This window comes from candidate division KSB1 bacterium, from assembly GCA_034506255.1.
Taxonomy (GTDB): Bacteria; Zhuqueibacterota; Zhuqueibacteria; order Zhuqueibacterales; family Zhuqueibacteraceae; genus Coneutiohabitans; species Coneutiohabitans thermophilus.
The window spans coordinates 1-115,343 of sequence record JAPDPX010000001.1 but is presented as its reverse complement, the minus strand read 5'-3'; the positions used below and the strand labels follow the sequence as shown (position 1 = coordinate 115,343).

General features: G+C 60.8%; 95 protein-coding genes (1 of these 95 running past the window's edge). 61 read left to right on the top strand and 34 right to left on the bottom strand.

Translation table 11 applies throughout. From position 1 onward, the window contains the following. From ONB52_00475 to nrfH, 16 genes are all read right to left on the bottom strand, one after another. Positions 1-164, bottom strand: the beginning of a protein-coding gene (locus ONB52_00475; protein ID MDZ7414612.1) for a glycosyltransferase family 2 protein. It extends 916 nt beyond the left edge of the window; only the first 164 of its 1,080 coding nucleotides appear in the window; its start codon is at positions 162-164; the stop codon falls past the left edge of the window. Continuing rightward, positions 161-1,366 (bottom strand): nucleotidyltransferase family protein, encoded by a 1,206-nt coding sequence (locus ONB52_00470; protein MDZ7414611.1) that lies wholly within the window; start codon positions 1,364-1,366, stop codon positions 161-163. The genes ONB52_00475 and ONB52_00470 overlap by 4 nt, the downstream gene beginning before the upstream one ends. After that, on the bottom strand, positions 1,363-3,204 hold the full coding sequence (locus ONB52_00465) for an ABC transporter ATP-binding protein/permease (GenBank protein MDZ7414610.1): 1,842 nt from the start codon (positions 3,202-3,204) through the stop codon (positions 1,363-1,365). Before ONB52_00465 ends, ONB52_00470 begins: the two co-directional genes overlap by 4 nt. Continuing rightward, positions 3,201-4,352: a 50S ribosomal protein L11 methyltransferase gene (locus tag ONB52_00460; protein ID MDZ7414609.1), complete on the bottom strand. Its 1,152-nt coding sequence runs from the start codon at positions 4,350-4,352 to the stop codon at positions 3,201-3,203. The genes ONB52_00465 and ONB52_00460 overlap by 4 nt, the downstream gene beginning before the upstream one ends. A 7-nt stretch (positions 4,353-4,359) precedes the next feature. Then, entirely contained in the window at positions 4,360-5,343 is a 984-nt protein-coding gene (locus ONB52_00455) for an ATP-binding protein (GenBank protein ID MDZ7414608.1), read from the bottom strand. Between the two features lie 315 nt (positions 5,344-5,658). Next, entirely contained in the window at positions 5,659-5,820 is a 162-nt protein-coding gene (locus ONB52_00450; protein MDZ7414607.1) for a hypothetical protein, read from the bottom strand. A 66-nt stretch (positions 5,821-5,886) separates the two neighbouring features. Beyond that, a complete protein-coding gene (locus tag ONB52_00445; GenBank protein MDZ7414606.1) occupies positions 5,887-7,692 on the bottom strand; it encodes an asparagine synthase-related protein in 1,806 nt (601 codons plus the stop codon). After that, positions 7,689-8,120, bottom strand: a complete 432-nt coding sequence (locus ONB52_00440; GenBank protein MDZ7414605.1) for a lasso peptide biosynthesis B2 protein — start codon at positions 8,118-8,120, stop codon at positions 7,689-7,691. The genes ONB52_00445 and ONB52_00440 overlap by 4 nt, the downstream gene beginning before the upstream one ends. After that, the gene (locus ONB52_00435) at positions 8,104-8,403 is read right to left on the bottom strand and encodes a PqqD family peptide modification chaperone (GenBank protein MDZ7414604.1); all 300 of its coding nucleotides are present in this window, start codon (positions 8,401-8,403) and stop codon (positions 8,104-8,106) included. The genes ONB52_00440 and ONB52_00435 overlap by 17 nt, the downstream gene beginning before the upstream one ends. A 4-nt stretch (positions 8,404-8,407) precedes the next feature. After that, entirely contained in the window at positions 8,408-8,974 is a 567-nt protein-coding gene (locus ONB52_00430) for a UpxY family transcription antiterminator (GenBank protein ID MDZ7414603.1), read from the bottom strand. 99 nt (positions 8,975-9,073) lie between these two features. Then, positions 9,074-11,452, bottom strand: coding sequence for a polysaccharide biosynthesis tyrosine autokinase (locus ONB52_00425; protein MDZ7414602.1), 2,379 nt, complete (start codon positions 11,450-11,452; stop codon positions 9,074-9,076). Positions 11,453-12,907: 1,455 nt separating this feature from the next. Then, positions 12,908-15,220: a TonB-dependent receptor gene (locus ONB52_00420; GenBank protein ID MDZ7414601.1), complete on the bottom strand. Its 2,313-nt coding sequence runs from the start codon at positions 15,218-15,220 to the stop codon at positions 12,908-12,910. Positions 15,221-15,431: 211 nt separating this feature from the next. Then, positions 15,432-16,361: a hypothetical protein gene (locus tag ONB52_00415; GenBank protein ID MDZ7414600.1), complete on the bottom strand. Its 930-nt coding sequence runs from the start codon at positions 16,359-16,361 to the stop codon at positions 15,432-15,434. 19 nt (positions 16,362-16,380) lie between these two features. Next, positions 16,381-17,574 carry an amidohydrolase gene (locus ONB52_00410; protein MDZ7414599.1) on the bottom strand — a complete coding sequence of 398 codons (1,194 nt, stop codon included), beginning with the start codon at positions 17,572-17,574 and terminating at the stop codon, positions 16,381-16,383. Between the two features lie 265 nt (positions 17,575-17,839). Continuing rightward, complete coding sequence (locus ONB52_00405) at positions 17,840-19,267, bottom strand: ammonia-forming cytochrome c nitrite reductase subunit c552 (GenBank protein ID MDZ7414598.1); 1,428 nt, start codon at positions 19,265-19,267, stop codon at positions 17,840-17,842. Between the two features lie 17 nt (positions 19,268-19,284). Continuing rightward, positions 19,285-19,746, bottom strand: coding sequence for a cytochrome c nitrite reductase small subunit (gene nrfH / locus ONB52_00400; protein MDZ7414597.1), 462 nt, complete (start codon positions 19,744-19,746; stop codon positions 19,285-19,287). A 731-nt stretch (positions 19,747-20,477) separates the two neighbouring features. On the opposite strand from nrfH, the gene ONB52_00395 reads away from it, so the two are divergent. The 25 genes from ONB52_00395 (at position 20,478) to ONB52_00275 (ending at position 55,434) form a co-directional block, all read left to right on the top strand. Next, entirely contained in the window at positions 20,478-21,827 is a 1,350-nt protein-coding gene (locus tag ONB52_00395; protein MDZ7414596.1) for an alginate lyase family protein, read from the top strand. A gap of 158 nt (positions 21,828-21,985) precedes the next feature. Further along, complete coding sequence (locus ONB52_00390; protein ID MDZ7414595.1) at positions 21,986-23,023, top strand: alginate lyase family protein; 1,038 nt, start codon at positions 21,986-21,988, stop codon at positions 23,021-23,023. A 1,209-nt stretch (positions 23,024-24,232) separates the two neighbouring features. Beyond that, complete coding sequence (locus ONB52_00385) at positions 24,233-24,982, top strand: polysaccharide export protein (GenBank protein MDZ7414594.1); 750 nt, start codon at positions 24,233-24,235, stop codon at positions 24,980-24,982. 46 nt (positions 24,983-25,028) lie between these two features. After that, entirely contained in the window at positions 25,029-26,642 is a 1,614-nt protein-coding gene (locus ONB52_00380) for a hypothetical protein (GenBank protein MDZ7414593.1), read from the top strand. Between the two features lies 1 nt (position 26,643). Beyond that, positions 26,644-27,387 carry a CpsD/CapB family tyrosine-protein kinase gene (locus ONB52_00375; GenBank protein MDZ7414592.1) on the top strand — a complete coding sequence of 248 codons (744 nt, stop codon included), beginning with the start codon at positions 26,644-26,646 and terminating at the stop codon, positions 27,385-27,387. Positions 27,388-27,771: 384 nt separating this feature from the next. Next, positions 27,772-28,479 (top strand): hypothetical protein, encoded by a 708-nt coding sequence (locus ONB52_00370; GenBank protein ID MDZ7414591.1) that lies wholly within the window; start codon positions 27,772-27,774, stop codon positions 28,477-28,479. Positions 28,480-28,686: 207 nt separating this feature from the next. Further along, positions 28,687-29,406, top strand: a complete 720-nt coding sequence (locus tag ONB52_00365; GenBank protein MDZ7414590.1) for a sugar transferase — start codon at positions 28,687-28,689, stop codon at positions 29,404-29,406. Position 29,407: 1 nt separating this feature from the next. Beyond that, positions 29,408-30,595: a glycosyltransferase family 2 protein gene (locus ONB52_00360; GenBank protein MDZ7414589.1), complete on the top strand. Its 1,188-nt coding sequence runs from the start codon at positions 29,408-29,410 to the stop codon at positions 30,593-30,595. 55 nt (positions 30,596-30,650) lie between these two features. Then, positions 30,651-31,583 (top strand): hydroxyacid dehydrogenase, encoded by a 933-nt coding sequence (locus ONB52_00355; protein ID MDZ7414588.1) that lies wholly within the window; start codon positions 30,651-30,653, stop codon positions 31,581-31,583. Positions 31,584-31,625: 42 nt separating this feature from the next. Continuing rightward, positions 31,626-32,510, top strand: coding sequence for an isocitrate lyase/phosphoenolpyruvate mutase family protein (locus tag ONB52_00350; GenBank protein ID MDZ7414587.1), 885 nt, complete (start codon positions 31,626-31,628; stop codon positions 32,508-32,510). Positions 32,511-32,631: 121 nt separating this feature from the next. Continuing rightward, positions 32,632-33,648, top strand: a complete 1,017-nt coding sequence (locus tag ONB52_00345; GenBank protein ID MDZ7414586.1) for a phytase — start codon at positions 32,632-32,634, stop codon at positions 33,646-33,648. Between the two features lie 51 nt (positions 33,649-33,699). After that, positions 33,700-34,959 carry a carboxylate--amine ligase gene (locus ONB52_00340; GenBank protein MDZ7414585.1) on the top strand — a complete coding sequence of 420 codons (1,260 nt, stop codon included), beginning with the start codon at positions 33,700-33,702 and terminating at the stop codon, positions 34,957-34,959. 27 nt (positions 34,960-34,986) lie between these two features. Then, positions 34,987-36,147 (top strand): hypothetical protein, encoded by a 1,161-nt coding sequence (locus tag ONB52_00335; GenBank protein MDZ7414584.1) that lies wholly within the window; start codon positions 34,987-34,989, stop codon positions 36,145-36,147. Beyond that, the gene (locus tag ONB52_00330; protein MDZ7414583.1) at positions 36,144-36,611 is read left to right on the top strand and encodes a phytase; all 468 of its coding nucleotides are present in this window, start codon (positions 36,144-36,146) and stop codon (positions 36,609-36,611) included. Before ONB52_00335 ends, ONB52_00330 begins: the two co-directional genes overlap by 4 nt. Before the next feature lie 127 nt (positions 36,612-36,738). Further along, entirely contained in the window at positions 36,739-40,536 is a 3,798-nt protein-coding gene (locus ONB52_00325; protein ID MDZ7414582.1) for a tandem-95 repeat protein, read from the top strand. A gap of 416 nt (positions 40,537-40,952) precedes the next feature. Further along, positions 40,953-41,357 carry a hypothetical protein gene (locus tag ONB52_00320; protein MDZ7414581.1) on the top strand — a complete coding sequence of 135 codons (405 nt, stop codon included), beginning with the start codon at positions 40,953-40,955 and terminating at the stop codon, positions 41,355-41,357. 313 nt (positions 41,358-41,670) lie between these two features. Beyond that, positions 41,671-42,939 (top strand): glycosyltransferase, encoded by a 1,269-nt coding sequence (locus ONB52_00315; protein ID MDZ7414580.1) that lies wholly within the window; start codon positions 41,671-41,673, stop codon positions 42,937-42,939. Positions 42,940-43,010: 71 nt separating this feature from the next. Beyond that, on the top strand, positions 43,011-43,712 hold the full coding sequence (locus tag ONB52_00310) for a hypothetical protein (GenBank protein ID MDZ7414579.1): 702 nt from the start codon (positions 43,011-43,013) through the stop codon (positions 43,710-43,712). 37 nt (positions 43,713-43,749) lie between these two features. Then, the gene (locus tag ONB52_00305) at positions 43,750-45,081 is read left to right on the top strand and encodes a hypothetical protein (GenBank protein MDZ7414578.1); all 1,332 of its coding nucleotides are present in this window, start codon (positions 43,750-43,752) and stop codon (positions 45,079-45,081) included. A 483-nt stretch (positions 45,082-45,564) separates the two neighbouring features. After that, positions 45,565-47,118, top strand: a complete 1,554-nt coding sequence (locus ONB52_00300; protein MDZ7414577.1) for a flippase — start codon at positions 45,565-45,567, stop codon at positions 47,116-47,118. After that, complete coding sequence (locus ONB52_00295; GenBank protein ID MDZ7414576.1) at positions 47,115-48,896, top strand: phosphotransferase; 1,782 nt, start codon at positions 47,115-47,117, stop codon at positions 48,894-48,896. Before ONB52_00300 ends, ONB52_00295 begins: the two co-directional genes overlap by 4 nt. 2 nt (positions 48,897-48,898) lie before the next feature. Further along, on the top strand, positions 48,899-50,398 hold the full coding sequence (locus ONB52_00290) for an O-antigen ligase family protein (GenBank protein MDZ7414575.1): 1,500 nt from the start codon (positions 48,899-48,901) through the stop codon (positions 50,396-50,398). A gap of 19 nt (positions 50,399-50,417) precedes the next feature. Then, the gene (locus tag ONB52_00285) at positions 50,418-52,178 is read left to right on the top strand and encodes a phosphotransferase (protein ID MDZ7414574.1); all 1,761 of its coding nucleotides are present in this window, start codon (positions 50,418-50,420) and stop codon (positions 52,176-52,178) included. Then, positions 52,175-53,215 carry an aminoglycoside phosphotransferase family protein gene (locus tag ONB52_00280; protein MDZ7414573.1) on the top strand — a complete coding sequence of 347 codons (1,041 nt, stop codon included), beginning with the start codon at positions 52,175-52,177 and terminating at the stop codon, positions 53,213-53,215. Before ONB52_00285 ends, ONB52_00280 begins: the two co-directional genes overlap by 4 nt. A 2-nt stretch (positions 53,216-53,217) precedes the next feature. Next, complete coding sequence (locus tag ONB52_00275; protein MDZ7414572.1) at positions 53,218-55,434, top strand: glycosyltransferase; 2,217 nt, start codon at positions 53,218-53,220, stop codon at positions 55,432-55,434. 237 nt (positions 55,435-55,671) lie between these two features. On the opposite strand, the gene ONB52_00270 is transcribed toward ONB52_00275, so the two are convergent. Beyond that, positions 55,672-58,632 (bottom strand): GH92 family glycosyl hydrolase, encoded by a 2,961-nt coding sequence (locus ONB52_00270; GenBank protein ID MDZ7414571.1) that lies wholly within the window; start codon positions 58,630-58,632, stop codon positions 55,672-55,674. Positions 58,633-59,571: 939 nt separating this feature from the next. Between ONB52_00270 and ONB52_00265 the strand changes: the two genes are divergently transcribed. Then, the gene (locus ONB52_00265; protein ID MDZ7414570.1) at positions 59,572-60,192 is read left to right on the top strand and encodes a MarR family winged helix-turn-helix transcriptional regulator; all 621 of its coding nucleotides are present in this window, start codon (positions 59,572-59,574) and stop codon (positions 60,190-60,192) included. Here ONB52_00265 and ONB52_00260 read toward each other — a convergent pair. Continuing rightward, positions 60,165-60,536 (bottom strand): 6-carboxytetrahydropterin synthase, encoded by a 372-nt coding sequence (locus ONB52_00260; GenBank protein MDZ7414569.1) that lies wholly within the window; start codon positions 60,534-60,536, stop codon positions 60,165-60,167. The two genes, ONB52_00265 and ONB52_00260, sit on opposite strands and share 28 nt — an antisense overlap. A gap of 198 nt (positions 60,537-60,734) precedes the next feature. On the opposite strand from ONB52_00260, the gene ONB52_00255 reads away from it, so the two are divergent. From ONB52_00255 to ispF, 11 genes are all read left to right on the top strand, one after another. Next, positions 60,735-61,370 (top strand): nucleoside recognition protein, encoded by a 636-nt coding sequence (locus ONB52_00255; protein ID MDZ7414568.1) that lies wholly within the window; start codon positions 60,735-60,737, stop codon positions 61,368-61,370. After that, the gene (locus ONB52_00250) at positions 61,363-61,908 is read left to right on the top strand and encodes a spore maturation protein (protein MDZ7414567.1); all 546 of its coding nucleotides are present in this window, start codon (positions 61,363-61,365) and stop codon (positions 61,906-61,908) included. Before ONB52_00255 ends, ONB52_00250 begins: the two co-directional genes overlap by 8 nt. 73 nt (positions 61,909-61,981) lie before the next feature. Beyond that, complete coding sequence (locus ONB52_00245; GenBank protein MDZ7414566.1) at positions 61,982-62,599, top strand: hypothetical protein; 618 nt, start codon at positions 61,982-61,984, stop codon at positions 62,597-62,599. 167 nt (positions 62,600-62,766) lie between these two features. After that, complete coding sequence (locus tag ONB52_00240) at positions 62,767-63,513, top strand: YebC/PmpR family DNA-binding transcriptional regulator (protein ID MDZ7414565.1); 747 nt, start codon at positions 62,767-62,769, stop codon at positions 63,511-63,513. A gap of 59 nt (positions 63,514-63,572) precedes the next feature. Beyond that, on the top strand, positions 63,573-64,076 hold the full coding sequence (gene ruvC, locus ONB52_00235) for a crossover junction endodeoxyribonuclease RuvC (GenBank protein ID MDZ7414564.1): 504 nt from the start codon (positions 63,573-63,575) through the stop codon (positions 64,074-64,076). Between the two features lie 152 nt (positions 64,077-64,228). Then, entirely contained in the window at positions 64,229-65,365 is a 1,137-nt protein-coding gene (locus ONB52_00230) for a kelch repeat-containing protein (GenBank protein ID MDZ7414563.1), read from the top strand. A 386-nt stretch (positions 65,366-65,751) separates the two neighbouring features. Continuing rightward, positions 65,752-66,339, top strand: coding sequence for a Holliday junction branch migration protein RuvA (gene ruvA, locus ONB52_00225; protein MDZ7414562.1), 588 nt, complete (start codon positions 65,752-65,754; stop codon positions 66,337-66,339). A gap of 21 nt (positions 66,340-66,360) precedes the next feature. Next, positions 66,361-67,413, top strand: coding sequence for a Holliday junction branch migration DNA helicase RuvB (gene ruvB / locus ONB52_00220; protein MDZ7414561.1), 1,053 nt, complete (start codon positions 66,361-66,363; stop codon positions 67,411-67,413). A gap of 98 nt (positions 67,414-67,511) precedes the next feature. Then, positions 67,512-68,540, top strand: a complete 1,029-nt coding sequence (gene queA / locus ONB52_00215; protein ID MDZ7414560.1) for a tRNA preQ1(34) S-adenosylmethionine ribosyltransferase-isomerase QueA — start codon at positions 67,512-67,514, stop codon at positions 68,538-68,540. A gap of 114 nt (positions 68,541-68,654) precedes the next feature. After that, positions 68,655-69,353 (top strand): 2-C-methyl-D-erythritol 4-phosphate cytidylyltransferase, encoded by a 699-nt coding sequence (gene ispD / locus ONB52_00210; protein MDZ7414559.1) that lies wholly within the window; start codon positions 68,655-68,657, stop codon positions 69,351-69,353. Beyond that, positions 69,344-69,811 carry a 2-C-methyl-D-erythritol 2,4-cyclodiphosphate synthase gene (gene ispF, locus ONB52_00205; protein MDZ7414558.1) on the top strand — a complete coding sequence of 156 codons (468 nt, stop codon included), beginning with the start codon at positions 69,344-69,346 and terminating at the stop codon, positions 69,809-69,811. The genes ispD and ispF overlap by 10 nt, the downstream gene beginning before the upstream one ends. Positions 69,812-70,821: 1,010 nt before the next feature. Here ispF and ONB52_00200 read toward each other — a convergent pair. The 9 genes from ONB52_00200 to ONB52_00160 form a co-directional block, all read right to left on the bottom strand. Next, positions 70,822-71,193, bottom strand: a complete 372-nt coding sequence (locus tag ONB52_00200) for a multidrug efflux SMR transporter (GenBank protein ID MDZ7414557.1) — start codon at positions 71,191-71,193, stop codon at positions 70,822-70,824. Positions 71,194-71,204: 11 nt separating this feature from the next. Next, positions 71,205-72,032, bottom strand: coding sequence for a sterol desaturase family protein (locus ONB52_00195; GenBank protein MDZ7414556.1), 828 nt, complete (start codon positions 72,030-72,032; stop codon positions 71,205-71,207). Further along, positions 72,032-72,931, bottom strand: a complete 900-nt coding sequence (locus ONB52_00190; protein MDZ7414555.1) for an N-acetylneuraminate synthase family protein — start codon at positions 72,929-72,931, stop codon at positions 72,032-72,034. Before ONB52_00190 ends, ONB52_00195 begins: the two co-directional genes overlap by 1 nt. A gap of 103 nt (positions 72,932-73,034) precedes the next feature. Next, complete coding sequence (locus ONB52_00185) at positions 73,035-73,610, bottom strand: HAD-IIIA family hydrolase (protein ID MDZ7414554.1); 576 nt, start codon at positions 73,608-73,610, stop codon at positions 73,035-73,037. A gap of 86 nt (positions 73,611-73,696) precedes the next feature. Continuing rightward, positions 73,697-75,067, bottom strand: a complete 1,371-nt coding sequence (locus ONB52_00180; GenBank protein ID MDZ7414553.1) for an aminotransferase class III-fold pyridoxal phosphate-dependent enzyme — start codon at positions 75,065-75,067, stop codon at positions 73,697-73,699. 32 nt (positions 75,068-75,099) lie between these two features. Next, positions 75,100-76,011 (bottom strand): transketolase, encoded by a 912-nt coding sequence (locus ONB52_00175; protein ID MDZ7414552.1) that lies wholly within the window; start codon positions 76,009-76,011, stop codon positions 75,100-75,102. A 3-nt stretch (positions 76,012-76,014) separates the two neighbouring features. Then, positions 76,015-76,878, bottom strand: coding sequence for a thiamine pyrophosphate-dependent enzyme (locus tag ONB52_00170; protein ID MDZ7414551.1), 864 nt, complete (start codon positions 76,876-76,878; stop codon positions 76,015-76,017). Further along, on the bottom strand, positions 76,859-77,698 hold the full coding sequence (locus tag ONB52_00165; protein ID MDZ7414550.1) for a glycosyltransferase family protein: 840 nt from the start codon (positions 77,696-77,698) through the stop codon (positions 76,859-76,861). Before ONB52_00165 ends, ONB52_00170 begins: the two co-directional genes overlap by 20 nt. After that, entirely contained in the window at positions 77,695-78,678 is a 984-nt protein-coding gene (locus tag ONB52_00160; protein ID MDZ7414549.1) for a hypothetical protein, read from the bottom strand. Before ONB52_00160 ends, ONB52_00165 begins: the two co-directional genes overlap by 4 nt. Positions 78,679-78,975: 297 nt before the next feature. Between ONB52_00160 and ONB52_00155 the strand changes: the two genes are divergently transcribed. Genes ONB52_00155 through ONB52_00130 form a run of 6 tightly spaced genes read left to right on the top strand, consistent with a single transcriptional unit; the run spans position 78,976 to position 84,461 of the window. After that, positions 78,976-79,917, top strand: a complete 942-nt coding sequence (locus ONB52_00155; GenBank protein ID MDZ7414548.1) for a metallophosphoesterase — start codon at positions 78,976-78,978, stop codon at positions 79,915-79,917. 29 nt (positions 79,918-79,946) lie between these two features. Next, positions 79,947-80,945 carry a hypothetical protein gene (locus ONB52_00150; GenBank protein MDZ7414547.1) on the top strand — a complete coding sequence of 333 codons (999 nt, stop codon included), beginning with the start codon at positions 79,947-79,949 and terminating at the stop codon, positions 80,943-80,945. Next, on the top strand, positions 80,938-81,942 hold the full coding sequence (locus ONB52_00145) for a Gfo/Idh/MocA family oxidoreductase (GenBank protein MDZ7414546.1): 1,005 nt from the start codon (positions 80,938-80,940) through the stop codon (positions 81,940-81,942). Before ONB52_00150 ends, ONB52_00145 begins: the two co-directional genes overlap by 8 nt. Then, on the top strand, positions 81,923-82,738 hold the full coding sequence (locus ONB52_00140; GenBank protein ID MDZ7414545.1) for an SDR family oxidoreductase: 816 nt from the start codon (positions 81,923-81,925) through the stop codon (positions 82,736-82,738). Before ONB52_00145 ends, ONB52_00140 begins: the two co-directional genes overlap by 20 nt. Further along, entirely contained in the window at positions 82,732-83,556 is an 825-nt protein-coding gene (locus ONB52_00135) for an acylneuraminate cytidylyltransferase family protein (GenBank protein ID MDZ7414544.1), read from the top strand. The genes ONB52_00140 and ONB52_00135 overlap by 7 nt, the downstream gene beginning before the upstream one ends. Continuing rightward, entirely contained in the window at positions 83,553-84,461 is a 909-nt protein-coding gene (locus tag ONB52_00130) for a phytanoyl-CoA dioxygenase family protein (GenBank protein MDZ7414543.1), read from the top strand. Before ONB52_00135 ends, ONB52_00130 begins: the two co-directional genes overlap by 4 nt. Before the next feature lie 583 nt (positions 84,462-85,044). On the opposite strand, the gene ONB52_00125 is transcribed toward ONB52_00130, so the two are convergent. Together ONB52_00125 and ONB52_00120 are read right to left on the bottom strand one after the other, a co-directional pair. Continuing rightward, entirely contained in the window at positions 85,045-85,566 is a 522-nt protein-coding gene (locus tag ONB52_00125; GenBank protein MDZ7414542.1) for an 8-oxo-dGTP diphosphatase, read from the bottom strand. After that, positions 85,563-86,354, bottom strand: coding sequence for a dienelactone hydrolase family protein (locus ONB52_00120; GenBank protein ID MDZ7414541.1), 792 nt, complete (start codon positions 86,352-86,354; stop codon positions 85,563-85,565). The genes ONB52_00125 and ONB52_00120 overlap by 4 nt, the downstream gene beginning before the upstream one ends. Positions 86,355-86,605: 251 nt before the next feature. Between ONB52_00120 and ONB52_00115 the strand changes: the two genes are divergently transcribed. From ONB52_00115 to ONB52_00095, 5 genes are read left to right on the top strand one after another with little or no spacing between them, the layout of a single operon-like run. Continuing rightward, positions 86,606-87,373, top strand: a complete 768-nt coding sequence (locus ONB52_00115) for a hypothetical protein (protein ID MDZ7414540.1) — start codon at positions 86,606-86,608, stop codon at positions 87,371-87,373. Between the two features lie 7 nt (positions 87,374-87,380). Continuing rightward, on the top strand, positions 87,381-89,744 hold the full coding sequence (locus ONB52_00110; protein ID MDZ7414539.1) for a xanthine dehydrogenase family protein molybdopterin-binding subunit: 2,364 nt from the start codon (positions 87,381-87,383) through the stop codon (positions 89,742-89,744). Positions 89,745-89,785: 41 nt separating this feature from the next. Then, the gene (locus ONB52_00105; GenBank protein ID MDZ7414538.1) at positions 89,786-90,259 is read left to right on the top strand and encodes a (2Fe-2S)-binding protein; all 474 of its coding nucleotides are present in this window, start codon (positions 89,786-89,788) and stop codon (positions 90,257-90,259) included. Positions 90,260-90,307: 48 nt separating this feature from the next. Next, positions 90,308-91,228: a xanthine dehydrogenase family protein subunit M gene (locus ONB52_00100; GenBank protein ID MDZ7414537.1), complete on the top strand. Its 921-nt coding sequence runs from the start codon at positions 90,308-90,310 to the stop codon at positions 91,226-91,228. Continuing rightward, positions 91,149-92,216, top strand: a complete 1,068-nt coding sequence (locus ONB52_00095; protein ID MDZ7414536.1) for an NHL repeat-containing protein — start codon at positions 91,149-91,151, stop codon at positions 92,214-92,216. Before ONB52_00100 ends, ONB52_00095 begins: the two co-directional genes overlap by 80 nt. Positions 92,217-92,559: 343 nt before the next feature. Here the strand turns inward: ONB52_00095 and ONB52_00090 are convergent, their stop codons facing one another. The 3 genes from ONB52_00090 to ONB52_00080 form a co-directional block, all read right to left on the bottom strand. Beyond that, positions 92,560-93,558 carry a threonine/serine dehydratase gene (locus ONB52_00090; GenBank protein ID MDZ7414535.1) on the bottom strand — a complete coding sequence of 333 codons (999 nt, stop codon included), beginning with the start codon at positions 93,556-93,558 and terminating at the stop codon, positions 92,560-92,562. A gap of 362 nt (positions 93,559-93,920) precedes the next feature. After that, positions 93,921-95,657 carry a S8 family serine peptidase gene (locus ONB52_00085; protein MDZ7414534.1) on the bottom strand — a complete coding sequence of 579 codons (1,737 nt, stop codon included), beginning with the start codon at positions 95,655-95,657 and terminating at the stop codon, positions 93,921-93,923. 388 nt (positions 95,658-96,045) lie between these two features. Next, positions 96,046-96,963, bottom strand: coding sequence for a fumarylacetoacetate hydrolase family protein (locus ONB52_00080; GenBank protein ID MDZ7414533.1), 918 nt, complete (start codon positions 96,961-96,963; stop codon positions 96,046-96,048). A 1,197-nt stretch (positions 96,964-98,160) separates the two neighbouring features. Between ONB52_00080 and ONB52_00075 the strand changes: the two genes are divergently transcribed. The 3 genes from ONB52_00075 to uvrC all read left to right on the top strand — a co-directional run bounded on the left by ONB52_00075 (position 98,161) and on the right by uvrC (position 103,028). Next, the gene (locus ONB52_00075) at positions 98,161-99,519 is read left to right on the top strand and encodes a hypothetical protein (protein ID MDZ7414532.1); all 1,359 of its coding nucleotides are present in this window, start codon (positions 98,161-98,163) and stop codon (positions 99,517-99,519) included. Between the two features lie 68 nt (positions 99,520-99,587). Further along, entirely contained in the window at positions 99,588-101,150 is a 1,563-nt protein-coding gene (locus ONB52_00070) for a hypothetical protein (protein MDZ7414531.1), read from the top strand. 21 nt (positions 101,151-101,171) lie between these two features. Beyond that, positions 101,172-103,028 (top strand): excinuclease ABC subunit UvrC, encoded by a 1,857-nt coding sequence (uvrC, locus tag ONB52_00065; protein MDZ7414530.1) that lies wholly within the window; start codon positions 101,172-101,174, stop codon positions 103,026-103,028. A 68-nt stretch (positions 103,029-103,096) separates the two neighbouring features. Here uvrC and ONB52_00060 read toward each other — a convergent pair whose 3' ends face one another. Then, positions 103,097-103,465: a hypothetical protein gene (locus ONB52_00060; protein ID MDZ7414529.1), complete on the bottom strand. Its 369-nt coding sequence runs from the start codon at positions 103,463-103,465 to the stop codon at positions 103,097-103,099. A gap of 444 nt (positions 103,466-103,909) precedes the next feature. On the opposite strand from ONB52_00060, the gene ONB52_00055 reads away from it, so the two are divergent. From ONB52_00055 to ONB52_00010, 10 genes are all read left to right on the top strand, one after another. Then, on the top strand, positions 103,910-105,247 hold the full coding sequence (locus ONB52_00055; GenBank protein ID MDZ7414528.1) for an NHL repeat-containing protein: 1,338 nt from the start codon (positions 103,910-103,912) through the stop codon (positions 105,245-105,247). Next, complete coding sequence (gene purL / locus ONB52_00050; GenBank protein MDZ7414527.1) at positions 105,244-107,520, top strand: phosphoribosylformylglycinamidine synthase subunit PurL; 2,277 nt, start codon at positions 105,244-105,246, stop codon at positions 107,518-107,520. Before ONB52_00055 ends, purL begins: the two co-directional genes overlap by 4 nt. Before the next feature lie 242 nt (positions 107,521-107,762). After that, positions 107,763-108,056 (top strand): phage integrase N-terminal SAM-like domain-containing protein, encoded by a 294-nt coding sequence (locus ONB52_00045; protein MDZ7414526.1) that lies wholly within the window; start codon positions 107,763-107,765, stop codon positions 108,054-108,056. Positions 108,057-108,109: 53 nt separating this feature from the next. Beyond that, complete coding sequence (locus tag ONB52_00040; protein MDZ7414525.1) at positions 108,110-108,580, top strand: tyrosine-type recombinase/integrase; 471 nt, start codon at positions 108,110-108,112, stop codon at positions 108,578-108,580. A 140-nt stretch (positions 108,581-108,720) separates the two neighbouring features. Then, positions 108,721-109,809, top strand: a complete 1,089-nt coding sequence (locus tag ONB52_00035; GenBank protein MDZ7414524.1) for an IS4 family transposase — start codon at positions 108,721-108,723, stop codon at positions 109,807-109,809. A gap of 206 nt (positions 109,810-110,015) precedes the next feature. Then, complete coding sequence (locus ONB52_00030) at positions 110,016-110,561, top strand: hypothetical protein (GenBank protein ID MDZ7414523.1); 546 nt, start codon at positions 110,016-110,018, stop codon at positions 110,559-110,561. Between the two features lie 134 nt (positions 110,562-110,695). Further along, positions 110,696-111,472, top strand: coding sequence for an OXA-198 family carbapenem-hydrolyzing class D beta-lactamase (gene blaOXA / locus ONB52_00025; GenBank protein ID MDZ7414522.1), 777 nt, complete (start codon positions 110,696-110,698; stop codon positions 111,470-111,472). Positions 111,473-111,639: 167 nt separating this feature from the next. After that, a complete protein-coding gene (locus ONB52_00020) occupies positions 111,640-112,092 on the top strand; it encodes a VOC family protein (GenBank protein ID MDZ7414521.1) in 453 nt (150 codons plus the stop codon). A 147-nt stretch (positions 112,093-112,239) separates the two neighbouring features. Next, positions 112,240-112,752, top strand: coding sequence for a Gar/GrdA family gentamicin resistance ATP-binding protein (locus ONB52_00015; GenBank protein ID MDZ7414520.1), 513 nt, complete (start codon positions 112,240-112,242; stop codon positions 112,750-112,752). After that, on the top strand, positions 112,749-113,864 hold the full coding sequence (locus tag ONB52_00010) for an alpha/beta hydrolase (GenBank protein MDZ7414519.1): 1,116 nt from the start codon (positions 112,749-112,751) through the stop codon (positions 113,862-113,864). The genes ONB52_00015 and ONB52_00010 overlap by 4 nt, the downstream gene beginning before the upstream one ends. Positions 113,865-115,110: 1,246 nt before the next feature. Here ONB52_00010 and ONB52_00005 read toward each other — a convergent pair. Next, the coding region (locus ONB52_00005; protein ID MDZ7414518.1) for a transposase domain-containing protein at positions 115,111-115,343 on the bottom strand (233 nt) is incomplete at its 5' end.

Genomic DNA, 115,343 nt, shown 5'->3' with positions numbered 1-115,343 from the left:
AGCGGCAGGATTTCCGCACTGTTGTAGACCGGGATCACCACCGACAGGCCGGGCGGAACGGCCGGAGAGGGGTGCGGTGCCGCACCGGCTGCTGCCTGGGCGGCGGTCCTGCCGTTGCGCAACGCGGGCGCGCCGGCGAGGCGGTCGGGAACAATTGGATTCATGTTGCCACCGGAGAGGGTCGCAGAAATTTCAAACCACGGCCCACGATCCCGAACAAGAGACGGGCGGGCCGCAGCCAGGGATAAAGCGGTGCGGGCAGGAGCGGTGATTGCCAGTAAAAAAGATCGCTTGAGGTCGGCGTGGTGAGCCGCCGCAGCAGGAAGCGCAGTTGGTCGCGCCGGCGTTCGCGTGCGCGCAGCAGGAAGAGAATGCGCTCGGCCACACCCGGGTCCCATTCTTCCATCATCGGAAACAGGCGATGGCGGGCATGATCGGCAAGTTGCGTGACGACGCGATCGGCTGCGATCTGCTCGCGCAGGGCGGCAGGCAGCGGTGCGGCCAGCAGACGGTGCGCCAAATGGAGCCCGAGATGCACGAAGCGCAGGCAGCCGGTAGCGCGGGCGCGTGCCGCGAGATCCTGCCAGGCGAGGCGGGGATGCGTGCGCAGCAGCTCCGCCACGTCAATGATCCAATTCAAACTCAGCCATTGATGCTTGCCGCCGTGCACGCACAGGGCGAGCAGCAAATCCTCCGGCGCGAGCTGGTGCAGCGGAATGCCGGCCAATACCTGCGGTTGCAGCCGCGGCAACATATCGGCCAGCGCGAGCGGCACGGCGAGGTAATTGCGGTTGAAGGCCCAGTGCAAATCCACCTGCAGGCCGGTACTCTCCTGCACGAAAGTGGAACCGGATTCGTAGCGCAGGTAAACCGCCTCCTGGGCTCGATTGAGTGGTTGCAGGGGACGGAAGCCGAGCCTGACGAGCACGGCTTTGGCCTGTGGCAAAGCATGCGGGGTCACCAGCACATCCAGGTCTTCACATTCACGCAAAGCCGGATCACCATAAACCGCCGCCGCCAGGGCGGGGCCTTTAAAAGGAACCGCGATCACACCGTGCGCTGCCAACGCCGGGAGCAACTGCAGCAGTCCCGCGGTTTGCAGCAGACTTTGTTGCGTCTGCCGTTTGGCCTGCTCCTGCAGATGGGCGAGGACCGGCGGTGGCACGGCGGCCGCGAGAGGTTGAAGCTGGCGGAACAACAGCACAGTGATGCGATGCCAGGCGGCCTGCCACAGCACGTACTGCCAGTCCAGTTTGCGGGTGAGCAGAAAAGCCAGGCGCTCACGGGTGGCGGCATCTGCCTGCACGCGGCTGCAGCACAGCAGCAGCGAGTTTTCGTGGCGGCGGGGATCAGGCCAGAGCGTCATGCGGTGACCGCCTCGCCGGTGCGATAAGACTGCGCCTGGGTGGCGAAGAGTTCGGCATAGTTGCCGGATTGCGACAGCAGTTGTGCGTGGGTGCCGCTCGCCACGAGGTGGCCGTTGGCAAGCACATAGATGCGATCCGCGAGCCGCGCAGTCGCCAGGCGGTGGCTGATCAACAGGGTGGCGCGATCGGCGGCGATTGCGCGCAGGTGCTGGAAGAATTGCGCTTCCGCGCGGGCATCCAGACTGCTGGTGGGCTCGTCGAGCAACAACAGTTGTTTTTGGCGCAGACAGGCGCGGCTGAGAGCGAGCTTTTGCCACTCGCCGGTGCTCAGCTCCTCCCCTTCTTCAAACCATTTTCCCAGGAGCGTGGCGGGGCCGGCGGGGAGTTTGGCGATCACGCGGTCGGCGCCGGTTTGCCGTGCCACCGCCGCAATGCGCTGATCATCGGGCGCCAGGGTGATCTCGCCCAGCCAGATGTTTTCCCGCGCGCTGAGATTGTAACGCACATAATCCTGAAACAGGACGCCGATCTCGGCCCGCCAGGCGGCGGGATCGTACTCGCGCAGATCGACCCCGTCGAGGGTGATGCGACCCGCAGTGGGATCATACAGCCGGCAGAGCAGCTTGATGAGCGTGGATTTGCCGGAGCCGTTTTCGCCCACCAGCGCCACGATTTCGCCGGGTCGCAGGCGCAGACTGATGTCGTGCAGGGCGGTGCGGCTTGTGCCGGGATAGCAAAAGCTGACGCAATGAAACTCGATGCCGGTCTTGAGTGGTCGCGGCAATGGCCGGGGCCGGGCGGGAGTTGTAATCGCCGGCTGCAGTTCGAGAAATTCGTGGAAGCTGGCGAGGAAGAGATTGTCCTGATAGATGCCGGCCGCGGCATGCAGCAGGTCGCGGAAGTTTTCCTGACCGCGCTGAAAGGCCTGCCAGTACATCACCAGCGCGCCCGGCGTGAGCGCGCCGGCGAAGGCCTGTTTGACCAGCAGCGTGACCGCGCCGAAAACCGCGAGGATGGCGAGCGCCTGCGGCCCCAGCTCGGCGAGCATCGCCTGGCGGCTGAGGGCCAGGCGTTCGCGGCGGATGTGCGCGCGCAATTCACGAAAGCGGCTGATGAACAAGGGACCGAGATGAAACAGACGAATTTCCCCGGCGAATTCCCCGGCAGTGAGCAGCCAGTGATAGGAATAGGCGCGGCGCTCATTGGCCGTCCAGCGCTGCTGCCGGCGAAAAGTCTCCCTGGCGTATTTCACGCGCACCATCAGGCCGGGCAGGGTGGCGGCGAACAGGATGGCGGCGAGCAGCGGATGAAAGGCGAATAACAGGCCGGCGAGCGCCAGCAGCGAGAGGCCGCTCTGTCCCGCCTGCAGCAGACCGGTGACGATGCTGAGCGGCCGGAAGGGCGCGTCCTCCTGGGCGCGGTGCAGCGTGTCATAGTAGCGCGGGTTTTCATAATAAGCCAGATCCAGGGCGACGGACTTGCGATGCAGGCGCTGATGGATGTGATCGGCAACCACCTGGGCCTGCGCTTGACTGACGAAGCTGCCCAAAGCACGCAGCACTTCGCTGAAGAGCGTCGCCGCGGCTGCCCATCCCACCCAGAGGAAAACTTGCCGCAGTGCCGCACTGCGGCTGGCGCCGGTGATCGCCTGGGTGACGGCGTCAAGAATCTGTTTGGTGAGATAAAGGCTGAGCAGCGGCATGAGGCTTTGCAACAGCATCAGCGCAAGACCGGCGAGCGTCCAGCCGCGGCTGCATTGCCAGACCAGGCGCAGGGCGCGATCGATACGCCATGCCTGCTGCTGCCAGATTGGCCGGGATTCCCGGTTGCTGCTCACGACTCGCTCCAACCAATGGCAAGATCTCCCAGGCGGACGAGTGCCGACTGCCAGTCGGGAAAATCCCGGGGAAAAGTCTGCACCAGTTCGTGCGCCAGGTCGGCGAGCGTTGCCCTGCCCTCCATGCGATTCAGGATGAATTGCATGATCCGGCCTTCCTGATTCAGCCGCGGGACGAAGGTGTGGGCGCGTTTGCGAAGCTGATGCGGTGACAGCGGCTCGCCCCAGAGAGAGGATTGCCGGAATTCGGTCATGCGACTGCCGCGCTCATTGCCCGAATTGATGCGGGTGTGCCACTGCCAGACATAATCATCCTTGACGAGATTCGCCTGGAGCCTGACGGTGAGATGATCGCCGGCAGCGAGCGCCACCGGTTGCGGCCAGGGGAAAAAGGCCTGGCCGTAGATGGTTTTCGGCTGACCGGGCGCATTGGAGAAGCCGATGCCGGGGCTAAGTTCGGCATCGAACCACAGGCACAGGCCGTGTGCCGTGCCGGACTGGGTCACGCGCCAGCTCAGTTCGCCACTGACATGGGGACTGGTGAGAGTGTGGTAGTTGAGGGTGGCCCAACATTGCGGCGCGGTGAGCAACTGACCGGGCTGGAACTGGGCGCGCTGCCAGAGATTGGCGAGCAGGCGCTGGCACGGCTGCGTATCCAATCCCAACAAATCCTGCTGCCAGGGTTGGAAATGGCGCTGATACAGCTCGGGCGCGGTGATCACGGCGGCCCACAGCGTGTCGCGCCAGGGCAGCAATGTTCCGCCGGGCGCCAGCAGGCGCTGGCGTGCATCCACCAGCGAGGGGAGATGCTGTTCGAGCAACGGCAGCACCCCGCGCAGGTCCGAGATGATGACATCGGCAGCCTCCGGAAGCACGGTCTTGGTGGAAAGTTGCTGCAGAAAAGTAATGCGCTCCTGGCAGCCATTGACGACGGCCAGTTCGGCAGCCACCGCGATGGCGTTGTTGGTCTCCAGGGCATAAACGCGGCGCGCGCCGAGTTTGCAGGCAAGCAGCGCAAAGATGCCGGTGCCGGTGCCGATATCGAGCACCACCGCACCGGGTTTCATGGTCTGGCGCAGGGCCTTGCTGTAGGCCTCGAAGCGCACCCGGTCGGCGATCATGTCGCCGTAGTCGAACAGGCTGTACATACGGTTTTCAAGATTCAGAGGCGGAGCCGGTCTGCACCTCGGCGGTGATGGCGGCGCACAGGGCCGGCAGATGCGCGGGGTTCTCCGGCGCTTGCACGCGGCGCAACGGCACGTGGCGGGCGACACGGCTGAGCAGATCAAACTCGCGCAGACGATGCCTGCGGTCGAGATCGTGGGTCAGATAACTGTTGGCGAGCAGCAGCAACAGGCCTTCGGCAGGCGGCACCGGCATGATGAGGGATTGGGGCGACTGCCCGCGATCATCGAGAAAATAGATTGCCCGCAGCGGCAGCTCGTCCTGTTGAAATTTGTATTCGCTGGCGCAGAGATCGAGGCAGCGCTTGTCCCACGTCGGAGTCAGGGGCGGCAGGGCCTCGGCCGACCCGAACAGAGCCGTGACGGCATCCGACCACAGTCGCAAAGAGGGATACCCGGGTTGTGCCAGAAAAACAGAACGCCGGTCGCGCAAGGCCAGCACGTCATCAGAGAGCACGGGAAAACCCAGGCGGGCGAAGCTGGCGGCGGTGGTTGACTTGCCCGCACCGGAGGGGCCCACCAGGGCCACGGCCCCACCCGCGATGGCCACGGCACTGGCATGCAAACACGTGACCTCCTGCAGCCCCAGTGCCACAGCCAGAATGGGACCGAGCAGATAGGTGGCCGCATCCTCCGGCGAGGAGGTCGCTGCCCAGGTCACGCCGATTTCACGCCCGCTGCAATCGACCACGAATTCGACGCCATCACTGAAGACGAAGCGATAATAATTCCCGCCGGCTGCCTGCCACAGGCGCTGCACCGGTGCGCCCTGGTCATCCCGCTCGCGACTTTCACGGCACAGCCGCTCACGACGGTCGGTGTTGGCGGGCAACCAGGGCGGCATCTCGCCAAACCAGACACGCACATCATTGGCTTCGGCATGGGCGGCAACCGGCAAACCGGGAAGCTGGCGGTTGGCCAGAAGTCTCAGACCATAAAGGCGGTATTGCCACATGATTTCGTCCGCAGGCGGTGTCTTGTGAAAGGCCGCCAATTGCAACCGGGCATTTTGCCGGGACACCAACACTTGCTCCTGACGGTCGGCAGTGATCGCAACCGGCGCGCAAATGACGCATCTCTCACGGGAGTAATTGCCATACCGCGCGCCAGCCCTCATGCTGAAAATGTAGTGCAGACATCTTGTCTGCCGGCAGGCTGGAAGCCTGCGTGACCGCGTTTGCATGGTAATCGCAGCACAGAATCCGGACAGGCAGTCGGCACTGCCCCATTGATTGCGGGCAAATGACAAGGCAAGGGTGTACACGCGGGGTCATGGCGGGGTGGCCTGGCTGCGTTTCATCATATTGGCGATGCCGCCATCCAGACGCATGTAAATGCCCAACGCCTGCGTGATTTGATGTATGGCGCCGTATGTCACCAACTGGGGACGGCGGTAATTCTTGCGGCTGGTGTTTTTGTCTTCGCTGATCATTGCATATCCCTTTTCAAAGAGATTGAACAGCTTATGGAGGAGTTGAAAACCACCGAGCAGTCAGATTCACAAAGACAACTGCCTCAACCATTGATTCAAGGCGAACGGCCGGAGGGGCACGTAGGGATCAATCCCGTTCAGGGGCCGGCCGCTGAGACGGGGAACGGCGCGCCGATCGACGAACTGATGCAGCAACGGCACCGGCGTGAAATCATCCAGCCATTTTACTTCATGCTGTTGCAACCATTCCTGCAATGGCTCGCCCGGCAACGGGGTTTTGGGACGCCGTCTGATTTTTTCCGGCAGCAAATCGACGGTGCAGCGGCGCAACAATTCCTTCGTGACGAACCATGGCAGGGGCGGCATGGCGAGCGTGAACTGCACCAGCCGCAGATCGAGAAACGGCAAACGAAACTCCAGCGGCACGCCCAGGACGCCGGCATCATAGAATTCGAACACACTCTGCCAATAGGGCGTGGTCAATCCGTGATAGGCGCCCGGCCGCCAGCGGTGCGGCACACCAGGCTGGTTGTAGGTGACCTCCTGCCAACGCTGGCGCAGGTGACAGCGCGCAACGAAATCCGGCGCGATCCAGGACGGGACGCCATCGCGGCGTGGTTCGCGCCGGCGCCAGGCACGCAACCGGGCGCGCAATCCCAGACCCAGCGGTGGCAGCGCGCGACGCTGGCGGACATAATCGCGTACCGCACGCCATGTCTGCCGCGGCGGCAAAGCACGCAGCATGTGAGCCAGGCCGGAGGGGTAAAGCAACTCGTCACCGCCATCACCAGTGAGGACCACGTGGCCGTTGGCCAGACTGGTTTGCAACTGGGCGGAGAGCAGAGCGGTCATCGGCTCATCTGCCGGTTCCGGAAAGGCCGGCACATGACCGTCATCGAAGAGGGGAAAATCGTCGGCCCGCAGGAGATGCAGCGGCAGACCGATCGCCCGGGCAGCCAGCTCGGCATATTCGCGTTCGCCGTCAGGAATCAATTTTTCATAATACACCGTCATGGCGGCGAGCCGGGGGGGATTCTGCTGTGCCTGCGCCAGCGCGGCGATGGTGGTGGAATCCAATCCGCCGCTCATCCAAACGGTGAGGCGATCGCAGCGCAGCCGGTCGGCCACCGCCTGCTGCAACAGCTCCCGAAAACGGTCAACATAGTCGGCGTCACGGCGGTAGCACAGAGGTTCAGGCACCGGCAGGCGCCAGTAGCGCCGTGTGCGCACGCCCTCGCTGCCGGCAGTCAGCACATGTGCCGGTGGCAGACGCTGAATATCGGCGAAACTGGTGGAGGTTGCATCAAGATTGCAGCCAAACAACAGGTAATCGCCGATGGCAGGCTCATGCAGGCGCGTCGAGACCGCGGGATGGGCGCGCACCGTGTTGAGGGTGTTGCTGAACACCAGCGTGTTGCCGCAATGGGCGTAATACAACAGCCTGACGCCAAAATGATCACGGGCACAAAACAAGCGCTGCCGGCGGCCATCCCAAATGGCAAAGGCAAAATCCCCGAGCAGATGCTGCACGCATTCTTCACCCCACGCCTGATAGGCCAGCAGGATCAACTCCGCATCGCTGACGGTCGCGAGATCGCGCGGCGGCAGTGCCAGACGCTGCCACAGGCCGGCGCGATCATCGAGACGGGCATCGGCAGTGATCCACACCTCACCATCGAGGCTGCGGGGTTGCTGCTCGCGTCCGGACTCATGAGTAGAGGCCAACAGTGCATGCCCGAATCCCACCCTGCCATTGACCCAGATCGCTTGCGCCTGCGGTCCGCGGAACTGCATCGTCGCGGTGAGTTGCTGCAGCAGGCGGCTTGCCACCGGCGCGCCATCGCAGTTCACCAGGCCAACGATGCCACTCATGAGCGCAGACCCTCCACCAATGGCAGGGGCGTATAACGTGCCAAATCCTCGACTGCACCGATCACAACCCGGCCGTGCTGTTCCACCCAGGCATGGGCCTGCAACCCCGCCGCGCCGGTTTTGGCCACGCCGAGGTGCAACTTGGCTGGGTAACCGTGACGTTTGAGCAAGGTGTGCGCGGTCAGCGCCTGCACCAAGCAGGTGGCGTGCGGCACGTAGCGGCTCAGCACCGTGAGCGCATGGATGAGCGTGGCAATGTGCAAGACGGTGTCCTGGCGGCGCCGGCGCAACTGCCGCAGCAGCCGCTGCACCGTCGCAAAGGGCAGCAGCCACAACCCCAGCCGAACGGCGCACAGCAGGGCGAAAGCCTGCAGCCAGACTTTCCGCTTGGCCGCAGGCAGGCGCAGGAATTTATGCAAGCGAAGCATCGGCGAAATGGATCAAACCGGCGTCGAGCAGGGTGCGCAGCAGCTCCAGAATATCGCGGCGGCAGATCTCGGCTTCCACTTCGTATTCGGCCAGAATGGCGGCGTGCAATTCATCGACGGTGATGGGCTGCTGCAGCAGGTGCCAAATGCGGGCGCCGACTTCATCCAGACCATGATAAACGCCGGTGTTCAAGTTCAGAATGACGATCTCGCCGCCGAGATCGGAAAAGATTTGTTCCGGCGCGGCAACCACGCGTGTGGTTCCGGTCAGTGTGCGTTCCATCCTGTCAAACTCCCAACGGAGGCTGCGGCACGGTCCGGCTGTAAGAATGGGACGGGCCGCCTGTGATCTTGCGAAGCTGGCGCGGATCGATGTTGATGGCCAGTGACTGGCCAATCGACTCGAAGGCGATGATGAGGCGTTGCCGGCCCTCAAACGAGCGCAGCACCCCGCGCAGGCCGGCCAGTGGTCCGGCGATGATTTCCAGCAAATCGCCCGGCACCAAATGCGGAATCGGCTCGGGATCGAAATCATTCGCCAGCATTTTGCGCACGATGGCGATCTCATGCTCGGGAATGATCGAGGGCTGGCCGTGCTGGCCCAGCATGCGCACCACGCCCTCGGGCGTGAGCGAGAGCAGGCGCTCTTTGGCATCGGCATGCACGAAGACATAGCAGGAAAACAGCGGCATCTCGATCCATTTCTTGCGATCACTCCACTGCCGCAACACCGGACGCAACGGCAGATAGGCGTGCAAGCCCAGGCGGCGGAGTTCGCGATCCACACGTTTCTCAAAATTCGGCCGCGTATAAAGCGCGTACCAATGGCGAATCTTTTCGGTTGCTGTGTTCATCCGGATGCTCGCTGCTCAATATTCCAAGCCTGGAAACGACTCTTAAAATTTATATGTGAAACCCTCCTTGCCCCCTGCCCCTTGCCTTTTGCCCTTTGCTCACGACCACGCCGGCAATTTGCGCTGCTGCTTTGGCAGCTTGCCGTTGGTGTGGTTGGCGTGGTAGTGATAGTGGTAATAATAGTAGTAGCTGCCGTACAAGCTTTCCATTTTGACGGAATTGAGCAGGGTGCCCAGGAAGCGGGCTTTCATCTGTTGCAGCAGTTTAAACGTCTGAAACGTGGCTTCCTTGCTGGTTTGGCCGGCCTTCACCACCAGGAAAACGCCATCGACCAGGCGGGCGAGCACCGCGGCGTCGGTGACCGCGATGGCAGGCGGGCTGTCGAACAACAAGATTTCGTACTCGGCTTTGAGCGTTTCCATCAGACGCTGCATCGTGCTGCTGCCGAGCAGCTCCGAGGGATTGGGCGGCAGGGTGCCGCAGGTCATGACATGGAGATTGTCAATCTCTGTTGCTGCAATGGCCTCGCCATGCGCAGCGTGGCCGGCCAGCACATTCGACAAGCCCAGGCGCCGGTCGAGTTTGAACACGTGATGCAGCACCGGCCGCCGCAAATCGGCATCGATGAGCAATACTTTGCTGCCGCTTTGCGCCATGACGATGGCGAGATTTGCCACGGTGGTCGACTTGCCGTCGCCCGGTCCCGGACTGGTAACCAACAGGGTGCGCAGGGGGCTCCCGAAGTGGGTGTATTGGATGCCGGTGCGCAAGGTGCGATAGGCTTCGGCAATCGGTGACTGGGGTGCGAAGTGGCTGATCAAGCGTGCCGCCTTCCGCCGGTTTTCGTCATTGTCAGGCGGGTGCGCGCTGCCATTGGTCGCCCCGTTGGTCGAGCCGTTCAATGAAATTTTGAGAAGCTGCAGCGCCTTGTCTTCCTTGATCAGGGGAATCGAGCCGAGCACCGGCTGGCCCATGCGCTCCAAATCCTCCACTGTGCGCACCGAGGAGTCGAGCATGTCGAGCAGGAAAGCCAGCCCCACGCCCAGACTCAGGCCGAACACCATGCCCAGGATGAGATTGAGCCGCTTGTTGGGGCCGAGCGGGGCCTCGGGTAGCTCTGCGGGCTCAATGATGCGCACGTCGCCGAGCTGGCCGACTTCGGTGATGCGCAGTTCTTCATACTTTTGCTTCATCATCAGGTAGATATTCTCATCCACCTGCGCCGAGCGTTGCAGTTGTGCCAGCACCAGCTTTTTCTCCGGCAGGCTCTCCAGCCGGCGGGTGTAGTCCGCCACGATCTCCTGGAGCGAGGCCACTTTCGGTTGCAGGGCCTGCAGCGAGGCTTCCACTTCGAACTTGCGCACATACAGCTCGTCCTGCAGGGCCGGCGAGCCGGCGGGCTCTGCCGCCGCATGCCGGGCAAACTCATCTTTGAACTTCTGTGTCAACGCGTGAATTTGTTCATCGAGCTGCTGCAGGCGCGGATTCTTCTCGTCGTAATTGCCGTTGTTGACGAGATACGCCACCTGCACGGCGCGCTCCTGCTGCAGGGCCGCCATCTCCCGTTTTAATTCTTCCAGGTAGGAAGTCGCGGCGGTCACCTCGAGTTCGAGTTTGCGACCGAGCTGACTGTCGATGAAGCGCAGGCGCGCACGCTGGGACTCCAGCTCCGCCAGGGATTCCTTGTAAAGGGATTCGAACTCCACCAGTTTTTCCACCAGACGGCTGGCGTCATCGGGCAGGGTCAGGGTTTTCTGCGCCCGGGTGAAATCCTTCAGCGCCCTTTCTGATTCCGCCAGTTGCTGTTGAATGACGTTCAATTGATTTTCCAGAAAGGTCTTCACCTGGCGAACTTCCGCCTGGCTCATGGCGCGGTTGAGATCGCTGAAGGCTTCAACGTAGGCATTGGCGATCAGCATCGCCTCGCGCGGGTGTTCGGAAACGGCGCTGATCAGGATCATGTCGGTGTTGCGGATGGGCTCGATGCTGAGATAGCCGGACAGGCTGCGCGCCAGGGTCTCCACATCCTGCAGTCTGCGGCCCGCCGGCCGGTGGCGGGCCGTGTCGGCGACGCTGCGGCCCAGCAAACGGCCGGCGGCTTCCATCAGCCGCTGCCAGCGGCTTTTGACATGACCGTGTGCCTGCAGCAGGGGCAATTCGGCAGCATAAGGGGATTCCAACAATTTTTGTGCGACAGCCTTGGCAATCGCGCGGCCGCGTAGAATCTCGATCTGGTTGCTGATCATGGTCTCCATCTGCCAATAGGCACTGCCATCAAACGGAGGCAGTCCGAGGTTGGACTTCACCTTGACCATGACCTTGGCGTCTGCCTGATAGAGCGGCACCGCGGTGACGTTCAAATAGAGCGCGATCGCCAGCACCACCACAAAACACGCCACAATGCCCCACCGCCCGCGATACAGAATGCGCAGATAGTCGGCAAGCGGTGTGGTTTGGCGCATGATTTTTTCTTTCATTGCCACGCTCATGTGAGGGAAAGGGCTAAAGCGAAGACCGTCCCATCCAGGCACAGCTCCGCCATGTCAGTCACATTTTGGGTAATGAACTTCACAACCAACATCATGATTTCCTGCACCTCCGGACGGCTGCTCACGATGCACAGCTTTTCTCCGGCTCATGGCAAAGCCAGTGCCAGTATCAGGCGCCCATCCGTCCGTTTGTTCCCATCCCGTCAAAGCTTCGGGCATTATCAATGTCTCGCGACGAAACACCCGGATGATTTCGCCGCTCCCTCACACGTGCTGGGAAGAAATTGCACACTTTGTGTTAAATATTTGCTCAAACAGGCGCCACTGTCCGTCCCCCTCCCGCTGCCGTGCAACTCCACAAAGGGCGTCCCCTGCTGCCGCGGTCACAGTTATTCTCCCCCAATAACCCCGAAAATGCCATGGCGCAGGCTGCCAGCCTGCAGGCAGACAAGAGGCCCGCGCGACGTTTTCATGCCGAGGGGTTGCCCAAATGAGCATGACCAATTACCCTGAAGGCAGGCATGCCGGCAAAACCCGGGTCGGGATGACAATCCTGAGACAGTTTGCGACTGGGGAAAACAACTGAAGCAGACATCTCGGTGGCCCGCAATAGACAAAAACGGAAATGCACCAGAAAATGATCGGACGGCAGGGAGGCAGAAAGGGATTGAATGAGTCGAGTGGTCGTCAGGCATTTCCCTGGCTCGTCCTGACCGCGGTAATCATGCCCCATAGGCCGAGGAATGGGTGCCGGCACCGCGCACAAAAGCCGACCGGCGTGCACCCAGGGAAATCGCCGGCTTGCGGCCAGAGATGTCGGCACGCAAATAACGCTGAGCAATCCTTGCTGAGCTGGGTTCAATCGTCTGCTCCCTGCATAACCTCGGAGGCCTTGCACTCGTGCTGGCAGTCCCTTGCTGCACGGCTGCAAACCGCTGCAAACCACTGTCTAATGCCTGAGGGTAGAGGCCCCAAAAAATGCCCACTCGGCATGCCAACGCCGGGCCACGCGTGGCTGGCCTGCGGTACCGGCCGCAACCGGCATGGATCAGAGATGAAAAGCACCGGGGCGTGCCAGGTTGAAACTCCGGGGAGATATACCGGCGGAGGGGTAAAAATGCTGAAAACGGACAGGCAAGTTGCAGAAGCACAACTACAGGTGTTACAACTTCGTCATGCGGGTGACAAAATGGGGAGGATCAACTGAAACCAACAGCGCGAGCCGGATGCCGGTGCGCTGCCGCCGGATGCAACTATGTTACAGAGCTGCGGCAATCGCCGGCACGGAATTGCCGGCCGGCACCGGGAGCAAATTCATGAAACGGAAGCAAGCCCTGCCACCCAGGCTTGCCGACACCGGATAAAAACAGCCATCCGCGCTGCACGTGGCGGGGATTTTGTTTTTTGCGGCACTTCCCTCCCGCGCAATGTGCTTCTGCCGGCTCAATATTCCCAGCGCACGCCCGCGGAAAAATTGCGCACTTCGTTGATGTTGCGTTCGACCTGATAATAGTTGTAACGCAGCAGATTGCGCACGGCCAAGTGGGCGGTGAATTGATTCCAACTATAAAGCAGCCGCATATCCAATTGCCGCTTGGGCACGCGCTGATCATCCTTGAAAATCTGCACCTGCTCGCGCAACAACCGCGAGGCAAAACTGTAGTCGGCTTCCAGCGCCCATCCCCCCAGTGTGAGGGCAGGAGAAAGGTAGGCCGTCACGCGCGGGCGGTAACTCAACAAATCCCCCTCTTGAAACGGCACCGGAATTTTGGCATCCTTGTCCACTGCCGTGATGACGGGATTGGTCCAGGTCGCGCTGGCCTCCAAACCCAGACGATTTTGCCAAAAGCGCAACCGGCTGGCAGCTTCGATGCCTTCCACCTTGGCTTTGGGAATGTTCACCAGGATGGCGTAGAAGTTGGCACCTTCCGGTACGAACACCGGCTCGATCAAATCGCTGTAGTGATTGGCAAAAGCCGTGACTTCGAAATGGGCGAAGTCTCCCAGCCGCTGGCGCACGCCGGCCTCCAAAGAGAGAGAACGTTCGGTGGCGATCTCCGCATTGGGGCGAAAGGGAATGGGAATGTTGAATTGCAGGAAGCGCTCGCCCAACACCGGGATGCGAATGCCACGACCGAAGGAGGCATGAAAAACAGTGGCCGGGGTCAACGCGCAGCTCATGCCGAGCTGCGGGCTCAGGTGTTGTTCTTCCAACCCTTGCGGCAGCGGATTGGGAAGATCGATGCGCTCGAAGCGGTTCTTGAGGGGATTGAAAACCGTCTTGATGTAGCGTTGCGGGCCGGGCAGCAGATAGTACTGATCGAAGCGCAAGCCCAGATTGATTTTCCAGTTTGAAGCAGGCTGCCAGTCTTGCTGGAAATAGGGGGAAACCGTATAGGCGAAATGGCGGCCAATTTGACGCTGTTCGGCGAAATCATATTTGTACTCGACGCCGAGCGTGAAGCTCACTGTGCTGTCGAGCTGGCTGTGTATTTGGAAATCCGCGCCCGGGCCCTGCGCCGGCTCGAAATCGCCGGAAACGCGGAATTGATTGCCGGTCAACTGCCGCACGAAAGAAGTGCGCAGCTTGAATTCCAACCAGTCATTCAGGCGCTGGCGCCACTGGCCATAGAGCGTATAAGCGTCCAGTTTCAGACGAAACTCGGCGAAATCTTCCGGCCGGCCGCCGGTGGCATTGGGCACGAGATAGGGATTGCTGAGATCGGACCACACGAACTCGCCGCGCCGATCCCGCGCATAGGCGCCGAACAGGGTGATTTCCGTGTTGCCGGCAAAACCCCACACCAGCTTGCCGGTGGCGTTCCAGCGGTGGTAGTGACGGTTCTGGCGGTCGCCGGTGGACTCGGAGCGGCCAATGGAAAAGCGAAACCCGAGCCTGCCGATCTGGCGCGAATAACTCACATCCTGGCGGTTGAAGTGAAGCGTGCGCTCCGTCCATTTCCATTCGGGATAATAAGGCCGGTCATAGATGCCGGCGCTGGTGCGAATGCTCAAGCGGCCCTGCGGCATCGGCGCTCTGGTGATGACGTTGATTACACCGCCAAGCGCAAACGAGCCGTAGAGCGCGGACGACGGGCCCTTGATGACTTCCACGCGCTCGAAATCCGTGACCGGCAGGATGTCCCAATTCATGGTGCCGAAATCACTGGGCAGTGCCGGCACACCGTCGAGCAGGATCAAGACACGACTGCCCAGCCCGCGATTGTAACCCGAGCTGTTGCGCACGTTGACGTTTTGCTCGATCAGGCTCACGCCGGGAATGCTCTCCAGCGCGCGGTCGAGGCGGGCGGCATCGCGGCGCAGCGCCGTCTCCCCGCTGAGCGCGCTGATGCTCACCACCGCCCGCTGAATCTCCTCCGGCTGCCGGCTGGCGGTGACCACCACCTCATTCATCTCCAGCACGCTGCTGCGCAGGGCAAATTCCACGCCGGTGACGGCATCGGCCTGCACCGTGACTTCAGCGTGTGCCACCTGGTAGCCGATCAAACTCGCGCGCAGCGCATGGTTTCCCGGCGGCACACGCCGAATCACAAAGGTGCCGCTGGCATCCGCGCCCGCGCCCAGCAACGATTCCAGAATTTGCACCGTGGCGCCCGGCAACACTTCGCCGGTTTCGGCATCCACCACCCGACCGCGAATCTCGCCGAAATGCTGGCCGTGCAGCACAGGTGTCCAACCCAGGAGCACGATCACCGCCAACAGCAATCTTTGTGGCCACCAGCCTGTCTTCCACATTATTATTATTCTCACCAGCCTTTTCCGAATGAGCACGACCATGCTGTTCGCTGTGGGGAAGCGGGCACAGGGTGAACTTCGGACCGCATGAGGTTGAAACTTTTGCGAACGGACATCAATTCATCCGCCGGGGTTGCAGCGCCCTCCGCAATTCCTGCCGGCGGCAAAGCAGGGATGGGCAAAGATTCGTGGCACACCATGCCGGCCAGCCTCAAGGACATGGCGGGCAGACTTTGCAGTAGTTGATCCCGGCAGGCAGGGTGGAGAAATGCACCTCGAAATCGACGTTCGCGATCGTCGAATCCTTCACCGCGAGCACCGGTTTGGGAATGAGCTGGCCGTTGATTTCGCCGCAATGATACAGCCCCACGGCACGGATGTCGAGAAACTGGCCCTTGCCATACCAAAACAGGGAGAGAAACTTGATCTCGCCCGCGTTCACCGCCAGCCGGTATTGCTCTTCGAGTTTGAACAAGCCCAGGGTGAAATTCAGGCCTTTGAGATTGCCGAGCACCGCGGGCAGAAATGCCGGCCCGCCGGGTGGAATCACCCCGACGGCTGCAACTGCCACGGCTTGGGAATTGGCAGGCCAGGGGTCCTTGAAGGTGATCTTGCCGGTGATGATGGCATCGCGGCTGGCGAACTCCCAATTGGCCAGAATGTTTACGCTGTCCGCCACCGGTTCATCCTCCCGCACCACCACCTGCTTGAGCTCGAAAATCCTGGTGGGATCGAGATGCACGCCCAGAATATTGGCGATATCCCACGCCTGCCCGGACTTGCGCCAGAGCACACCGGCGGCGGCATACACCCCCGGAGCGGCGAACAACTCGTAGCGCAGGGTGTCATCCCGGCCGGCGGGTTTATTGCGATCAAAAGCGAGCGGCGGGCTGTAGATTACTTCGGAGAGCAAATTCTCGGGCGGCAATTTTTTCACCAGCACCACCACCACTTCTGCGACATAGGTCGGCGGTGTCGGCCCGGTGAAGATGATGTCGCCGGTGACTTTGGTGCGCACCGGCTCCACGCCGTGATCCGAACCACACCCCACCAGCACCAGCAACAGGGCGGCAGACCACCAGCGGGCAGCCGGCAGGCGGCGCAACCAGCCGCGGCGGTGTTTCCAATCATCGAAGATCATCCGAGATTTCAACCTGAAATTATTCGGGAAAGCGGGTGGCATCGATGCCGGGCAGCAGGCGCAGAGCATTTTTGTAGTAGATTTTCTTCAGCACGTCATCCGGCAGGTCCAGGCCATACAGCTTCCAAAACGCATGGCGCTTGCGATAGTAGTCGAAATATTCATCCGCGGTTTCCAGCACGCGAAAATAGACGTGATACTCCCGCGGCGCCCAAATATCCTTGCCGAACAGCACGCGATCCTGGTATTTGATGAACCACTCCCGGGCAAAACGCGGCTGGCGGCCGGGGTCGTAAATGATGGCGCCGAGTTCGGTGTAGAGATTGGGAATTTCATCGAGCAGCCTGCCAAGACGGGTCAGGTCGCTGGCGAGCCAGCCCATGTGGGCACTGATGAAGGTGGTGCGCGGATGCCGGCGCATGAGATTGAAATGCTCGGTCATGACCTGCTCCCAGGAGGGCTCGCGGCCGTGGCGATGGCGCCCGGGAAACTGCTTGAGCTCCAGCCAGCGTTCATTGAAGCGATCGTGCGGCAGCCAAAACGCGGCGGGATCGCCGGAATGGATCAGCACCGGAATTTTCAGCTCCGCGCATTTTTCCCAGATCGGATCGAGACGCGGATCATCCACCGGCACGCGCTGGCCGCTGCTGTCGGTCAAGTCCAGGCCGAGATCCTTGTAGATTTTCAAACCGGCGGCGCCGTGACGGACGTCCTGTTCCAGCTCGCGCACTGCCCGTTCGCTCCAGCCGGGTCTGCCAATGCCGGTGAAATCCACGTTGGTGAAAACCAGAAAGCGACCCGGCGCAGTGCGGTTGGCGTTATCCACCGCGGCTTTGAGATACTCCCCGCCATGAATGCCAAGGCTGACCGAACTGTCCGGATTGACGAGGCGTTTGAAACCGCGGCCGCTGAGATTGACCATCACCGCCATGTTGAGCTTGTCCATCTCCGCAACCAGCAGCCGCAAATCCTGCGTTGGCATCTCCGCTTGATGATTGTGAACGTCAATGAAGGGATACTTCGCCCGCGTGACCGGATGCGCCGGCACCACCAGCATCGAGACCGGCTCGTATTCCTCGAACGACATGGTTTGCTGCTGGCCGCGCACCGGCAGAAATCCGGAGGCCAGCAACACGCCGGTGGCGAGCAACAGCGACCGCACGCCCGGCGGGATCATCGTGTGAACCGCCGGCGGCATCGCCGCTGGTTGCATTGCCTCACTGGCATTTGGTTGCAGATCACTCCTCAAATCAAACCTCGCGCACATGCCAATTGGTTGGTGTCTGCCTGAAAGTGTTCCCGCCTCGGCCGGGCCGGGCTTCAGAAAAACGCGAGCGCGGGCGACCTTCTGAGGTCTTTGACGCAACAGCCAAGCTGTTGCCGGAACATCATTCCTCACACCGCCACGATGCCGGGTGACCTCAAGATCCCATCTGCGCAGCCTTCAAACTTGCAGCCCGGGAATTGCCCGCCGGCACTCAGCGCGCGGCGAGGCTCTGCTGCAGCAGGGCAATTTCACCCTGTCGGGCATAGTCAATGGCCTCGCCCAAAATGCGGGCAGCCTCCTGCGGAGCATGAAAGCCCATGGAGTTTTCCGCGGCAACAAAATCCAGCCGCCATTGTGCCTTGCGCTGCAACTCCCGGGCGCGCTGCAACTCCGCTTCCGGCACGCCCCGTTCGCGCGCCTTTTGCAAGGCTGCAATCAGCGCCACCAGCGCCTCCTCGGTGCGTATCATCAGCGCCTTGGTGCGATCCTGAATCGCTTCTGCGCGCGCTTTGATTTCCGCTTCGGAAAAATGATGGCAGGTCTGGCAGGCATTCGCGACGTTGAGCAAGGGGCTGCGCACGTGGTGATCGCTGATCTTGACGGCCCCCTCCCGCTTGTAGGGCATGTGACAATCGGCGCAGGCCACGCCGCTGGCCGCGTGAATACCCTGGCTCCACATTTCAAACTCGGGATGCTGGGCCTTCAACACGTTGGCACCGCTGGCGCTGTGCGTCCAGTCCTTGAAACCCATCTCGTCATAGTACTGCTCGATTTGTTCGACGCGATTGCCCTTGTGCCAGGGATAGGTCAACAGCTTGCCTTCGCCCTTGAAATAGTATTCGACGTGGCACTGGCCGCAGACGAACGAGCGCATTTCCTGGCGGGTGGCCAGGAGATTGGGATCGTATTCGCCCTGGCGGCCTTCTTTGCGCCAGCGTTCGATGCTGGGGAGATGCGGCAGCGGCTGCTCGCTGGCGGCCAGCACACGGATGCCATTGAGAAAGCCCGGCCGGGTGACGCGCAACTGCATACTGCTGGGATCGTGGCAATCGCCGCAGGTGATCGGTGCCGTCACCATTGTGCGCGCCCGGGCATAGGGCATGCCGCAGACTATTTCGAAGCCCTTCATGATTTGTTCCCGGCGGCTGGTGGCGCCCGCTTGCGCGCCGGCCTGCACGTAGGCGGGAATGACCGCGGAGTGGCAATGCAGACAGGCGCCGGGCTGCGGCACGATTTTCACGCGCTCCGTCTGATCCTGGTCGGAAAGCATGTAGGCGTGCCCGCGCTCCTCGCGGTAGTCGACGCCGAAAGCATAGCCCTTGAAGATTTCCCGCCAGCGCGGATCCTCATCGAGTTTTTGAAATGCTTCGCTGCCGCCATGACGGGTGCGTTCGATGTCCACCGTGCGTTTGTAGCTGTCATACTGGCGGGGATAGTTCTTGCCCCACACCGCCGGGTCGATGGTGTTTTCATCGATTTCCACCACGCGAAAAACATGCTGCCTCCCCTCCTCCTTGCGCTGCGCGATGTTTTCCATGAGCAGCAGGACGGCCACTGTGGCGAACGCCACCACAACGATGGCCACGCCGTAAATCATGCGCTCCGACTTGCGGGAAGCCGGCTGGGATGATTCATTCATGTCGCTCACCTGGTTGATCATTGTGAGGGGCCATGGCCCACGCGTTTGTGACATGGCATGCAGTTGATTTCCCCGCCGGCATGTGCGGCGCCGGTCAGCACCTCGCTGACGAATTCGCGATGGCAGTGCAGGCAGTTCTGCTGCAGCACCGCCTGACTGCGGCGGCGCAGGCGGATCGGCTCGTGGAAATCCTGCAGGGTGAAACCCTTCGCATGCCAGAAACCGTTTTCCAGTTTGGTGAAGTATTTGGAAATGAAGGAATGCGGCACGTGGCAATCATTGCAGGTGGCAAAGGCATGGTGGCTCGCCTTCTGCCAGCCGTCATATTGCTCACGCATGATGTGGCAATTCACACAGGCGCGCGGGTCATTGGAAAGATAGGAAGCGCCGCGCGCATAGTAGAATGTATATCCGCTCAAACCTAACAGCAGTCCCAGCAAACTACTCAACACCAGCAGCGAAACTCGCAGTCGATTCATGAGGCATCAACGGTTCACGTCCACTCGGTGGTCCAGGCAGCGTCTTTCCTCGCGGGACAGGCTTGCGTGCCGCCGCTCACGGCCGGCAGCGCGACGGCGGGCGGGTAGAGCGGCCATTTTTGCGGCGGAATAGTAATAATTGAAAACCAAATGAGCAACTGCTTTCTCCGGACACCGGCAAAAGTTCAAAATTGAGATTGTTGCCGGCCAGTTTGTAATTCCTGCCGGCGGCACACGGCCCGGCTGCTGCTCCGCATCATCTTCACGGGGCCGCCGCATTCTGCCCGCCGCAAACGTGATCCCGATCACAAATCTTTGCACAGTTTGCTTGGGCATCCGGTCCGGTCGCGTGCGCCACTGCAGTGCAACCCACCAGCAGGGGCATCCTGCGGCTTGCCTTCTGCCTGGCATGAGAATTGATTTTGCCCACGGCCGGCATTCCTGTCCGGCCATGGCGCAGTGTACACATTGGCGACCGCCAACTCCGGCTCTTTGACATCCCTCCCCATCGCCGCGCAAACCACCCGGGGCATTCTGCCACTCGCCAGCGGCGGAAGCCTGCCGCCTCACCTACAGGACGTAAAAGACCTCAACTTCGAGAAAGGGTGAAAGACATGGATCGTAAACTTCACCGCCGGCTCCAAAATGTTTTGTTCCCTATCCTTGCATTTGCATTTCACTGCCATGCCTTGACACAATCCCTGCAACATGACGCAAGCCTGCCAGGCGCGGTGGCGGAATCACCATTCGCCGGCCATAGCACTGTCAACAGCGGCTTCCCTCCCGCCCGCCTGGCGCGCGCCGGCATCTGGACGAGCAGCGCCGAGCTCGCACTACTGCCGATGCAAGGCCCGGCGTGGAACAATCTCCTCGCGGTTGCCTCGCAACCGGCCGGCACGCCGGATTTGTCGAATCAAGATGATCCGGTGAATGTCAGGATCATGGCCAAGGCGCTGGTTTATGCCCGCACCGGCGAGGCCCGGCTGCGCACGGAGGTGATCACCGCCTGCATGACCGCCATCGGCACGGAACAAGGCGGCCGCACGCTTGCACTCGGCCGCGAGCTGGCCGCTTACGTGATCGCGGCGGACCTGGTCAAACTTCCGCCGGCAGAAGACCAACGCTTTCGCACCTGGCTGGCGCAAACCCTGACTGAAAATCTTTCCGGCAAAACTCTGCGCTCGACGCATGAAGAGCGGCCCAACAACTGGGGCACGCACGCCGGTGCCAGCCGTGCGGCCGTGGCCGCATATCTTGGTGATCAGGCAGAACTCGAGCGCTGCGCTCGAGTCTTCAAAGGCTGGCTGGGCGACCAGCAGGCATATGCCGGTTTCATCTTCGGAGACCCCGCCTGGCAGGCCGATCCCAGCCAGCCCGTGGGCATCAATCCCAAGGGGGCTCGCAAGAATGGCAAACCGGTGGATGGCGTGCTGCCCGATGATCAACGCCGCAGCGGAGATTTTCGCTGGCCGCCGCCGCAGGAAAACTATGTGTATGAAGCTCTGCAGGGCGCCCTGGTGCAAGCTGTGATTCTGCACCGGGCCGGTTACGATGTCTGGAACTGGCAGGATCAGGCGCTGTTGCGCGCCTACCAATGGCTGCATCAGCAGGCCAACTTTGCCGCCAGCGGGGATGACACCTGGCAGCCGCACGTGATCAACTATTATTACGGCACGCACTTCCCCGCACCCACGCCGGCAAATCCGGGCAAGAACGTGGGCTGGACCGACTGGACACATGGCAGGGTGCCGCAAGCCGCCACGGCCGTTGCAGCGCGCCGTGCGTTGCCGCCCCGCGCTTTCGTGCTCGAACAGAATTATCCCAATCCCTTCACCGCTGCAGTGCGCGCAACTCAAATCAGCTATGAAGTGGAGACACCCGCCACAGTCTGCGTGGCGATTTTCAATGTCATGGGACAACATCTGCGCACACTGTTCAGCGGCAAGGTGCCGCCGGGGCGCTACACGGTTGCATGGGATGGCCGCGACCAGGATGGCTCTGCCGCGCCTAACGGACTTTATGTCTACCGCTTGCAAGCCGGCAGTCAGACCCTCGCCAAAACTCTGCTGCTCGTGCGCTGAGTTTCCCGGCCCCGCCCGGCGGAGTGCCGGAGGGGCGCGGCTGGAAACCCGTGCGCAGCCGGTGAAATTGACCGGTAAGGTTATTGTCACATGGCTCCCGTGCTGTGGACGCGGCCGTCAATAACATCTCACAACCTCATCAGGATTATCTCGAGGCCATGACTCCCCGAGCATGTTTGTTTCCAGGCCTGGCGTGGTGTTGCCTGGTGCTGTTGCACCAGCCGGCCGGGCTGCTGGCGCAATCAACCGGCATTTGGATCAGCGCCGCCGAGCTGGGACAACTGCCCACGTGCGGGCCGGCATGGGAAAATCTCAAGGCTGCCGCGGATTCGCCAATCGACCGGCCCAATCTCGCCGATCAAAACGATCATACCAACGTGAAGGTGATGGCCAAAGCTCTGGTTTATGCCCGCACGCAGGAGGAGCATTATCGCCAGGAAGTGATCATGGCATGCCGGCAAATCATGGGGACCGAAGCGGCGGGGCGCGTGCTCGCCCTGGCCCGCGAGTTGGCAGCCTACGTCATTGCCGCGGATCTCGTTGGCCTGCCCGCGGAGGAAGATCAAGTGTTCCGCGGCTGGCTGCGAACTTTGCTGGATCGCGAGCTGGACGGCCAAAGCTTGCGCACCTGTCATGAGACCCGGCCCAACAACTGGGGCACGCATGCCGGTGCCAGCCGCGCCGCCATTGCCGCCTATTTGCGCGATGATGATGAACTCGAGCGCTGCGCACAGGTTTTCAAAGGCTGGCTGGGGGATCGCAACGCCTATGCCGGTTTCACTTTCGGCGATTGCTCCTGGCAGGCGGAGGCCGCACATCCCGTGGGTATCAATCCCGCAGGCGCCGTGAAAAATGGTCACAACATCGACGGTGTGCTGCCCGATGACCAGCGCCGCGCCGGCTCCTTTCGCTGGCCGCCACCGCGGGAAAACTATGTGTATGAAGCTTTGCAGGGCGCGCTGGTGCAAGCTGTGATTCTCCATCGTGCCGGCTACGAGGTGTGGAGCTGGCAGGACCAGGCCCTGCTGCGCGCTTTCCGGTGGTTGCACGAACAAGCCCAGTACCCACCCAACGGCGATGACACCTGGCAGACACATGTGATCAATCATTTCTATCACACCGATTTCCCCGCACCTGTTCCCGCCCGCCCCGGCAAGAATGTCGGCTGGAGCGACTGGACACATCCCCGCCGATAACAGCCAGCGGAGGCCCCCGGACGTCTTTCCACTTCGGCTGCGTGGCCTCTTGCAAAACTTCCTGTCCTGTGCACATGCAGAATTCGCGAGGCATCAACTTCACGGGGATGGAGCACTTTTTCTCCTGAATCTTGCAATGCTGGCTTGCTGTTCTCCGGAGGAAATGCCGTGTCCAACAAACTCCGTCAGTTGTTCCGGACGATGTCAAGCAAGACTTTTCGAATATGGAACGACCCTGACTGCGAAATTCGCCCGTTTGCCGAGGGCGTCACGGCTTTCCTGCCAAGAAAATGGCCTCCCGCGAAATGTTTCTTTCGTGGGACTTCGCTTTCGTGGGCGGATTTTGGGGTGGGTGATCTTGTCATCGAGAGGTGAATCTCTGCTGTGTTATGACCAGAGCGTCCCGAGCGGGGCTGCCGGGTGTGTTCCCTCTCATCAAGGCAGCGCCAATAAACAGCGCCAGCGGAGCGAACTGTTTATAGCCGTGCCCCATCTCCAAAATGCAAACTCCGGAGGAACAGCCTGTCGAATTTTTCATGATCTGGCGCAATTTTTTTTGAGGAGAACCGAACAGGTCGCTTCCGCCGGAGTTGACCGCATGTTTGCCTGCAAAATTTTTTTATGCGCCATCCCGTGGGTGGTTGGGTGTCCCGCTCAAATCAGCGCTCCTCTTTCCTGGCGGAGGGGATCAATCTGGGTACAAAATTCAGGTTCTAAAAAGCGGATAGTGCTCCTCCCCCGCCACGCCACAGCCGGCATGACAGCAGGCGGGATGAGGTTGCCGGGGCGGCGCATGCCACCGGCAACCCCCTGCACGACACCCTCGATTGAAAAACGGCTGGCATTTGTGGCGAAAGTTGATTGTCGGAATTTCCGCTAAAACCTGCGTGGCGGGTAAATATTAAGCAAAAAGCAAGAAACGTTAAAGATTTCGATAAGATTAAGTAACAGCCCGAAGACGTTTCAACCCTGGCTGAGCCGGGCTATCTCAAAGCGGGGCGTCGTGGCGAAGACGGCGAATTTGCCGCACTGACGAAGCTGTTGCAGGAACAGGCGTTGAAAAGTCAGCGAATTCGAACGGACAGCAAGTATTCTGCTTTTGACATGATGGGTTGCTTTGAAAGGGATTTCAAACAAATGCTGAGCATGCGTATTCCAGGAGGTGTGGGGCGGGGCCGAGGCGGCAGACTGCCGAACGTTTGGTCGCACATGCTGCTGCTCGTTGTGGCGTGCGGCGAGCTTTTACTCACGGGATGCGCCAGTACTCCCGCCAACAGGCTCGCAGCCAATCCCGGGTTGAGTGCCTCCGCCACCCTGCCGGCTTACCGCGACCGTGTCGCCATCACGGGCATCGCGAGCCCGCCTCCAGAGTATCGCATCAACATACTCGATGAACTCGAAATCAAGACCCGTTATCATGAACGCCTGAATGAGACCGTCAAGGTCCGGCCGGACGGTCGCATCACGCTGGAGGCCATCGGCGATCTCTATGTTGCGGGGCGCACGCCTTCCGAGGTGGACAGCCTGATTACGGCCGCCTATGCCGGCATTGTGCACGCGCCGGAGGTGACGGTTTATGTGCGCCATTTCGCGGGGCTGGCGGTCTACGTGCTGGGGGAGGTCGACAAACCCGGACAATTCGAACTGCAACCCAACATGACGGTGCTGCAGGCTCTGGCGGCCGCCGGCGGCCCGGTTCCGGGAGCCAAGCTGAACAGTGTGATCGTCTTGCGGCTCAATCAGGCGGGAGAGCTGACCGGTGTGCGCGTCGATCTGGCGCGGCCGGCGCTGGCAGCCGCGGCCCATCAGGACTTGTACCTGCAGCCGCAGGATGTGGTCTATGTGCCCAAGACGTTCATCGCCAACGTCAACGAATTTCTCACACAAATTTATGACGGGCTGTTTCCACCATTTGATGTTTATCTGAGGGCCTTGCGCGAATACAACCGCACCCGTTGAGCGGCGCGGGAGACAAGCAGGAGGCTGTTTTTGAGATGGAGATCAGATGACACTCGGCAGCAGCAACTCTCTCGAATCCCGGCGTCCGGAGATGGCGATCGCCGATGCTTCCGGTCCCTTTGCACCGCCGCGTGCCGGTGTGTCGCTGCGTGATTTGGGGGTGCTGATCTATCGCCGTCGCAAGCTGGCGTTGCTGGTTTTTGCCGGCATTTTTCTGACGGTGGGGGCGGTGACCATGATGATGCCTTCCGTGTATGTGGCGCGCGCCCGGGTCATGCTCAAAAAAGAGCGCGCCAGCACCATCATTTCACCCAACGAAGCCGCCGACACCGACACGCGGCCGACCATCTCCGAAAACATGCTGAACTCCGAGATCGAGATTCTCAAGAGCACCACCCTGCTGCGCAGCGTGGTCACCACCGAGGGCTTGTACAAACGCCTGGTCCAGCCCGAGGCCGTTGCCATTTTGGACAGCGCCCTGGTGGTCGAGCTCGCGGTCGCGGCATTTTCCAAGACGCTGGAATGCCAGGTTGTGCCGAAGTCGAACATCATCGAAATCAGCTGCGAATCCGAAGATCCGCGCCTGGCGGCACAGCTCGTCAACGAATTGTGCCGGCAGTATGTTGACCGCCACCTCGAGGTGCACGAAAGCCGCGGCGTCTATTCGTTTTTTCAGCATCAGGCACAAGCCCTGCAGGACACCCTGCAGGCGATTGCCGCCCAACTCCGGCAGTTTGAAATTGAAAACAACCTGATTGCACCGGAGAAACAACGCGAGTTGCTGCTGCAAAAAATCGCGGATTATGAAGGCCAGCTCAATGCCGTGCGCGCCGGTGCCCAGGCCGCCGAGCGGCAGGTGAGTTTTCTCGAGCAACAACTGGCGAATGAGCCGGAGCGCATTCACGCCCGCAAGCAGCGCGCCTCCGCCACCGTGCTGGAGGCAATGAAACGCGAGCTGGCCGAACTGCAGGTCAAGTATGATGTGCTGCGCCAGGAGCGGGCGGGCAGCCGCGGGGCCGCCGCGCCCAACAGCAGCCTGGCGCGCAGTCTGCAGGCGCGCATTGCACAACTCGAGGAGGCGATTCAAGCCGAGCAGCAGGCCGCACCGCCGACCGCGGTGGCGGAGATCAGCAACACTGTGTTGCAGCTCTCCAGCGATTTGACGCGGGCGCGCATGAATCTCGTCGGTTATCGCGCCCAGGAGGAGGAGCTGCAAAAGGCCATCGCGCAACAGAGGACTCTGCTCGCCGGCCTGGAGCGCGCCACCCTCACCCATGAAGCGTTGCAGCGCCAGTTGCATCTGCACGAGAACAATTATCTGCTTTATGCCAAGAAGCAGGAAGAGGCGCGCATCTCGGAAGCACTCGACCGCGAGAAGGTGGCCAATGTCAGCATCATCGACCCTGCCAGTGTGCCGCTCACCGCGGTCCGGCCAAACCGCAAGGTGAACCTGGCACTCGGCCTGGTGCTGGCACTGGTGGTCAGTCTGGGCACCGCGCTGACCGCGGGCTATTTCGACAGCTTGATTCGCAACCGCAACGACCTCGAGCGCCAGCTCAATGTGCCGGTGCTGGTGACCATTCCGGAGGGCGACTGGCCGGTAAATTTGCTGACGGAGGAGGGCTATGATCCCCGTACAGAGGCAGCGCAACGAACCTAACATGGACTCAGCCCTCACCTTGCCAGACGACCTCAGAAATTCGGAAACCCTGCCGGCCAGCGACTTGCAAAGGCTCGCGCTGCCCGCGACGGAAACAGGAGTCGGTTCACCAACCATCGGCCGCCTGCTACCGAGGTTGAGCAAAGAACAGCTCAAGTTGCGCAACATTTTGTTGCTGGCGCGCGAACAGCGCGGCATTCGTTCGGTGCTGCTCACCGGTGCGGACGAAGGCGCGGGCGTCACCGCGGTGGCAGTCAGTCTGGCACTGGGACTGAGCCTCGATCCCCAAAAGGAAATTTTGCTGGTGGACGCCAATGTGCGGCGGCCGCAGTTGCACCGTCTCCTGCCGCTGACGATGAGCGAGGGCTTGAAAAGCGCCGCCGCCGGGAGCGGCAGCTTTCTCGAGATGGCGGTGGTGACCGGGCTGCCCAACCTGCATGTTATGCCCGCCATCGGCGGAAGATATGGCACTTCCTTCGAAGCCCGGCGTTTTGCCGCCGTGGCCGCGGCCCTGCATGAAACCTTTGATTTTGTCATTCTCGATGCCCCGGCCTTTGACAGCACACCCGAAGTGGCCATGCTGAGCGCTTATGTACAAAGCGTCATCCTCGTGGCGGAGGCCGGACGCACCTGCGTGCCGGAGGTTCGGGAAATCATCCGCGAGTTGAGCCGGGTGAAAGCCACCCTGCTGGGCATCGTGCTCAATCGCGAACGGGAGCAGTTGCCCGCCCTGCTGCGCCAGTAGCTGTCAGGCCACGACAACCTTCTTCAAACGGTTTTTGGCGGGATCATCGCGGGATAACTTGCCATGCCCGGATGGGCATCCATCAGCATGAAAGAAAATGGGGCGCAGACCTCCTGTCTGCAGGCAGAGATGCCGGCGCTACTCCATACACTCTACTGAAGGATTACATCGCGGGACGAATCAAACCCGGAGCCGGGGTGTTGTGTGTTTGCCAACAGCCGGGGATCTCACCAGCGCGCCGGGTCATTCCGGCGGCGACGCGCGGGCCACGCTGCTGCCGCGATTCCCCCAACAAGGAACAGGAAGTTTGCCGCAGTTGCTCAAACACAAGACAGCAGTTCACACAGCAAAAGTTAGCCGCATATCCAGGACATGACAATCAGCATGCGACATGCGATGGAGTGGTTTCAAACCGCGCATCCTTCCAATGACAACGATATTGCTATTTTTGATCCGTGGTTGCTGGTGATTGTCCTGGCGTGTCTGACCTCGTTTTTGCTGGGCCTGCTGTGGCAGAGGCATCGCTCCGGTGTCAAAGCCGCCAGAAGCTCACAAGCCAGCTGGCAACGCACGCTTTTGCCATATGGCAAGTCGCTTACCCGCATGGTTGCGGAGCTGGAGCGGGCGCGGCGCTATCATCGCACCCTCACTCTCACCGTGCTGGTGGTGGACTACGAGGGCGGCAAACTGAGACGCCGCGGCTTTTCGACCTTGCTGGGTGATACCGGCCTGGCTTCACAGTTGCTGCTTTCCCTGATCAGCTCCCTGCTGCGGGAAAACATGCGGAGCAGCGACATCGTGACCTACAATGTCACGGAAGACCGCTACCTCATTCTGTCACCGGAATCATCCCTTGCCAGCGCGGAACAGGCGGTGGCACGCCTGCTCCATCTGATTTCGAATCGTACGAAAATCACCTTGCGTTTTGGTATCGCCGAATTTCCCGCGGATGGCCTGATCCTGTCTGATCTCGTCGCCCGCGCGCATGCCCGCAGCCAGCGGAAGGCGGCGGACCATCCACCTCAAACAGACGGTGCCCAATCCAGCCAGGGGGTGCAGCGCACGGAGCCCCTGGTATCCTCTCTGAAATAGAGTCTGTCCGCAAACGTTCCGACCCTGGCTCAGCCGGGTTTCGCAGAGCCGGATGCCGTGACGCCGCCGGGGATATTCCGGCAGCGGCCGGGCCGTGGCGGGAACAATCGTTGAGAAGTCAGCGATCGCGAACGGGCGCGCAACAACACCATGACGACACAATCGGACGGCGCTGGCACACAGCGCGCCTCTGGAGGTGGCAGTCTCATGCAAGGCGCCTACTTTATTGGGGAGATGCTGCCCCCGGCCACAGCGCTGGTGGCGGCGCAGGAGGAAAAACCCTGGTATCTGCGCGGCCCGGTGCGCAACAAGGTGCCGGGCAGCAACAAAACGTATCAAGTCGTCAAACGCGGCATGGATTTGATCATTAGCCTGGCAGCCCTGCCAGTGGTGTTGTTGCTGCTGGGCCTGTGCGCGATCGCCATTCGCATCGACTCGCCCGGCCCGGTGTTCTTCTTTCAATATCGCACCGGCCGCGGCGGCCGGCGCTTCAAAATGTACAAGCTGCGCACCATGGTGGAAAACGCCGAACAGCTCAAGGAGAAGTATTTGCATCTTAATCTGCTCACCTGGCCGGATTTCAAGATTGCCAATGATCCGCGCATCACGTGTGTCGGCAAATTCCTGCGCAAAACCAGCCTGGACGAGCTGCCGCAAATCTTCAATGTGCTGCGCGGCGAGATGAGTCTAGTCGGGCCGCGCCCCACCTCCTTCAGCGCTTCCACCTACAGCTTGTGGCACACGGCGCGGCTGGAGCTCAAACCCGGCCTCACCGGTTTGTGGCAGGTCTGCGGCCGCAATGAAATCGACTTCGACGAGCGCTGCCGTCTGGATATCGCCTACATGCGCTACCAGTCCCTCTGGCTGGATTTGCAGATCATGTTTCGCACCGTGTCGGTGCTCTTCACCGGTCGGGGAGCCAATTGAGATGACCGCGATTTGGGTGACAGTTTTCTGGCTCAACCTCGCGCTGCTCGTCTACGCCTATGCCGGTTTTCCCCTGCTGGTGGTGATCATGGCGCGACTGCAGCGGCGGCGAGTTCTGCAGGCTCCAATCACCCCGCGCCTGAGCTTGATTATTCCGGTGTGGAATGAGGCAAGGACGATCGCCGCCCGGCTCGACAATGCCCTGGCGCTGGATTATCCCGGCTCGGCGCTGGAGATCATCGTGGTTTCCGACGGCTCGGACGACGATACCGAGGCCATTGTCGCGCGGTATGCCGACCGCGGGGTGCGGCTGCTGGCACTGCCGCGGCGCGGCAAGCTGCACGCGATTCGCGAAGCGGTGGCCGGCGCCAGCGGCGAGCTGCTGGTTTTCTCCGATGCCAACTCCATGTATCGCCGCGATGCGCTGCGCATGTTGGCGCGCAACTTTGCCGATCCCCGGGTGGGCGGCGTGTGCGGCAACCAGATTTATTTGAAGGCCGGCCATCATGCGGACAGCACCAACCAGGGCGAACAGTTTTACTGGTCTTTCGACAAGTGGCTGAAGCAACAGGAGAGCCTCACCGGCAGCATCGTGTCGGCACATGGCGCGATTTACGCCATTCGGCGCGCCCTCTACCGCCATCCCGAGAGTGCGGCGGTGACCGATGATTTCGCCATCTCCACCGCGGTGATCGAACAGGGCTATCGCCTGGTATTCGAGCGCGAGGCCGTGGCCCATGAGGAGCCGGTGCCGGCCGCGGCGGGGGAATTCCATCGCAAGGTTCGCATCATGACGCGCGGTTGGCGCGGAGTGTTGTTGCGCCGCAAACTGCTCAATCCCCGGCGCCATGGTTTCTATGCCGTCACTTTGTTTTCACACAAAGTGATGCGGCGGCTGGTGCCGGTTTTCCTCCTGCTGCTGTTTGGCGTCAGCCTGGTGCTTGCCCCGCGACATGATTTCTACGCCGCCGCGGCATGGGCACAGGCGCTGTTTTATGCGCTCGCCGGCCTGGGTTATGCCCTGCGGCAGCAGCGCTGGGGCCGGCTGAAATTGCTGGCGCTGCCGTTCTTCTATTGCCTCGCCAATGCCGCAGCATTGGTGGCATTGGTCAGAGTGTTGCGTGGTGACCGCATCGAACGCTGGCAGCCGCAGCGTCAGATGACCGCCTCCGGCGTGCCGATAGCCTGAGCGGCCCGCCACCAACTCAAAAGCATTGAATGCCTTGTTTGGAGAGGCTCTCGGCATGAAAATTTTGATCGTCAGTTCCATTGATCCTGAGGCGATAGACCAGTTGCGGCAGCGTCACACGGTCGCATGCGCTTTCAATCCTCCGCCGGCGTTGCTGCGTGAAAAAATCAGGGACTGTGAGGTGGTGATCTGCCGCAGCGGCGTCGCGCTTGACGCCGCCGCCCTGTCCTGTGCGCCGCGGCTGGGCTTGATCGTGCGCGCCGGCTCCGGCTTTGACAATCTCGATCTCGACTACATTCGCCGCCATCAGATCAAAATGGTGCGCATTCCCGGCCCGGGCGCGCAAGCCGTCGCGGAGATGACCTTTGCCCTGCTGCTTGGTCTGGCACGCCGGGTGGTCGAGGCCGATCGCCTGTGGCGCCAGGGTCGTTGGGTGAAAAATGAAATGATGGGCAGTCTGTTGACCGGCAAAACCCTGGGCATCGTCGGTTGCGGCAACATCGGCACGCGCGTGGGACAATTGGGCGTGGCCTGGGGCATGCAGGTGCTCGCTTGCGTGGATCCCTCCTCCCCCAGGGAATCCGAACGTCTGCGGGAAAAGGGCATCACGCTCACCAGTTTTGCCGAGGTGCTGCGCGCCGCAGATTATCTCACGGTGCACGTGCCGCTGCAGGCCTCCACCCGCTACCTGATCGATGCCGCCGCGCTGGCGGTCATGAAGCCCACCGCTTTTCTGGTCAACATGGCGCGCGGCGGTGTGGTGCAGGAGGCGGCCCTGCTGGCGGCCTTGCAAGCAAAACGGCTGGCCGGCGCGGCGCTCGACGTTCACGAGCAGGAGGGCGAGGGCAAAATTTCACCGCTGGCTAGCCTGCCCAATGTCATTCTCACCCCGCATATCGGCGCAATGGCCGCCGATGCGCAGCGTGAGATCGGCCGCCTGGCCGTGCAACACATCGAAGCTTTTGAAGCAGAATATCACCGCCGTTAAACGAGGACTTCCCCCGCGGGAACATCATCCAGGATCGACAACATGAACCGAGCTGCCAAAAAACGCCGGGCGTTGCGTGCGGGATTGCAGGCCTCCCAACCCGTGGTCGCCGTGGGCGCGCACGATGCCATGAGTGCACAATTGATCGAACAATACGGCTTTGACGCCATCTGGGTCAGCGGCTTTGGTGTCTCCACCATGACCTACGCCCTGCCGGATTTGAATCTGGTGACGATGACCGAGGCGCTGGAGGCGGCGGTGCGCATGGATGCCGCCACCAATCTGCCGGTGGTGGCCGATTGCGACAACGGCTTCGGCGGTCTGACCAACGTGGTGCGCACGCTGAGGGAATACGAACGCGCCGGCATCGCCGGCATCTGTGTCGAGGACAATGTCTTCCCCAAGCGCAACAGCCTGTTCGCCGGCGAGGCGAAACGCGAGTTGATTCCGACGGCCGAACAGGCACGTCGCATTCGGGCCGCCAAGCAAGCGCAGGACTCGCGCGACTTTGTTTTCATCGCGCGCGTCGAAGCGCTGATTGCCGGACACGGCGTCGCGGCCGCCTGCGAGCGCGCCGACGCCTATGCCGAAGCCGGCGCAGATGCCATCCTGATTCACTCCAAAGACAAGACACTGCGCGAAATCGAGTGTTTTCTGCAGAGCTGGAAGGGCTTGGGCAGAATTCCGCTGGTGGCCGTGCCCACGCTTTATCCCACGTTCACCATCGAGCAACTGCACGCCAAGGGTTTTCAAATGATCATCCTGGCGAATCAAGCCATGCGGGCGGCGGTCAAGGCCATGGAAGACACCCTGCGCACGCTCAAGGAAAAGCGCTATGCCGCTGCGGTGGATGATCACATCGCGCCGGTCAATCACATTTTCGCGCTGGTGCGCACACAGGAGACGATCGCTCTCGAAGAGCAATAACGCGCGGCGGCCGGCAAACCCGCCGGCAGTCCCCTGCCAACGGACTTCTCGCAAATGCAATTGTACGGGATGCGTTCCAATGACAGCTTTCAAACACCGAGGGTTGCTGGCAGCAGGCGCCGTGGCTCTGCTGATACTCGCCGGCTTTGCGGCGGGCAAATTATGGCGGGAGAGCACGATCATCAAAGTTGCCCCGGTCTGCGAGACCACACCGGTGCCCTCGCGCGGTGACGCGGCGGATGATCCCGCAATTTGGATCAACCGCGAAAATCCGGCCTTGAGCACGATCATCGCGACGGACAAGGACCTGGGGATCGGTGTGTATGATCTCTCCGGCAAAGAGCTGCAATTCCGGCGGGACGGTGAGATCAACAACGTCGACCTGCGCCACGGCTTTCCGCTTGCCGGACGGATGGTGGATTTGGTGACGGGCAGCAACCAGAGCGGCAATACCCTCGCCATCTATCAAGTCAATCCCGCCACCCGCGAGCTGGAGGAAGTGGCGGCCGAACCGGTGACCACCTGCCCGCCCTATGGCTCCTGCATGTATCGCAGCGCGCTCACCGGCAAGTTTTACTACTTCGTCAACTCACGCAAGGGCGAGGTGGAACAATGGGAGTTGTTCGACAACGGCGCCGGCCGGGTGGCGGCGCGGCGGGTGCGCCATTTCAAAGTCGGCGCACGGCCCGAGGGCTGCGTGGCCGACGATGAACTGGGCTATTTTTATCTCGCGGTCGAGAAGAAAGGCATCTGGAAATTCGGCGCGGAACCCGAAGCTGGTGACGATTACACCGTGGTGGACCGCACCGGCTGGTTCGGCCATCTCGTGCCCGACGTCGAAGGCCTGGCGCTCTACCGCACCTCGAACAGCACCGGTTATCTCGTGGCCTCCAGCCAGGGTGAGAGCAAATATGTGATCTATCGCCGCGAAGGCGACAACGAATTCGTGGCCAAATTCCAGATCATCGCGGGCAATGGCATCGATGCAGTCACCCACACCGACGGCCTGGAGGTGGTGAATTTCGATTTCGGCCCCGCGTTTCCCGAGGGTCTGCTGGTGGCACAGGATGACAAAAACGACAAGGGCCGCCAAAATTTCAAACTGGTGTCGTGGCAGGCCATTGCCGAAGATCTCTGATGTCCCGGCCCGCCCAATCGACAATCCGGCTATGGAGAACAGCACAACCTTATGTCCGCTGCCACAACACCTCTGCCGCACGCGATCGTGATCGGTCTGGATTGCATCACGGGTCTGCAGACCGCCCGCATTCTCGCCCGGCATCATGTGCCGGTCATCGCCCTGGCGAAGGAGCCCGCTCACTATTGCTGCCGCACGCGTGTGTGTGAACGGATTCTTGCGGTCAACACCGCCACCGAGGAACTGGTGCAGGCGCTGGAAACACTCGGGCCGCGGCTGCCGCACCCGGCCGTGCTTTTCCCCTGCACCGATATGAGCGTGCTGCTGCTCTCGCGCCACCGGCAGCAGCTGGATGCCTGGTATCGCTTGGCACTGCCCCCCGCGGAAACCGTGGAAATGCTGATGGACAAGCAGCGTTTCTACACGCACGCGCAGCAGGCGGGCCTGCCCATTCCCGCCACTTTCTTTCTGCACAACCGGGCGGAGGCCGTGGCGGCAGCGGAGCAATTGCGCTATCCCTGCATTCTCAAACCGCCGCTGAAAACGCCACGGTGGGAGAGGAACACCAGGGCGAAAGTCTACAAGGCGGCGAATGTGGCGGAATTGCTCGCCCTCTATGAACGCTGCTCGCCCTGGGCGGAAGTGCTGATGGCGCAGGAATGGATTGCCGGCAGCGATGCGCAGCTCTACTCCTGCAATTGCTATTTCAACGCGCAGAGCGAGCCGCTGGTGACCTTCGTGGCGCGCAAACTGCGCCAGTGGCCGCCGGAAACCGGCACCAGTTGCCTGGGCGAGGAATGCCGCAATGACGAAGTGTTGCAGGTGACCCTGCAGTTGTTCCGCAGCGTGAACTATCACGGCCTGGGTTATGTCGAGATGAAGCAGGAGGCCCGCACCGGCAGGCATTATCTCATCGAGCCAAACATCGGCCGGCCCACCGGCCGCTCGGCGATTGCCGAGGCCGGCGGCGTGGAGCTGCTCTACACGGCGTACTGCGATATGCTCGGCCGGCCGCTGCCGGCACAGCGCACACAAACTTATCGCGGCGTGAAATGGATCTACCTGCGCCGCGATGTGCAGTCCGCCTTTCATTACTGGCGGCGGGGCGAGCTGACGCTCAGAGACTGGTGGCGCTCGGTGCGCGGCCCGAAGGGCTATGCCGTGTTTTCCTGGCGCGATCCCTTGCCCTTCCTGAGCGACCTGTTCCGTGTCTTTCGTCTGTTTCCGCAGCGCGCGCATGCCGCCAAACAGGCCGTGACGGCAGCACCCGCGCCACCTCCGCAACCGGGGCCTGTGGGGCGTATCAACTGAAGCCGCCAGCCTTCCAGGATCGAACGCATGTCACCTCAGAACGGCACAACGGGCTCGGCGCCCGACCACATTGACTACGATATTCACGGTTTGGTCGGCATTCGTCTGCTGCAGCCCACTGCCGCCGAGGCCGCTGCGGTGGCCCGCCAGCTTGGTCCGCTGCGAGCGCCGCTGCAGCGCGCCCCCGACCTCACCATCCGCTTTGTGGACCAGCTCCCCACGCCCGGCCTGCGCCTTCTGGGTCTGGAGAAGAACGGCTACACTCGGGACGGCTTCTTCATTCTGCGCAGCGGCAAGAAGAGGGCAAAGGTTCGCCTCGACTTTGCCCAGATTGGCGGCGCTTGTGAAATCGTCTGTGAACGCGGGATTGCGGCGGTGCCGCTTTTGCTGGCCATTGTCAACCTCACCGCCCTGCAAAAGGACTGCGTGGCGCTGCATGCCTCCGCCTTCGTCTATCAGGAAACCGGCATCATCGTGACCGGCTGGGCGAAAGGCGGCAAAACCGAGACCCTGCTTGCCTTCGCGCAACACGGGGCACGCTATGTCGGCGATGAGTGGATTTTGCTGCGCGGCGACGGCCGGGAGATGTATGGCGTGCCCGAAAACCTGCGGCTGTGGGACTGGCATCTCGAGCATCTCCCCGGGCTGCGGCGCCGGGTCAAGCGTGAACACCGGCTGCGCTTCAAAGCGATTCATGCGCTCGACCGGTTGCAGCACAAATGGCCCCGTGGTGCCGGCAAATTCCTGCCGGTGAAATATCTGCGCGAGGCAATGCCGGCTCTCAAGCGCCAGCTCAATGTCACGCTGCCGGCCGCCACCATCTTTGGCGAGAGATGCGGGCCCTTTTCGGCCCGGCCGGAAAAGATTTTTCTGGTGGCGAGCCACGACCTGCCACAGACGCGGGTGGAGCAGGTCGCGCCGCAGGAAATTGCCGACCGCGTGATCGCCTCAATACAATACGAACTGCTGCCCTTCATGGAGCATTACCTGGCATTTGCCTTCGCCTTTCCGGAGCGGCGCAACCGCTTCATCGAACAGGCGACGCAACGCCAGGCTGAAATCCTGCGTCGCGCGCTGGCCGGCCTGGAGGCCTATGCTGTCTGGCATCCCTATCCGTTTTCATTTGAAGAGCTCTATCAGCGAATGAAACCGTTTTGCGAGAAGAGTGCGGCTGCCGTGCAGCAATGAAACTGACGAGGAGGGGCGCGGCGCCGAATGGCGTCCTGTATGCGTGGAACATCGACGGCAGCTTGCAGCAGCGCCTCCCCCTGCCCCGCCCCAACAATGTCGACGGGCGCCGCGGGGTGCTGCTGGGTGGACAACTGGTCGACCTCGCGGTGGTCACCATGCGTGCTGCTCATGAGCTGCGCGTCTTCGCCATCTCCCCGGAAACGCGGATGCTGACCGAGGTCACCTCGGCGCGCAGCCTCGAGGTTTTCAAATCACCCGACGGCCTGGCGCTTTACCCGCGCCACCGGGATCACGCCTTGTTTGCCATTGTCAGCAGCAAGCACGATTCCAGCCACTCCCAGTTGCGGCGGCTCCTGCTGGAAGACGACGGCACCGGCGAACCCTGGCTGCCGGCCGGCAGCCAGGTCACCTGGTGGCATGGCAGGGATGACCGCCGCCGGTTGCTTGCCAGCGGCATATAGTATCTGCGATTGCATGCCGGGGAGTTTTCCGCAACCCGCAAAATAATTCTGTTGCACCAAAGCGATCACCTCTTGGAGATCACATGTTGCAGACGTGGAAAGAATGAATTTGACCAGGAGGTGTTGCATGCGTTTGGTGAAAATGCTTCGGCAATCCACCCATTTGAACCGCCTGATGCAGGCCGTGCTGCTGACGGCAGCGCTCACGCTGCTGTCGCCCGCAGCCTCCGCCGAAGCGCAGGAGTGCGCCTCGATCCCGATCGTTGCCGGCTATCGCGATCACAACTATGGCAGCTCGCCCTACAGCGAAATCACCGCTTCCAAACCGCAAAGCAAATTGTGGTGGCATGACGGCTTTTGGTGGGGATGTTTGTGGAGCCCCGCCGCGGCGCAGTATCGCATCCATCGGTTCGACCGCGACCGGCAATGCTGGCACGACACCGGGCCGGCTATCGACAATCGCAGCAAAAGTCTGGCAGATGCCTTGTGGGACGGGCACTACCTGTACATTGCCTCCCATCTGGTTTCGAGCAGCGGGCCGGCGCGCCTTTATCGCTATTCCTATGATTCCGCCAGCCGGAGTTACACGCTGAACAGCGGCTTCCCGGTCGACATCACCACGGAAAACACCGAGGCGCTCACCATCGCCAAGGATTCCAGCGGCCAGCTTTGGGTGGCCTGGACCGCGGGCAACCAGGTCAAGCTCAACCGCTCCCTGGGTGACGATTACACCTGGGGCAGCTCCTTCGTGCTGCCGGTGCAGGGCAACAATTTGAGTTCGGATGACATTTGCGCACTCGTTGCCTTCGGCGGCAACAAAATCGGCGTCATGTGGAGCAATCAAAACGACCGCAAAACCTACTTTGCGACCCATCTCGACAGCAAGGCCGACACAGACTGGGAGCCGCGCGAGGAGGCGCTCGCCGATGCCAGCCTGGGCGCAGTCGCCGATGACCACATCAATCTCAAAGTGATGCCGGATGAGGGCGGCAATGTCTACGCCGCGACCAAAACCAGTTTGACCGGTTCCAGCTCGCCGCTCATCTTTTTGCTGAAGCGCGATGTAAACGCCAACTGGTCACGCTACACTTTCGGCACCAAAGGCGATAACCACACCCGGCCGCTGTTGCTGATCGAGGAGGAACACCGCGAGCTTTACATTTTTGCGATGAGTTTCAAGACCTCTCCGCGCCGCATCTACATGAAAAAAAGCAGCCTCGATCACATCGCCTTTGCCGGCGGCCTGGGTACGGAATTCATTCACAGCGCCTCGGACTCTTATGTCAACAATCCCACCTCCACCAAGCAAAACCTGAACAGCACCACCGGGCTGCTGGTGCTGGCGAGCGACAAGGACACGCAAAACTATCTGCACAACTACATCGATCTGGGTGGCGGTGTTCCCGGCAACCAACCGCCGCTGGCGAATGATGATGCCGCAACCACGCCCGAAGATCAAGCCGTTGCCATCGAGGTGCTCGGCAATGACTCCGATGCCGACGGCAGCCTCAATCCCGCCAGCGTGACGGTCGCCACCACGCCGGGCCACGGCACGACTGCGATCGACTCCGCCACCGGCACGATCACCTACTCACCGCACGCCGATTACTTCGGCCCCGATTCCTTCACCTACACGGTGAAAGACAATGACGGCGCCACTTCCAACCGCGCGACGGTGAGCGTGACCGTGGACAGCCGCAACGATGCCCCGCTGGCGAACGCGGACGCGGCCACGACTTCCGAAAACACCGCGGTGACCATCGCCGTTTTGGCCAACGACTCGGATGTCGACGGCACCCTGCAAGCCGCGAGTGTGACGATCGTGCAACAGCCCGACTTCGGCACGATCACCGCCATTGATCCGGCGCACGGTGCCATCACCTACACCCCTGCCAATGCTTATCAGGGCACGGACGAGTTCCGCTACACCGTGCAGGATGATCAGGGCGCCGTCTCCAATGCGGCGACCGTTACCGTCACGGTGGGCGGCACCGGCGGCGGGACGGTCACGTTTTACGCCAGCGACGATGCCCATGTGAAATCATCAAGCCCCACGAAAAACTACGGCGCGGAAACCACTTTGCGGTTGCGCAGCAGCGATCCGACTTACAACACCTATTTCAAATTCGACCTCAACGGGCTGACCGGAGCCGTGCAGAGCGCCAGGCTGCGGCTGTATGTCGTTGACGGCGGCCCCGATGGCGGGGCACTTTATGCCGTTTCGAATCTTTACAAAAACAGCCCCACCGCCTGGACCGAATCCGGCCTGACCTGGAACAATGCGCCAACCATCAGCGGCGCGCCGCTGGCGCAAAGCGGCGCGGTGAGTGGCGGCACCTGGGTGGAATATGACGTCAGTGCCGCCCTCAGCGGCAGCGGGGTGTACAGTTTTGCCATGACCACAAGCTCCACCAACAGCGTCTATCACAGCGCGCGCCAGGGCGAGCATCCACCCGAGCTGGTGGTCACGACTGCGGGCAGCGCTGGCGGCGCACCCGGCAACCAGGCGCCGGTGGCCAACGACGATGCGGCGGTGACGCCGGAAGATCAGGCGGTGACCATCGCGGTGATCGGCAACGACAGTGACCGTGATGGTGCCCTCGATCCCGGCAGCGTTGCCATTGTCGTCGCGCCGGGTCATGGCACGGCGGAAGTGCTTGCCGGCAGCGGGGAAATCCGCTACACGCCGGCAGAAAACTACTTTGGCGAAGATCATTTCACCTACACCGTGCGGGATGATCAGGGCGCGGTTTCCAACGCCGCGCAAGTTGTCGTCACCATCACCGCGGTGAATGATGCGCCGCAAGCCGGCGACGACAGTGAAACCACGGCAATGGACACGGCCGTCGAGATCGCGGTGCTGTCCAATGACAGTGATGTGGACGGCGGACTGAATCCCGCCAGCGTGGCAATTGTGACTTCACCCGGCAACGGCAGCATTGTCACGATCGACCCCGCCACCGGCGCGATCACTTATGCCCCGGACGCCGGCTTCAGCGGCACGGATGAATTCACCTATGCCGTGCAGGACATCGAGGGTGCCACTTCCAACACTGCGACTGTGGCGGTCACTGTGGGCAGCGCCCCGCCCGCCACCCTGACCTTCGAACCGAGCGATGACGCGCTGGTGAAGTCTGCGAGCCCGACAAAAAATTACGGCAGCGACAGCACGCTGCGTCTGCGCGCGGGGGATCCGCAATACCACAGCTTTCTCAAATTCACGGTCACCGGTGTCAGCGGCATGATTCAATCGGCCAGGCTGCGCCTCTATGTCACCGATGGCAGCACTGACGGCGGAAGTGTTTATCTGGTGTCGAATTTTTATCTCAACAGCAGCACGCCGTGGCAGGAGAGCGGGATCACCTGGAACAATGCGCCGGCCATCGATGGCTCGCCGCTCGCCACCAACGCCAGTGCCGCCGGCAACACCTGGCTGGAATACGAGGTCAGCAGTGCCGTCACCGGCAACGGCACCTACAGTTTCGGTTTGAAGATCACTTCGACCAACAGCCTTTACCTCAGCGCGAAGGAAGGGGCGAATCCGCCGCAATTGGTGATCACCACCGCTGCGGCTCTGCCTCTGGGTGCGATGGCGGCGGCCGGTGGGGTGGAGGGCCTGCACCTGGCGCATGCAAACGGGCCGCCGGCGGAATTTTATCTCGCGCCGGTCCATCCCAATCCCTTCCATCTCGCAACGGTGATTGCATATGGTTTGGCGCAGGCCGCGCCGGTGCGCCTGACGATTTACAATTTGTTTGGGCAGGAGGTGATCACGCTGGCAGAAGGCGTGCAGCCGGCGGGTCGCCAGCGCGTGCTGTGGAACGGCAAAAATCGGCACGGCAATACGGTCAGCTCCGGAATCTATTTAATTCGCCTGACCGCGGGGCCGCATCACTTCCTGCGTCGTGTGACGCTGCTCAAATAGTGTGCTGCCGACGGGAATGCCCCGGCGGCAGATGGCGCAACCATGTCGAGTTGGCTTGCAGAAGTCCGTGCCCCTCATCTCGTTTACAGAAAGAGGCGAGTTTCGCGGGTGCATGCGAGACGCTTGCATGCAAATCCAGCTTGTCTCCTCCCCTTTCTGCCAGTGGGCAGGGGCGGGGGATGAGTTCAAAGACTCTCGCCACAGAAGCCGCCTGTTTTGCCGCAAGATCGTCTTGCCATGAGAAGACTTTTGCGGCAGACCCTTTTCCGGGTCGGTGTCGGAAGGCACGACTACGAAAACTCATTTTCATTCCAATGGGTGCCGTGCGCGGCATGGCAATTACCCTGGAAAAACTATCACCATCGCGAAGATTTTTTTGAACCGCGCAAGGGCGCCAAGAGCACAAAGAGAATGGCATGGCCGGCTGCCCGCGTTGGGGTCGGCCTGCCAACAACGTTCTGGTGGAAAACTGCGCGAGCGCGGTTTACAAGTGGATGGCGAAGGATCACTGCCGACTCCCTATGACGGCCGGCAGATTGATGCCGGCTGCCGCAGTGACCGGCTCGTCGAAGGTTGTATTAAAAGCTGCTGCCAACACACGAGGCTCAACGACCGACCGGCTTGAAAGGACGCAACTGCCGGCCTGGGTTCTTCTTGCACTGGAACGTCAAACCAATGAAAGAAGGCATACAAAGAATGAGGATGAATTGCAACGCATGATTGCACGCAAACGCATGAAGCACACAAAAAAAATTCTTTGCGCGCTTGGCCGCCTGGCGGTTAACAGATTTGGTTGCGGCCTGAAAGCCGCGCTGCGGTAAACACGCGGAAAAAACGATCATGGCTGCGGCGATTATGAATCAGCGTTCCTCTGTGTCCCCGAATTTTAGTTGCGGCTTGCAAGCCGTGAAAGGGCATCGTGGCACAGCAATCTTGCCTTCAGTCAGGAAGGCCTGTGCTGCCGTGGAAACTGGGGGACTCCCGCCGACGACGGGTTTGGCCTGCCTGCGGCCGCGATGAGTGGGGGGGGGGGAGGAACAAAGGCGCAGCAGGCAAATGAATTACTTGGAATGATGCCGTCGCCGGCACGTGCTTGCGGGCGCGCGCCAGCGAGGGCAATCTGGAAACAACGGTGTGGGACAATCCGACAAACACACGACACCTTCCGCCGCGCCGCCCGTGGCGTTGAAAGTTCTCTACCTCACCACCGAGGTGCCCTATCCTTTGACCAGCGGGTTTCTGCGGCATTATCACTTTTTGCGCAGCCTGGGACAGAAGCACAAAATCACTTATTGCTCGCTCACCAAAAAGCCGCGCCTCTCCCCGGAAGCCCTGGCCGCGCTGCAACCCGTCACCGAGCGAATCATGATTTTTGGCGAGACGCGGTCGCGTGAGCCGTTTCTGCTGCGCCTGCTCGGCGCCCTGCCCCTGGCAGGCGGCAAACCGCAAAAGGCCCTGCGCTTCCGGTTGGCCGCCCGCGCCATGAAAAAAGCCGTGCGCGAGCTGCTGCAGCAGGAAACCTTCGATGTGGTGATGTACAGCGGCAAGAACACCTTCCCCGCAATCGCGGATTTGCGCGGCGTGCCGATCGTGGCGGATTGCTGTGATGCCACTTCGGCGCGCGTGCGTGGCGAGATGCGGCATGCCGGTTTCGCCCGGCGACTCTGGCTGCTTCTGCGCTATCTCGAAGTGCGGCGGATCGAGAAACGGCTGGTGCGCAAAACCCCGCACCTGGCGTTTGCCTCCCGGCGTGATCGCGCCCTGCTGCTGCCGGGCGCGCCCCGCGGCGAGATCATTCCGCAGGCGGTGGAGGTCGACTACTGGCGCCGGCTGCCGGAACCGCGCTCGGACAATTCCCTGATCTTCACCGGTGTGCTGAACTACGCGCCCAACCATGACGCGGCCATGTTCCTGCTCGCGGAGATTTGGCCGCGTCTGCAGTCGGAAATGCCGCAGCTCGAGCTGGTGCTCGCGGGTCGCGATCCGTTGCCGGCGTTGCGGGCGGCGGCGCAGCGCAGCCGCAATGTCACCGTCACCGGTTTTGTCGAGGATTTGCGACCCTATCTCAGCCGCGCCGCGCTGTATGTTGCGCCAATTCGCTTTGCTTCCGGTGTGCAGAACAAAATTCTCGAAGCCCTGGCGATGGAGCTGCCGGTGGTGACCACGCCGGTGGTTGCCGAGGGCCTGCATTTGGGCGAGGGCGTTGCGGCGCCGCTGCGGGTGGCACAGGAGGCGTCGCAATTCGTCGCCGCGATTGTCGATCTGCTGCACAATCCCGGGGAATGCCGGCGTCTGGCACAGGCCGGCCGGCAATTCGTCGAGCAGCATTTTGTCTGGGCGCGCAATGTCGCCAAGCTTGAGGCCCTGTGGCTGGCCGCCGCCGGCCACAATGGCGCCAGCTGAATGATACCGGCGCGATGGTTTCGTTGACCAGCCTTCTTTCATCACCTGACACCTTGCGGGAAAGACTGACGATGTTTTCGGTTGCCGTGATTGGCCCGGATGGTGCGGGCAAAACCACCATTGCGCGCCGGCTCGAAAGCGCAGGCGAACTGCCCATCAAGTATTTGTACATGGGCATCAACATTGAATCGAGCAATGTGGCCCTGCCGACTTCGCGTCTGATTGAATTCGTCAAGAGGCTGCGCCGCCGCCAACGCGGTGCACCTGCGGCCGCCAGTCATGCGCTACACCATCACAACGGCGGCAGCCGAAAATCCCAAAGCTGCTTGTGGGCCGTGCTGAAGCTGTGCAATCGTCTGGCGGAGGAATGGTATCGCCAGTATCTCTCGTGGCGCTACCGCCGCCGTGGCGCGATCGTGGTCTATGATCGCCATTTCAAATTCGACTTCGAGCGGGAGCAAAGCCACACGGGCGAGCGCCGGCCGTGGACGGATAACCTGCATCGCTGGTTGCTGGCCCGCTTCTACCCCTCGCCGGATTTGGTGATCTATCTCGATGCGCCGGCGGAGGTGTTGCATGCCCGCAAACAAGAGGCGAGCCTCGCCTACCTCGAAGCGCGGCGCCGGGCATTTTTGCGCCAGGGAAAAATGACACGCAATTTCATCATCGTCGATGCCAATCAACCCTGCGACACCGTCTATGCCGAAGTGGTGCGATACATCCGGGATTTCCACCAGACACGGCGTACCTCAAATCCCGTCGCCGCCGGATGACCATGCCGGCAGCGCAGGGCGGGAGAGCAACGGTGATTTGCTCGCGGCTGTCTGGGCGCTCCTGGAGCAGGCCCACATCAACTATGCCTTGCTGCGCGGACTGGAGGAGCTGAACCAACCCGGCGACCGAGAAATCGATTTGCTGGTGGCCGCCGCGCATCTGCCGCGGTTGCGGGAAATTCTGCCGGTCGCGGGCTTCGCAGCCCTGCCGGCTTGGGGCCACGCCCCGCATCATTTTTTTCTGGCGTATTCCCCGGCTGCGGGAACGTGGTTGAAACTCGACGTGGTGACCGAGTTGCGTTACGGCAAACCCATCCGCCATCTCGCGCTGGATCTGGCGCCCGACTGCTTGCACCACCGCCAGGCACAACCGCCGCTTTATGTGCTGGCCCCGGAGGATGAATTCCTGACGCTGCTGCTGCATTGCCTGCTGGATAAAGCCGGCTTTCGCGAAGTGCGGCGACAGCGTCTGCACACACTCTTTGCCCGCATCATCGCCGATGCCACCAGCCGGCAGCGGCTCGCCCGGCACGTGCAAAACCATCTCGCACCCGGCCTGTCATGGCCGCAGCTCGAGCGTGCCGCGAGCAGTGATGACTGGGAGGCTTTGCTGGCCCGCCGGCGCCTGTTGATGCGGCACCTGTGGTGCAAACAGCCGCTGGCCGCGACATGGCGCAGCTTCAGCAATCGTTTGCTGCAGCGCTTGCGCCCGGTGCTGCACGCCCGGCAACAACCGGGTCTGACGGTGGCCTTGCTGGCGCCCGACGGCGCGGGCAAATCCACGCTGGCGGCGGCGCTGCAACGTGATTTCGGTTTGCGGGCGGAGTTGCTCTACATGGGCGGCAACGTGCAAGCCAGCACCGTGGGTCTGCCCACCACAGGCTGGCTGCATCGCCGGCAGCGAGCGGCCGCGCGCAACTGGCGGTTGCTGCTCAAGCCCGTCGTCTTCGTGAATCGCCTGCTCGAACAGTGGTATCGCTTCGGCTATGCGCATTGGCAAAAATGGCGCGGCCGGGTCGTGGTGTTCGACCGTTTCGTTTATGATGCCTGGGTGAGCCGGCCGGCCATCACGCTGCGTCAGCGGCTGCGCCGGGCCGTGCTCAACTTCGGCTGGCCCACGCCGGATCTGATCATCCTGCTCGATGCGCCCGGCGAGCTGCTTTATCGCCGCAAAGGCGAGCATTCCCCGGCCTGGCTGGAACAACAGCGCCGGGGCTATCTCAGCCTGCAGCACCGTCTGCCGCAGATGGTGGTGGTGGAGGCTTCGCAGCCTGCGCACGAGGTGCAACGGCAGGTCACCGCTATCATTTGGGAGCGCTGTCGGCAGCGGCAGGCGCAGCAAAAATGTTCCTCCCCAATTACCGTCTAGCAAAAAGGCATTCCTGCAACGGTTTGGCCTTGCTTGCAAACCCGCAGGGTTGCCATGCCGCATGCGGCGGTCGATGAAAATAAAATTTCGCAGCCATGCCTTTGGGCACCGGCCCTGAACGGTTCAGCTCCCTGTTTGATCTGCCACGGCTTGGCGTGGCATTCCTGCAGAGCGTATCTGCAGGATCGCAGGATAAAGCCACGGTCAAAACAAGGCAGAGCGGTTACGCTTTGCGAAACTCCTGCGGCTTCGCCTCCCGGCATGCTTTGGCTTTTGGATTCTTATCGTTTCGAAAAAGTTCGCAGCATTGGGCTGGAAGCCTGCGCCACGGCATTTTCGTGGTGAGCCCCCGGCAACGGGTGGAGCAGCGCAGGCCTTACTGCCTGCAGACAAACAAAATGTCTGCACTACGTTCCCACACGCAACGGAAGCATTGCTTTCCAGAAAGTTTGTATCCGGGCTGTATCGCCAAACAGAATAAACATGGCAGATTCCCCAACCGAAATCGCGGCCGCGCCCCGCGTAATGAGAAAGGATGCCACGCGCAGGCAGATTCGCGGCTCCAGCCTGCTGTTGAGCGGACGACTGCTCTCCGTCGGCCTGAACTTCGTGTCACAGGTGTTGATCGTGCGCCATCTCGCCACCGGCGATTACGGCGCCTGGGCCTATGCGCTGTCGGTGGTGTCCTTCTGCCAGGGTTTTGCCACGCTCGGCCTGGATCGCGCGATCTCGCGTTTCATTCCGATCTATCATGAGAAGGGGGAATACGACAAACTCTTCGGCACCATGGTGCTGGTGTTTGGCGTCATTCTACTCACCAGCGCGCTGATCATCGGCGCCTTTTTCGCGGCACCGGAGCTGGTCGCCCGACTGATGGCCGAGGGCAAGGCTTCGTTCCCGCTGCTCGCCGTGCTGATCTTTTTGATCCCGGTCGAAGTGCTGGACGGCGTGTTCCTGGGGCTGTTTGCGAGTTTTGCCAACGCGCGCTCGATCTTTTTTCGCAAGCACGTGCTCGGCCCGCTGCTGAAGTTGACCGTGGTGGTGTTGTTGATGGTGTTTGGCAGCGACGTGCTGTTTCTCGCCTACGGTTATCTCGCCGCGAGCCTGCTCGGTGTGCTGATATATCTGGTGCTGTTTGTGCGCATGCTGCGCCGGGAAAACCTGCTGGGGCGCTGGCGCGAAAGCGGCCTGGTGGTGCCGCTGCGCGCCGTCTTTGCCTTCACCCTGCCGATGATGACTTCCGATCTGCTGTCGGTGGTGATGCATTCGGCGGACGTGCTGCTGCTGGGCTATTTTCATGACGCCACCCAGGTCGCCTATTATCGCGTGGTGCTGCCGGCGGCCAAACTCAACGCCATCGTAATGAACAGTTTCGCGCTGCTGTTCACGCCCACAGCGGCGCGGCTGTTCGCCAAGGGGGATCACGCCGGCATCAACGCGCTTTACTGGAAAACCGCCATCTGGCTGGCGGTGCTGTCGTTTCCGGTGTTCGCACTCACCTTCTCCATCGCCGGGCCGCTCACGGTTTTTCTGTACGGCGAGCGCTACCAGCAATCCGGCCTCATCCTGGCGCTGCTGTCGCTGGGTTATTATTTCAACGCCGCGCTCGGCTTCAACGGCCTGACGTTGAAGGTGATCGGCAGGATGGGCTATATCGTGCGCATCAATCTCGCCGCGGCGCTGTTCAATGTCATCATCAATTTGCTCCTGATCCCGCGCCACGGCGCGCTCGGCGCGGCGGTCGGCACCGCCGGCACCATGATTCTCCACAACATTTTCAAGCAAATCGGCCTGCGCCTGGCCGCGGGTGTAAGCTTGTTCGAGAAGAGTTATCTCTCTTTCTACCTGCTGCTCGCCGCCAGCGCCTGCGGGCTGTTCGTGCTGCCATTCCTGGTGGCCACTAATTTCTACATTGCCGCGGCGCTCGCCGCCATGATTTCCCTGCTCGTCATCCTGGTGAGCAAGAAACGGCTGCACATCGCCGAAAATTTCCCCGAGCTGCTCAAACTGCCGTTGCTTGGAAAACTTTTGCGATGACCCGCATGCTCGACACCACGTTACAGGCCGCATTCATACCGGGCACGAATTGCACCGGCGGACTGGCGTGTGCGCCCTGGCGTTTCTTACTGCCGACCATGCGGTTCGAACGGGCGCTCATCTTGGGTCTCCCCGGCTTGTCAACCATGCAGGTGTTGACCACCCTCTGCCCCGAGGTCACGGTGATTGCCGGCGCCGCCGTGTGCCACAAACGCAGCGAAGCAGCACTCGACTCATTGCGCGGCTCCCGCCTGCAGGTACTCGAACCGGCACAATTCCCCGCGCTGTCGCTGCCCGAGGGTCGTGTCGATCTGATTGTGTTGGCCGGCCGGCGGAGCATGCAACAGGCACTGCAGCATCCGGCATTGCTGGACGCGTTGGGCCGGTGCCTGGCGCCGCATGGCACAATTTACTTTGAAAGCCATGATTATCGCCAGCGTTTGACCGCCAGACGGCTGCTGACGAAACTGCAACAGCAGGGTTTGCATGTCACCCGGCAATTTTGGCTCACGCCGTTTGGCGGCGATTGGCGCACCGCCTTCCCGCTCGGCGAAGCGGCGATGGCGCGCTTTGTTTTTGCCAACTTGCTCTATGGCCAATCACCGCTGAAGCGCCTGGTCAGCCGGGTGGGCACCGCGCTCAGCCAGTCAGCCCACTTTTTCCGCCTGTTGCCGCGGCGGGCGGTGCTGGTGGGTCGCAACGGCTCGGACGCGGCAAGCCAGGCCCCGCCGCGTTTTCTGCTCGAACTCGCCAGCCAGCAGGGCGTGGATTTGTCGCGCTATCGTTGCGGGGTTTCGGCGCGCGGCAGGTACAATTCCAACAAAACAATCTTTTTTCTTTTTGCCGAGCAGAGCAGCCGGCCCGAGTTGATCATCAAAATGACCCGCGCGCCGGAATTCAACTTCCGCCTGGAGAATGAACAGCGCATGCTGCTGCGCTTGCAGGAGCAAAGATCGGTGCCGCCGGACACTTTCCCGGAACCGGTTTTCTTCGGCCATCATGCCGGCCTTGCCATTTGCTGTCAGCGCGCCGTGCACGGCGTTCCCTTTCGCAGCCGCACGCACGGCACGTCCGCATGCCCGTTCGCCAGGCAGGCCATCGACTGGCTGGTGCAGGTGGCGGCGGGGTCTGCGCCGGAAAACAGAGTGGCGGCGACAGCGCCGGCGGCCGTGCTGCAAACCCTGTTCGAACGTTTCACCGGGCTTTATCAACTCTCACCGGCGGAACGTGATTTTTTGCAGAAGCAAATCGCGCGGGTGGCCGCCAGCCGCCGTCCCTTTCCCTCCGTGCTGCAGCACGGCGACCCCGGCACCTGGAACATGCTGGTCTCCGCACAGGGCCGCGTGAGTGTGATCGATTGGGAGGCCGGCGAGGTGCAGGGCATGCCGTTGTGGGACTTGTTTTATTTCATGCGGTCCTACGGCAATTGGATGGCGCGCCGGCAGGGTCTGCGGGATGCGCTGCAGGGCTTCCGCAGCATGTTGCTGGCGGCCTCGCCGTTGAGCGCGTTGCTGGCGCAAACGGTGGCGCGCTATTGTGCCGTGACCAGCCTCGACCGTGCGTTGGTCGGCCCGCTGTTTTTCACCTGCTGGCTGCATCGCGCCTTGAAGGAGGCCAGCCGCCTGACACCGGCAACGCTGGCGGAAGGACATTACTACCGCCTGCTCAAACTTTGCATCGCGCAACGCCAGGCGCCCGGCCTGGCTGCACTGCTGACCGTGCAGCCACCGGACCACCGTGCTGCGGTGCACGCTTCACCGCCTTTGCCACAGGTGTAATCATGCATGCGCACCTCCCCGCCCTCAAAACCCTGACGGCGCTTGCCGCCTTTCTGACCGGCCTCGGCCTAGTGGCCTATTTCGCCTCGCACGAGCTGCTCCTCCTTCTCGTACTCGGCAGCATTGCCGTGCTCAGCGGGCTTTATTTGTTTCGTTCGCCGCAGGCCGCCACCCTGCTCTTCACCTTCGTCTTCTACAGCAACATTGCGGTGCTGGCGTATCAATTTCACGGCGTGCCACAGCCGGTGGCCGCGGCGGTGCCGCTGTTGCTGACTCTGCCGTTGGCCCGCTATCTTTTTGTGCAGCGGGAGGGGTTGATTGTCGACGGCGTGCTGGGGCTGATGCTGCTTTACCTGCTGACGCTCATTCTCGCTTCTTTCACCTGCAAGGACATTTTTGTGGCGTTGAACGAGATCGGCAACTATGCCATCGAGGGGATCGTGCTCTATTTTCTCGTGCTCAACGCCGTGCGGCGTCTGCCGGACCTGCGGCGGGTGTTGTGGACCCTGCTGCTGGTCGGCAGCTTTCTCGGCAGCCTGAGCCTGGTGCAGGAACTCACCCACAGCTATGACAACAATTTTTTCGGGCTGGCGCAGCGCAAGAAGACCATCGACTTCGACAATCTCGATTACGACGTCTATTCCGGCGCCAAACGCGCGGAGGGGCCGGTGGGGGAACAGAACCGCTATGCGCAAATCATGGTGGTGCTGCTGCCGCTGGCACTTTATCTCTTTTATGTCGAACGCACACGCCGGCGGCTGCTGGCACTCGCGGCCGCCGGCCTGATTTTGAGCGGTGTCTTGTTGACCTTCTCGCGCGCCACCTTCCTCACGCTGGTGGTGCTTTTCCTGCTGCTGGTGCCGCTCAAATACATTCGTCCCGGCCATGCCCTGGCTGCCGGTCTGGCGCTGGCGGCGATCGTGGCGCTGGCCCTGCCCGATTACATCGCCCGGGTCAAGGGGCTGGTCAATATCACCAATTTGCAGGCGCGCGACGCCAAAACCCGTGAGCTCGACGGGTCGTTGCGCGGCCGTTATGCCCAGAATCTCGCCGCGCTGCATGTGTTCGTCGATCATCCGCTCACCGGCGTGGGCCCGGGCCACTTCGCCAAATTTTACGTGCGCAAATATGGCAATGAGGTCGGCACCAAATTGTTGCGCGGCAACCGCCGGGCGCACAACATGTACCTCGAAATGGCCGCGGAAAACGGCGTGTTCGGCCTGAGTGCCTTCCTGGCGATCGTGCTCTTCATGCAAGTGCAATTGTGGCGTGCCCGCCGCCACTGGTTGCCGCACCGGCCGGAGCTGGCGCATCTGGCGACCGCTTTCTTCCTGAGCATCATTGCCTATCTCGGCACCGCGGTTTTTCTGCATCTTTCTTATCAGCGCTACTACTGGTTTCTGCTCGCGCTCGCGGGGGTGGTGCTGCAGCTTCTCAAAAACGAGGCGCGCGCCGCGCAGCCGGCCGGCGCGACACCTCACCCCCTGCCGGTCGCGGCATGACAGTCGCAGTCTGACAGCCATGAATCAGGTTTCCGCAGCGTGCGTGCAACGGCTGCGGCAGCATCTCTTCGCCGCCGCGCCGCGCTACTACCCCGAGCTGGCCGGCCGGGAGCTGAAGCTCGAACTGGTCGACGCCGTACCGCACACCGCTTCCACCATTTACCATTTCCGGCTGAAAGCCGGGAGCGATGAACAGGGCGTGCTGGTGAAAACGCCGCCGCTGACCACCCCGGAGTCGGCGGCGCCGCTCACCGCACCCGCCATCAAATTCCGCGCGGAATATCAGGCGCTGGTCGATATTCACGCCTATTTCAACCGCCTGGGCGATGCGCGCTTCGCCGCGGTGCGGCCGCTGGATTTTGTGGCCGAGGTGCTGGGAATCGTGATGGAAGAGGTCACCTATCCCACCTTGCGCGCGCTCTTCTCCAAATCCAGCCGGCTGCAGCCGTGGGGTCGGCGCGCAGGATTCTTCCTCTTCTTTCGTCATGCGGGAAGCTGGTTGCGTGCTTTTCATGCGTTGAACCGCGGCGGGCATGCCACCCCGCGTGAGGTCGACCGCGACGCTTACTGCGATGTGCTCGACCGTCTCACCGGTACATTGACCGCGGCGATTGGCAACGCCGCCTTTTTTCGCCAACTCACATGCCGCCTGCATCAGGAAGCCCTGGACGTTCTGCCGGCTCTCCTGCCCCTGGGGTTGACGCACGGCGATTACGCCCTGCGCAATCTCCTGGTCGCGCCCGGCCCTCGCGTGTTGGCACTCGACACCCAGGCGCGCTGGCGGATGCCGGTGTACGAGGATATCGCATATTTTCTCACGGGGCTGATCACCACCTGGCCGCAGGTGCTTAGCCAGGGTCTGGTGTTCGCGGCCGGCCATCTCGAACACTGCAGCCGGGAATTTTTGCAGGGATATTTTGAGGGGGAGACGATTCCATGGGAAATCATCCGGCTCTTTCGTCTCAAGCTCATGCTGCAAAAATGGTCGGCAAAGAGCTTGCGCATGCAGCGCCAGTTCGGCAACCGTCATGCGGCGACGGTGCGGCAAAAACTCCTGCATCGCTTTTTCTACAAAACCGTGACCGCCATGCTGGAGAGCAGGCCCGCCGCGGTTTCCACGCACCGTGCCTCCCTCACGCCCCGGCCCGCGCCTGCAACGTCGCTCAGTCAGACGTTGCCCGCGGAGGAGCTGCTGCTGTTGTCGCGCCGGATAGACTGGCGTTTTCTCCTGCCCGAGCCGCGCTTGCAGCAGGTGGCCTACTTCGGGCCACAGGACAACACGCTCATCGCGGCGCTCCGCTGCTTCAGCCAATCGCTCACGGTTTTTACGCAGCCGCCCGCCGGACTGGGCACCTCAGCGCGTTTCAATGTGGCCGTGGCGGTGGCGCCAGGGCTGCACGAGCTGGCCGCGATTGCCGCAGGGTTGCGGCCGGGCGGTTGCTTGTATGTCGAAATCGGCAGTGTTTTCGCCCGTTGTCTACGCCAAGGGAGACAAGGCTGGCGGCAGGCGCTTCGCGGGCCAAAGGCATATGCCGCGGAACTCCGCCGCCTGGGCCTGGAACAAACCGCCATGTATTGGCATCGCCCGGGGTTCGCGACGGCCGTGCAAATCATTCCGCTGCACGATGCGCTGGCCGCAAAGTTCGTGCGGGCGCGGCGCGCGCACGATTTGAAAAGCCGGCTCATCGCGATCCTGGACAGAGTCGTGTTGCGTTCCGGTGCACTGGTGCGCGGGATCGCGTGTGTGAGCCTCGTGGCACGCAAAAATTCCAGCACATGAACACCATCATTTCCTTTCTCAAACAGAACTGGCACCGGCTGGGTCTGCAACACCTCGGTGATGCGGACCGCCTGTCGTGCGTGTTTGCCACCCCGCGCTTTCGCGCTTCCGGTCACGTGATTGCATTTGTTTTGGCCAGGGGCCACGACCATCCGCTAATGGTGGCCAAGCTGCCGCGTCTGCCGGGTGACAACGGCCGCCTCGAGCGCGAGGCCGCAAATCTGCAAACCGCACAACAAGCCCGGCCCGGCGGGTTTGATTCCATTCCGCGCGTCATCGCCTTCGAGGAATTCGGCGGCCACTACTTGTTGCTCGAAACCGCGGTGGCCGGCCAACCGATGAAGCCGGCAGTCGTGCGGCGACAGCCGGAACATTGTCTGCGCACCGCCCTGGCCTGGCTGCTCGAGTTTCACGCCGCCACCTGCTCACCGGCCATGTCAACACCGGCGCGACTCGACCAACTGGTCATCCAGCCGCTGGAACAACTGCAAACTGCGCTCGCAGCGTTTGGGGAGGATGCCGTCCTGCTCGAACAAACCCGGCGGCTGTGCGAGCCCTTGCTCCGTCCCGGCCTGCCACTGGTGCTCTCCCATGAGGATTTCAGCCATCCCAACATCTTGATGACCGCCGACGGCAACATCGGCGTGGTGGACTGGGAGCTGGCGGAGCCGCACGGCATGCCGGCAATCGATCTCTACTTTTTTCTGACTTACGTGGCTTTTGCACGGCACAATGCCCGGCATACACCCGGTTATCTCGCAGCTTTTCAGCAGGCCTTTTTCGGTCCGCGCGCCTGGGCGCTGCCTCACATTCGGACCTATGCCACACGCCTGGCAGTGCCTGAAGACCGGCTGGTGCCGCTCTTCGTTCTGTGCTGGGTGCGCTATCTCGTGGGATTGCTGCGGCGGCTGCAGGCCGGCCAGGAAAGACGGCAACCGCTCCACCCTGCAACCGGACACTGGTTGCGCCAAAACCGGTACTATCAACTCTGGCGGTGCGCCGTTGCGCATGCCGGACAATTGCAGTGGCGGGGTTGATCATGCTGCGGGTGCTCACATATCATCGCATCGCGGAGGCCGGCAGCGCGCCGCATTTGAATCCCCGCATGATCAGCGCCACGCCCGCGGCTTTCGAGCAGCAGATGCGCCATCTCAGCCGGCGCTATCGCGTGCTGGACATCGCCGCGGTGTTGCATGCGCTCGAGCACCGCACGCCCCTGCCGGAGCGCGCCGTGTTGCTCACCTTTGATGATGCCTACCTCGACTTCGGCGAGATCGCCTGGCCGATTTTGCGCAAATACCGGCTGCCCGCCACCCTGTTCGTGCCCACCGGCTTCCCGGATCATCCCGAGCGGCCGTTTTGGTGGGATCGTCTGTATCAGGCGTTCCGTGCCGCTGCGCTCCCCGAACTCGAGCTCACGCCGCTGGGCCGGCTTTCCCTGAAAACCGCGAAAGCCATGCGGCAGGCGCTGAAACGAACGCAGGACCATGTCAAGTCGCTGCCGCATGCCGAGGCCATGGCTTTTGTCGAGCAAATCTGCCGCCGACTCCTGCCGCCCTGCGAGATGCCTGCCAGCGTGTTGAGCTGGCAACAACTGCGGCAGCTCGCGGCAGAGGGCGTGACGCTGGGCGCGCATACGGTGAACCATCCGGTCATGACGCAAATCACGCCGGAGCAGGCGCACCGGGAAATCATCCAAGCGCAGGCGGATTTGCAGCGCGAAATCGGCACGACGCTGCCGATCTTCTGCTATCCCAGCGGCGGCCACGATGAAGCGGTGGTGGCCTTGCTGCGCGCCGCGGGTTTCCGGCTGGCCTTTACCACCGCCGATGGCCACAATGACCTGCGCGTGGTTGACCCGCTGCGGCTGCGCCGCACCAACCTCACGCCGCGCACCACACCGGCACTCTTCCGCCTGCGCCTGAAGCCCTGGGTCAGCCGCCTGGATGCCTGGCGCCATCGCGACCGCGAGGCGAAAACGCAGCGCCAGCCGGCTCCGGCCACCATCAAGGCGCCGCCCGCCGGGATAAAACTGGCCTACATAATGTCGCGCTTTCCGAAAATCTCCGAGACGTTCATTCTCTATGAGATGCTCGAACAGGAACGCCTGGGCATTCCCGTGGAAATTTATCCGTTGCTGCGCGAGCATCAGCCGGTGGTACATCCCGAAGCGGTGGCGCTCACCCGGCGCGCACATTTTCAACCATTCCTCTCCACGCCCATTTTGCAGGCCCATTGGCATTTCCTGCGCAGCCACCCGGCGGTTTATCTCCGCACGGTGGTCGAGGCCCTGCGTGGCACCTGGGGCAGCCTGAATTTTTTTGTCGGTGCACTCGGCATTCTGCCCAAATCCGTGCGCTTCGCGTATGAGATGCAACAGCAGGGCATCACCCACATTCATGCCCATTTTGCCAATCATCCGGCGCTCGCCGCGATGATCATTCACCGCCTCACCGGCATTCCGTTCAGCTTCACGGCGCACGGCTCGGACCTGCACAAGGACCGGCGCATGCTCGACCAAAAAGTCGCAGCCGCCGCCTTTGCCGTCACGATTTCCGCCTTCAACAAAGAAGTGATGGTCGCGGCGTGTGGCGAGGCGGCGCGGCGCAAGATTCATCTCATCCCCTGCGGCATCGATCCCGCGGTGTTCCATCCGCCCGCGGCGGAGCCGGCGGATAAAACGCTGCGCCTTTTATGCGTCGCTTCGCTGGAGGAAGTAAAGGGTCACCGCTTTCTCATCGAAGCCTGTCGCCGGTTGAGCCTGGCGGGTGTGGATTTGGTGTGTGATCTGGTGGGGGATGGGCCGCAGCGCCAGGCGATCGAACAACAAATTGCGGCCGGCGGATTGTCCGATCGCATCCTGCTGCACGGCAGCCGCCCGCGCCGCGAGGTGGCGCAGAGACTGCAAACCGCGCAGGTGAAAGTGCTGGCAAGCGTGCCGACCAAAAGTGGCAAGCGCGAGGGGGTGCCGGTGGTGTTGATGGAGGCGATGGCCAGCGGTTTGCCGGTGGTCGCCAGCCGGTTGTCCGGCATTCCCGAGCTGGTGGAGCACGGCCGCACCGGTCTGCTGGTCGATCCCGGCGATGTTGACGGTTTGGTGCAGGCACTGCAACAACTGCATGCCGATCCGGAATTGCGCCGGCGCCTGGGACAGGCCGGCCGCGAAAAAGTGTTGGCACACTTCAATCTGCACCGCAACACCGAACGGCTTGCACACCTGATCGCGCATCCCGAGTTGTGGCGGCGGGCAGAGTGAGGGGACGGAGAGATGATTGAATGGGTTTTTATATTCGTGCCCTCAGGCACCGACCTTGCAGGCTCTGCTACCAAGGTATTTTCGTGTTAAAAAATCCGGAGTGTTTGCAGCAACAGCCTGGCTGTTGCAGGAGCAGTCGTTTGACAGCAGTTTTCTCTTTGTGCAAGTTTGCAATTGCACCAGGCCGTCACCGGCGTCTCCCCCGCCTCCGGCTTTGCCATCTGATTCTTCCTGCTTCTATTCGATCACGATCTCATCTGCAAACAGCCAGGCTTCGCCGCCGGCGGCATAATGCCACGGCGGACAGTGGCCAATATTGCGGGCACGAACACGCACGTAGCGGCCGCTCAAACCGTCAAAGGTGCGCGCAAATTCCTTCAGCATTGCGCCTTGATCCGTGGGTGCCGTTTCGTGATGAAACCCGGCGACGACGCGGAACTGCCGCCCGTCGTCCGAGACGGCAAATTCCACGGCTGTGGGAAAGAAAATCCACGAGCCGACATTTTGCAGGAAGCCCGCTGCGATCCGGCGCAAAGGCCGCACGCGGCCGCAATCAACGATGGCTTCCAAATCGTTTCTGTGAAATCCCTGCCAGGCGCCGCTGCGAAAGTTGGCGGTGCCGCGCACGAAATCAACCAGGGCCTGATCGCCACCGCCGGTGTAGGGCGCGCGATAGGCAGTGAGCAATTCCACCCGGCGCCGCTCGGGCACGGCGAGAAAGACGGCGCGCTCACTCTTGCTGGGCTGCATACCCGCCTTGACGGCGATTGCCTTCACCGTGGTGGTGGCCGTCAGGCGAATGGGCCGGTCATAGCGTGGCGAGACCGGCGTTGGCTCGCTGCCATCGAGGGTGTAGTGCAGGGTGGCGCCAGGCGTCAGAGAAACGAGCTGAACGGTCATCGTGTCGAGAAAGGACGCGGCGCGTGCCTGAATCAGGGGGGTCACCACTGCCGGCGTGCTCGCCAGGCGTGCCTGCGGCCGATCCTCGTGCGCGGCGCCCCACGCAGGATTCGGCGCGGGTCCCATCGCGAAGGTGAGCTCGCCCCCGCGCAAAATGTCCTCATGCCGCAGGTAGGATTTGCGATGGGGCGCAGCACCGAGCCGGGCCGACTGGATATACTTGTTCGCGGCCGATACCTGATCCGCGCCAATCACGAAGCGGCTGCCGTCTTCGAGATGCAGGGTGGCGCGTGGGAACAGCGGACTGCCAATGACATAAAAATCCGATCCGGGACAGACAGGATAAAAGCCCAGCGCGCTGAACACATACCAGGCTGACAACTGGCCGCAATCATCATTGCCGCACAAGCCCGCGGGCGAGTTGGTGTAGAGCTTCGTCATGATTGCGCGCACGCGTTCCTGCGTTTTCCACGGGACGCCGGCATAGTTGTGCAGGTAGGCGACATGATGGCAGGGTTCGTTGCCGTGGGCATACTGGCCGAGCATGCCGGAGATGTCGGGTTGAAATTTCCCCGGCAGCGCCGAATCGGCGTGGAACAGCGAATCGAGTTTGGCCAGGAAGCGCGCCTCGCCGCCGAGCAGATCGATATGATCCGTCACCGCCTGGGGCACAAAAAAGCTGTAGTGCCAGGCATTGGCTTCGGTGTATTCGAAAATGACTTCGGCGGGGTCGAATGGCTCGATCCAACCGCCATTGCGCCGGCCGCGCATGAAGCCGGTTTTCGGATCGAAGAGATTGCGGTAAAACGCTGCGCGCTCGCGATAGCGTTGCGCACTCTTGTGGTCGCCCAGCCAGCCGGCCATTTGCGCGATGCACCAGTCGTCATAGGCATACTCCAGTGTCTTGGAGACCGATTCCGGTTCGTCCTCGGCGGGAATGTAACCCAGTTCGCGATAGGGCCGCAGGCCGGGCGCGCTGACTTCGGCGCTGTGGCGCATGGCAGCCAGCGCGCGAGCGGCATCAAAATCGCGAATGCCCTTGGCATGGGCATCGACGATCACCGGCACGGCGTGATAGCCGATCATGGTGTGGGTTTCGTTGCCCGCCAGTTCCCATACCGGGAGACTTCCCGCCTGTTCAAACTGCGCCAGCATGGTGTGAATGAAATCGCGTGTGCGTGCCCGTTCGATGATGGTGAAAAGCGGATGCGTGGCGCGGAAGGTGTCCCACAAAGAAAAGACGGTGTAGTTGGTGAAACCCCGGGCGCGATGCACCCGGCCATCGCGGCCGCGATAACGGCCGTCGCCATCCATGAACAAGTGGGGTGCCAGCAGGGTGTGATACAGCGCGGTGTAGAAGATCGTCCGTTCATCGGCTGAGCCGCCGCGGACGACGATTTTCCCCAGCGCGGCATTCCACGTGGCTTCCGCGGCGCGCCGCACCCGGGCAAAATCCCAATCCGGAATCTCCCGCTGCAGATTGTCCCGCGCGCCGGCAATGCTGACCGCGGAGAGGCCAACCTTCACCAGAATCTCCTGCTGCGGCTGTGTGAGGTAGCGCACGAAAGCCTGCAGGTTCGTGCCCGCAGCTTTGGCTCGGCCAGGGAGAATCCGGCCGTCCTTTGCAACGCCGAAGGCGGCAAATGGCCGGGAGAACTGCGCCACGAAGTAAACCCGCTGATCCGCGGCCCAGCCCTGGGAGCGGCGCAGTCCCGCGATTTCCGTGTCGCTGACAAACTCCAGTTCCGCCTCCAGCACGCGATCGGGCCCCAGGCCATGTCGCAAATCGAGAATGATGTTCGCCTCTGGCGAAGCGGGGAAAACGTATTTGTGCAAGCCGGCGCGGGCGGTGGCAGTCAGCTCCACGACGATGCCGTGCTCATCGAGTTGCACACGATAGTAGCCGGCGTGCGCCTGTTCACTTGCATGGCGAAAGCGGGAGCGATAGCCCGACTGGGGCTGATCTTCGCCGCCGGGTACGAGCTGAAGCGTCCCCACCGTCGGCATCAGGAGAATGTCGCCGTAATCAATCGCGCCGGTGCCGCTCAGATGGGTGTGGCTGAAGCCCAGGATCGTGCTGTCGGAGTAATGATAGCCGGCGCAGGCATCCCAACCCTGCACCCGGGTGTCGGGACTGAGTTGCACCATGCCGAAGGGCAGGCTCACCCCGGGAAAGGTGTGGCCGTGGCCGCCGGTTCCGATGAAGGGATTGACCAGACGGGCATAATTGGTGGTGTCGGTCGGCGCACCTGCGGCCGCCATGGGCAGCATGAGCAGAAAAATTGCAGTGGCCTTCATTTTTTCATCCTCCCTGGCAACGGCACCCTGCCGGGGGCGCGCTACTTGAAGCGAAATTCGAAACAATGCCGGTTGCGAAGACAGGCGCAAAGCTGTCGGCGTGATGCAAAAAACGGCGGAGAATTTCTCTCAGACTGCTAACCGGACAGCGAAAGCGACAGGCGCAGGTGCGACATTACCCCGATGCGCTACACCGGCGCCGCCCGCGATGTCGCCCCGGTTGGGGAAAAAATGAGTCAGGTCTCAGTGAAGAGTTTTTCTGCAGCAATAACGGGCTTCACTCCCAGTATTGCTGAAAATTCCACGGGAATGCCAGTTTTTGGTTGTGGAGCGGATTTTGGAGTTTGTCGTTGCAGAATTAGTCGGTGGCGTGGTTCACGAATCTTCGCGGTGACAGTTCCGTCCCGTTTTGATCTGCCGCGGCTTGACCGTGGCATTCCGGCAGAAAACATCGGGAGGATCGCAAGATTGCGCCACGGTCAAACCGAGGTGGAGTGGTTACTCTCTGCGAAACCCCTGCAGTTTCGCGTCCTTGCGTATTTTGGACTTTGAATTTTATCGCTTCAAAAAACTTGGCAGCCCCGGACATCATGTCTGCCGCCAGGGAGGCCTGCGCTACTACTCCACACGTTACCGAGGGATTGCGCAAATGACGTGTTTTTCGGTTCCCGCCCGCAAGCAACACTCGATATTGTTGCTGGTGCTTTTCGAGGTTGCCTTTCGTGCTGGCAGGGATTATTATGCAGCCGTGCCTTCACTACTTTGCCAAACGGCGGCTTGCCTGTCAGCGGATGGGACTGCAGCAGGTGTCACGGCGCTGCATGGCACGCCGGCGCGAGCGCGCCGTCACCGCACCCCTGCGGCTCGCACCAAACAAGAACCCCCGGCTGCCCGCGGCACCGATGGCTGAGGGGCCGGGCTTAACCTCCGGAATCCGACATGGCAGGCATCTTTGATCCCGCGCAGCAGCATCACAACCCCGACGCCAAGATTGCCGCCGCGCTTGAACGGCTGTCGCAGGCTTTTCGCGTCTTGTTGTGGGAGCAGAACAAGGAACACAATCTCAGCCCGATCCAGATTCAATTCCTGGTGTTCCTGCTGCACCACGGCAAGGCGGCATGCACGGTGGGTCTGCTGGCGCGGGAATTCATGCTGACGCCTGCCACCGTGAGTGACGCGCTGACCACCCTCGAGGGCAAAGAGCTGGTTGCACGCATCCGCCTGCAAAGCGACCGGCGGGTGGCCACGCTGCGCCTGACACCACAGGGCCGCAAAGTGGCACGCCAACTGGCGAATTGGGCGGAAGTGGTGCAAACCGCCATCGCCGGCAGCGCGCCGGGGGAAAAACTGGTGGTGATGCACTTTCTCATGCGCCTGCTTGCGCGCCTGCAACATGCCGGCGTGATCAGTGTTGCGCGCATGTGCATCACTTGCCGCTTCTTCCAGGCCGTCTCCACTCCCGACACTCCGCATTACTGCACACTGCTCAATCAGCCGCTGCGGTCGGAGCAACTGCGTCTTGATTGCCCCGATCATGAGCCGGCGGCGGAACCGGCATGATCACCGCCGGGCACCGCCTCCAGCTCCGCCCATTTGCCCTCGCCCTCCCACACGCGCACGGCGAAAGGGAAACGCCATTTTTCGCGAAAACGCCGCGCCAGCATCTCGCAGATGTTTTCCACCGAGGGATAATCCAAGAAATCGTTGAGGGACTTGTGATCATACTCCGCCAGCACGGAGTGGATGATTTTCTTCATGTCACCGAAATCGAGGATCATGCCGGTTTTGTTTTCGCCGGTAATGATGACTTCGACCTTGTAGGTGTGGCCGTGGGGCATGCCGCATTTTTCATGTCCGGGGAGGAAATGCGCGCAATCCATGTATTCGACATAACCAAGTTTCATGACAAGCCTCCTGCATGGAATCAACACGGGGGGAACGGGGGATCGGGAGCGGCCGCAACATTATGGCGCAATGGTCGAGAATTTCCGTGAGAAATGCAAGCCGGGAAAATCTGCTTGCTTGCCGCGAAAAAAATCCTAAACTCACAGCCGTCCAAACCGCAGTGGTGGTGAATGATCCGCAGGCAACAAGGAGGGTTCATGCTCAATCACATCTGGCTGGGGTTGATTGTCATCGCGGTGGTCGTCGGTGCGGCCACCGGCAACATTCAGCAGGTGACCCGGCAGGCGTTCGATTCCGCCGAGACCGCCGTCAAAATCGCGCTGGGCTTGATCAGCATCATGACGCTGTGGCTGGGTATCATGAAGATAGCCGAGCAGGCAGGCTTCATTCGCCTGCTGGCCCGTGCGCTGGCGCCGGTGATGCGCCGCCTGTTCCCGGAGGTGCCGCCGGAACATCCGGCGATGGGCGCCATGCTGCTCAACATTGCCGCCAACTGGCTGGGATTGAGCAACGCCGCCACGCCCTTCGGCCTGAAGGCGATGGAGGAGCTGCAGCAGCTCAATCCCCAAAAGGACACCGCCACCAACGCCATGGTGATGTTCCTGGGCATCAACACCGCCAGCATCACGCTGATTCCGAGCACGATCATCGGCATCCGGGTGTCGCTGCAATCGAACAATCCTTTCGAGATCATTGGCACCACCATCTTTGCGAGCTGCTGCGCCACCATCACGGCCATCATCATGGCGAAACTGCTGGGCCGGCTGCCGGCTTACCGCAAGGATGATCCGCAGCTCACCGCCACACCGTCAGCGGAGGGCCGGCATGGGTGAGTATCTGCGCGCGGCACTGGAGTTGCTTTCCACCTGGGCGATCCCGGCCCTGCTGCTGGTGATCCCGCTGGTCGGCTTCTTGCGCAAAGTCAAAGTGTATGAATGCTTCGTGGAGGGTGCGAAGGAGGGCTTCAATGTCGCCATTCGCATCATTCCGTTTCTGGTGGCGATTCTGTTTGCGATCGGCATGTTTCGCGCCTCCGGCGCCATGGATCTGTTCGTGAAACTGCTCTCGCCGGTGACGAATCTGATTGGCATGCCGGCCGAGGCTCTGCCGGTGGCCTTGATGCGGCCGCTCTCCGGCAGCGGTTCGCTCGGCCTGACCACCGAGTTGATGAAAACCCACGGCCCAGATTCCTTCATCGGCCGGCTGGTTTCCACCATGTACGGCAGCACCGAGACAACCTTCTATGTTCTGGCGGTCTACTTTGGTTCGGTTTCCATCAAAAAGATCCGGCATGCCCTGGCCACCGGCTTGCTCGCCGACGTGGCCGGCTTGCTCGCGGCGGTGTTCATCTGTCATTTGATTTTTGGATGAGTCGCGCGCCGGTGTGGTGCTGACTCCCAGGCGGCTTTTGCACCTACTTTGATGATCAGCAATGAGGTGTATCATGCAATTTTTCCATTCGCGTCGCTGCCATTGGCTCAACGGCGTCGGCGTGTCTTTGTTGTTGCTCGGACTGGCCGGCTGCAGCGCCAGCCGCACCGCCGGCAAATCGGAACGGCCGGCAACCACCCGCACGGCGCCGCGACCGACCACACCCGCGGGCCAAACTGGCACCGCTTCGGCGCCGAGCCCGCCAGCCAGTTCTGCCGGCACGGTCTATGACGAATCCTTTGATCCCGCAACCCTGCGCGAGCCGGCGTTTGACATTCCCCGCAAGCAGCCGCGCGAGCAGGTGCAATCCCAGGCATTCGTGCCAATGCAGGCGGACACGACGGCCAGTGACACTTCCTGGGTGACGGTGCCGGGTTATCAACTACAGTTGCTCCAAACCGAGGACGGCCAGCAGGCACGCGAGGCCATGAAAATCGCCATCCTCGATCTCGACACCGAAGTGCAGGTGATTTACGAGCCGCCCTACTACAAGGTGAGAGCAGGACGTTTCGTCAATCGCTATGAAGCGGAGCGTTTGCAAAAGCTGGCGGACGAGAAGGGCTACACTTATGCCTGGGTAGTGCGCACCCCGGTACGCGTGCGGGCCTATGAGTTGAGCAACCAGCAGTGACGCCCTTGCGCTGCAACATGCCATCGGGTACCTGACCATCGTTCGGTTTGGCACGGCCGGAATAACTGGCGAAATTTCAATGGCTTTGTTCATGTCGGCGCCAAAATTCCGTTTGGAAACCGGACGATTTTTTATTAAATTACGCCATCAATTTTTGGGAGAGCAGCATGTCTGGTCATAATAAATGGGCCAAGGTCAAACATGTCAAGGCCAAGCAAGATGCGATCCGCGGCCGCATTTTCACCCGTTTGATCAAAGAAATTACCCTGGCTGCCCGCAATGGAGGCGGCGATGAGAACTCGAATGCGCGTTTGCGCAAGGCCATTCAGGATGCCAAAGCCGCCAACATGCCGGCCAGCAACATCGAGCGTGCCATCAAACGCGGCACCGGCGAGTTGGAGGGCGTGAACTACGAAGAAGCCACCTACGAAGGCTATGGCCCGGGTGGAGCCGCGCTGATCGTCGAAGTGGTCACCGACAATAAAAACCGCACCGTGGCGGACATTCGCCACCTGTTTTCCAAACATGGCGGCAACATGGCGGAGTCCGGCGCCGTGGCGTGGATGTTCGAGAAGAAGGGCATTTTCACAGTGGCCACCGGCGGCCGCAGCGAAGATGAATTGCTCGAGGTCGTCCTCGAGGCCGGTGCGGAGGATCTGAAATACGATCCCGAATCTTCCGACATTCTGTCGGCGCCCGCGGATTTCGAGTCCGTCAAGGCGGCGCTCGAAAAAAGGGGGATTGTCATCGAAAAGGCGGAAGTGGGGATGTATCCCAAAAACACCGTCAAAGTCGAGGGCAACGACGCGGTCAAACTGCTGAAGCTCATGGACGTGCTCGACGAGCATGATGATGTGCAGCACGTCTATTCGAACTTTGACATTGCCGACGAGGTTATGAGCCAGTTGCAATAGCCTGCGGACGCCTGCCCGCCCCGCTTACAACTCTTCTTATCCCGCGACGAACCTTTGCGATGCAGGGATGCCTGATTTTGGGAGCAGATCCCGGATTGATCACGACCGGTCTTGGCCTGATTGAAGCCAGGGGCGGTCATTGTTTTTATAGAGGGTCTGCCGCGATCGTGCCGCCGCGCGACTGGGCGCTCGAACGACGCCTGGAGCATCTCTTCACAGCGACCTGCGAGTTCCTGGCCACGCACCGCCCCGCTTGCATGGTGGTCGAAAAACTCATTCATGTGCAAAATTCCCAAGTGGCGCTCAAGCTCGGACATGCCCGCGGCGTGCTGCTGCTCGCGGCCGCCCGCGCCGGTGTGCCGCTGGTTGACTATACACCCCGCGAAGTGAAACTCGCGGTCTCCGGCAACGGCGCGGCATCAAAGGAACAAATACAAAGAATGGTGCAGGCGGTGCTGGGCATGAAAGAGCTGCCCACCCCGCACGACATTGCCGATGGTCTGGCGCTGGCCATTTGCCATGCCCATCGCACGCTCAAGCCCGACCATCAAGCCGTGGCCTGAATGTCTGCGCCCCCGGCAAAATTCCCGGGCGGTGTCGCCCTCGCAAACATCGCTTGCCGGCATGGTTGCACCATCGCCTTTGCCGGGTCATCCCATGCGGGTTCACCCGTTGAAACGGGTGTCGGGCAGCAATACTCATGACGAGATCACTCATGAAACTCCGTCCGCTTTTTCACACCAGTCTGGGTGGCATGGCCGCCTTGCTGGCCTCGTTTGCACATGGGTCCACGCCCGCAGAACGCTGGGTCGTTCAACCGACGGTTGGCCTCTTGACGCCCCGCGCTGCCCATAAAGTTACCGTCATTTCTCCAGACGCGGTACTGGTGACTGGTGGGTGCAGTGGCACCGGATGCGCTCCGGTTGAACGCTCTGCCGAGTTATTCTATTTCAACAAGGGAATTACGCAGGCGACACAACCGATGAGCGTACCCCGGGTCTCTCACGTTGCCGCACCCTTGCAGAACGGCAGCGTCTTGATTGCCGGCGGATGGACGGGCGAAGCGACAACCTCTTCCGCCGAGATATTCGACGCACGGACACGCTCGTTTTTGCCTGTGACTGCGATGACGACACCGAGAATGGACGCCACCGCAACTCCCCTTCTGGAGGGCGCGGTGTTGATTGCGGGTGGGGCCACGGCAACCAATCGCCCGGTCCGGCAGGCGGAGATTTTTGACCATGAGAAGGGTCGCTTCGTTGCGGTGGGATCTATGCACGAGGCGAGGGTACATCATGCGGCGGTTCGCCTGAGCGACGGACGAGTCCTGATCATTGGCGGGCAAGGTGGGCGCAACGCGGCGATCAGCTCCGCCGAGATTTACGACCCGGCTGCAAGATCATTCACGATGACTGGCACGATGCGGCAACCACGGTGCAAACATGGCGCTGTCCTGCTCAAAGATGGACGCGTCATGGTAGTCGGCGGGTCCAGTGACGGCAACGAGCGTCGCCGCATCGCCCAGACCGAGATCTATGATCCGCAATCGGGACAGTTCATCCCGGGGCCGGAGTTGCTGAACCCTCGCTACAAGATAATTGATGCTGCGACCGTTCTGCCCTCCGGGGAAGTCGTTGTCACCGGTGATGCCAATGATGTCGAGGTGTGGCTGCCGGGCACACCGGGCTTTGTTCGTGTCAGCGGAAGAGTTGACCGCCGCCTTGCGTTTAGTACTGCGACTCTCCTGCCGGACACGAGCGTGCTCGTCATCGGCGGCTATGACAACGACATTCGACCGACGGCGCAAACATGGGTCATCCGTCACCAAAAGACTTCCAGTAACAGGGATTGATGCCTGACTGCGTTCAGGCCAATCTTGCTTCGCGCCGCAACTTTAGCCGGGTGGTGGGAAAATTGCCAACACGGTCGTGATGAAAGCGTAAACACCGCGGCGCGCGGGAAGTGCAAAATAAAAAATCGGGCTTGAGCTGTAAAAAGCGGACCCGTGCGCTGCCGCTGGCGTGCGGAAGTTGCAGCCCAAATTCTGCACGACACCAAGCCCCCGGCCTGGCACCGCCCCGGAAGGGTCTGCGACAAAAATATTTTCGTGAACAAAGTGAATCGACCAGATTGCGCCAACGGGGAACAGGTGGTAAAAATCACCTGCTTGCCCGCTTCACACCGGCGCCGCGGCAAAATTTCTGGGCGGTGCCGCCCTTTCAACCATCGCTTGCCGGCATGATTGCACAATTGCACGGACGCTTGCTCAGCAAATCTCCTGCCCGTCTCCTGCTCGAGGTCAATGGCGTCGGCTATGACATTGCGATTCCCCTCTCCACCTATGAGAAGCTCGGGCCGGTGGGCGAAAGCATCACGGTCTTCACCCACTTGCTGGTGCGGGAGGATGCCCTGCAGCTTTTTGGCTTTGCCACGCTGGAGGAAAAGCAACTTTTTCTGCATCTGTTGACTGTCAATGGCGTGGGGCCCAAGGTGGCACAAAGCATATTGAGCGGCTGCACCGTTGAGACCTTCTGCCGTTATATTCAGCAGAACGAGATCGGCGCGTTGACCGCGATTCCGGGCATCGGCAAAAAAACCGCGGAACGGCTGGTGGTGGAACTGCGCGACCGGCTGGCGGGCTTTGCGGTGACGGGTGAAACCACCGCGACACCGGCGGTTTCGGCGCAGGCCAATGAGGCATTGCTGGCCCTGGTTTCACTGGGCTATCCCCGACCGGCCGCGGAGAAGGCGATCAGGCGGGCGGTGGAAGCAAACGGTAGTGCGGGCGTGGAGGAGCTGCTCAAAGCCGCCCTGCGCCATATTTGAAAACGAGAAATGAGTTCAGCCATGCCTGAGAAAGTCCCGCATTTCAACGACCGGCGTGCCACCACTCCCGATGCTCTGGAGGGCGAGCGCGATTTCGATCAACGCCTGCGGCCGGCCCGGCTGGACGATTTCATCGGCCAGGAAAAAATGAAGAGCAACCTGCGCGTGTTCATCCAGGCAGCGCGCGGCCGCCGCGAGGCGCTCGATCATGTCCTGCTCTACGGCCCGCCCGGCCTGGGGAAAACCACCCTGGCCAACATCATCGCCAACGAGATGGGCACACAGATCAAGACCACTTCCGGGCCGGTGCTGGAGAAAGCCGGGGATTTGGCCGGTTTGCTGACTAACCTGGGCGAGGGCGACGTGCTGTTCATCGATGAGATTCACCGCCTGAATCGTGTGGTGGAGGAATATCTCTATCCCGCGATGGAGGACTACAAGCTCGACATCATCATTGACAAAGGTGCCAATGCGCGCTCGATTCAACTGCGGCTGCCCAAGTTCACGCTAGTGGGCGCCACCACCCGCGCCGGTCTGCTGACCAGCCCGATGCGCGCCCGCTTCGGCGTGGTGATCCGGCTCGACTATTACACCGCCGAGCAACTGCGCGTCATCGTCGAGCGCTCGGCGCGCATTCTGCAAATCGTGATCGAGCCGGCGGCGGCGGTGGAGCTCGCGCGGCGCTCGCGGGGCACCCCGCGCATCGCCAACCGCCTGCTGCGCCGGGTGCGTGACTTTGCCCAAATCGCCGGCAGCGGTATGGTCAGCCTGGAGCTGGCAAAATCCTCGCTGGCACAGCTCGATGTCGACGAACTCGGCCTGGATGAGATGGACAAGCGCCTGCTGCGCACGCTGATCGAAAAGTTCAACGGCGGCCCGGTGGGGGTCAACACCCTGGCCGTGGCGGTGGGCGAAGAGGCGGGCACGCTGGAAGAAATCTATGAACCCTATTTGATCCAGGAGGGTTTTTTGAAACGCACGCCGCGCGGCCGCGTGGTCACGCCGCGCGCCTATCAGCATCTCGGTTTCTCACGGCCGCCACACCACGCCGCCACCCAGCAGGAGCTTTGGTGAGCGCCGCGCGCTGCTGCACTACTCCCAACGCCGCCGGCCCGGCGGCGCCGCTCGCTCGCGAGGGGCGAACTGCTAACCAAATGGAAAGACGTTGACCGATGAAACTCTCCGATTTCAAGATCAACATTCCGGAAAAACTCATTGCGCAATACCCCGAGAAGAAGCGCGACAAGTCCAAGCTCATGGTGGTTGACCGCGAGCAGAAGACGATCGCAGAAAAAATTTTCTCCGACATTGTGGATTACTTCGGCCCGGATGACTGTTTGGTGATCAATGAGACCAAGGTGTTTCCCGCGCGTTTGATCGGCACCAAGGACAAGACCGAAGCCAAAGTCGAAATCTTTCTGCTGCGCCAGTTGGAAAACGGCCTGTGGGAGGTGCTGGTGCGGCCGGCCCGCAAAGTGCGCGTGGGCAACCGTCTGTCGGTCGGCCGTGAGCTGTCCTGCGACGTGATCGACAACACCGTTTCCGGCGGCCGCGTGGTGCGCTTCAACTTCAACGGCGATTTCTTCGAGATCGTGGAACGCCTCGGCCAGTCGCCGCTGCCGCCCTACGTCAAGCGCAACCCCGAGCCGATGGACAAGGAACGCTACCAGACCGTCTATGCCAGCGTGCGCGGCGCGGTTGCCGCGCCCACCGCCGGCCTGCATTTCACCAAGGAACTGTTGAAGAAAATCTCCAACAAGGGCACGCGCATCGTGCCGATCGTGCTCCATCTCGGCTTGGGCAGCTTCCGGCCGGTGATCGTCGAGGATTTGAGCCGCCACAAAATGGATTCGGAATACTTCGAAATCAGCCCGGCCACCGCCCAGGCCATCAATGAAACCATGAAAAAGGGCGGCAAAGTCTATGCGGTCGGCACCAGCGTCGTGCGTGCGCTCGAAACCGAAGTCACCAGCGAGGGCTGGGTCAAGCCCGGCCGCGGCTGGACCGACAAGTTCATCTACCCGCCCTACGATTTCAAAATCGTCGACCGCTTGATCACCAACTTCCATATGCCCTGCTCCACCATGCTGATGCTGGTCTGCGCCTTTGCCAACCGCGATCTCATCTTCAAGGCGTATCGCAAGGCCATCAAGGAGAAGTGGCGCTTCTACAGCTACGGCGATGCCATGTTGATCCTGTAGCACAGACCTCTGCTCTGCAAACCACCGCAGGCAGGAGGCCTGCGCGGCCCAATCTTCACAGGCGTGATCGTTTTTCCCAGAGCAATGCGCTTTGATGTGGCACCCGGAGAAAACGTGCAAGCTTCCGCGATCATCGTCGCCGCCGGTCAGGGAACACGCTTTGGCAGCGAATTGCCCAAGCAATTTTTACTGCTGTGTGGCCGCCCCATTCTGGCGCACACGCTGCTGCGCTTCGAACAGGCGGAGCAGATCGGCGAGGTGGTCCTGGTGGCGGCTGGCGGCTGGCAGGCTTACATCGAACAAGAGATCATCCGCCGTTTTCAAATCAAGAAATGCCGCCGTCTCGTCAGCGGCGGCAAACACCGCCAGGATTCGGTGTGGGCCGGCTTGCAGGCACTCCATCCGCCCGCGGACAGCCTGGTGGTGGTGCATGATGCCGTGCGACCGCTGTTCACACCCGACCTGCTGGCGCGCGTGCTCGCCGGATGCGGGCAGGCTGAGGGCTGCATCCCCGGCCTGCCGCCAAAAGACACGGTGAAGCAAATCTCCGCACAGGAGATCATCAGGACAGTGGATCGTGAAACGCTGCGCCTGGCGCAAACCCCGCAGGTCTTCCGCGCGAGCGCACTCCAGCAGGCGTTCCAACGGGCACGCATGGAAAATTTTTACGCCACTGACGAAGCCGGTTTAATTGAACACATGGGAGGCAAAGTGGTGTGGGTGGAGGGTGAGGAGAAAAACTTGAAAATCACCACGCCCGGCGATTTACAAATCGCGGAACTCTTTGCGCGGGAGCTTGGCGCATGCGCGTAGGTTTCGGCTACGATGTTCATCCCCTGGTCAGCGGCCGGCCGTTGATTCTCGGCGGGGTCACCATTCCCCATGATACCGGTTTTGCCGGCCACTCCGATGCCGACGTGCTCAGCCATGCCATCGGCGACGCGCTGCTGGGCGCCGCCAATCTCGGCGACCTGGGCACGCATTTCCCGGACAGCAACCCGCGCTTTGCCAATATCTCCAGCCTGGTGCTGCTGCAGGAAATTGCCCGCCTGCTGGGCGAGCAGCATTACACGATCGTCAATATCGATGCCACCATCGTGCTCGAGGCGCCCAAAGTCATGCGCTTCGCCGCCCAGATGCGTGCGAACCTTGCCATCGCCCTCTCGCTCACTCCCCCTCAAATCTCCATCAAAGCAACCACCTCGGAAAAGCTGAGTTTCATCGGACGGCAGGAGGGTGCCGCCGCCTTTGCCGTGGCCTTGATCGCGTGATGCAGGCATCCAGCCCAGGCTCGTTGAGTTTTCAAACAATGCCAAAACTCTCACCCGGGGCATGCCCCAGTTACGGATGGGGACTTGGCGCAGACCTCATCATCTGGTCTGCAGGCAAGGATGCCGGCATTACTCCGCGCGTTACCGGGGGATTATTCACACCAGGAGGCAGAGACGCAAGGAGTTTTTCTGCCGCAATTGCCAAACAACCAGCCGCAGCACCACAAAAATCACACCGGCCATCAAGTTTTCCCTCCGGCTCATGCTTGGTTTGTGAATTTTGCACCCAGATTGATTCCATCCGCGAGTGACGCCGCTTGGATCGCAACGCTCAACCACCCAGGGGGTGCATAAAAAATTTTGCAGGCAAACATGCTGTCAACTCCGGTGGGAGTGAACTGTTTTTAGTGAAGCGACATATCGCATTTCCCAAAACTCCGTCAGGAGGGACCTGCTTGGTCCTCCTCGAAAAAACGCGCCAGATCATAAGAAATTTTACAGGCCGCTCCTCACGGAGTTTAAAAACACGCAAGATGCCCATGTCTACAAACAGTTCACTCCTGACGGCGTTTGGTAAACACGCCGGTTCTCCCGGACAACAGAAAGCCAGCATGCAACATTCAGGTGGTTCGTGTTTCAAAAATCTTGGCAGCAACCTTGCAGTTCCCTGTTTGATCGGCGACAGCCCGGCCGTGGCATTCCTGCAGAGAACATCCGCAGGATCGCAAGATCAAGCCAGGGTCAAACCGTGGCAGAACGATTACGCTTTGCCAAGTCCCTGCGGCTTACATCCTTGCGTGTTGTGACTTTGGGATTTTATTGCTGCACAAAAGTTGGCAGCATTGGGCTGGCAGCCTGCGCCACGGCATTTTCGTGCGCTGCGGCATCAGGGGATTCATACCCAAAAATAAAGGCAGGTGCCCGCCGCTCACCAGACGGATGATACTGGTGACCCCGGCATTTTTTCTCCCGGCCGCTGTTGCAGGTGGTGTGCTCTCGAGGGGCGGGGTTCAGCGTTCTTTATGGGCGAGCTCATCTTTCGGGAGGGGCGGCCTGCCCGCGGGTTTCCGATCCGCGAATTTCAAACCCACGATGCCGAAGAGAATCAGGCCGATGCACAGCAGACGAAACCAGCCGGCGGGTTCGCGCAAATGCAGGATGCCGAACACCGCCGCGCCCACAATGGCGATGCCCATCCAAATGGCATAGGCGGTGCCCATCGGCAGGGCGCGGATCGCGAGCGAGAGGAAATACGCGCTGCCGAATCCGAAAACGGCATAACACACCACCGGCCACACTCTGGTGAAACCATCGGTGAACTTCAGGCTGATCACCCAGCCGATTTCCAGGAGGCTGGCCAGCAGCAGATAAAGCCACGGCAAGAGCGTTGGAATCACGTACCCTGTCCGCTGCTTGGGTGAGCCTCTGTGGTGCCCGGCAGTGGCCCGGGCGCCTCAAATTTGCGAAAGGCGAAAAGGAGCTGGCGGAAATAATTCTTGGGGAAGCGGTAATCCAGGCCATAGCGTTTGGCTTTGCGGTTGTAGGGCAGATAGGCGGTGCCGAACAGCCAGTCCCAAATTGCCAGTTTGGTGGCGAAGTTTTTGTTGTAGGCAGCGGGGTCATTGGCATGATGCCAGCGGTGCATCTCGGGGCCGTTGAGCAGGAACTGCAGCACGCCGGTGCGCACATCCAGGTTGGAATGGATGTACATTCCCCAGATGGCACTGACCGCGCCCTTGTAGAGCGCCACTTCCGGTGCGGCACCCAACAGCACGATGGGCAGAAACTCGACGGTCTGGTTGATGAGGATCTCGCCGGCATGTGAGCGCACCCCCGACAGCCAGTCCACTGCCGCGGCAGAATGATGTGCCTCGTGCAGGCGCCACAAATACTTCGAGTGATGCTGCCAGCGGTGGAACCAGTAGATGTAGAAATCGTGCGTCACCACAAAAAAGGCAAGCTGCAGCCACACCGGCCAGCCGGCAATCAGACGCAGACGCGAAAGGCCGGTGCGGGCATCGATCGCGGCGATCATGGTCGAGATGAGCAGGCCGAGCAGAAAACTCTGCAAAAAGTTGTAGAGCACCAGATCATCGAGGAACCCCTCGCGCCAGGTCTTCTGGCCGCGGTTGTAGGGAAAGCGGCGCTCCAGCACCAGGAACAGCAGCGCGGCTGCAACAATGGCGGCCGAGGTCAGCAGTTGAATTTGCGGCAGTGTCATCACACCATCACGGCTTGATTTTGCTCCTGGCGATAACGGCGCAACTTCCTGCGCACGTCGACTTCGCTGTCATACACCCGCTTGATGCCGTCGCCCAGCGAACGCTCGATGTCGCGGATGTTGGCCACCAGCCGGTGCATGCCCATCACCTCCACTGAGGCGGCCTGATCGGTGCCCCACATGGCGCGATCGAGGGTGAGGTGGCGCTCCAGAAAAGTTGCGCCCAACACCACCGCCGCCCAACTCGGTGCCAGGCCGATCTCATGGCCGGAATATCCCACCGGATTGCCGGGGTAGCGCTGTTTGAGTGTCTGAATCATGCGCAGGTTGAGCTCCTCCGGCTTGCAGGGATAACTGGAGGTCGAGTGGGCAATGAGAAGATTCTCCGTGCCAATGGCCTTCACCGCCTGCTCGATCTCCTGCGGCGTGGACATGCCGGTGGAAATCATCACCGGTTTGCCGGTTTGCCGCATCTTGCGCAGCAGCGGATGATCAGTGAGCGAGGCCGAAGCCGCCTTGTACAGCGGCGGGTCGAATTGCGCGATGAAGTCGACCGCGGCTTCATCCCAGCAGGAGGCAAACCAAATGATGCCGCGTTCGCGGCAATGCCGGTCGATTTCGGCAAACTCGTCGCTGCCGAATTCCATGCGATGGCGGTAATCGATGTAACTCATCCGCCCCCAGGGGGTGTCGCGCTCGACATGCCATTGCTCGCGCGGCACACACAGCTCGGGGGTGCGTTTTTGAAACTTGACGGCATCGCAACCCGCGAAACAGGCGCCGTCGATCATCTTTTTCGCGAGCGCCAGCGAGCCGTTGTGATTGATGCCGATTTCGGCAATCACGAAAACCGGCATGCCGTCGCCGATACAGCGATCGGCCACCATAACTCTGGCCATTGCTTGCAGCATGGTTGTTTTATCCTCTTCGATTGGAACGATCACCAGACCGGGCCGGCGATAAAGAGGCTGCCTGCCCGGAGCGCCGCCGGGGAGCAGGGATTCAGCGCACCGGTTGGGCACCAAGCCAGACCGCGGGCAACGTCACCCCCTGCTGACAATGCCGGCTGGCGGCAATAATCAACTCGGCAAATTCGCGAAAAGCACCGTGCCCGCCGCGCGCGCGGCACACATAATCGACGCGGCGCCGCACCACCGGCATGGCGTCCCGCGGACAGGCCGAGAGCCCGACTGCCGCCAAAATCTCAAGATCATTGACATCATCCCCGATGCAGGCGATTTGCTCACTGCTCAGCTGGCTCACTGCCTGAATCGTCTCCAACATGAGCATTTTGGATTTGACGCCGAGATAGACTTCGGTGATTTTGAGCTTTTCCGCGCGGCGCTTCACCGCCAGCGAAAGCTCGCCGGTGATGATGCCGGTTTCCACCCCCGCCAGCTCGCGCAGCCGCGCCACACCCATGCCGTCACGAATCGAAAACCGCTTGAACTCCTCGCCGGCGTCGGAATAGTAAACGCCGGTGTCGGTGAGCACGCCGTCGCAGTCGGTGAGCAGCAGTTTGATTTTGGCCGCCCTGGCGGGCAAATTTTCCGCCGGGCGACCGGGGCGTTGAAGCATCATAAGTGACTCCCTTGACTCGCCGCGCGGTCATCGCCTGCTGCCGCAGCGATAGCCGGCGGGAAGAGGCATGGTGAAATTTGCCTTCATGGTTCCAGTTGACGCGCCGGGGCCGTGGACAGCGGCGGGCGCGGTTTGCTGTGAAAATGGCTGGTCTTGCGGAACACCGGCTCGACCGGTTCGCCGCGCAGATGCTCCGCCACTTTGTTCTCCCGTACCGCCCGCGCCAGCAGGGGCAACACATGGGCATAGGCCGCCAGGGTGTAATCGATATCCTCGTCGCAGTGGGAAAAGCTGAGCGTGTGAAAACCGGACCACAGGATGCCACAGCGCAACAACTCCTGCTGCAGCAGGGATTTCAACAACAGGGGCGGCGCCGCCCGTTCATCGAAGGTCACCAGCGTGCGGCAGTCATAGCCGACACAGCGCGTGTAATCCATTCCCAGGCGGGCTGCCAGTTGGTTGTAACCCTCCTTCAGTTTTTTGCCCAGGCGGGCGAGATGGGCCGGAACGTTTTTCTCCCGAATTTCGGCAATCGTTGCTTTCGCCGCGGCCAGCGAGAGCGCTTCGCCGCCGAAAGTGGTGAAGAAAAAGACGTCGCGCTCCAGCAGCTTCATGATCTCGCGGCGGCCGGTCAACACGGCGAGCGGCATGCCGTTGGCGATCGCCTTGGAGTAGCAGGCGAGATCGGGCTGGATGCCGAAAAATTCCTGCGCCCCTCCCACGGCGAGACGAAAGCCCGTCCACATCTCATCGAAAATCAGCAACGCGCCCCGGCGGCGGCAACTCTCCTGCACGTATTCGAGAAAGCCCGGGCGTGGCGGTTGAAACACGACCGGTTCCATGATCACCGCCGCCACTTCTGCATCGAGGGCGGCGTCGAGCGAAGCGGGATCGTTGTAATCGAAGGTGTAGGTCAAATCGAGCTGGCTGGCGGGAACCCCGCGGCGCCGGTCGGTCACGGTGATGTACCAGTCATGCCAGCCGTGATAACCGCAGCAGAGGATCTTTTCGCGGCCGGTAAAGGCGCGCGCCAGCCGCACTGCCGCACTGGTGACCTCGGCGCCCGTTTTGCTGAAGCGCACCGCTTCGGCGTTGGGGATCACCCCGGCCAGCAACTCCGCCACCTCCACTTCCAAAGGATGCATCAGCGAGAAGGTGATGCCGCTGTCGAGCTGGCGGCGAATGGCCTCATCGACTGCGGGGTGGGCATAGCCCAGCACCAGCGGACCGATGGCCATGTTGTAGTCGAGATAGCAATTGCCATCGACATCCCACACCCGGGCACCGCGGCCGCGTTCGAGATAAACGGGCGCGACGCCGCGGACGTATTGCCCCGGCCCCTTCGCCAGGGTTTGAGTGTGTGCCGGAATCAGACCGGTGGCACGCGCATACAGTGCTTGCGAGCGCGCAATTGCGGGATAACTGCGCCGCGACCACTCCTCGTTCGATTTCATCTCCAACCTTCCTGCCTGTTCTCAAAGCATGTTCACCTTCCAAAATTCATCAGCTCCAGTGCAATGCGCTCGGCAATGCGTTCGGCGGTGAATCCCTCATGCACCAGCACCTCGTGCAGCAACGCGGGTTTGAACCAGCGATTGGGCAGGGCGAAGGGCAGCACGGTGACGCGCCGCGGTTTGTTGACCAGCAATTCCGCCACCGCGCTGCAGAGGCCGCCACGCACAAAGTGATCTTCAATGATGACCAGCAGGCGGGTGTCGCGCGCAGCCGCCAGAATGGCGGCCTCATCGAGCGGTTCCAGCGTGCGCAGATTGAGCACCCGCACGCTCAACCCCCTGGCCTTGAGCAGCAGTGCCGTGCGGCAGGCCTCCACCAGCAGAGTGCCATGGGTGAGAATGGTGGCATCCTGGCCGTCAAGCACCAGTTCGGCCTGGCCAATCTTGAAAACCGGATTGTGCATAAGATCGGAGTTCTGCTGGTTGAAGCGAATGTACCAGGGATGCGCGTCCGGCAGGATGGTCGGCAGGCCGAGCAGCAGCTCTTCGCGATCGCTGGGACAAAACACCCGCATGCCGGGAATGGCACGCATGAGGGCAATGTCTTCCAGGGCCTGATGGGTGGGCCCGTTGGCTTCCGACAGCAGCCCGGGCAGATAGCCCACCAGTTTCACCGGGAGGTGGGCAATGCCGATGTCGGTGCGGATGAACTCGAAGGCGCGCATGGTGAGAAAGCTGGCGAGCGCATGCACCACGGGAATGCGCCCGCGCAGGGCCAGGCCGGCGGCCATGCCGATCAGTGTTTGTTCACAAATGCCGGTGTCAAGGAAGCGCGGGCCGAGACGCGGCGGCAGGTTGCGAATGGCCGCGCGATTTTCCGCCGTCAGCACCAGCAGGCGGTCATCCTGCTCGGCCAGCTTCAGCAAGAGTCTTTCGTAGGTCATGGCTCAACGCACCGTGAGCGCCGTGGCGGTCAGGTCTTCCACCTCTTCGCCGTGCAGTTCCCGCAGCAAGGCTTCGATCTCACGGGAGGAGAAATCACAAAACCAGCGGTCGGCACGGCCTTCCAGGCTCGGCAAACCCTTGCCACGAACGGTTTCTGCGATCAGCACCTGCGGCTGCCCGCCCGCCAGCGGCCAGCCGGTGAGCGCGCGATGCAACGAGACGAAATCATGACCGTCGGCCTGCGCGACCCGCCAGCCAAAAGCCCGAAACTTGTCCGCCAGCGGCTCCAGCGGCACAAGCTCTTCGGTCGGCAAATTGGCTTGAAAGCCGTTGCGATCGACGATGGCGATGAGATTCTCCAGGCGCAGGGCGGCGGCCACCAGACAGGTTTCCCACACCGAGCCTTCATTCAGCTCGCCGTCACCGAGCAACACCACGATTTTGTTGCGCTGCTGCCGCAGCTTGCAATCATAGGCGACACCGGCCGCCACCGCGAGCAAATGCCCGAGCGATCCGGAATGGAACTCGACGCCGGGGATGTCGCGGTTGGGATGCCAGTAGATGACGTCGCAGGTTTGCAGATGATTGCGCAGCCGCGCCGCCTCCAGCCAGCCCAACTCGACAAACATGGCATAGAGGGCCGGCACATCGTGCCCTTTGGAGAGAAAGAGATAGTCGCGTGCCGGATCGTCGAGGTTGCCAGTTTTGACATTGAGAAAATGCGAATACAAATAAACGATGACATCGGCGCAGGAGAGCGAGGCGCCGAGAAAGCAGCCGCCATTGGTCGCCAGACGGATGACGTGTTCGCGCACACGCAGCGCGCGCTGTTGCAGCAGCTCGAGTTCAGCGGGTGACAGGCTCATACTTTTTGCCCGGATCATCCGGCAGGCGTGTGTCCGCCGGCCGGATCGTGTGCAATGCGTCGAGATGATGACGGTACCAGTTCACGCCGAGATAGCGCTGGTTCAACCGGCGCAAATCCGGCCGTTCTTCCAGCAGGTGCAGAATGTCAGCGACGCCGAAGAGGGGATGGCGGGGATGCAAGGCGTCAAAGACCGCGCGAATCAAGGCATAATCTTCGGCATAATCCAGGGTGTAGCGATGACTCATGGCATAATTCCCGGGAAGATCGATGCTGACATTGCGCAAACGAAAGCGCTGCGGCTGATCCCACAGGAAGGGCGTGGTGTGCTCGCGTTCGAAATCCCGGTGTGCCTCGCGCCAGGCGGTGGCCAGGGCGGTGCGTGACATCACTTCCACATCGTTGCCGTCGGGAAAACTGGCCGGATGAAGATTGCTGACGTAGTCGCAAGTGCCGGCATGTTCGAGATATTCTCCGATGACGCGATCGATCACCGCCGGATCGATGAGCGGACAATCGGAGGGGATTTTCACCACTGCTTCCGCCTGCCAGGCAAGCGCCGCACGGTAGTGCCGGTCGAGCAGATCGGTGGCATGGCCGCGGAAGCAGTGCGCGCCGATTTGCCGGCAGAGCGCAGCCAGCACGTCATCGGCTGCGTCACTGGTCGTCGCCACGACGATCGTGCCGGCATGGCGGGCGGCCCGCACCCGTTCCAGCATGCGCTCCAACACCGTCCGGCCGCCGAGCGGCAGCAGCACCTTGTTGGGCAGACGCGACGACCCCGTGCGCGCCTGAATGATGGTCACTACGCGCGGTTTCATGCGGCAAAGGCTTTCCTGCGGTCCGGTGCAAGGGGCGGCCGGCCCGGCCATGCTGACGGCACCATGACCGCGGGCCGGGACAACAGCTCGCGGCATACCGCAGCGATGTTGTGCGCCGAGGTGCCGCCGTTTTGAATCGGGGCCAGGGCGCGCAACTGTTCGAGATCAAAACAGGAGTGCACCTCTTTCTGCAGCGCCAGGCCGGTGTAGACCACCGAGGAATATTGCGTGATCAGCACGTCACAGTTGGCGATCATGTGATGCACGTTGCCCTCCTGATAGATCGTGGCCTCGGGCACGCAGGCGCGAATTTCGCGGGCGGCACGCGCGAAGATTTCGTTGGGATGCAACTTGAAGATCATCGGCCGGCCGGCGGCAATGGCGCAGGCGCGCTGCAAAAAACGTTTGCGGTTGTCGAATTTGAACGTCTCGCGCGTGTCGGAGGTCGCCACCAACACGAAATGCCGGTGGGGAAAATCATTGTGCCGGTACTGCGCCGCGTTGTCAAAATTGGGGATGCCTGTCACCACCAGGCGGTCCGGCGGAACGCCCTTCCTGATAAAAAGCTGGCGGTAGCCCTCCGAGGCGACACAGAATTTTTCGTAGAGGCCGGAGAGACCGGTGGTGGAGGTGCTGGCGAGGTAGCGCGGCAGGCGCAAATGCTTCACCAGGTGAAACATGAAATTTTCGGGGTCGGTCATGCCCTCCTGCACCAGGACGATCTTGCGCCGTCGCACGTTTTTGGGGATGATGAGATCGCTGCAGGTCACCACCAGGTCGTAATCGTGTGCGACGCCGCCCGGATCAAGGCGCAGGCCGTGATGCTGCAGATAGGCTGTCGCGCGCGCCCGGTGTTTCCCGCCCAGCACGCTGAATTCCAGCCAGCCATGGTGGGCCAGTTTTTCGATCAGGGGATCGCCATAATAGGGCGTATACCAAACGTCACATTCGGGCAGCGCCTGCGCAATCTGATGCATCATGGTGGTCTGATTCAGGCTGCCGCAGATGAACAAGACTCGTGGCGAATGACGCATCCCGACTCCCAATTTACTCGGTGGCAAGGTTGCAGACAGCAGTCGTCGAAAGTATAAAGTCTCTTTGTTACTCGACTGTGAAGACGTGATGACGATATGATCAATTCGCCGGCCGTGTGCCCGCTGCTGCAAACGGCGGCGCGCAGTTTAACGAGCAAATAACCCGCCTTTTAATTTTTCCTCATCGCCGCTGCCTATCCTATTGACGACAAAATGACGACCAGACCAAGACACGGAGGGCGGATGAAAATTGCCCACATCTCTGATCTTCACATCTGTGTGGAGAACAAGCCGGAAAATCTCATCAAAACGCGACGGCTGCTGGAGTGGGTGCTGGCCCGCGGTTGCGATCACCTCATCATCTCCGGCGACGTCAGCCATGATGCCTGCGCGGCGGACTTTGAAGCCCTGCGCGGGCTGCTCGACGAATACGGGCTGCTGGACTGGCGCCGCCTCACCATGGTCATCGGCAATCACGACATCTTTGGCGGCATTTACCTCGCCACCGACATCCCCGACTTTCCCGACCGCTGCCGCCGCACCAATTACACGGAACGGGTGCTGCAATTCGCCCGCTGGTTTTCCGAAGCCTTCCACCATACCCAACAACCCCTGGCCCCCCTGCCCTTTCCCTTTGTCAAAATACTCGATGAAGCTGTGATCTTCGGCGCCAACTCCATCGCCCCCTATTCGCCCCTGACCAACATCATGGCCGCCAAAGGCAGGCTGGCCGGCCGCGAGTTGGCGCAGCTCAAGCGTCTCATGACTGCGCACCGCCACAGCCACAAGCCCAAGCTGGTCGTGCTGCATCATCAATTTCGTTCGCGTTTCATGGCCCCGCCACCGCTGCGCAGCACGGTGGAAACGGTGTGGGACTTTTTGAATTTTCACTTCAACAAACTCTACACCAAAAGCCAGTTGCTCAGGCTGTTTGCCGAGCAGCGCGTTGACCTTGTGCTGCATGGTCACATTCATGTCAATGCCGGGTATGAGATCAACGGGGTGCGTTTTCTCAACGGGGGCGGATCACTTGAGGGCGGCCGCGCGCATGAGTTGCAGAGCAACTTTATCGCGATCGAGCAGGGAAACGTTGTGGTGAGCACCGAGTCCTGCCTGGTGGAGAGGCTGCCCCGCCGTCCAGCCTGGCTGGCACAGCGCTGGCAGCCGGAATATGCGATCGGTTGATCGGTTGAGCAGTGAGCATGAGTGGGGAGATGACGACTGGCAAAAAGATTCTGTTCGTCTGTGGCTCGCTGAACCAGACCACGATGATGCATCAGATCGCGCAGGCCCTGCCCGAATGCCAGGCTTTTTTCACGCCCTACTACAGCGACGGCCTACTTGGCTGGTTGAGTAAAACAGGCGCGCTGGATTTCACCATCCTGGCGGGGCAGGCCCGTGCCGCCACACTCGCTTATCTGGCCGAACATCGTCTGCGCCGCGATGACGGCGGCCGGCAGCAGCAGCAGTATGATCTGGCGGTCACGTGTTCGGATCTCATCATTCCCCGCAATCTCCGGCGCCTGCCGATCATCCTGGTGCAGGAGGGCATGACCGAGCCGGAAAATCTGATCTTTCATATGGTCCGGGTGTTGCGTTTGCCGCGGTACCTGGCCAACACCGCCATGACCGGCCTGTCGCATGCCTATCAAAAATTCTGTGTGGCTTCCGAAGGCTATCGCGAGCTGTTCATCCGCAAAGGTGTCGCGCCCGACAAAATTGCCGTCACCGGCCTCCCCAATTTCGATAATGCCGAGCAGTTTCGGCACAATGATTTCCCGCTGCGCGGTTACGTGCTGGCATTGACTTCGGCGCGGCGCGAGACCTTCAAATACGAGAATCGTCCGGCGTTCATCCGGCGGGCGCTGGCGCTGGCACAGGGCCGGCAGTTGCTGTTCAAACTGCATCCCAACGAAAATCATGCACGGGCCCGCCGCGAAATCACCCGTCTGGCACCGCAGGCACTCATTTTCACCGCGGGCAACACCAATCACATGATTGCCAATTGTGAAGTGATGGTGACCCGCTATTCCTCGGCCGTCTACATTGCGCTGGCGCTCGGCAAGGAGGTACATGCCGACCTCGACCGGGCAGTGTTGGAACAGCTGGCCCCCCTGCAAAACGGCGGCACTTCCGCACAGCGGATCGCCGCGATTTGCAGGAGTTACTTGAACAACCCGCAAGAGCATTGCTTTGCCCCCGGCCATGCGTAATGGCTTCCTGATCGTCGGCCTGGGCTCGATCGGCCGTGTCCACCTGCGCAATCTCATCGCCCTGGGGCAGAGGGACATCATCCTCTGCCGCACCGGCAAAAGTACGCTTCCCCCCGGCGAATTGAGCGAATTCCTCACCGTGTCTTCGCTGGAGCAGGCGCTGGAACGGCGGCCGCTGGCGGCTTTCATCACCAATCCGACTGCCCTGCACCTCCCCACGGCCATTCTGGCGGCGCAGGCCGGATGTCACTTGTTTGTGGAAAAGCCGGTCTCGCACACCGCCGAGGGCGTGCGGGCGCTGGCGCAGCTGGTGGCGCAGCAGCAGCTTTGCGCCCAGGTTGGTTTTCAATTCCGTTTTCATCCCGCCCTGCAACAGGTCCGGCTGTGGCTCAAGGCTGGTGCTCTGGGGCGGGTGATCTCCGCCCATGTGCATTGGGGTGAATATCTGCCCGACTGGCACCCCTGGGAGGATTACCGCCGCAGCTACAGCGCGCTCACCGCGCTCGGCGGTGGCGTGATTGCGACGCTCTGCCATCCTTTCGATTATTTGCGCTGGTTGCTCGGCGAAGTCGAGTCCGTCCTGGCGCTCAGCCACCACTCGGGCTGCCTGGCCGTCGAAGCTGAAGATCTGGCGGAGATCATTCTGCGTTTTGCCAGCGGCGTGATTGGCAGCATTCATCTTGATTATCTGCAACGTCCGCCGCGACACACGCTGGAGATCATCGGCGAGCTGGGCACCATCCGCTGGGACTACGGTAGCGCCACCGCGGATTTTGCCCATGCGGCGAGCGGCCAAAATTTTGTTTACCGTCCTGCCAATGGTTTTGAGCGCAACAGCATGTTCCTCGCGGAAATGCGGGAATTTCTCGCCTGCCTGGAGACGGCCGGGACACCCTCCTGTCATCTGCGCGATGGCATTCGTGCGCTCGAAATCGCGCTGGCGGCGAAACAATCCTCACAAGAACGAAGGGAAATACATGTCCAAAGATTGGTTTGATCTGCGTCATCGCGTCATCATTCTCACCGGCGGCGCGGGCTTGCTGGGCCGGGAGTATGCGCGGGCCTTGTCACAAGCCGGGGCACATGTGGTGGTGGCGGACATCGATGCCCGCGCGGCCCGGGAGGTCGTGGCGGAGTTGCCGGGCGCCGAGGGTTTGGCCGTTGCCACCGATGTCACCCAGCCGGCCTCGGTGCATGCCCTGGTGCGGCAAACCCTCGCCAAATTCGAACGCGTTGACGGTCTGGTCAACAATGCCGCTCTCGATCCCAAATTTGATGCTGGCCAGGCACACCGCCACAATCACCGGTTTGAAAATTACCCGCTGGAGCTGTGGCAACGCTCGCTGGCGGTCGATCTCACCGGCATGTTTCTCTGCAGCCAGGCGGTGGCGTTGCCGATGCTGGAACAACGGCGCGGCGTGATTGTCAACATTGCCTCGATCTACGGCCTGGTGGGGCCGGATCAACGCATTTATCAGCGGCCGGGGGAGGACGAACTGATGCGCTGCAAACCGGTCTCCTACTCCGTCACCAAAAGCGCGGTGCTGGGATTCACGCGCTATCTCGCCACCTACTGGGCCGGGAAGGGCATTCGCGTGAACACCCTCACCCTCGGGGGGGTTCAGCATGAGCAAGAACCGGAGTTTGTGCAGCGTTATCAAAATCGGGTGCCGCTCGGCCGCATGGCCGGTCGCGGGGAGTATTGCGGCGCCCTCATTTTTTTGCTCTCCGAGGCTTCGGCCTACATGACCGGCGCCAATCTCGTGGTCGATGGAGGCTGGACGGCATGGTGAGCAGCAAGCCCAAAGTGCTGGCCCTGGTCCCGGCGCGGGGCGGCTCGAAATCGATTCCGCGAAAGAACCTCAAGACGTTGGGGGGCTGCCCGCTGCTCGCCTACAGCATTGCCGCGGGTTTGCAGGCCGCGAGTGTCGATCGCGTCATCGTCTCGACCGATGATGCCGAAATTGCCGCAGTGGCACGCCAATGGGGCGCGGAGGTTCCTTTCCTGCGCCCGGCGCAACTGGCCCGGGATGACACCCCGGATTTTCCCGTGATCGTGCATGCGCTGCGCTGGTTGCAGAAGCGGGAAAAATATCATGCCGATGTTATTGTGCAATTGCGGCCGACCTCGCCACTGCGCCCGCCGGGAGGTGTTGATGACGGCGTCGCCCTGTTGCTGGGAAATCCCGCCGCCGATTCAGTGCGCGCGGTGAAACCCGCCGGTGAAAATCCCTACAAAATGTGGCGGCTGGAGCAGGGCTGGCTGGTGCCGTTGCTCGAAACGGGCCTGCCCGAGGCCTACAACATGCCGCGGCAAAAACTGCCGCCGACTTACTGGCAAACCGGTCATCTCGATGTCATTCGCGTGACAAGCCTGAAGCACAAACATTCACTCACCGGCGATCGCGTGCTGCCGCTGCTGGTCGATCCCCGGTATGCCATCGACCTCGACCAACCCGAGCAATGGCCGCTGGTGGAATGGCTGCTGGCGCATCTGCCCTTGCCGCTGGTCAGACCTTGCGCGGGCGGTACTCACGGCGGCGTTGGCAGACATGCCAGGCACCCTCTCACGCCCCAGCAGGTGCCGGTGCAACCACAGGAGGAGGCATGACTCAGCAAACATTATTGTGGGAGGAATTTCAGCGTCAGGGTTTCGTGCTGGTGCGCGGGCTTTTGACGCCGGAGGAAGTGCAGCAGTATGTCAGCCGTCTCGAAGCACTTTCCGGCATTCGGCGGGAAGATTTCTCCCGCGCACGCCACACCCCACCGGCCCTGCAAAAGTCATGGACGCTGCCCGATGGCGTGTCCAAGCAGCGGGATTTTTGGCCGTTGATCAGCGACGAGCGGCTGCTCACCGCTGTGCGCAGCATTCTCGGCAAGCCGATCCGTTATCTGCAGCACAGTGATTTGCACGTGGGGTTTTCCGCGATCGCCTGGCATCGCGACAGTGTGAATCGCGCCTATGGCGTCGGCCCGGACTGGGACGAAAGCGGGGCCGAGTATCAACTCGTGCGGGTGGGCATTTATTTGCAATCTTTCGCGGAGAGCAACTTTCGGCTGGGCTTCATCCCCGGCAGCAACCAGTGGGCGGAACGCCAGCGTTTCGGGCATCGCAAGCATCACGAGCTCAGGCTGCGGGTGTTGAGTGCGGCCAGCTTTCTCTCGCCAGCCTGGCAAATGCGGGCGGCGCGCGCCGTGTGGGTGGTGACGGAACCGGGGGATTGCATCATCTTTGACCCGCGGCTGTTGCATTCCGGCAGCGCCATCACCGGGCCGAAATATTCCATCTTTTTGGCCTACGGGATCGAAAACCATCATTTTGAGCGCCACTATCACTATTATCGTCATGTGCGGCGGGAACTGCAGTATGACGATCTCGCCCCGGAATTGGTGCAGCAGTTGCGCCTTCACAATCTGCTGGCCGGGGTGTCCACGGCCACGATGCCGCTTGCCGAAGCCTTTCGGCCCGGTTCCCTGTCGCAACGTGTTGCCCGCCACTTCACCGGCCGTCATTAATCCCACCCGGGCCGGGAGGAATTCCCTCCTCACGCAATCTGCGGGAGTGCCGTGCAGCCTGCTGGCAGGGCCGATGGGGTTAAGCGGAAAGCCGGGATTCGCCGGCGGACCGGAGGCGGCACAGCGCCGCAGGGACCGCAATCCAGGCGAGGCCAATCCCTGCCACCGCCGGATCATGGAAAAACCGGCCGCAGGGACTTGTCACAACCCGCTGCCGAGTTGAAACGTGCCGCGGCCATAATGCACCAACTTCCCGACATGCAGGATGGCGGCGAGTTCCAAATGGCGCAGAAGTTTTGGAGAGAGGAGAGTGGAGAGCGGAAAAGCATTGTGTGCCGATTATTTCGCCGAAACAATCCCGCCCCCGGCGGTTTCAAATCATACTGGCAGAAAGTGAGATTCAACGTTCTCGTAAAATAGAAAGCAGTTTTTGCTAATCGCATGAGCGATGAGCCAAAGGCCCTGTTCCCGCAAGCGCATGAGGTGGAAATCGTGCGGCTGCTGTCCGGGCAAATCTCCCCCCAGCCGCAGCATTTTTCCTGCAGCGAGGCCGCACCCACCACACGGGAGCATCCGCCACACTTCAATAAACTTCCAGCTCGTGCGCCAGCAGCCGATCTTGCTCGAACAAGAACCGGCCGTCAAAACGTTTGCCCGCCAGCATCTCTGGCAGCCAGAGACGATCATCGGCCCACATTTCCTCGTAAGGGATGCGATCGACGGGGGTCCACAGCGGCGTGGCTTCCTCGGTCTCCTGCGGCTGCCCCTCCCAGGCGGTGGCGGTGAATACCCGCACATGCAGCGACAGACCATCGACAAACTGGAAACTGAGCGTGCCGCGTTCCTCCACCGCCAGGGGCGTGATGCGCAACTCCTCCTGGACTTCGCGAATGGCGCACTGCTGCGGTGTTTCCCCGGGATCGATGCGGCCGCCCGGCGCATTGATCTTGCCGGCACCCAGCCCGCGTTTCTTGCGGATGAGCAGCAGCCGGCCGTCCTGCATGATGAACACCAGGGTGGCGCGCATGCGCGGCTGCCAGTTGGCCCAATCGATCTGATGGAGGCGCGCGTCATTGTGATTGTGATCGGCGCCGGGTTGGCTCATTGCTTGAAAATTTTCTTGAAGAACTGCTGCATGTCGGCCCAGGATTTTTCATCCGCAGCGCGGTTGTAACCCAGGGGCAAATTGAACTTCCTGCCCAGGCTGTCGGCTGCCGGGCTGGTGAAGCTGTGCCTGGCATCGGGATAAGAAATGAACTGGAAGTCGACCCCGGCGTCGGCCATCTCCTTTTTCAAAGCAGCAATCTGCTCGGCCGTGATAAATTGGTCTGCTTCGCCGTGGCACACCAGCACCGCGGCTTTTACCCTGCCCGGCTGGGCCGGCGTTTGCGTGGCATAGCTGCCATGAAAGCTCACCACGCCTTTGAGATCCACGCCCAGGCGCGCCATGTGCAGCACCACGCCGCCGCCGAAACAATAACCGATTGCCGCAATGCGGGTGGAGTCCGTGGTGCGGTGTCGCTTGAGCAGCGCCAACGCCGCCTCGAATCGCGCCCGGGCTGCCGGCAGGTTCTGCATCACCGCGCTGGCGAACTTGCCGGCTTCCTCCGGATGCTCGGCACGCCTGCCGTCACCGTACATATCGACGGCCAGCGCGGTGTAGCCGAGCTGCGCCAGCATGTCTGCACGTTTGCGGGCATAGTCATTGTGGCCCCACCATTCATGCACCACCAGAACGCCCGGGCAGCGGCCCTTCACCGCGTCGTCATAAGCGAGATATCCCTTCATCGTCACGCCGCCGGCAGCATAGGTCACCTCCTGATGACGGACTTCGGCGGATGCGGCAACCACGGCTGCCAGCCCCAGAAGGATTGCGGGACGAACCAGTTTCATAACTGCCTCCTTTGGTTGATGACCCTGCGGTGCTGCGGGTGGCGCATCACAACTTTGCAGGGCACACCTGCTCTGCCGGCGAATCACCCTGAATTGGGCGCTGAATATAACGATCACTCCGGCAATCCGCAATTGGGAATTTCCCCCGGCGTATCCGCTCTGCGCTGCTGCTCGAGTTTCGATTTGACATTCAAGCGATCATTGCCTACTTTTGCGCGCCGTGGGAAGATTCCAGACGAAAGGATCTCTGTATGCTGCGACCGACTGCGCTCACTATTGTCCTGGTGTCTTTGGCGGCGGTTCCTGCCGCACAGGCGCAAACCGGGGAGCCTGCCCAGCCGAGTTATCAGGTGGGCGAGACGATTGCGCCGGAGACTTTTGTCTACGACCGTCTCGGGCAAAAACACCGCCTGCTCGCGCTCGCCCGTCCGGATACCAAAGTCATCTACCTCCTGCTGTTTGGTGGGGCCAGCGCCAGCCCGGTGGAAACCTACGGCGGCATCTGGTGCAACGACTCCTTCAATGACCTGCCGATCTCCAACTACCTCTACCTCAAATATCGCGAGCGCGGGGTCACCTTCGTGGCCGTGGCCTGCCCGCCCGTTTACAGCGAGCAGGATTACGGCTATCCCGGTGACACCTTCCTCGCGCGGCCCGAGAGCGACCCGGCCTGGCAGCAGGAATTCGAACGCTTCGTGCAGGCCACTTGTGCCCTGCAGGACAATCACGTCATTCCGTTCGATCGCATCTATTTCGATCCCAAATTCCGGCTGCTGTTCAATCGCAAGAAGCACGCCGAGGGCGTGGCCTTCTCCGATTCGATTCTTCCGTGGATGGGCAAACTCAAACCGGCCAGCGACCGGCAGAGTCATTCCCTGCCCACCATCTGGCTGCTCTCTGCCAGCGGTGAAATCCTGCACGAACCCTTCGTGGGAAATCGCTACGGCACGGTCACCCAGCGCATCGTTTTCACCGTGCGCGAGGTCGAAGCGGCGTTGGAAAAAATCCTGCAGCACTGATCCGGCCATGTATCGCGAAGAACAATCCCCGCAGCCCCTGCCCCCGGCCGAGACCATCATCGGCAGAAACGTGGTGCGCAAAGAGGGCCAGGCGAAAGTCATGGGACAGGCACAGTATGTCGATGATCTCACCCATCCCGACATGCTGTACGGCAAAACCATCCGCAGCACGATTGCGCGCGGCACCCTCACCGCGATTCACTTCGACCCGGCTTTCGACTGGTCCGCCGTCGTGGTGGCCGACTATCGCGACATTCCCGGCCGCAACGTGGTGGCACTGATCGAAGAAGACCAGCCGCTGCTGGTGGAGCGTGAAATTCGACATCACGCCGAGCCCATCCTGCTGCTGGCCTGTCGCGACCGGGAGCTGCTGGAGCAGGCCGCACGCCACATTCAGATTTCCTACCAGGAGCAGCCGCCGGTGCTGGGCATGGAACAGGCCCTCGCCGCCGGGGAGCGTGGCGAAAGGGACCTGATTATCCGGCCGCCGGACAACGTCATCAAGAAATACCTGATCGAATGCGGCGATCTGGCGGCGGGATTCCGCCAGGCCGAGGTCATCGTCGAAGGCAGCTATCGCACCGGCTCGCAGGAGCATGTCTACATTGAACCGCAGGGCATGATCGCCATCCCCGGCGCCGACGGCTCCCTCACGCTGCAGGGTTCGCTGCAATGTCCCTATTACGTGCACAAGGCGATCAAGACGCTGTTCAATCTCCCCGACGACAAAGTGATCGTCATCCAAACCACCACCGGCGGCGGCTTCGGCGGCAAGGAGGAGTATCCCAACATGATCGCCGGCCACGCCGCGCTGCTCGCCTGGAAATCCGGCAAGCCGGTGAAGCTGGTTTATGACCGGCAGGAAGACATTGCGGCAACCACCAAGCGACATCCTGCGATCGTGCGCCACCGCACCGGCGTGACGCGCGACGGCCGGCTGGTGGCTGCCGACATCGATGTGATCATGGATGGCGGCGCCTACGCCACGCTGAGCGCGGTGGTGCTCTCGCGCGGCGCCATTCATGCGCTCGGCCCCTACCGCTGCCCCAATGTGCGCATTCGCGCCCGGGTGATGGCCACCAACACACCGCCCGCCGGCGCGTTTCGCGGCTTCGGCGCACCGCAGACTTGTTTTGCCTATGAGATGCAGATGAACCGCATTGCGCAAACGCTCGGCCTTTCCCCCCTCGAGCTGCGCCGAAAAAATCTCGTGCGGCCGGGCGACCTCACCGTTACCGGCCAGAAACTTTCGCTCAGCGTGAGCGCTGAACAAGTGCTGGAGGCGGCGGTGCAACACGCCCATTATGAAGCGGCGCGTGCGGCAGCGGCAAAATCATCGCACGGGCACAAACGCACCGGCGTCGGCCTGTCGCTGTTCTATCATGGCGCCGGTTTCACCGGCAGCGGCGAACGGCGGCTGCCCACCCGTGCCGGCGTGGAATTGCTGCCGGAAGGCAAAGTGCGTGTGCTCACCAGTTCCATCGAAATGGGCCAGGGCACGGAAACCGTTTTTTGTCAAATCGCCGCCGCCGCGCTGGGCATTTCCTATGACGATGTCATCTTTGCGCAGCCCAACACCGCGCGGGTGCCGGACAGCGGGCCGACCGTGGCCTCGCGCACCTGCATGATCGTCGGCAAAGCCCTGCAGGACGCCGCCCGCGAAATGAAAAGCCGCCTCGAAAGCTTTGCCGCAACCAAGTGGGACGCCCCGCTCGCCCGGCTGCACAACGGCGAATTGTGGCTCGATCACCGCAGCGCGATCAGCTTCGCGCACCTTGCCAGACAGTATTGTGAAGCCCGGGGCGCGCTCAAAGTGCTGCATGGTTACTCCCTGCCGCCCGACATCACATGGGATGATAACACCTATCGCGGCGATGCCTATCCGGTGTTTGGCTGGGGCGCCGACGTGGCCAAAGTCGAGGTCGATCTCGACACCTTCGAAATCAAAGTGCTCGAATGTGTCACGGCAATTGATTGCGGCAAGGCCCTGCATCCGCTGCTGCTGGAAGGCCAGATCGAAGGCGGGACGTTGCAGGCCGTCGGGCATGCCACCCTCGAACAGGTGATCATGGAAAACGGCCGGGTGCTCAACGATCGCATGGCCACCTGCCTCATTCCCACCGCCCTGGATGCGCCGGAGATGCGCGTGGTGCTGATCGAGAATCCCTATCCCTTTGGCCCGCACGGCGCCAAGGGCATTGGCGAGCTGCCGATGGATGGAGGCGCGGCAGCCGTGGCGGCAGCGGTGTGGCACGCGACCGGCGTGCTGCCGGAGGAAGTGCCGATGACTCCGGAAAAACTGCACGCCGCCCTCAGCCGGGCACTAGCGGCTCAGGGCGGAGACGCAACGGTGGCCGGCGCCATAGTGTGACCGACCCCGGATATGACACCAACCGGGAGTGCTTCTGCGCAATGGAAATTCACTTCGAGGTCAATGGCAAAGCCTGCCAGATGGATGTGCCGCCCATGAAGCGACTGCTCGACGTGCTGCGTGAAGATTTGCATCTCACCGGCACCAAGGAGGGCTGTGGCGAAGGGGAATGCGGTTCCTGCTCGGTGATCCTGAACGGTGAGGTGGTCAACTCCTGCCTGGTGCCCGCCTGTCAAGTGGAGGCGGGCACCATCCTCACCGTCGAGGGTTTGGCCGATGGCGGGCGGTTGAGTGCGGTGCAGCGGGCCTTTCTGGAGCACGGCGGCGCGCAATGTGGCATTTGCACGCCCGGCATGCTGATGGCCGCCACCGCTTTTCTCGAAGAAAATGTGACACCCGATCGTGAACAAATCAAAGCTGCGATCGCCGGCAATCTCTGCCGCTGCACGGGTTACACGAAAATCATCGACGCCATTGCGGCGGCCGCTCGTGGCCGGTTCGCAGCTCCGGCGTAAAGCAGCGCCCCTGCATTTGCACCCCATTCATTCGATTCGCGCGTCTGGATGATTGCAGCCATCAAAGCCTGGTCACCCCGCACCCTGGCGGAGGCCTACCAAATTCTGACGCAGGAACAGGGCCGCATCAAAGTGCTGGCCGGCGGCACCGACGTCATGGTTGCCCTGCAGGCACGCACGGAGTGTGCGCCGGCTTATTTGAATTTGTGGCCACTGGCGGAATTGCGCGGCATCGCGGAAACGCAGGACGCCGTGCGTCTCGGCGCGTTGACCACTTACACACAACTCATGCGCTCGACGCTGGTGCAGCAACAGGCGCCCATTCTGGTGGACGCGGCCGGCGTGATCGGCGCCCGCCAGATTCAGAATCGCGGCACGCTGGGCGGCAACATTGTCAATGCCTCGCCCGCCGGGGACACCCTGCCCGTTCTCGCCGTGCTCGAGGCCACCCTGGAACTGGGCAGTGCCCGTGGCACGCGGCTGGTCCCCTTCAACGCCTTTTACACCGGCTATCGCCAAACCGTGCTGGCCGCCGATGAATTGCTGCTCGCCGTCATCCTGCCGAAACGCCGGCCGCAGGAGCGGCAATACTTTCGCAAAGTGGGCACCCGCCAGGCGCAGGCCATTTCCAAGGTGGTGATGGCCCTGCTGCTGCAACAAACGCAGCCGGGGCGCGTGGATTTCATCCGCATTGCCTTCGGCAGCGTGGCGCCGACTGTGATGCGGGCGCCACGAACCGAAGCCGTGTTGCAAGATCAAATTCTCTCCCGCGATCGCATCGCCGCGGCGCGTGCGCAGGTGATGGCGGAAGTCCGGCCGATTTCCGATGTGCGCTCGACGGCGGATTATCGCCGCACGGTCGCGGGCAATATTCTCGCGAGGGCTTTGTATGACTGTGAGCAGGGTGATCAGCCTGCGGCACCGGCCGCTGCTTTTGCTGGCCCTGGGCAGTCTGGCGTGTGGCGGTGAAAAATTCCCGCTGCCCCAGCAGCCCGCGGACACCGGCGGATCGGTGGTGGTGAGCGATACGACCTACCTGCAACTGCGGCCGGTGTGGAACGCCGAAACCGGGTATGATCTCAATCAGCCGCAGGACATCCTGGTGGGGCGCGAGCCGTTGCTCTACATCGCCGACACCGGCAATGATCGCATTCTGATGCTGGATTTGGCCGGCAATCTCCTGGGGCAATCGCAACCCATCGACAATCCTCTCGCATTGGCCCAGGATTCCAGGTTGAATCTGCTGGTGGTGACCGGCAGCAACAAAATCTACCGCCTCAATCTGGTCGCAGTGCAGCATCGGATTGCGCAGGCAGCCGTACAAACGGTCTTTCACGAAATCGACAATCCCGACCGGCGCTACACCGGCATCGCCGCACAGTTGCAGGCGGTGCAGGGGCGTGCGGTCATCACCTATCTCGTCACGGCGACCGGCAACGAAAAGGAAGACAATCAAATACTGATCTTCCCGGAGAACTTTCAGGTGCGCGTGCCGGACGCGGCCAATCTCGAGGCCAATGGTTTGGGCATCATGTCCGTCTCCCAGCCCAGCGGCATCACGGCCCTGCGGGATTTTTCGCCGGATTTCATTTTTTGCATGACCGGCCAGAATTCCTTCAAGGTGCAATGGCTCACAGCCGGCGAATTCGGCTATGCGCCGCGGCTGAATCCCGCAGCGGGCAATTTTGATCTCTTTGCCGTGGACAAGTTTTCCCAGCCGGAAGATGTCACAGTCGACGCGGAGGGCAACATCTATGTCATCGACGCCGCGCGAAACAGGCTGTTGAAATTTTCAGCGAAGGGCGCGGAACGGCAATCGTTTGGTTCCGCCGGCTCCGGCGAAAAGCAATTCCACAATCCGCACGGCGTGGCCTTTTTTGACAAAACCCTTTACGTGGCCGATACCGGGAACAACCGCATTGTGCGCTTCAAGCTGTCAACGGAGGTGAGACCCTGAGGGCAGCGGGCAGGTAAAAATTTTGGGTTGTGTGTTGATTTGTGTGGGTAACGAATGGCAAGACGCCGGCCGCAGGGCTTGCACCAGTGCGCCTCCCGGGGCACGCGCCTGCCTGCTTCTGCTTTCTCCCGGGGAAAATGCACTCCAATGAGGTTCATCTTCCAGCTCACAAACCCCCGCCCTCCCCATTGCCCCGCGATGCGCAACGGGTTGTTGCCCGATTGAGTGACCGTGCCCGCTGCCAGATGTCTCCCCCAACTCTGCGCCATCCCACTGCCTGTGTGATCTCGTGGCATTCCCGACCTCGTGCCGGCCCGGCACATGCGCATGCCGGAAAAACACCTCAGGGAAAGCAATGGCCGCTCGCCGCTTCACCGCGCCGGAGATGCCCGGCAAAAGTGGCGGCCGCGAGATTGGCACCGCAAACGATCACACCGACCTTCCTGCCGGCCAGTTGCTCGCGCAGGGGCCCAAGCAGCGCCGCGGTGGCGGCGGCGCCGGCAGGCTCCACCGCCAGTTTCATTTCACGAAACAGGAGATAAAGCGCCGCACAGATCATCTCGTCATCGACCCGGACAAGCGCATCGACAAAGCGGCGGCACAGCGCAAAGCTGTAGGGTGCGGCATAAGGCGCGCCCAGGCTGTCGGCGATGGTGGTCACTGCCGCGATGGACTCGGGCTTGCCGGAGGCAAAGCTGCGGAACATCGTGTCCGCGCCGTAAGGCTCGACGCCGAAGATTTGACAATCCGGATTGAGCTGCTTCATCGCCGCGGCCACCCCGGCACAAAGCCCGCCGCCGCCTATCGGCACAACCACCGCCTGCAGCGCGGGACATTGCTCATAAAGTTCGAGACCGAGCGTGGCCGTGCCCAACGCGATCTCCGGACCTTCAAACGGATGAATGAGAACGCGTTCCTCCGCCGCCGCGATTTGGGCCGCAACAGTGAAGGCGGCGTGCACATTTTGCACCAGAACGACTTCGGCGCCATAGGAGCGACACAGCGCAACACGGGCAGGATCCGCATTCTGCGGCATCACCACCTTGGCCGTGGTGTGGAGCACTCCGGCGGCATAGCCCACCGCGGCCGCATGGTTGCCGGCACTCACCGCGGTCACACCCCGCGCCCGTTGCTCCGCCGTGAGAGCAAACATGCGGGTGAGCGCGCCGCGCGGCTTGAAGCTGCCGGTGTGTTGCAGCAACTCGAGCTTGAGGAAAACTTCCGTCCCTTTGGCAAAACAGCGGCTGTGCCATTGCCAAACCGGCGTGACGCGGATGAGATCGCCCAACATTTGCCGGGCGGAACGAATGGCAGCGAGGGTGGGAGCAGGATCGCGCAACACGGGATTGCCCGACGGTGGCAGAGGTCAACATAAAACTCACTGCTCCTGCCGGGCAAACGGACATGACGATTGCCCGGGAGCATTCGTGCAGGAATGAATCAGCGAACAAGCCGGACTCGTGCCCGCTTCAGTGCCCGTTCGGGACTATTGCAATTCCGGCGGTGCCGGGGTCTGCGAGCATGCTGGAAAAACCGGGAGTGTTGCTGCCACGGCCGGGCTGATGCAGGAGCCTCTTCTCCCACGTCCGCAATTTTGAACAGGCGGGAATTATGCGCCATGGGACAGGAGTGACAGAACTAAAAGCAAGCGGGATCGTCGCTGCAGCAATCCTGTCAATCCTGTCGATTCAGTCCTGTTGTCTTTCACCGCTTGCGGCGGCGCAGCAGCCACAACGGAAGCAGGAAAAAGGCGATATTCAGTGGTGTGCCCAGCGCGAATCGGGTGGTGGCACTGGCGCCGTTGAGCGCCACGGCCTGCTGGCCACAGCAACCGCCCCCGTCACCCGGATCCGGCTCGCTCGAGATCTTGAAGTTGTAGGTCGGGCCGAGCGTGCGATTGCCCTGATCATCGGTCGCGAGCACCATGTAACTGATCTCGGTGTTCAGGGGCTGGCCGGGAATGCCGGCGGAGTACATGTCCGGCGTGCCAGTGGGCGTCATATTCAGCGTGTCCGCCGCGCCGCCGTTGAGCATGTAGAGCAATTGCACGCGCGCTACGCTGCCGTCATCCACCACACCCGTTTCCACCGGATAAGGCCCGCTGGTGTTGGTGGTATTGCGCCAATCCGTGGTCAGGGCGATCACAGGATTGGTGGAGAGGGCATTGGCCGCGTTCAAACGACCGCCACTCACCATGCGGTCGATGAAAGCGGATTTGCGATCAACCCCACCCAGCACGCGGATGATCACCTGCTGCGCGGTGAGCTGGGGATACTTCGCCCACACCAGCGCGCACACGCCGGCAACATGCGGGGTGGCCATGCTGGTGCCGCTCAGCAGTTGATAGCGGTTCAACGGCCGGCAGCTCAGAATGCTGGAGCCGGGCGCGGCCAGATCGACGGTCGCGCGGCCATAATTCGAAAAGCTGGAGAGATTGTCATTGCGGTCGGAGCTGGCCACCGCGACCACGTTGGCCACGCTGTAGTTGGAGGGGTAATTGGCGGTGACGTCATTGTTGAGGCCGTCATTGCCCGCCGCCGCGACGAAAATCACCCCGTGTTGATTGGCATACTTGATGGCGTCTTCGAGCGTCTGCGAGGCCTCCCCTCCGCCCCAACTGTTGCTCAGAACCCTGGCGCCGTTGTTCACTGCATAGATGATGGCTTCCGCCGCCGCCGCCGTGGTGCCGGAACCGTCCTGTCCCAAAAACTTCAGCGGCATGAGCTTCACCTGCCAGTTGACGCCGACCACGCCCTTGCTGTTGTTGCCGATCGCGCCCAGCGTGCCGGCGCAATGCGTGCCGTGATCATTGTCATCGTAGGGATCGTTGTTGTTGAAGACAAAATTCCAGCCGCGGAAATCATCGATGTAGCCGTTGCCGTCGTCATCGATGCGGTTGTTGGCCTTGGTTCCGCTTTCCCCGGGATTGTTCCAGATGTTGGCCTTCAAATCCTCGTGGTCATAATCGATGCCGGTGTCGATGATGCCGACAATGAGAGTGGGATCGCCGGTGGTCAGGCCCCAGGCCTCGGGCGCGTCGATGTCGTTGTCGTTGGATTGGTGCATGCCATAAAGTTCATTGAAGCGCTCGTCATTCGGAAAAACCGGGGGCGTGGCCGGTGCGCCGTAGATGTAGAGTTTGTAATTCGGCTCGGCATACTCCACTTCCGGCCGGCCGCGGAATGCCTGCAACACGGCCTCCAAATTCCGCCCGGCCGTGATGCGGCCCAGCATGAATTGCTGATTGCCAAATGTTTTCACCCGTGCCAGACCGATGGCGGCCAGAGCGTTGACATCAACCGGCCCCGGGGTTTTGTACTTGACAATGATTTCACCGGGAACGATCTCCGGCTTGTTGCGAAACGAGGGCTGACCAAAGGCTTGTACGGCATAACCGGTCAACAGCACCGCCACCAGCAAACCTCTGCCGAGTTCCTTCATGAGATGGTCTCCTTGCTTTAGTAAAAAAGCGCTGCTCCCCTGTTCGGCGCCGCGAGCAGGGCAAGGGAACGATCATGCCACCAAAGACAACAAGTGCCGGCGCATTTCTCGAAGTTTTGCGGCATCTTCCCGGGCGGGGGCAGTGAACTTGCCGCCCGTCATGTCCTACGGCCATAACCAAATTTTCCGGACGCTGAACAACACGGTGGCGTGCTGATTTTTCAGCGGTGGCAATCAGTGTCTCCATGATCTTTGCGGCCACGATGGTGCTCTTCCGGATCATGCCACCAGCGCGCAAGATGCCGGCAGCAGGCGGCAACAGGCGCCGATTCTTTCAAACAATTTCCCGATCACCCCGGGGCAAACCCCACCGCCGGGTTGTGCCGGCTCAGAGGATTGGATTGATCAATTCCCCGAATCCCGAAATGCTGGTGACCATCACCTCGCCGGGATGCAACGGCCCCACGCCCTCGGGCGTGCCGGTGGCGATGATGTCGCCCGGCTGCAGCGTGCAAAAGCGCGAGACATAGCTCACCAGCTCGGCCACCGGAAACACCATGTCCGCCGTGGTGCCGTTTTGTCGGATTTCACCGTTGATCGTGAGCTTGATGGTGAGCGCCTGCGGATCCGCGACACAGCCGCGCGGGATGAGATAGGGCCCCACCGGGCAGAACGTGTCGAAACTCTTGGCGCGAAACCAGGGCAGGCCCGCGGCGGTGTCCTTCTGCTGCAGCTCGCGCGCGGTGACGTCGTTCAAAATCGTGTACCCCGCCACATGCTCCAGCGCCGTACGGCTGCTGAGGTTCGAACCGGCTTTGCCGATCACCACCGCCAGTTCCGCCTCGTGGTGAATCGCGCCGACCTTGGCGGGCAGCCGCACGGCTTCCTGATGGGCGATCAATGCCGAGGGCGATTTGCAGAAAAAGATGGGTTCGGACGGCAGCGGATTTTTGAGCTCGCGGGCATGTTCGCGATAATTGCGGCCGATGCCGATGATTTTTTGCGGCCGTGCCACCGGCACCTGAAAGGCATGCGCTTCGCTGAGAATCAAATCCTGCAACGGCCGGAACTCCTGCAGCGTGAGAAAAACCTCATCGAAGGTCTCGACATGGAACACGTCGATTTCCAGCATCACCTGCAGGAAATTGAGCTGGGGGGCTTTGTTTTTGAGCTTGATCTGTTTGAACAAATCCCAGGCGCGGGAAAAATTGTAGGCCACGGGGGGGGTGCCCGAACCGGGCTCACTCCACTCCACGCCGATCATGGGAAGATTGTTCTTGTCGAGATAGGCAAATGCGCGGGTCACGTGCGGTCCTTTTCGCTGGGATGCCTGCCGCCCTGCTGCCGGCCCTGCCATCGCCCGGCGCCACGGCGGCGCAACGCGGGGTGAATCAAACCGGCGGCGTTCGCGAGAAGCGTTCTTCCGCCGCAAAATCGCCGGCTATGGTAGCAACAAATGCCTCCAAAGGCAAGCCCAAATTTGGCGGGAAGATAATCCCTCAGTTATCTGGTTGGTTCGGTAACGTGTGGAAGGCGCGCAACACTCCCTGCCCGTGGAAAAGATTTCTGCGCTACTCCGCCACACGTCACTGCGGCATTGCGCGGGAGGCAAATGCGGTGATGATTGCAAGCGACAACCGGCATGTCATGTTTTCAGGGAGGCCCCCGCGGAGAGTATCGATTCCGCGGCAGAGTTCTCCACCAGGCAGGATTTCGACAGATGCACCCGTTTTTTCACCGTCAAATTTGATCTGCCACGGCCTGGCCGTGGCATGCCGGCCGAAAGCCTCCGCAGGATCGCAAGATCAAGCCACGGTCAAACCGTGGCGAGACGAGAGGAGCTCTTTGCGAAGCCGCCGCAGCTTTGCGTCCCTGCGAGTTTTTGGTTTTTGATTTTATCGCTTCGCCAAAGCTGGCAGCCGGCGCCACGGCATCTTCAGGGGAAATCTGAGAGGCGGGAGAATTCCTGCCGGCTCCAATCGCAGCTTCGCGGCATGCGTGCAGAATGATTTTCCCACGCTGTCGGCGCAGGCAATTTGCGCTTGGAAAAGTGGGCGCCACCGGCTTATTTTTCCGCGCAAACCGTGCTGCTGTTTTGTTGCTTTGCTGGCACAGGCAATCCCGAATGCCGGCGAGTCTGATGCCGACGGCATTTTCGTGATACTGTGCCTGCACACCCGTACCGTGATAACGCGGCACAGACCCTCTGTCCGCCGGCAGGTTGGAAGCCTGCGCCACGGCATTTGCGTGGCAAACAAAAAACGAACGCACAGTCGCCGGGAGATCAGGCTGCAAAATTTTTCCTTGCGACTTTGTGATGTCTCGGCTGCGCATTTCAAAAAACTTTTTGCACTCCCCTCGCGACAAAAAGGCAGTGTGGCGAACATACTTTTCCCGGCACCCGTGGCGTTTTCAAGCACACCATTGCGGGATCCGCAAGCTGCCAGGACGGGACATTTCAAACCCGCTCTCGCGGCACGAAAATGACCGCCCGCCAGCCAAGATGAACTCCGGCAAACTACAGCAGCGCGGCCTCTGCGCACTACTCGCATTTTACTTCGCGGTGCAACTGATCTATGTCGTCTTCTTTCCCCTGCCGTTCGAGAATGATTCGCTGGAGCATTATCGTCTGGCGCAGGAATGCCTGGCTGCCGGCCGGTGCTATCCCCTGCCGCAACACCGTTTCAGCGATTACATCCTGGCGCCGGTGTACATCAACTTTCTCATCGGCCTGCTCGCGCTGCACAACTCGCCGGCCACGATTCTGTTTGCCAATCTCGTGCTCAATGCCCTCCAGCTTTTTCTCCTTTACCGGCTCGCGCGCAAAATTTTGGAGCGGAAACACTGGGCGCGGCTGGTGGTCGTGCTCTACGTTCTCTACCTCACCAATCTCGGGCTGGTGTTGCACAATCTCACGGAACTGTTGTTTGGCGTGCTGTGCCTGGCAAGTCTCAATCTTTATCTCCACCGGAGTTGGCGGGCGGCGGTGCTCGCCGGGGTGTCATTGGCTCTGGCCATCGGCGTGCGCCCGTTCGGCTGGGCTTTGCTGCTCGCCTGTTTCACCGTCGAGGTCCCGGGCTTGTTGCGGCGCCGGCAGTGGCGCGCACCCATTCTCGGACTGGCCGGCAGCGCGTTCGCCGTGCTGGCGGTTTTGGGCGGCCTGGGCGAACGCGCGGTGGGCGAATTCGTTTTCACCTCCACCACCGGCCCCGCCAATTTGCTGATGGGCGCCAACGATCTCGCCAACGGCGCCTACAACAAGCGCGTCTTCGCCGCCGGACAACCGGGCGAGCTTGCGGCGGACAGTGCCATGACCTTCGTGGCCAAGGGCGATTTCTGGACGGCGCAAGCCCTGCGCTGGATTCGTGCTCATCCCCTGAAATGGCTCGCGCTCCTCCCGCGCAAATTGTTCCACCTTTTTGCGCGTGACGATTGGGCGATCAATGCCCTCACGCACAGCCACGCCTGGAATCTCTATCGCATTGGCAAAATGCTGCAGGCCGGCAGCTTCCATGAAATTCTGGCGGGGGAATCGCTGTGTTTCAAAGCGGGATTCCTTGTGCTGCAATGCGTGCATCACATCTGCTATTTTTTCCTGCTTGCCCTCGTGCTCTGCCAGGCGGTTCAGGTGCTCACCAGCAAATCCGCCTTCTGGCGGGAGCGCTTTGCCGTGCTCTATCTCTTCAGCCTTTTCGGCCTGGCCATGAATCTTCTCACCGTCGGGGACCCGCGCTACAAATATCCCTATTTCATTCTCTGGCTCGTCACCATTCCGCCGGCGTTGCGCGCCCTCGGCGCGAAACGTCACGGTCGCGGCGCAACGACCGCCGGCGCAAGTCCGCCCGCCGGAAAATCCGTTTGACTTTCGCGCTCTCCCTCCTTACTTTGGGCCGCAATTCTGACCGTCACACCTCATTTTAGGATGAACCCGTGCTGGTCCCAGCGCTTTTGCTTGTCATTCTGGCGGGAGGCGTGCTGTTGATGTATCTCAAGCGGCTGTCAGCCATGCTCGCCCTGCCACTGATGGCGCTGCTGTTCGCACTGGCTGCGGGGGTGCCCGGGGACTATCTGCTCGAGCACGTCTTGCAAAACGGGCCACTGACGTTCGGCCCCACTCTGCTCGCCACCATCTTTGGCGGTGTGCTCGCGATGTTCATCAAAAATCGCGGCGGCGTTGAACTGATGATCCGCTACACCGCCGAGCTGATTGGTGACCGGCCGCTGGTGCTCGCGCTCAGTTTGATGTTCATTACCGCCGCCATTTTCGTCGTGCTCGGCGACCTGGGCACCGTGATTGTGGCGGGCTCGATCATTCTGCCCATCATGCTCAATGCCGGCATTCCACCGGTGACCGCCTCGGCTGTCATGATCATTGGCTTGTCAATGGGCGGCATGCTCAACCTGCGCAATTGGCAGCTTTACGTCAACGTGCTCGGGGTTACGCCGGTCCAGGTGCGTGCTTTCGCGCTGGTGATGGTGGCCCTGTTTGCCGTGTTCGGTCTGGCCTTCTGCCTGTGGCATCTGCGGCCCGGCCGGCTTCACCGTTTCGCCACCATCGCCGCGGCGCCGGTCAAACCGCCGTTGCAACGACTGGCCTTGTTCACGCCGCTCGTACCGCTGCTGCTCGTTCTGGTGCTGGATTGGCCCATCGTGCCGGCTTTCCTTGCGGGACTGTTGTTTGCGATCATCGCTTCCAGCTTCGAGGGCGAGCTGGCGCTGACATCGTTGCTCGTTTTGCTGGCGAATCTGCTGATCATTCCCGGCCTGTTGCCACAACCCGGCCGCACGGCGCTCAGCCCCGCGACCACGGCCGTGGCGCTGCTGCCGTTCTTTTCCTGGACGATCTACCGGCTGGTGCGCAGCCTGCGACGCGGCAAACTGCGCCGCATCTTTCCCGCCATTCTGCCGCCGCTGCTGCCGCTCTATTTGATTTTTGGAATCAAAATGGAAGCCACGCTGGCGTTCCTCGCCGGCATGCTGATCGCCATTCTGCTGACGATTCGCCGCGAAGCGGTGCAGCTTCTTACCAAGTCGATCCTCGAGTGTTTCGAAAGCACCGGCCCGGCGCTCTTCCTGATCACCGGCATCGGCATGCTGCTGGCCACGGTGAAACACGAAAACATCGCCGGCGCGTTCCACACCCTGCTGGCTCCCCTGCTGCCGGCCGGCGGAATGCCGCGGCCGGCCTTTGTGTTGATCTTTGGCCTGCTGGCCCCGCTCACCCTCTACCGCGGGCCCTTGAACATCTGGGGTCTGGGCAGCGGCTTTGCCGCCATCCTGCTGGCCGCCGGCGCCCTCTCCACCGAACAGATCATGGCCATGCTGCTGGCGGTGGGTGCGCTGCAGGCCGTGTGCGATCCCACCAACAGCCACAACTTTTGGATCGCCAGTTTCACCCGGGTGGAGGCCGTGGAGATCACCAGGTCCACGCTGCCGTTCCTCTGGCCGCTGGTGTTCGCCGCCCTGGTGATCGCCGGCTTCATGTATTTTTGATTGCTTTCCTGTGCAAGACACATGTCCGGTACGCTGCAAAACAAGCTCGACAATCTTCCCCTGAAACCCGGCGTCTATCAATTCAAAGACCGCGCCGGCAAGATCATCTATGTGGGCAAGGCCAAAGTGCTGCGTCACCGCGTGCGCTCCTACTTTCAAGAGAGCCGGCCGCTGGATGTCAAAACCGCCCGGCTGCGCAGCCGCATCGCCGACCTCGAGATCATCGTCACCGATTCCGAAATGGAAGCGCTGATTCTCGAGATGAATCTCATCAAGGAATACCGCCCGCGCTACAACGTCAATCTGCGCGACGACAAAAGCTTCCCCTACATCCGCGTCACCAATGAACTGTTTCCGCGCATTTTCCCGACGCGCACGCTCGTCAAGGATGGCTCGCAATATTTCGGCCCCTACACCGACGTCGGGCAAATGAAAGCGCTGCTGCGCACGATCAAACGCATCTTCCCGATCCGGAGCTGCAACTATCATTTCACCCCGGAAGTCATCGCGAAAAAGAAATACAAGCTTTGCCTGGATTACTACATCAAAAAATGCGACGGCCCCTGCGAGGGCCTGGTTTCCGCCGCCGAGTACGGCCAGGTGGTGCAGCAGGTCGTCAACTTCATCAACGGTCGCGACCGGCTGGTGGTGAAGGAGATGCAGGAAAAAATGCTGGCGCTGGCGGAAAAACGGCTGTACGAGCAGGCCGCCAAACTGCGCGACCGCATCCGCTTCATCGAAGAATTCCAATACCGCCAGAAAGTCGTCACCGCTGATCTCACAGACCGGGACATCGTGGCGGTGGCGCTGGAGGATGAGGATGCCGCCGGCGCCGTGTTCAAAGTGCGCGAGGGCAAAATCATCGGCCGGCAGCACTACTATCTCAACGGCGTGTTTCAGGAGCCGTATGAAAACGTCGTGGCTGCCTTCACCAAGCAGTATTATCTCAAAGCTGATTTCATCCCCGAGGAGATCATTCTGCCGGTCGAAATTCCGGAAAGCGAGGAGGTGCGCGCCTGGCTGGAGCTGCAGCGCCAAGGCCCGGTGCGCCTGGTCACACCGCGGCTGGGCGAAAAGGCCAAACTGGTGGAAATGTGCGGCAAAAATGCCCATCTGCTGCTGCAGGAATTGAAGCTGCAGAAGATGAAGGCCAGGCTCAAACTGCCGCACAGCGTGGTGGCGCTGCAGCGCGATTTGCGGCTGGCGCAACCGCCGCGCCGCATCGAGTGTTTCGACATCTCCAACCTCCAGGGCACGGATCCGGTGGCGGCCATGGTCACCTTTGAAGACGGCCGGCCGAAAAAATCGGATTACCGCAAATTCAAAATCCGTGGCACGCAGACCCCCGATGATTTCGCCATGATGGCCGAAGCGATTGAACGCCGCTATGCCGGCACGCTGGCGAAGAAGCTGCCCCTGCCCGATCTCATCCTCGTCGATGGCGGCAAAGGCCAGCTCAATGCCGCGCTCGCCGTGCTGCAGCGGCTCGAGCTCAACCTGCCGATTGCCGCGCTCGCCAAGCGTCTGGATGAAGTGTTCGTGCCCGGCGCTGCCGAGGCGCAAAACATTCCGCGCACCTCCTCCGGGCTGAAGCTGCTGCAGCAACTCCGCGATGAAGCACACCGCTTCGGTGTCACGTTTCACCGCAGCCTGCGGCGCAAGCGCACCACGGCCTCCGAGCTGTCGAAGATTCCCGGCGTTGGCCCGGCGCGGCGCAAGGCTCTGCTGAAATTTTACGGCTCGCTCGCAGGCGTGCGCCAGGCCTCGGTCGACGAACTCCTGCTGGTCAGCGGCATCACCCCCGCCCTGGCACAGCGCATTTGGGATTATTTTCACACGGAGAGCGCCCGGCAAGAAATGCCCGCTGACGAAGAATGAGCTGCTTCTTTCCGCGCACGGCAGGTGCTGCAACCCGGTTGCAACCATCACGTGCGGCGGAGCCGGGGTCATTTGCCATGCCCGTATGGACACCCATCGGGATGAAAATGTCGAGCAATCCTGACTTCGAAATTCGTTCCTTTGCCGCAGGCGTCACAGCTTTTCTTCCACGAAAACGGACTGCCACGAAATGGCTTTTGCCGTGGGATTTCTGCTTTCGTGGGCGGATCGTTGGGGTTTGCTCTTGACATCGAGGGTTGAATCTCTGCCTTGCTATTATCTGAATTTTGCTTGTCGCCTTGTTGTCGTCCGGAAGAAATGGCGTGTTCACAAAACTCCGTCAGGCGTGGCCTGTAGAATTTCTTTCTCATGATCTGGCGCGGTTTTTTTGAGGAGAGCCAGGCAGGCCACTCCTGACGAAGTTTGGGGAAATGCAAAAAACAGCTTCACTGAAAAGTGGCTGGGTATCGCGATCAAATCGGGGTTTTTCACGGAGGGGATCAATCTGGGTGCAAAATTCAGGTGCCAACTTTTTCGATGCGATAAAATTCAAAAAGCAAAACACGCAGGGATTTCGCAAAAAATAGCCGTTCCGCCACGGTTTGACCGTGGCTTTATCCTGCGATCCTGCGGAGGCTCTCGCAGGAATGCCACGGCCAAGCCGTGGCAGATCAAAAGGGGGACGGAGCTGCCACCACCCCGTCATGTCGCAGGCCCCGGCGATTGCAGAGGCAGGCCGCGCTGCAGAGGCTTCCCGGCAATATGACAAGAACAACGTCCTGCGCGGCTCACAGCTTTACTTTGCGATCAAGCAATTTTGAGAATCTGAAACCTCAGCCGCACCTTTGCGGTGGGCAATCCATTCCGACACGCGACCCTTCATGAGCTTTTTCCTTGCAGCCCTGCTGCTCGCGCACGCCACAGTTTTTCCAATGCCCGGCGGCAAAGATGATCCCACCACCCTGGTCTTTCCGCCCTTCCTGCACATTTGGGTGCAAAAGGCCACCGCCACCCATCTCAAACTGTACACCAAGAACAGTGTGAAGGTCGATAATCCCCAGGGGGTGGCTGCCACCCGGCTGGACAGTTGGGAGGATCCCAAACGCACGGAGGATGACGATGAGTTGACGGTTTACGGCGTGAATGCCGGTTACAACATGATCATCTTCAACACCTCGCGCAGCGCGATCGCTTTTTATGGCATGAATGAAACCGGCGAGCGCCGCCTGCGGCAGCCGCATGGCATAGCCGCCCACCGCAGCGGCGAAGTCTACGTGGCGGACACCGGCAACCATCGCGTGGTGCATTTTCACAATCCCGGCCGCGAGCTGCGCTACATTCGCGCTCTCACCGGCCTGCGGTCCCCGCGTGACGTGGCCATTTCCCCCGACAAAACTGTTTATGTCGCCGATACCGGCAACAATCGCATCGCGGTCTATCGCGACGATCAACTGCTGCACAGTTGGGGCGCCAATGGCGGGCTGCAGGCCCCCACGGCCGTGGCCGCCACCGACGCCAGCGAGCCCTGGTCTTATTACAAAGACGCTTTTGTCATCGTCATCGACCAGGAGCAGCAGCGGCTGCAGAAATTTTCTCCCGACGGACAACTGCTCGCCTCGCGCACCATGGCAGGCCTGGGCATCACCAACGCCCGCCTGGCTTATGCCGCCCTCGATTACTACAGCAACCTCTACGTCACCGACACCGCCAATCACTGTCTGCACAAGTTCGACCGCCATCTCAACTACCTCACCCGCTTCGGCCGGCGCGGCAGCGGCGCCAGGGAATTTCACGAGCCGCGCGGCCTCGCCATTTACAAACGCTTCGGCCAGGTCATCATCGCCGAACGCGAAGCCGTGCAATATTACTGGATCGGCACCGATGTGCGCGACTTCAACGCCCGCCTCACCAATCAGCGGCTGCTCGAAGTCAGCTATTTCCTGACCGAACCGAGCTTCGTCACCCTCGAGATTCGCGATGCCGAAGGCACCGCATTGGTCCAGCCGATGACCAACACCCTGCGTTTTGCCGGCGCCAATCGCGAAACCTTCAGCGGCGCCTGGCAACCGGTCGATCCCGCGTTGCTGCCGCCCAAGCAGTCGCCGCTGGCACCGGTAGCCGCCGGCAAATTCACCCTCCGTTTGACCATCAAACCGACTTATTCCAGCTACATGCATTTTGAAAAAACTGTCGAGACCAGAATTCACACCGCACCATGACGGAACCACAAGTTACGCTCGCGCTCGCTCTGCAACACGGCCTGAGCGAGGAAGAATACCATCGCATCCTGCAAATCCTTGGCCGCGTGCCGACCTTCACCGAGCTGGGCATCTTCGCGGTGATGTGGTCGGAACATTGCAGCTACAAGAACTCCATTGCCCAGCTCAAAACCCTGCCGCGCGAGGGCAAAGATTTGCTGGTGAAAGCCGGTGAAGAAAACGCCGGCGCGGTGGACATCGGCAACGGTCTGGCCGTGGTCTTCAAAATTGAAAGCCACAATCACCCCTCCGCGGTCGAACCGTATCAGGGCGCCGCCACCGGCGTGGGCGGCATTCTGCGCGACATCTTCACCATGGGCGCCCGCCCGATTGCCGCACTCAACTCGTTGCGCTTCGGCAGTCTCAGCGACCGCCGCGTGCGCCACCTGGTCAGGGGCGTGGTCAAGGGCATTGGCGATTACGGCAACTGCTTCGGCGTGCCCACCGTCGCCGGCGAGGTTTATTTCGAAGATTGCTATCGTGACAATCCCCTGGTGAATGCCATGGCTGTCGGCCTGGTATCGCATGATCGCATGGCGCGCGCCGCGGCCAGCGGCGCGGGCAACAGCGTCATCCTGATCGGCTCCGCCACCGGCCGCGACGGCATTCACGGCGCCACCTTCGCCAGCGAGGAAATCTCCGAACACAGCGCCAGCAAACGGCCGCAGGTGCAGGTTGGCGATCCCTTCACCGAGAAACTCCTGCTCGAAGCCACGCTTGAAATGATCCGCGCCGACTTGATCATCGGCATTCAGGACATGGGCGCCGCCGGCCTCACCTGCTCCACCTCCGAAATGTCGGCGCGCGGCGGGCACGGCATGGTAATCGATTTGGAAAACGTGCCCCTGCGCGAAACCGGCATGACGCCCTATGAAATCATGCTGTCGGAATCCCAGGAGCGCATGCTGGTGGTGGCGCGGCCCGGCAGGGAGGAGGCCATTGCGGAAATTTGCCGCAAGTGGGATTTGCACGCGGCCCTCATTGGCAAAGTGACGACCGACAAAATGCTGCGTGTGCGCCACCACGGCCGGGAAGTCGCGGTTATACCCGCCGCCAGCCTGGTGCTCGGCGGCGGCGCGCCGGTGTATATTCGCGAAGCCAAACCTCCGGCTTATTTGGAAAACACGCGCGCCTTCTCCGCCGCCAAACTGCCGCTGCCGCCCGATCTCGGCAGCTGCCTGCTGCAATTGCTGGCTTCGCCGAATATCGCCAGCAAACGCTGGATCTATCGGCAATATGATTCGACCGTGCGCAGCAACACCATCATCCTGCCCGGCGGCGACGCGGCCGTGCTCCGCCTCAAAGGCACGCGCAAAGGCCTGGCAGTAAAAACGGATGGCAATGGCCGCTATGTTTATCTCAATCCCCGCCGCGGCGCGGCCATTGCCGTGGCCGAGGCGGCGCGCAACGTGGCTGTCACCGGCGCCCGGCCGGTGGCCATCACCAACTGTTTGAACTTCGGCAATCCCTACAAACCGGAGGTCTACTGGCAGTTCCAGGAGGCGATTGCAGGCATCGGTGAGGCCTGTCGTGCCCTGGAAACCCCGGTGACAGGCGGCAATGTCAGCTTTTATAATGAAAGTCCCACCGCCGCAGTTTATCCCACGCCGGTGATCGGCATGCTGGGCGTGCTGGACGACGTGAGCTGTGCCACCACCGCGCATTTCAAGCAGGCCGGCGATGAAATCGCGCTGCTGGGTGCGAATTTCGAAGAGATCGGCGGCAGCGAGTACCTCAAAGTCATCCACGGTCTGGTGACCGGCGACTGCCCCACCCTGAATCTCGAACGGGAGAAAGCCCTGCAGCAGGCCTGCCTGGAGATGATTCGGCAGCGGCTGGTGCATTCCGCGCATGATGTCTCCGATGGCGGTCTCGCCGTGGCCCTGGCCGAATGCTGCCTCATGAATGAAGACAAATTCCTGGGCGCACAAATTGCACTGCCTGGTTTCGTGCGCCCGGATTTTGCCCTGTTCGGTGAAAGCCAATCCCTCATCATCATTTCCTATGCCCCGGCGGAACGCCGCCAAATCGCCGCGCTCTGCGCCCAACACCGCGTCCCAATTTCCTTTCTGGGAAAAGTTGGCGGCGACACGCTGTGCATAAACTCGCTTCTGGAACTCCCACTCGCGTCACTCGCGGAGCGGTATTTCGGGGAAATCGAGCGGCTGTTGGAAGAACAAGCAAGACCTGCCCACCAACCACTGCAAAATGACAATTTCAAAAATTCCTCTTGACAAAATTCTTCCCAATCTGCATACTTGCGCCAATTGAAATTGGGGCGGCTGCTCCACGCAACCACCCAGGGCGCTGGCAGTCACGAGGAGTCCCTCCATGAATACTCCGCCGTTGCCTTGGGGGAAAAATCGCTTCTCCCCCTTCCGAGAACCACCGCCGCAGTGCACGCATAACCGGCCCTCTTCTCCCTCGCGAGGGACAACCACCTTCGTCTTCATCCCCGCCCAAGCTGTTCGACCAGGTGCGCGCCGTGATTCGCGCCAAGCATTTCAGCCCTCGCACCGAAGAAGCCTATGTGGGCGGGATCAAACGCTCCGTTCGGTTTCATGGTCTCCGCCATCCGCGCGAAATGGGCGCGCCGCAAGTGAAAGAATTTCTCACACACCTGGCCGTGCAGGAAAGAGTGGCGGCTTCCACGCAGAATCAGGCGCTCTCTGCCATTGTGTTTTTGTACAAACATGTTTTGAAACAGGAACTCGGATCATTCGGTGAAATGACGTGGGCGAAAAAACCGGAGACCTTGCCGGTGGTTTGAGCAAAAAGGAAATCAAAGCCCTCATGAGCCATCTTACCGGCAAAGACTGGATTATGGTGGCGATCATGTACGGCTGCGGCTTGCGCGTGGAGGAGTGCGTGACATTGCGCGTGAAAGATTTCGATTTTGCGCGGGGCCGGATCGTGGTTCGCCGCGGCAAAGGCGAGAAGGACCGACCCGTGCCGCTGCCGCAAATTTTGATACAACCGCTGCAAGCGCATTTGGCCAAAGTCAAAAGGCTGCACGATGCAGATTTGCAAAAAGGCCTGGGCACGGTTGATTTACCCTGTGCGCTGAATCGAAAGTATACGGGATTGAGCCGTGAATTCAATTGGCAATACGTTTTTCCCTCGCAGGACATTTCGCCCAACAAGATTTCCGGAAATTTGCAGCGCCATCATACCAGCGAGCGCACTGCTGTCCGGTTGAGCGCATTTCGTATAGCCCAAAGGGCAAAAAGCGCCCATTTTTCCCGGGGTCAATCTGAAATTGGCAATGACGTTACCCTTGAGATTCGCGAGTGACTTATCCACACTCTTGTGGATAACGAAGCCAACTTAAACTTTTCACCGTCCTTTTGAAATAAAGCTTGAGCTCCCAAAGCCACGTTTCGTATTTTTGATGTCAACAAAACCGAAACTCAAAACTTCAGGAGGCTCAAGCTATGCAACAATTCAGCACGGTGTATAATCAATTTCTCAAACTTATGCCTCGCCGCACTTTCCAACAGAGCGTCGATCGCTATCAAGGTGATTATCGGACGCGCAAAATGACGTGCTGGTCACAGTTTGGTCTCATGAGCTATGCCCAAGTCACCGGCAAAGTTTCTTTGCGTGATATCGAAGTCAGCTTCGCCAACAAAGAGAATTATTTTTATCATCTCGGCCTGCAGAGCGTTTCCCACTCGACATTGGCCGATGCCAATGCCAAGCGCGATTGGCACATCTATCAAGACCTGTTTGAAGCCATATTGTCGCGTTGCCGCGACCTTGTCCCGCAACACAACTTTCGTTTTAAGAATCCACTAAAATCTTTTGACGCCACAACGATCAGTTTATGTCTGGCCACGTTTCCGTGGGCCAAGTTTCGTCAAACCAAAGGCGCCATTAAGATTCATACGCGCCTGGATCATCGCGGGCAAATTCCCGATTTTGTGCACATCACCTCTGGGAAAACCCATGAAATCAAGGTCGCACGCACACTTGAAATCGAAGCCGATGATATTTTGGTGTTCGATCGCGCCATGATTGACTACAAATGGCTCAACCATATCGATGAACAAGGAGCGTATTTTGTCACGCGCGCTAAAGACAACATGAGCTATCGTGTCCTGCGAAATCCTGATCATCGGTTGCCCGTCTTAACCGACCATGCTCGTGCTCAAGGAATTCTCAAAGATCAAGTCATTTGCATCACGGGCACCAAAGCCGACGATATCCCGATCGAACTCCGCTTGGTGGTCTATCGTGATCCTGCAACCGGCAATGTATACGAGTTCTTGACGAACATCTTTCATTTGGCGGCATTGACCATTGCACAAATTTACAAGGCCCGCTGGGAGATCGAGGTCTTTTTTAAGTGGATCAAACAACATCTCAAAATCAAAATCTTCTTCGGAACCTCCGAGAATGCCGTCATGACGCAGATTTGGATTGCGATGATTACTTATTTGCTGCTGGCATACCTGAAGTATCAAACCAAGTGTCAATACTCGCTGTTACATATTCGTATCCACCCGGTGAACCCATCTTGAAGCTTGCCACAGTAAGAGATATTTTTGAACTTTTTTCAGCGCGCGCTTTTGTGGCGACCAGCCGGAAATGGCAACCGAATGGCAATTCAGCCAACAACAACGACTGCTGCGCGAGAACTTTTTTGTCCGCATGCCGCTTGCGGCTCTGCTCTTGGCCGTTGATCGAAAGCTAGCCCCGCAGCAGAAATCCCACAACGCGGCACAGCTTGTTTTACTATTTTAAACCGGACAGCAGTGATATTCAGTCAGCAAACAATATTGATATGTGCGGCGTGACGCTTACGACTGCGGTTAATAGACAATTGAGTAATATCCGTGAGCGACTTTCAGTTGGAGCAACGGTACGTGTTCTTGTCGTTGATCCGACGTCAAATGCGTTGAAAATTTCAGACCTGCGCAGCGAAGATCCTAATGTGGAATATTACCGTTTTAAGCTCGAAGCTACTTTTCAAGATTTAGTTTACTTATATCAATATCAGTCAAGAAATGGCAGTACAAATAAGGGCAAATTCGAAGTCCGTCTTTTACCTTACCCGCCGTCGTTTGCAATCTACAGTTTTGACGCGCGTCGTCCAACTGGGCAAGTAATTGTCGAAATTTATCCTCACGTCACTGGGTGGGGTAATGAACCGGCTTTTGATTTATTACCAACACGTGATGGAAAATGGTATGAATATTTTGTAGATCAATTTGAATTCATGTGGAAATCAGCAAAGCCCTTTGAAGTGAAAGCATACACAGGTCAAGCATAAATGGGGCTAACCCAGCATCCAGCGGACAAGAAAACAGTGGCATAAATTTCGTTTGTGGTGATTCATGGCTTCTCCTTCGATCAAACTTGGCTCTCTGTTTTCTTGCCGCTGATGCTGGTGTTATGCATAAACACATGTGTAAGTTCTTCATCACCTTTTTTGTCCTCCTTTTTTCTGGCCAAGCAGTAGCTGAAGACCAAGCAATCGCCAAGCTATTTGCCCAGCGAGGCATTGACGGGACTATTGTGATTTCGTCGTTATACGGCGGGCAGACATTCATTCACAACGATCCCCGTGCAAACCATAGATTCTCGCCAGCATCTACATTCAAGATACTGAATACGCTGATCTCACTCGAAGAAAGAGCAATTTCGGGAAAAGACGACGTGCTGAAGTGGGACGGGCGTACTTACGATTTTCCAGATTGGAATCGTGACCAGACGCTGGAAAGTGCATTTAAGGTTTCTTGTGTCTGGTGTTTTCAGGAGCTTGCACGCCGGGTCGGCGCGGAGAAGTATCGAAATTACCTACGCAAGTCAGCTTACGGTGAGTTACGCGAGCCTTTTGAGGAAACAACATTCTGGCTTGATGGTTCACTTGAAATCAGCGCAATAGAACAAGTGGAATTCCTCAAAAAAGTTTATCAGCGCTCTCTCCCATTCAGCACATCGTCTTACGAAACGCTACGACAAATCATGCTTGTAGAGCAAACCCCGGCTTTCACGTTGCGAGCTAAGACAGGCTGGGCAGCGAGAGTAAAGCCGCAAATCGGCTGGTATGTAGGCTACGTAGAAACGTCAAAGGATGTGTGGTTTTTTGCCACGAACCTGGCAGTCCATGACGAAATGGACCTGCCCCTGCGCCAGAAGCTGACGCGAGAAGCATTGCAAACAAAAGGAGTCATCGAATGATGCATAACATGGCGCTCAAGCGGGACGCGGCAAAAAGCCGCCGCGCCCCTTAGCTTTACGTTAGCCGCCTCGTTGCAATTACGACGGTCGGTAACCTTCATGCTATTCCGTTGCACTCAGAAGCCACCTTGTATAGCAAGCAACCTACAGGAAACACTACGATGAATATTGCTGCGAAATATGTTCACACAAATCTCATCGCCGAAGATTGGCGGGCGCTTGCCAACTTCTACCAGCAAGTTTTTGGGTGCGTTCCCGTTCCGCCAGAACGCGACTTTCAAGGCGAGAAACTCGAAGCGGGGACGGGGATTCCAGGCGCACATCTGCGCGGTGTACATCTGCGATTACCTGGCTACGATGATAACGGTCCCACGCTAGAGATTTTCAACTACAACATTCTTGAAAGTCGGGGTAAAACCGCCGTGAATCGGCCAGGCTTTGGGCATATTGCCTTTTCGGTTGATGATGTAGCAGCCGCTCAAAAGGCGGTTTTACAGGCGGGTGGCCACGCAATCGGTGAAATTGTGACCTTGCACGTTGCGACTGGTGCAAAAGTAACTTGGTGCTACGTCACCGACCCAGAAGGCAATATCATCGAGCTACAATCGTGGTCAAACTAACGGGGCGGCTAACACCGGGTTGCAGCCGACGTTGCTCCGCTGCGCTCCGCAACGCGGCTGAACCCGACCGTTGGGCGGCGTGACGACTTTACCCCAGCAATCGGGTTCGTCTGTTTTCGCCTGGCAGTCTCGACGAACGAATCACGCATGATCATCATCCTGAATGGACCGCTCGGCATCGGAAAGTCAACACTCGCCGAGGCACTCACCGAGAGCATCGACCAGTGTGTGATGCTAGACGGCGACCACCTCGTTGCGACAAACCCGCCGCCAGTCGATGAGCTTGCCTATTTGCACGCGGCGATCGCGTTGCTCGTCGCACACGGCCGGCGGCATGGCTACCGCCATTTCGTCATCAACCACCTCTGGCGAACGCCCGAGGAGCTCGACGACTTGCGCGATAGGCTTCTCGATGTCGACGCTGACGCCGTCATCCGCTGTTTTCTGCTGACCCTTCCGCTTGACGAGAATCTTCGGCGAATCCAGCGCCGTCAAAGTGCACGCGCACTCGACGAGCAGGAGTTCGAACGGCGGACTGTCGAGGAAGAACGCCAGGTCTTGTTTAAGAGGGGTAGTGGTAGTCTGGGTGAACCCTTTGATGTGTCGGCAACGCCGACGGATCTCGTCGCGACGCTCTTGCTTCGCCTTGAGCAGCGATGAAGTCACGACTTTACGGCGTTGATCACATGGCGAATATCACGATGCCTAGTCAGATTATTCCAACACCGTTGTGGCGGACGCTTGTCCTGTCCGTTGGGTTCGTGGCCGTCGTCATCGCCTGCGCCGTATCCTGCTCATCTCTTGGAGCGGTCACGTCGCCTGGCGCCCTCGACTCCGCCGAATACCTCTCCGTGGACGGCGCCGAGCTCTACCTGCATGTGCGCGGTGCCGACAGCCGCGCGCCGGTAATGCTTTGGCTTCACGGCGGCCCAGGTGGGGCTGAACGTCCGCTATTCCGCTACTACAACAGTGAGATAGAAAATCATTTCGTCGTGGTCTACTGGGACCAGCGCGGCGCCGGACGTTCCTTCAGCGACCAGGCTAACCCCAGCCTGCTAACGGTCGCACGACATCTTGCGGACCTCGATTCGGTCGTAGATCATCTGATGCGGACTCTCAGACGGGATCGGGTAGTTCTCGTCGGGCACTCGTGGGGAAGCGCGCTCGGCATGCTATACGCCCGCGCGCATCCAGAGAAGGTGTCTGCATTCGTCGGCGTCAATCAGATCGTGTCCATGCGCGAGGCACACGTCGCCGAGTACACTTTCTTAAAGAAGGAAGCAGCTAGGCGCGGTGACGAGAAGATGCTTCGCCGACTTGAAGCGATCGGCGCGCCACCGTTCGACAGCGCCAAGGAAGCTTTTGCAGTCGAGGAACTCGTCAAGGAATACGGTGGTCTGTTTCACCAGGAGCCCAACCGCTTCTGGGTGGCATTCTGCGGCATCTTCCGCGGCTTGGTCACGCCGTGGGAGATCCCTCGCTTCATTCGCGCTAATAACGTCTCCCTTGAGGCGATGCACGACGAGCTGCTCAAGCTCGATCTCGCCCGCGACGTGCCCGCCTTAGATGTACCGGTCCTCTTCTTTCTCGGTCGATACGATCGCCACACTGACAGCGAAATCGCATCCACGTATTTCGGTCATCTGAAGGCGCCTTTGAAGCGCCTGATCTGGTTCGACGAGTCCGCGCACAACATCCCCTTCGAGGAAGCCGATCGCTTCAACACCACGCTCGTGAGGGAATTGCAAGCGTTGGGCATTCTGCAACGATGAGGACCAGAACGCGACTTGGTGAGAACTAAACACGGTCGTCCTGAAAGACGATGCCACTATCCGTCCCGGGTCAAGAGAGCCGTCCAACAACCGGTTGCAGCGGACCCGCTCCGGCGGGCTTGCCCGCCTACGCGGGCCGCTGAACCGGAGCGTTAGCTCGCGAAAAAAATAAGATGTAGATGGTTGGCAATGAGTTCGTGATGAATCTTAAAGATCGTAAGCGCGCTACGACGCGTCCTGCTCGCGCCCTCCCCTGCCGTCCTGGCCGCGCGAGAAAGATTCGTGCATGAGCTTAACGATCATATCGACTCGACCGAGCTTGTCGAGGTCTAAATGCTGACGATGAGTTGGCTCATGAGCTGACGAACATATCCGAGTGCTAACGAAGAGAAATAAGAGACGACACGATTTGCAAGCTGCTAACGAGATTCGTGAAGCAGCTTATGTTGATTTGAAATCATAAACGCCGGGTTTTGCTGACGGCTCTTTGACCCGCCAAAAAGTTCTTGGCGCTGGCTCGGCGGTCTTCCGGTTTCCCCGCTGCGCGGGCAAACCTTTGACAGAGAAGGTGGCACCCTCGCCAACTTGCCCTGGCGGGCGAGGCGTGCGAAGATGGCAAGTTGGCGAGAGTGCTTAAAGAAACGTCCTGTCGAGTTCGGCAGAACGTCCTGTTTGCCGACTTCGGCGTGAGCTCAGTCGAACGCTGGCTTGCTGAAACACGTGAAAACACAATTGTGCTAACAAGCGGCTGGTGGCGGACGCTGCCGCGCCGGGACGAAATTCAAATCGTGCAAAGTTCAAAGGTTTTTGGCTTCGGCTGTGGAGGTCGCTGAGCGCGCCAGCGCCGCACAGCCTGCCCGTTAGGCCGTTCAAGAATGCGATGGATCGAACGTGACTGCTCGCGATCGAATACTTCTGGTCTCACTGTGGCTCTCAGTGGTCGCTTTGACCACTTGGGTCGGTGGCACGCTCTATCAAAGTATCCACCCGGTGAACCCATCTTGAAGCTTACCGCAGCAAGAGGTATTTTCGAACTTTTTCCAGCGCGCTTTTGTGGCGACCAGCCGGAAATGGCAACCGAATGGCAATTCAGATAACGGCCCTGTGGCCGGGATAGATCTTCCGAGAAAGGCCCTCGCCGGACAGGGAGCAGTATTGCAGCGAACGAGCGACAGCGGGGGAGAATACGCTGGTGGCAGGAAATATCAAATCATCAAGCCTCGTGCGACTGGGACAGGGCCCAATCTCAAGCAGTCGGCGTGCGCCAGTTTTGCGGAAGCAGCGCGGCGATCTGGGTGATGGGATGGTCGGGCAGGCGGCTGAGAATATCGCGCAGATAAGCCAGGGGTTCAACCTGATGCAGCTTGGCGGTGGCCACCAGGGTGTAAATCATCGCGGCGCGTTTGGCGCCTTCATGCGAGCCGGCAAAGAGATAATTCTTGCGACCCAATGCCACCGGTCGAATGGCATTCTCAACCA

Excerpts from the sequence above, each read along its gene's own strand:
- ONB52_00010 (MDZ7414519.1), top strand. The coding sequence starts at position 112,749 with ATGAAGTCACGACTTTACGGCGTTGATCACATGGCGAATATCACGATG.
- ONB52_00245 (MDZ7414566.1), top strand. The coding sequence starts at position 61,982 with ATGCAATTTTTCCATTCGCGTCGCTGCCATTGGCTCAACGGCGTCGGC.
- ONB52_00035 (MDZ7414524.1), top strand. The coding sequence starts at position 108,721 with ATGCAACAATTCAGCACGGTGTATAATCAATTTCTCAAACTTATGCCT.
- ONB52_00450 (MDZ7414607.1), bottom strand. The coding sequence starts at position 5,820 with ATGATCAGCGAAGACAAAAACACCAGCCGCAAGAATTACCGCCGTCCC.
- ONB52_00230 (MDZ7414563.1), top strand. The coding sequence starts at position 64,229 with ATGAAACTCCGTCCGCTTTTTCACACCAGTCTGGGTGGCATGGCCGCC.
- queA (MDZ7414560.1), top strand. The coding sequence starts at position 67,512 with ATGAAACTCTCCGATTTCAAGATCAACATTCCGGAAAAACTCATTGCG.
- ONB52_00135 (MDZ7414544.1), top strand. The coding sequence starts at position 82,732 with ATGGTGAGCAGCAAGCCCAAAGTGCTGGCCCTGGTCCCGGCGCGGGGC.
- ONB52_00085 (MDZ7414534.1), bottom strand. The coding sequence starts at position 95,657 with ATGAAGGAACTCGGCAGAGGTTTGCTGGTGGCGGTGCTGTTGACCGGT.
- ONB52_00455 (MDZ7414608.1), bottom strand. The coding sequence starts at position 5,343 with ATGTGGCAATACCGCCTTTATGGTCTGAGACTTCTGGCCAACCGCCAG.
- ONB52_00100 (MDZ7414537.1), top strand. The coding sequence starts at position 90,308 with ATGATTGCAGCCATCAAAGCCTGGTCACCCCGCACCCTGGCGGAGGCC.
- ONB52_00425 (MDZ7414602.1), bottom strand. The coding sequence starts at position 11,452 with ATGAAAGAAAAAATCATGCGCCAAACCACACCGCTTGCCGACTATCTG.
- ONB52_00105 (MDZ7414538.1), top strand. The coding sequence starts at position 89,786 with ATGGAAATTCACTTCGAGGTCAATGGCAAAGCCTGCCAGATGGATGTG.
- ONB52_00075 (MDZ7414532.1), top strand. The coding sequence starts at position 98,161 with ATGAACTCCGGCAAACTACAGCAGCGCGGCCTCTGCGCACTACTCGCA.
- ONB52_00170 (MDZ7414551.1), bottom strand. The coding sequence starts at position 76,878 with ATGAGCCTGTCACCCGCTGAACTCGAGCTGCTGCAACAGCGCGCGCTG.
- ruvA (MDZ7414562.1), top strand. The coding sequence starts at position 65,752 with ATGATTGCACAATTGCACGGACGCTTGCTCAGCAAATCTCCTGCCCGT.
- ONB52_00435 (MDZ7414604.1), bottom strand. The coding sequence starts at position 8,403 with ATGGAACGCACACTGACCGGAACCACACGCGTGGTTGCCGCGCCGGAA.
- ONB52_00250 (MDZ7414567.1), top strand. The coding sequence starts at position 61,363 with ATGGGTGAGTATCTGCGCGCGGCACTGGAGTTGCTTTCCACCTGGGCG.
- ONB52_00110 (MDZ7414539.1), top strand. The coding sequence starts at position 87,381 with ATGTATCGCGAAGAACAATCCCCGCAGCCCCTGCCCCCGGCCGAGACC.
- ONB52_00370 (MDZ7414591.1), top strand. The coding sequence starts at position 27,772 with ATGCGACATGCGATGGAGTGGTTTCAAACCGCGCATCCTTCCAATGAC.
- ONB52_00290 (MDZ7414575.1), top strand. The coding sequence starts at position 48,899 with ATGCATGCGCACCTCCCCGCCCTCAAAACCCTGACGGCGCTTGCCGCC.
- ONB52_00115 (MDZ7414540.1), top strand. The coding sequence starts at position 86,606 with ATGCTGCGACCGACTGCGCTCACTATTGTCCTGGTGTCTTTGGCGGCG.
- ONB52_00015 (MDZ7414520.1), top strand. The coding sequence starts at position 112,240 with ATGATCATCATCCTGAATGGACCGCTCGGCATCGGAAAGTCAACACTC.
- ONB52_00320 (MDZ7414581.1), top strand. The coding sequence starts at position 40,953 with ATGGCCGGCTGCCCGCGTTGGGGTCGGCCTGCCAACAACGTTCTGGTG.
- ONB52_00285 (MDZ7414574.1), top strand. The coding sequence starts at position 50,418 with ATGAATCAGGTTTCCGCAGCGTGCGTGCAACGGCTGCGGCAGCATCTC.
- ONB52_00095 (MDZ7414536.1), top strand. The coding sequence starts at position 91,149 with ATGACTGTGAGCAGGGTGATCAGCCTGCGGCACCGGCCGCTGCTTTTG.
- ONB52_00325 (MDZ7414582.1), top strand. The coding sequence starts at position 36,739 with ATGCGTTTGGTGAAAATGCTTCGGCAATCCACCCATTTGAACCGCCTG.
- ONB52_00140 (MDZ7414545.1), top strand. The coding sequence starts at position 81,923 with ATGTCCAAAGATTGGTTTGATCTGCGTCATCGCGTCATCATTCTCACC.
- ONB52_00300 (MDZ7414577.1), top strand. The coding sequence starts at position 45,565 with ATGGCAGATTCCCCAACCGAAATCGCGGCCGCGCCCCGCGTAATGAGA.
- ONB52_00195 (MDZ7414556.1), bottom strand. The coding sequence starts at position 72,032 with ATGACACTGCCGCAAATTCAACTGCTGACCTCGGCCGCCATTGTTGCA.
- ONB52_00440 (MDZ7414605.1), bottom strand. The coding sequence starts at position 8,120 with ATGCTTCGCTTGCATAAATTCCTGCGCCTGCCTGCGGCCAAGCGGAAA.
- ONB52_00295 (MDZ7414576.1), top strand. The coding sequence starts at position 47,115 with ATGACCCGCATGCTCGACACCACGTTACAGGCCGCATTCATACCGGGC.
- ispF (MDZ7414558.1), top strand. The coding sequence starts at position 69,344 with ATGCGCGTAGGTTTCGGCTACGATGTTCATCCCCTGGTCAGCGGCCGG.
- ONB52_00350 (MDZ7414587.1), top strand. The coding sequence starts at position 31,626 with ATGAACCGAGCTGCCAAAAAACGCCGGGCGTTGCGTGCGGGATTGCAG.
- ONB52_00120 (MDZ7414541.1), bottom strand. The coding sequence starts at position 86,354 with ATGAAACTGGTTCGTCCCGCAATCCTTCTGGGGCTGGCAGCCGTGGTT.
- ONB52_00150 (MDZ7414547.1), top strand. The coding sequence starts at position 79,947 with ATGACGACTGGCAAAAAGATTCTGTTCGTCTGTGGCTCGCTGAACCAG.
- ONB52_00270 (MDZ7414571.1), bottom strand. The coding sequence starts at position 58,632 with ATGAAGGCCACTGCAATTTTTCTGCTCATGCTGCCCATGGCGGCCGCA.
- purL (MDZ7414527.1), top strand. The coding sequence starts at position 105,244 with ATGACGGAACCACAAGTTACGCTCGCGCTCGCTCTGCAACACGGCCTG.
- ONB52_00360 (MDZ7414589.1), top strand. The coding sequence starts at position 29,408 with ATGACCGCGATTTGGGTGACAGTTTTCTGGCTCAACCTCGCGCTGCTC.
- ONB52_00380 (MDZ7414593.1), top strand. The coding sequence starts at position 25,029 with ATGACACTCGGCAGCAGCAACTCTCTCGAATCCCGGCGTCCGGAGATG.
- ONB52_00430 (MDZ7414603.1), bottom strand. The coding sequence starts at position 8,974 with ATGAACACAGCAACCGAAAAGATTCGCCATTGGTACGCGCTTTATACG.
- ONB52_00165 (MDZ7414550.1), bottom strand. The coding sequence starts at position 77,698 with ATGAAACCGCGCGTAGTGACCATCATTCAGGCGCGCACGGGGTCGTCG.
- ONB52_00040 (MDZ7414525.1), top strand. The coding sequence starts at position 108,110 with ATGGTGGCGATCATGTACGGCTGCGGCTTGCGCGTGGAGGAGTGCGTG.
- blaOXA (MDZ7414522.1), top strand. The coding sequence starts at position 110,696 with ATGTGTAAGTTCTTCATCACCTTTTTTGTCCTCCTTTTTTCTGGCCAA.
- ONB52_00335 (MDZ7414584.1), top strand. The coding sequence starts at position 34,987 with ATGTCACCTCAGAACGGCACAACGGGCTCGGCGCCCGACCACATTGAC.
- ONB52_00390 (MDZ7414595.1), top strand. The coding sequence starts at position 21,986 with ATGACTCCCCGAGCATGTTTGTTTCCAGGCCTGGCGTGGTGTTGCCTG.
- ruvB (MDZ7414561.1), top strand. The coding sequence starts at position 66,361 with ATGCCTGAGAAAGTCCCGCATTTCAACGACCGGCGTGCCACCACTCCC.
- ONB52_00410 (MDZ7414599.1), bottom strand. The coding sequence starts at position 17,574 with ATGCAACCAGCGGCGATGCCGCCGGCGGTTCACACGATGATCCCGCCG.
- ONB52_00175 (MDZ7414552.1), bottom strand. The coding sequence starts at position 76,011 with ATGACCTACGAAAGACTCTTGCTGAAGCTGGCCGAGCAGGATGACCGC.
- ruvC (MDZ7414564.1), top strand. The coding sequence starts at position 63,573 with ATGCAGGGATGCCTGATTTTGGGAGCAGATCCCGGATTGATCACGACC.
- ONB52_00385 (MDZ7414594.1), top strand. The coding sequence starts at position 24,233 with ATGCTGCTGCTCGTTGTGGCGTGCGGCGAGCTTTTACTCACGGGATGC.
- ONB52_00160 (MDZ7414549.1), bottom strand. The coding sequence starts at position 78,678 with ATGATGCATCAGATTGCGCAGGCGCTGCCCGAATGTGACGTTTGGTAT.
- ONB52_00340 (MDZ7414585.1), top strand. The coding sequence starts at position 33,700 with ATGTCCGCTGCCACAACACCTCTGCCGCACGCGATCGTGATCGGTCTG.
- ONB52_00375 (MDZ7414592.1), top strand. The coding sequence starts at position 26,644 with ATGGACTCAGCCCTCACCTTGCCAGACGACCTCAGAAATTCGGAAACC.
- ONB52_00265 (MDZ7414570.1), top strand. The coding sequence starts at position 59,572 with ATGGCAGGCATCTTTGATCCCGCGCAGCAGCATCACAACCCCGACGCC.
- ONB52_00055 (MDZ7414528.1), top strand. The coding sequence starts at position 103,910 with ATGAGCTTTTTCCTTGCAGCCCTGCTGCTCGCGCACGCCACAGTTTTT.
- ONB52_00365 (MDZ7414590.1), top strand. The coding sequence starts at position 28,687 with ATGCAAGGCGCCTACTTTATTGGGGAGATGCTGCCCCCGGCCACAGCG.
- ONB52_00445 (MDZ7414606.1), bottom strand. The coding sequence starts at position 7,692 with ATGAGTGGCATCGTTGGCCTGGTGAACTGCGATGGCGCGCCGGTGGCA.
- uvrC (MDZ7414530.1), top strand. The coding sequence starts at position 101,172 with ATGTCCGGTACGCTGCAAAACAAGCTCGACAATCTTCCCCTGAAACCC.
- ONB52_00415 (MDZ7414600.1), bottom strand. The coding sequence starts at position 16,361 with ATGATCTTCGATGATTGGAAACACCGCCGCGGCTGGTTGCGCCGCCTG.
- ONB52_00460 (MDZ7414609.1), bottom strand. The coding sequence starts at position 4,352 with ATGTACAGCCTGTTCGACTACGGCGACATGATCGCCGACCGGGTGCGC.
- ONB52_00190 (MDZ7414555.1), bottom strand. The coding sequence starts at position 72,931 with ATGGCCAGAGTTATGGTGGCCGATCGCTGTATCGGCGACGGCATGCCG.
- ONB52_00355 (MDZ7414588.1), top strand. The coding sequence starts at position 30,651 with ATGAAAATTTTGATCGTCAGTTCCATTGATCCTGAGGCGATAGACCAG.
- ONB52_00240 (MDZ7414565.1), top strand. The coding sequence starts at position 62,767 with ATGTCTGGTCATAATAAATGGGCCAAGGTCAAACATGTCAAGGCCAAG.
- ONB52_00155 (MDZ7414548.1), top strand. The coding sequence starts at position 78,976 with ATGAAAATTGCCCACATCTCTGATCTTCACATCTGTGTGGAGAACAAG.
- ONB52_00185 (MDZ7414554.1), bottom strand. The coding sequence starts at position 73,610 with ATGCTTCAACGCCCCGGTCGCCCGGCGGAAAATTTGCCCGCCAGGGCG.
- ONB52_00145 (MDZ7414546.1), top strand. The coding sequence starts at position 80,938 with ATGCGTAATGGCTTCCTGATCGTCGGCCTGGGCTCGATCGGCCGTGTC.
- ONB52_00130 (MDZ7414543.1), top strand. The coding sequence starts at position 83,553 with ATGACTCAGCAAACATTATTGTGGGAGGAATTTCAGCGTCAGGGTTTC.
- ONB52_00125 (MDZ7414542.1), bottom strand. The coding sequence starts at position 85,566 with ATGAGCCAACCCGGCGCCGATCACAATCACAATGACGCGCGCCTCCAT.
- ONB52_00180 (MDZ7414553.1), bottom strand. The coding sequence starts at position 75,067 with ATGAAATCGAACGAGGAGTGGTCGCGGCGCAGTTATCCCGCAATTGCG.
- ONB52_00330 (MDZ7414583.1), top strand. The coding sequence starts at position 36,144 with ATGAAACTGACGAGGAGGGGCGCGGCGCCGAATGGCGTCCTGTATGCG.
- ONB52_00255 (MDZ7414568.1), top strand. The coding sequence starts at position 60,735 with ATGCTCAATCACATCTGGCTGGGGTTGATTGTCATCGCGGTGGTCGTC.
- ONB52_00470 (MDZ7414611.1), bottom strand. The coding sequence starts at position 1,366 with ATGACGCTCTGGCCTGATCCCCGCCGCCACGAAAACTCGCTGCTGCTG.
- ONB52_00420 (MDZ7414601.1), bottom strand. The coding sequence starts at position 15,220 with ATGTGGAAGACAGGCTGGTGGCCACAAAGATTGCTGTTGGCGGTGATC.
- nrfH (MDZ7414597.1), bottom strand. The coding sequence starts at position 19,746 with ATGAATCGACTGCGAGTTTCGCTGCTGGTGTTGAGTAGTTTGCTGGGA.
- ONB52_00260 (MDZ7414569.1), bottom strand. The coding sequence starts at position 60,536 with ATGAAACTTGGTTATGTCGAATACATGGATTGCGCGCATTTCCTCCCC.
- ONB52_00275 (MDZ7414572.1), top strand. The coding sequence starts at position 53,218 with ATGCTGCGGGTGCTCACATATCATCGCATCGCGGAGGCCGGCAGCGCG.
- ONB52_00405 (MDZ7414598.1), bottom strand. The coding sequence starts at position 19,267 with ATGAATGAATCATCCCAGCCGGCTTCCCGCAAGTCGGAGCGCATGATT.
- ONB52_00310 (MDZ7414579.1), top strand. The coding sequence starts at position 43,011 with ATGTTTTCGGTTGCCGTGATTGGCCCGGATGGTGCGGGCAAAACCACC.
- ONB52_00280 (MDZ7414573.1), top strand. The coding sequence starts at position 52,175 with ATGAACACCATCATTTCCTTTCTCAAACAGAACTGGCACCGGCTGGGT.